This window comes from Streptomyces sp. NPDC057877 (assembly GCF_042796855.1).
Taxonomy (GTDB): domain Bacteria; phylum Actinomycetota; class Actinomycetes; order Streptomycetales; family Streptomycetaceae; genus Streptomyces.
Map to the genome: position 1 here is coordinate 567,946 of NZ_JBHVMS010000006.1, position 98,055 is coordinate 666,000.

Sequence of the window (98,055 nt, forward strand, 5' to 3'; positions counted from 1 at the left end):
TCTCGCCGGTGTCGCGTGCGATACCGGCAGCCTCGCTCAGCCATCCGTCGGCCTGCTCGGCGTCGCCTTGGCGGCTGGAGAGGATCGCGCCCTTGAGGTGCAGGGCACCACGTACGGCGCGTGTTGCGCGGTCGCCGTCGTCATCCAGGTCGCGCAGCGCCTGCCGTACGAGGAGTACCCCGCGGTCGTGCCGGGCGGCGTCCGCCATGAGTTGAGCGCGGTCCCATCGTTCGATGGCCACCTGCCTGGGGTCACCGGAGTGCGGCGCGGCGCTGGCCATGCGCGCGAGCGCCAAGCGCGCGAGGTCCAGGTAGCCGATCTGGCGGCCCACGACATACACGGTGCGGCAGATCTCGGCCTGGAGCCAGGCCGCCTGTTCACGGTGGCGGCCGGGCCGGTCGTTGAGCAGGAGGTGTGCGTTGACCTCGGCGATCAGCGCCGGGAGTTCGGCGGCGATCTCCATGAACTCGGCCCGCGCACGTCGCCCGGTAAGGCTCTGCACATCCTGCTGAAGATCGGGGAGGCTGCGGGGCGGCGGATCGTCGTGGCCAAGCGGGATGTCCCAGTCGTCCAGCGCGGTACCTATCGGCGTGATCAACTGGTCGAGCTGATCGGCTTGGAGCATGCGGATGTAGGGCTGGCCGTGCAGGACGCCGATGGTGACGCCGAGCGCCCGGGACACTGCCGAGACGATCGCTGGACTGGCGGGCCGGTCGCCGCTCTCGACGCGGGACAGCATGGACGGCGACACGTGCGCGCGCCGCGCCAGCTCCCGGAGCGAGTAGCCGCGCAGCGCCCGAACCTCGGCGATGCGCGCCCCGATTCCGCCGATGCTGGTAACGGTGGACCGTGGCATGGTGACTCCGTTCCGAACTCGACACTCAGAACGGTACCTTCGGCACTGCCGCGAGCGCCGCGCAGCAGAAGACCCCGCCGCCCCAACAGGCGGCGGGGCCCAGTGACCCGTACCCCGGCCCTACTCGGTCTTGACCTTGATGGAGCCGTCGATGATGGCCTCCTTCGCCGTGTTCACGGCGTCCTGGAGGCCCTCGATCTCGGCGAACTTCGGGTTGGAGTCGGACAGGCCCACGCCGTCCACCTTCAGGTCGAAGGTCTGGACGCCGGTCAGGGGCTTGTCGTCGTTGACGGACTTGGCGAGGGCGTAGACCGCGCCGCCGACGTCCTTGAGGGCGGAGGTGAGGATGTAGTCCTTGTACGCGGCGAGGGCTTCCTGCTCGTACTGGTCGGAGTCGACGCCGATGGCCCAGACCTTGGCCTTGGCGGCGGCCTCGATGACACCCTGGCCGGAGAGACCGGCGGCCTGGTAGACGACGTCGGCCTTCTTCTCGATCTGGCCCTCGGCGGCGGCCTTGCCCTTGTCGGGGCTGGAGAAGCCGCCCTCCTCGGCGGTCTGGGTCAGGTACTGGGAGACGACCTTGACCTTGCCGTCGCTGGTGTCCTGGACGCCCTGCTTGTAGCCCGCCTCGAACTTGTGGATCAGCGGGATGTCCACGCCGCCGACGAAGCCGACGGTGTTGGTCTTGGTGGCCTTGGCCGCGGCGACACCGGCGAGGTAGGAGGCCTGCTCCTCGGCGAAGACCAGGGAGGCGACGTTGTCGCCCTCGACCACGGAGTCGACGATGCCGAAGGTGGTGTCGGGGTACTTCGCGGCGACGGCCTCCATCGCGGGGCCGTAGGCGAAGCCGACGCCGATGACGGGGTTGTAGCCCTGCTTGGCGAGGGAGGACAGACGCTGCTCCTTGTCGGCGTCGGTCTCGCCCTCGGTGGGCTCGATGTCGGCGGTCTTGTAGCCGAACTCGTCGCGGGCCTTCTCCAGGCCCGCGTACGCGGCGTCGTTGAAGGACTGGTCGCCCTTGCCGCCGATGTCGTAGGCGATGGCGAGACCGAGGTCCTCCTTGCCGCCGTCGCCGCCGCTGCCACCGTCGTTGTTCTCACTGCTGGTACCACCGCAGGCCGTGGCGGCGAGCGCGAGCGACGCGACGCCCACCGCGACACGGGTCAGTTTGGATATCCGACGCATCGTGAAGTTCCCCATTCTCCAAAGCCCCGCAGTGGGCGCTCGGTTCGGCGCACATTAACGCGCGTAGACACTCCTGGGAACGGGGTGCCGCAGGGCCGTTATCCATTCGTGCCGATGGCCGGTTACGTCCCCGTGAACCACCGGATCGAATGGGGTGTATAGGACAAGGTGCGCGCGCTGGGGCGCCACGCGCACCACGTTGCCCCCGACTGTGCGGGCCCGCAACCGGAGGGCTACCAGGCGCCGTCCACGAGGGCCGCCGCCGTGAACAGCTCCACCCCTACGGTGATGGCGTACTCGTCGACGTCGAAGTCCCCTTGGTGCAGGTCGCGGACCGTGCGCTCGCCGGGGGTGCGCACGCCCAGGCGGGCCATGGCGCCGGGGACGTGCTCCAGGTACCAGGAGAAGTCCTCGCCGCCCAGGCTCTGCTCGGTGTCCTCGACGGAGTCGGCGCCGCGGCGGGCGGTCATGGCATCGCGCAGCAGGTCGGTGGCGTCCGGATGGTTGACGACGGGCGGGACGCCACGGACGTAGTTGATCTCCGACTTGGCGCGGTGCAGGTTGGCGACCTCGTCGACCGCCGCGTGCACGATGTCGGGCGCGCTCCGCCAGGTGTCCAGGTCCAGGCAGCGCACCGTGCCGGACAGCTCGGCGTGCTGCGGGATGACGTTCGGGGCGTGACCGGACTCGATGCGGCCCCAGGTCACGGCGAGTCCGCTGCGGGTGTCCACGCGCCGTCCGACGATCGCCGGGACGTCGGTGACCACCCGGGCGACGGCGGTGACCAGGTCGGTCGTCAGATGGGGGCGGGCGGTGTGGCCGCCGGGGCCGTCGAGGGCGATCTCCAGCCGGTCGCAGGCGGAGGTGATGGGACCCTGACGGAGGCCGATGCGGCCCGCGTCCACGCGGGGGTCGCAGTGCACGGCGACGATCCGGCCGACCCCGTCCAGCGCGCCGTCGGCGATGGCGTCGGCGGCGCCGCCCGGCAGCACCTCCTCGGCGGGCTGGAAGATCAGGCGCACCGGGCGCGGCAGCAGGCCCTGGCGGTGCAGCTCGGCGAGGACGAGACCGGCGCCGAGGACGACGGTCGTGTGCACGTCGTGGCCGCAGGCGTGGGCGCGGTCGGGGACGGTGGAGCGGTACGGGCACTCGGTCTTCGCGTCCGGGATGGGCAGCGCGTCGATGTCGGCCCGCAGGGCGAGTACGGCGGGGCCGTCGTCGCTCGCTTCGCCGATGTCGCAGACGAGTCCGGTTCCGACGGCGAGGACGCGCGGCCTGAGGCCCGCCTTCTCCAGCCGGGCCTTGATCGCGGCGGTCGTGCGGAACTCCTGGTTGCCGAGTTCGGGGTGCATGTGCAGATCGCGGCGGAACGCGATCAGCTCGGCGCGCAGTGCCTCCGGCAGGGTGCCGGGAAGCGCGGCTTCCCCGGGGACGTCGGCTTCGGACTCCAGTGACATCAATTGCTTCACCCTCTGAAGGGTAGGACGCCCGGACGGCCAACTGACCCGAGATCAACAAAACTTCAGCCCGTTAGGGGAAGAAAATCTGGCCGCCGGACGCATAGGCGTCGGAACGGATGGGTAAACTCGCCGGATTTTCGGCCCGGCGGGCCTCCGGCACCCACCCTCTCCCCCACGCATACCACGCCCCACCCCACCCACGCTTCCGCGTTCAACTGGCGGACGGGACTCTGGGAGAAGGGTGGGGCGGGCGGCCTCGGCGAGGGCGGTCACGGTCAGCGGGGCCGCCGCGCCGCCGAGGACGCCGCCGAGGTGGGAGGAGAAACCGGCGCCCGAGTAGCGCATCCGGGTGCTGAGGAGTTCCGGCAGGGAGGCGCCCGCGGGGCCGTGGCTGATCCCATGCGTCCCGTAGACGACCGTGATCAGGCCCGCGCCGAGCAGCATCTCCTCCGGGTGCCTGCACGACGCCTCGGACAGCGGGGCCTCGCTCTCCTCCTGGTCCGGGAGGACAGCGAGGGGGCCGCGCTGTCCGGCCGGACACGGCACGGCCCCGCTTGTCGGATGCTCTCAGGTACCCCGGACGGCGAGGAGGCGGTCCACTCCCCTCGCCGTTCCCGTGACGCCGTTCAGGAAGCCCTGCGCCCGGGGCGACGCCCCGTGGGTGAGCCAGTCGGGGTCGATGTCGCAGACCGCCACCCGGACGCCCGTACCGGCGAGGGCCAGGGGCAGGGTGTGGACGACCGTCGACGGGAAGCTGAGGATCGTACTGCCGATGGGGCCCCGGCGGGCGATCAGCTCCAGCGGGAGGTCGGGGCGGACCACCTCCAGGCCCGTCTCCAGGGAGAGGCGGTGGAGCTTGTCCGCGCTCTCGCGGCGGTGGGCGAAGTAGCGGGTGGCGCCGTGGGCCTTGGCTAGGGTGCGTACGGCCTCCAGGTAGCGTTCGCCGTCCACCACGCCGGTCTCCACCAGGGAGGTGCCGACCATGTCGGCGCCCTTGGTGATCCGGGGCGGGCCGAAGCGGGCGCGGGTCCAGGAGAAGTCGTTGGCGGCGATCTCCACACCGCCGGGACTCTCCTCGATCGGCATGGAGGAGAAGACGGTCACCTTGCGGTGCTCGCCCGGGGTCAGTCGGCGGCGGGCGGCGCCGGAGACCGGGCCGAAGACCAGGTCGCGGGGGCCGGGGCGGCTGCCCTTGCGGTGCCAGCGCACCAGGCGCTCCCCGCGGGCGAGCTGGGTGACGAACTCCATGGTCGCGGTGCCGTCGTCGACGACGACCAGTTCGGGGGCGCGCGTGATGGTCAGCAGCAGTTGCACATAGCGCGAGAACGGATCGCCCATGACGATCCGTTCCGCGCGCCGCAGCGGGCCCATCAGCCCGCCGATGGTCTGGAAGGGCGCGGTGGCACCGCCCCGCGCCTCCTCCCAGCGGACCTCGTACCCCTCCTCCCGGGCCAGCTCGGACATGCGCCGGAGCTGGCCTCGGGTCATCGGGTCGATCGGGGAGAGCACGACGAGCGTGAGGTCCGCGCCGGGGGCGTGGCTGTGCGCCCACTCCAGCACGTTCAGGAGCTGGACCGGACTCTCGACGAAGGCGAGAGTGGGGGCGCTGGCGTTCCCGGCGCGGGGTCTCATCGGCGTACGACCGTCCCGTTGTAAGGGGGTTGAGGGGGTGAGGGACTAACTTCGACCGGTGGTGCGTCAGACGGTGAGCGGCTCGCCCGCGGCGGCGGCGATCTCCGCCTCGGCGACGACGCCCTGGACGCGGCGCAGCTTCTTCATCGGGCCCCGCTCGGAGTCGTAGACCTTCTTGATGCCGTCGCCGAGGGAGGACTCGATGGTGCGGATGTCGCGGACCAGGCGCGTCAGGCCCTGCGGCTCCACCGAGGCGGCCTGGTCGGAGCCCCACATGGCGCGGTCGAGGGTGATGTGGCGCTCGACGAAGACGGCGCCGAGGGCGACCGCGGCCAGGGTGGTCTGCAGGCCGGTCTCGTGGCCGGAGTAGCCGATCGGGACGTTCGGGTACTCCCGCTCCAGGGTGTTGATCACGCGCAGGTTCAGCTCCTCCGCCTTCGCGGGGTAGGTGGAGGTGGCGTGGCAGAGCAGGATGTTGTCCGAGCCGAGGACCTCGACCGCGTGGCGGATCTGCTTCGGGGTGGACATGCCGGTGGAGAGGATGGTGGTGCGGCCGGTGGCACGCAGGGCGCGCAGCAGCTCGTCGTCCGTCAGGGAGGCGGAGGCCACCTTGTGGGCGGGGACGTCGAACTTCTCCAGGAAGGCGACGGCCTCGGTGTCCCACGGGGAGGCGAACCAGTCGATCCCCTTCTCCTTGCAGTACTCGTCGATCTGGCGGTACTCGTCCTCGCCGAACTCCACGCGGTGGCGGTAGTCGATGTACGTCATCCGGCCCCAGGGGGTGTCGCGCTCGATGTCCCACTGGTCGCGCGGGGTGCAGATCTCCGGGGTGCGCTTCTGGAACTTGACCGCGTCGCAGCCCGCCTCGGCGGCCACGTCGATCAGCTTGAAGGCGTTCTCCAGCTCGCCGTTGTGGTTGATCCCGATCTCGCCGGTGATGTAGACGGGCTGGCCGGGTCCGGCGGTCTTCGAACCGAGGGCGCGCAGACGGGAGTTGGTGCTCATGGCTGGGGATTCCTTACTTGGTGAGGGGGTCGAGAGAGTCGAGCGAGGGTCCGAGGATCCAGCTGGCGATCTCCCGGATCGCGCCGTCGCCACCGGGGACGGTGGTCACGGCGCGGGCGGCGCCACGCACGACGTCGTGGGCGCTGGCGACCGCCACGGGCCAGCCGACGAGGGCGAAGCACGGGAGGTCGTTGACGTCGTTGCCGACGTAGAGCACGCGCTCGGGCGCGATGCCCTGGTCCTCGCACCACTGCTTGAGGGCGAGGTCCTTGCGGTCGATGCCGTGCAGCACCGGAAGCTTCAGCTTGCGGGCGCGGGCGGCGACGACCGGGTTCTGTTCCGTGGACAGGATCAGCATCTTCAGGCCCGACCTGCGCAGGGCGGCGATGCCGAGTCCGTCGCCGCGGTGCACGGAGACGAACTCCCGTCCTTCGGAGTCGACCAGCACCCGGTCGTCGGTCTGGGTGCCGTCGAAGTCGAGTACGACCGCGTCGATGTCGTCGGCGGTCGGCAGCGCGCCGGGACGGTCCGCGTCGAAAAGCGGGGCGAGGGCGCGGGCCCGGGCCAGCTCGTGCGGGTCGTCGATCTCCAGGACGCGCGCGGGGTCGGTGCGCACCAGTTCGGTGTGGCCGAAGAAGCGGTGCAGGTGCTCGCGGAAGCCGGGGGCGGCCATGGCGTAGGCGGCGCCGGTCTCCAGCAGGTCCTGGGGGCGGTCCTGGCGGCGGGGGCGGAAGGCCTTGTCGTGGTTGACGCCGTAGCCGCCGGTGGGGCGCTCGCTCTCGGTGTCGGTGGCCTCGTCGTCGGCGTCGCGCCAGATGAAGCCGTGGAAGGGGGCGACGGTGACGGCGGTGTCGGCGCCGTTCTCGGCGACCGCGGCGGCCACGCCGTCGATGTCCTCGCGGACCAGGAAGGGGCTGGTGCACTGCACCAGCAGCACCACGTCGACGGGGGTGCCGTGCAGGGCCTCGTGGGCGTCCATGGCGTGCAGGACGGCGGCCTCGGAGGTGGCGGTGTCCCCGGCGATGGCGGCGGGGCGCAGCACGACCTCGGCGCCCGCCTGCCGGGCGGCGGCGGCGATGGCCTGGTCGTCGGTGGAGACGACGACGTCGGTGACCAGCCGGGCGGCACGGCACTCGCGCACGGCGCGGGCGACCAGCGGGACGCCGCCGACGGGGGCGAGGTTCTTCGCGGGCACGCCCTTGGAGCCGCCCCGCGCGGGGATCACCGCGAGCACCCGGCGCATCGTCGCGCCCGGTGTCGCTTCCGGGTTGGTCATGGGCGGTACTCCTGCTTCGAAGGACATGCGGTGGACGTGCGGTGGGTCACAGCTCCCCCATCCGCCGGATGACGGGCGCGACCCGCTGGACCCCGTGCCGGTAGGCGCCGCGGGCGGCGCGCCGGACTATCTGGCGGACCGGGCCGGGGTCACGGTCGTGGGCGGGGGCGCCGGGCAGCGGGGTGCCGTCGGGGGCGAGGTGGTGGCGGGCGAGGATGCCGGGGAGGTATCCGGGCGCGGTGGCGAGGGTGTAGTACGGCGTGATCGGCGGGAGCCCGCCGGGCCGGTCGAGGAGCTTGGCGATCCGTTCCCGGGCGGCGTCGAAGGCCGTCGGGTAGGAGCCGTCGGCGCACACGCCCTGCCGGGCGATCCACTCCTCGTCGGGGGCGGGCCGGTGCCCGGCGTCGAGCTGCTCCCAGGAGGCGAGGCAGCCGGAGCCGGTGAAGTGGTGGTTGCCGAGCGTCTCGCGCACCCCGAGGTCGGTGAGGACGACGGTGGGGATGCGGCGGTGCAGGGACTCCAGGGCGGCCGTGGAGCTGACCGTCACCAGCAGGTCGGTGCGGTCGAGGACCTCGCCCATGTTGCCGTACACCAGCTGGAAGTTGGGCGGCAGTTCGCCGAACCGCTGGGCGAGCTTCTGGTAGGGCAGTTCCTCGATGTGGGTGGTGTGCTCACCGGGCTTGGAGCGCAGCTTCAGCAGGACTTCGCGCTCGGGGTGCAGCCGGGCGTGCTGGATCAGCCGGCCCAGGAGGTAGGTGCGGTCCTTGCGGCTGTCCGGTACGGAGGGCTGCGCGGCGAAGACGACGGTGTACGGGTCGTGTTCGCCGGTGTAGGGGGTGCCGCCGAGGAACGGCAGTGCCACCTCGGTGACCGTGGTCGAGTCGGCGCCCACCCCGTCGTACACGGCGCGGAAACGGTCCGCGTCCTGGCGGGAGTTGGCGAGGACGAGGTCCGCGCCGTGCCGCAGGAGCAGGCCGTCGGCGAGCTTCTCGTAGACGACGCCGACATAGCCGGTGACGATCACCGGGCGGTCGGCGCGGCCCTCGAAGACGCGCGCCAGGCCGTGCAGCATGGCCTGTACGCCGCCGCCGACCAGGGAGAGGACCAGTACGTCGTACGACTCCTGCTCCATGGCGCGCAGGAACTCGACGGCGGTGACCTCGCGCAGCGAGTCGGCGTGTACGCCGACCTCCGCCAGTTGGCGGGGGGTGGGGGTGGCCCGGCCGCGCAGCAGGAATCCATCCAGCGCAGCGGTGACTTGCGTGTCGCCGAGCGCTCCGGCTTCCATGGGTGGGCCCGGAACGATGCGGCCCGCGGTCAGCGCACCCCATTTCCAGCGGGTGTCGGAGTCCGCGAGTACTGCGATCCGTGTGGGCTTCGTTGTACTTGGTGGCACATCCCAAAACCTAGGGAGGAATTCCTAGTTGTGGTCGAACCGCCACGCAACAAAAAGTAAACAGCAGACCACCGAAAGCCGAACTGGCTCGTCAACGCCCAGGAAGTACGCGGCATGCACCGTTCCGACACATTGAGTTCACCTTCCGTACCCCGAGTGGAAAGTTCCGCAGCCGGGCCTGCTCCTAGGCTTTCCCGGGTGCCCAAGCTCTCCGTGATCGTGCCGTTCTACAACGTCCAGCAATACGCCCCGGACACCCTCAGAAGCCTTCGCGCAAACGCGCGAGAGGACTTCGAATTCATCCTGGTCGACGACCATTCGAGGGACGAAACACCGGCCATTCTCGAACGCGCGGCCGAACAGCTCTCGGATGTCGCCGAGGTCCGCCATGTCCGCCACGAGGTCAACGGCGGTCTCGCGACCGCCCGCAACACGGGCCTCGACCTGGCGCGGGGCGAGTACCTCACCTTCCTCGACGGTGACGACTGGCTCGCGCCGGGCTACCTCGGGGAACTGGTGACCGCCATCGAGGAACTGGGGTGCGACTTCGTGCGCACCGACCATGTGCAGGCCACCGCGCGCGCCCGGTCCGTGCACCGGGCCCCGGTCGGCCGCCGGGGCGAGGTGCTGAGCCCGCGCGAGGCGATCCTGCCCGTGGACCGCACCACGTCCGTCGACTACGCCTACGCGTGGGCCGGGGCGTACCACCGCAGACTCCTGGAGAAGGGGGTCCTGCACTTCACCGACGGGCTGCGCACGGCCGAGGACCGGCCGTGGATCTGGAAGCTGCACCGCGAGGCGGAGTCGTTCGCCGTGCTGAACCTGTACGGCGTCTTCTACCGCCGGGGCGTGGCCACTTCGCTCACCCAGATCGGTGATGTCCGCCAACTCGACTTCATCCGCGCCTTCGACCAGGTGATCCAGGAGACCGCGGCCGACCGCGACGCGGAGAAGCTGCTGCCCAAGGCGGTGCGCACCTACTGCGCGATCATCGCCCACCACCTCTCGGAGATCGAGAAGTTCGAGCCGCCCGTGGCCAAGCAGCTGCGGGTGATGGCGGCGGCGGCCATAAAGCGGATGCCACAGGACGCGCTCGGCGACGTCCTCGACACCATGGACCTGCGGCGCGCCGCGAAGCTGCGGCGGCTGCGGCGCCGGATCACCACAGCGAAGGCGGCTGCCTGATGTCCCGTACCACCCAGATCTTCTGTGTCTCGACGCTGTACGGCGCCGCCACGCTGGCCGCCGCGATCGACGCCGACTGCTTCGCGGAGGCGGACCGCCGTCTGCTGCTGGTGTGCAACAACTCCGCGACGCCGGAGACCACTCCGTCCGTCCACGAGATGCCGGGCTTCGGTCCGCTGCGCGACCATTTCGACGACGTCGTCTTCTACAACGACGCGATCCGCCCCTTCCATCCGGGCGCGTGGTCGCCGCGGGCGGACGATCTGCCGCTGTTCGAACGCTACTTGCGCAAGCTGTGGGCCCTGGGCGACGACCGGGTGGAGCTTGCGGTGGAGTCCCTCCAGGTCAACCCGGCGCTCGCGCTGGCCCAGATGTTCACCGGCGCCCCGATCCATGTGTACGCCGACGGGCTGATGAGCTACGGCCCCACCCGCAACAAGCTGGACCCGCTGGTCGGCACGCGCGTACGGCGCCTGCTGCACCTGGACCTGGTCCCGGGTCTCGTCCCCATGCTGCTCACGGAGTTCGACGTCCCGGCGCAGGTGGTGCCGACGCAGACCTTCACCAAGGTGCTGAGCAGTCTGACCGGAGCCTCCGGGGAGCTGCCCGCGCTGCCGGAGAACGCGGCGCTGCTGCTCGGCCAGTACCTGTCGGCGCTGAACATCCTCACCCCCGCCGAGGAGGAGGAGCTGCACGTACGGATGATGCGGGGCGCGGCCGAACGCGGGCACCGCTCCATCGTGTTCAAGCCACACCCCACCGCTCCGGCCCGCTACAGCCTCGCCCTGGAGACCGAGGCGGAGAAGCTGGGCGTCGACCTGACCGTCCTGGACTCCCCCGTCCTGGCGGAGGCCCTCTTCGAGAAGACCCGCCCCGCACTGGTCGTCGGCTGCTTCTCCACGGCCCTCTTCACCGCGTCCGCGTTCTACGACCTCCCCGTGGCCCGCGTCGGCACCGAGCCCCTCCTGGACCGGCTCACGCCGTACCAGAACAGCAACCGCGTCCCCGTCACCCTGGCCGACGTGCTGCTGCCCGATCTGGAGAGCCCGCGGGACGACACCACGGCCGTCCCGTCCGACCTGCTGGGCCCGCTGATCACGACGATCGGCTTCACCATGCAGCCCCAGATCTACCCGTCCCTGCGCCCCGCGGCGGAACGCTTCCTCGCCGCCCACTTCGGCCCGCGCACCCAGCGGTACTTCAAGCGCCGCCGACTGACGTCGCTGGGGTTGCCGGGCGGCATTCCCGAGCGGTTGGCGTTCCTGCCGCGCAACTCCACCGCGCGGCGGGTGGTGCGGCGGGCCCGGGCGCTCAAGAAGGCGGTCAAGCGCTGACCGGAACCGTCCGGGCGGGCCGGGCCCAGGGCCCGCCCGGGCGGTTCCCCGGTCAGGTTTCCGAGGCTGAGTGTTCACCCGACATGCACCCGGAAGCCACCTGCGATCGCTCGCGTTGGGGCACATTCGTCCTCCGATCGGAGGACGGTGGAACGGATGACAAACCCCCTGGCGGGACTGTTCAGAGCACGGCAGAAGGAGGCCGCCAGGCTGGACCTGTACGGGCGGAGCATGCGTCGGTGCGGGGCGTATCTCGCGGCGCACGGTGGTGCGGGCGACGACGGACGGGCCCGGCTGGCGCAGGCGATCGGGGTGCTGGCGACGTCCCTGGACAGCCCGGCGGCCGATCCGTTCGACGCGCTGCTCCAGGTCGGTGAGCGGGCGCTGGAGGCCGGGGGGACGAGCGAGCTGGAGCTGGCGCTGGACATCGCCGAGGCGTCGGCCGCGATCCGGCAGCGGTCCAAGGGGGCGTGGCGGCTGCACGGGCTGGCGCTGGACGGGCTGGGGCGGGAGGCCGAGGCGCTGCGCAGCTATGAGCGGTACCTCTCCCTGCTCCAGGACCCGCGCGACGCGGCGCCGCGTGTCGCCCGCAGGATCGACACCCTGCGGCAGCGGCAGGCCTGCCTGGACAAGGCCTTTGCCCTCTTCCCCGGCGCCGCGGGGGCGAGCGGGCCCGAGTTCGCCGTCCATGTGCGGGAGCGGGCCGCTCAGCACGGGCTCGGGGATCCCAAGGTGCGGCGGCTGCTGGAGGTCTACGGCCGGTACCGGCGGCTCGTCGAGCGGGAGCCCGTGACCGCGGGGCTGGTCGGCGGCACCGCGCCCCTCGGGGTGAGCGGGCTGCGCGGGCTCGTCGCCGGGCGGTCGGTCTGCCTGGTGTCCAACGCCGCCGACATCGCCACCAGCGGGCTGGGCGCCGAGATCGACGGCTACGACCTGGTCGTGCGCTGCGACTCCTTCCGCCTCCGCGCCGAGGGCACCGGCGAGCGCACCGACCTGCACGCCGTCAGCCTGCGGGGGGAGAGCCCGTGGGACGGGCCCGGGTGGAGCCAGCGGGCCGGTGTCCGGCTGGTGTTCGGGGACCCCGCCGCGGGCTGGCGGCGCGCCGTGCGGGAGCGGCTCGTGCCCGGCGCGCAGGACCACATCGGCGACGCCTCCCTGCGCCGCCCCCTGAACGACCCCGCGCTGCTGGGTGAGGACGGCTGGGGGAAGGAGCCCAGCACGGCCTTCGCCGCCCTGCGGCTGCTGGACTTCCTGGACGTCAGCCCCCGCCTGGACCTCATCGGCTTCGGCCTGCCCGGCCGACTGCGGCCGAAGGAGGCCGAGTGGGTCATGGACCGCGCGACGCACGTCGACGACAGCAAGATGAGGATCGCCCTGCGATGACCCAGTCCTCTGCGGACGACCGCAGAAACATCACCGGCAAGCGCCGGATCGCCTTCGCCGTCCACACCGACGCCGACCGGCTCCCCGGCGTGGCCACGCTGCTGCGCAGTCTCGCGCTGACCAACCCCGGCGTGTGCGAGGACTTCGTGGTCCTGCACCCGGGGCTCGACGAGGCGTCGTTCGAGGCGCTGCGGCGGCTGCACCCCCGTGTCGTCACGCGCCGCGCCGACAGCCGCGACGAGGCCTTCCGGCTCGACGGGTACGACACCGTGATCGCCCTCGGCCCCGACATGGTCGTCCTCGGCGACATATCCGAGCTGCTGCGCATACGCCACGGGGTGGCCGCCGTACCGCAGTTGCTCAGTGACGAGCGGGGCGCCGAGCGGCGTGCCGTCCTGCCGGACGGGCTCCATGTCATCCAGCGCGCCGACGCCGACGCCGACGACCCGGTCCCGCTCGACGCCCGCTACGACTTCCTCACCCGCCGTCTGCACGACGACACCCCCGTGCCCGCGCACGTCGCCGTCCTGCGCTTCACCGGGCCGGTGGACGCGCCCGGTTACGGTCCGGCCGCCGAGGCGCGGCGCCGGTTCGAGCTGAGCGACGAGGACTTCTGGGCCGCGTACTGCGGGCTGCGCGGCGGCAAGCACCCCGACCTGCTGGCGCTGTGCGCGCCGCCGCTGCTGAAGGTGCGGTCCTCCCTCGACCTGGCCCGTACGGTCGCCGACGTCTACCGCCGCCAGGGCCGCTACGACGAGGCCGTGGACGTCCTGGCCCCGGTGGTGGGTGACCGGCTGGACGCGCCGCGCTGCCAGGAGACGCTGGGCCTGTGCCTGATGGCGCTGTCGCGTTACGACGAGGCCGAGGCGCGGCTGCTGCTGGCGGCGGCCTCCCCGGACGTGGCGCCGCGTGCCTTCGCGCAGCTCGCCCGGCTGGCGTGGCTGCTGGACCGGGAGGAGGACGCGCACGCGTACGCCCGGGACGGCCTCGCCGCCGACCCCACCGACGCCGGGTGCCACAGCTGGTACGTGCGGACCCGCGATTCCCAGGCGCACGAGGACACCGGCGCGCCCTCGGAACAGCTCGCGCACGTCGCCCTGTTCGCGGACGGTCAGGAGAACGCGGGCGACAAGGTGCTGCCCGAGGCCGTGCGGATGTGCTTCGGCACCGACACCGGCCCGCGCCGCTGGTACCAGCAGCCGGTGCACCGGCTGGTCGACGAGGCGGCGCTGGAGCGGCTCAACGCCCGGCGCGGGGTGATCGTGGGCGGCGGCGGGCTGTTCCTGCCGGACACCTCCCCGAACGGCAACAGCCACTGGCAGTGGAACGTCCCGGACGACGTCCTGGCCCGGATCACCGCGCCGCTGGCGATCTTCGCGGTCGGCTACAACGTCTTCGACGGGCAGCTCTACCGCCGCCAGCGGTTCGCCGAGAGCCTGCGGGTGCTCGTCGAGCGGTCGGCGTTCTTCGGACTGCGCAACCACGGCTCCATCGAACGCGTCCGCGAGCTGCTCCCCGCCGAACTCCGCGACCGGGTGCGCTACCAGCCCTGCCCCACCACGGTGGCCCGCCATCTCGACCCCCGCTGGACCGACCCGGCCGAGCGCTCCGGCACCGTCCTGGTGAACTGCGCCTACGACCGCGAGGGCCTGCGCTTCGGCCACGACTACGGGCACTTCCTCGCCCAGATGGCGGGTGCGCTGCGGCAGTTGAGGGAGCACGCGGACGTGCGGTACGCCGCGCACATGCCCGCCGACGAGAAGTTCGTGCACGACCTGCGCCGGGTGCACGGCATCACCCTGCCCGTGGAGCAGCTCTACGACCTGTCGAACGACGCCATCCGGGACCTGTACGGCCGTGCGCTGCTGGTCATCGGCATGCGCGGGCACGCGGGGATGATCCCCTTCGGCTGCGGCACCCCGATCCTCAGCCTGGTCTCGCACCCGAAACTGGCCTACTTCCTGTCCGACATCGGTCACCGGGAGTGGGGGCTGTCCGTGCACGACCGGGAGTTGGGCTCCCGTCTGCTGGAGCGGGCCACCGCGATCCTCGACGACCACGCGGCGGCGGTGGCGGATGTGCACGGCGCGCAGGATTTCCTGTGGAAGACCACGCAGTCGAACCTCGACGAGCTGCGGGAGATCTTCGATCGTCGATGAGTCGCCAAGAATTCACTTGCACCGCGAACGGAATTCACCTCTCCGCGCCCGTGTCGACACCGCCTCTCACAGGAGGCCGTTAGCCTGTTCTAATCTCCATCCCCCGAACGTGAGAGGCCCGCGTGCCCAGACTGTCCGTTGTCGTCCCCATGCACAATGTGGGGGCCTTCGCGGAGACCACTCTGAGAAGTCTCGCCAACAACGCGGACCCGGAATTCGAGTTCCTGATCGTCGACGACCGTTCCACGGACTCCACCCCCTGGTCCATCGACCGCTGGGCGGGAAAGCTCCCGAACGCCAAGGTGATCCGGCACGAGAAGAACATGGGCATAGCGCATGCGCGCAACAGCGGTATCGACGCGGCCAGCGGTGAGTTCATCACGTTCCTCGACGGCGACGACTGGTACGGGCCGGGCCATCTGACCCGGATGGTCAGGGCGGTCGAGGAACTGGGCTGCGACTTCGCCCGCACCGACCACGTACAGGCCACCGGCACCCAGCGGGTGATCCGGCGGCCCCCGGCCCCGGTGCGCAACGCCGTGATGGACCCCCGCGACGGGATCCTCCCGGCCGACACGGAGACGATGGTCGACTACCCCTTCGTCTGGGCGGGGATCTACCGCCGCCACCTCTTCGACGACGGCGGCATGCGGTTCCGGACCGAACTGCGCACGGCCGAGGACCGGTTGTGGATCTGGCGCCTGCACCTGAGGGCCAAGACGTACGCCTCGCTCGGGCTGCACGGCGTGTTCTACCGGCGCGGCGTCGCCACCTCGCTCACCCAGATCAAGGACGACCGTCAGCTGGACTTCATCCCGGCCTACGACGCGCTGATCCAGGACCTGCTGAGCGACCCCGAGTACGACCGCTTCCTGATCAAGGCGGTGCGCACCTACTGCGCCATGATCGCCTTCCATGTCGGCAAGGCGGACGAGTACGAGGCCTCGGCGGCCCAGCGGCTGCGGCGGGAGGCGCGCGCCGCGCTGCACCGGATGCCCCCGCGGCAACTGGAGGAGACCCTCCGGACCATCGACACCACCAGAGGCAGGTTGCTCAGCCGCCTGCGTGACGGGCGGAAGGCTGCCTGATTCCCATGCCCCACCGAACCCAGATATTCCAGGTCTCGACCCTGTACGGGGCCGCGACCCTGGCCGCCGCGCTGGACGCGGGCCAGTTCGGACCGCACGGCAGCGCCCGGCGCGTCCTGCTGGTCTCCAACAACGCGGCGATACCCGAGGTCGCGCTGCGCCTCGACGAGATGCACGGCTATGCGCGCATAGCCGCCCGCTTCGACGACGTGATCAGCTGGAACGAGGCGATACGCCCGTTCCACCCCAGCGCCTGGGGCCCGCGCGGCCATGACACGGAGATATGGCAGAAGGCCTTCCGGCTCGCCTGGGACATCGACGAACACGACCTGGTCGACCTCGCCGTGGAGTCGATCCAGGTCAACCCGGCCCGCGCGCTGGCGGCGATCTTCTCCGAGAGCGCCGTCCATGTGTACGCCGACGGCCTGATGAGCTACGGCCCCACCCGCGAGAAGCTGCCGCTGACCATCGCGAGCCGTATCCAGCGCCTGCTCCACCTCGATCTGATCCCCGGCCTGCGTCCGCTGCTGCTCTCCGAGTACGGCGTGGAGCCCGAGGTCGTCCCGGACGAGTCGTTCCGCGCGGTCCTCGACGAGATCTCCGCCGACGCGGCGGACGACGCGCGGCTGGCGCCGGTGCTGAAGGAGTCGCCGACGGCCGTACTGCTCGGCCAGTACCTGGCGGCCATCAACATCCTGAGCGCCGAGGAGGAGGAAGACCTCCACGTCCGGATGCTCACCTCGGCCGCGCGGGCCGGTCACCGCTCCGTGGTCTTCAAGCCCCACCCCACCGCCCCCGCCAGCTACTCGGCGGCACTGAGCAAGGCGGCGGCGGAGGCGGGCGTACGGCTCACCGTGCTGGACGCGCCGCTGCTGGCCGAGACGCTGTACCACCACTGCGCCCCCGAACTCGTCATCGGCTGCTTCTCGACCGCCATGGTCACCGCCTCCGCCTACTACGGCGTACCGATCGGCCGGGTCGGGACCGCGCTGGTGATGCGGCGGCTCAAGCCGTACCCGAACAGCAACCGCGTACCGCTGGCCATCGTCGACCACCTGGTGCCCGACCTGGAGCGCGGCCAGGACCCGGCCGAGGTCGGCACCGCCCCCGCGTCGCTGTCGCCGCTGGTGCGGGCGATGGGCTTCTGCATGCAGCCCACGGCCTACGCGAGCCTGCGGGAGCCGACCGTGGAGTGGCTGGAGCGCCACCTGGCCGACGCCCCCGGCTACTACTTCCCCGAACTGCGGCTGGCCGAGCTGGGGCTGCCCGGCAGCAGCCCGCAGGTCCGCGCCAAGCTCCGGGTGCGCAAGGCACGGAGGGCGGTGCGCTCGGCGGTGCGCCGTGGCGCGAAGAAGTGACCCAGCCCAGCTGACCGGCCCTACGGGCACCGGGCCCCGGCCCACCCCCTGAACACCCCGCACATCGAAGACCATGGGAGTTTCGCGGTGCCGAACGAGACCGCCGTACGCCTGCCGCAGCAGAAGGGCAGCGACCCTGCCGGGAAGAGCGCCGGAGCGCGGGAACACCGCTTCGACGTCGATCTGATGCGGCTGCTCTGCTCGGCCACCGTGATGCTGGGCCATGTGGGCGCGCAGTTCATCACGTCGACCGGGAACGACGCGGCCAACGGCTCCGGGTCGTACTGGGCCGGGCATGTGGCCGAGGCCGTCAACCCGTTCGCCGTGCCGATGTACTTCGCCATCGCGGGCTGGGCCGTGCTGGTCGGCGCGCCCCCGAAGGACGGCGCCCGGATGTGGAAGCGGTTCGTGCGCAACATGGTGCCGCTGTTCGCCTGGACGGCCATCTACCTGGTGTGGGCCTGGCTGCGGGACCGCAACGACGAGCCCATGACCGAGCTGGCGGTGGACTCCCTCTTCGGGTCGGTGCAGCCCGCGTACCACCTGTGGTTCATGTACAACTACATCCCGATCATCCTGTTCCTGGCCTTCGCCATGCTGATCAAGGCCGGACAGCGGCCCTGGCGGCTGGGCGTCGTCCTGCTCGGCATCGCGGTGCTGCCGAGCGTGCTGAACACCTACGCCGAGGTGTCGGGCCGTGAGATGCCCTCCGTCGCCTGGGGATTCGGCACCTACTCGCTGGTGTACGCGGTCGGCGGCGCGCTGCTGTTCTCCCTCCCGGCCGGGACCGTGCGGTGGCGCTGGCCGCTGCTCGCGCTGCTGCCGCTCACGATGGCCGGGTGCCTCTGGTACAACACGCAGGTCCACTACGTGATCCCCAACGCGCATCTGTTCGTGGCCGCCATGAGCATCTGCGTCCTGCTGCTGATCAGCAGGATCCGCGTCCCCGAGAAGCGGCGACCGCTGCTCCAGAAGCTGGCCGGTGCCGCGCTCGGCGCGTACATGGTCCATGTGCTGTTCGTCGAGGAGCTGGTCCGGCCCCTCGTGGAGCCGGACCTGGGCGGACCGGCGGCCGGGCTGCTGCTGGTCGGCCTGCTCCTCGTCGTCGTGACGCTGTCCTTCGCCACCAGTCTGCTGTGGGGGAGGCTGAACCTGCGTCGTCTGCTCGGCTGACCGGCCGGTCAGCGCCCCGATCCCCCGGCCTTTCCCGTATCCGTACCGCGAACCGCAGCACTCCGACTCGACTCCCGACGGATTGAGGTCTTCGCACCATGAAAAGCCGCTCCTTGCTCACCAGTTCGGTCTCCCGGCGCCTGTTGCGCCCGGTGGCCGACCTCATCGACCAGCGCATCGACCGACGGATCCGTTCGTCGGCCAACGAAGGCGCCGCCCAGCTGGAACAGCTGCGGGACGCCGTCAAGTCGGCGAAGAGTCATCAGCTCGCCGTGGACATGCTGTTCGGCCCCGGTGGCCGCGGTCTCTCGCGGACCGTCTACCACGGCCCCCTGGAGCGACTGCACGGCGAGGTGACGGAACTCGTCGGGGACCGCGAGGCCGCCGTCCGCAACGTCGCCACCGCCTACCGGCTGCTGATCGCCCTGGAGTCGCTCGGCGTGGGCCGCATCGCGGGCGGCACCATGAACATCTGCGGGAAGCTGGGGACCATACCGCTGCTCGACCCGCCGAACGACGAGATCCTGGAGATCGGCACCCTGTACGGCATGTTCTCCGCCGGTCTGGTGCGGATGATGGAGCGCGACGGCCGCAGCCCGAGCGTCACCATCGTCGACCCGTTCGCCGGGATCCAGCTCCAGCCCGGCACCGACCGGCGCCCCGACCCCACCGGCGCCCCCGTCGACGAGCACGCCGTGCGCACCAACCTCGCCCTGGCCGGACCGGCGGGTGCCGCCGCCCGCATCCAGCGCGGCTTCTCCGAGGACCCCGACACCCGCGCGGCCGTCTCCGACCGCAGCTACGGCGTGATCGTCATCGACGGCGACCACTCCCTGGAAGGCGTCCTCGCCGACCTCCAGTGGGCCGAGCAGATCGCGGCGCCCGGCGCGGTGCTCGTCCTGGACGACTTCGGCGACGCCAAGTGGCCCGGCGTCAAGGAGGCCGTGGACAAGCACCTGGCGGGCGAGACCCGGTTCACCTACCTGGGGAAGGCCGCGCACTCGGCGTTCCTGCGCGCGGCCTGAGCGCCGGTCAGCCGCCGACGACGCAGGCCAACGCGAGGGCGTGACGCCCGGGACCGATGGCTCGGCACCGTTGGCCCCGGGCGCGGGGCGCCCGGTCGCGGCCCGTACGACTTCCAGGTGAACTGTGTGGGGCCGTCCGGCACATCGCGGCCCCTTCGAACGGAAGTGCGTCAGGCGTCGTCCTAGGGTCGGTGTGTTCCAGCCGCCGACGGACTACGAGAGGTACCAGCGTGACCGAAACGGTCGTGAACACCGCACAGCCTTCCGTCAAGGCCACCGTGCCCGACGTCCGCGTCCCGGTGTCCACGCCACCCGGGAAGCGGGACTCCGGCGGCAGACTGCGCGCCCTGGACGGCCTGCGGCTGCTGGCCGCGCTGATGGTGGCGCTGTACCACTACGGTGGCCGGGGCGGCGACGTCAGCCGGGCCTGGGGAACCTCGCCCGAGGTGCAGTTCCCGACGCTGCACTCGCTGTTCGCGTACGGCCCGCTCGGGGTGCACATCTTCTTCGTCATCAGCGGCTTCGTCATCTGCATGAGCGGCTGGGGCCGCTCCCCGCGCTCCTTCTTCGCCTCCCGCACCGCCCGGCTGATGCCCGCCTACTGGGTGGCCGTCTTCCTGGTCACCGCCACGTTCGCGCTGCCCGCGGTGGCGTACGACGCGGTCACCCCGAACGAGGCGCTGCTCAACCTGACCCTGCTGCAGGAACCACTGGGCGCCGACCGGGTGCTCGGCGTGGACTGGACCCTGTGGGTGGAGATCCGCTTCTACGCGCTGTTCGCGCTCTGCGTCGTGCTGCCGGGCGCGAACCGCCGCCGGGTGGTGCTGTTCTGCGCGGTGTGGACACTGGCGGCGGCCCTCGCACAGGCATCCGCAGAACCGTTCCTGGACCTCCTGCTGATGCCGCAGTACGCGCCCTTCTTCATCGGCGGCATCGCGATCTACCTCATCCACCGCGACCGCCACGACATCACCGCCTGGGGTGTCCTGGCCGTGAGCTGGCTGACCGGGCAGCACATCGCGGTGTCCCACCTCTGGCACAGCGACCACCCCGGCCAGTTCTCCTACCGCGCGGGCTGGGTCATCACCCTCATCGTCACCTTCGGCTTCGCCGCCGTCCTGGCCATCGCCCTGGGCTGGCTGGACTGGGCCGACTGGCGCTGGCTGACGGTCGCGGGCGCCCTGACGTACCCCTTCTACCTGGTCCACGAGCACCTGGGCTGGGTCGTCATCAAGTACCTCCACCAGGACCTCGGCGTCCCGTCCGGGGCGACCTTCGCCGCCACGCTCACCGCGATGCTGGCGCTGGCCTGGCTGCTCAACCGGTACGTCGAGCGCTGGGCCACACCGGCGCTACGGAAGGCGCTGACCGAGCGAAATTAGCCCAGAGTTCACTTTCTTAAAGGTTTGCCCCGGTTTTAAAGGGCAGTGAGTGAGCAGTTCCTGATCGCACCCCGCACAAGGAAGTGCTCCCCCACATGAGCAATGCACACAGCGCCGTGCAGAACGGCGCCCCCAGCGGCGCCCCGGGTCAACCGGCGGGCGCGACCGCGCCGCCACGCCGTCTCGAGGACGTCCGCGGCTGGTTCCCCGTACTCGACCAGGTGCTCTTCGAATGGCTCCTGGACCGGCAGGAGACCGCCGGGGTCCGGGGCGACCTGCTGGAGGTCGGGGTCTTCATGGGCAAGAGCGCGATCTTCCTCGGCCGTCATCTGCGGCCCGGCGAGCGGTACACGGTGTGCGACCTGTTCGAGGGCGACGCCCCCGACGACGCCAACCAGGCGGAGTCCCGCAAGTCCTACGCCGCGCTCACCCGGCGGGCGTTCGAGACGAACTACCTCGCCTTCCACGACGAACTCCCCCGGGTCCTCCAGGGCCCCAGCTCCGTGGTGCCCGGCGAGGTGGCCCCCGGCTCCTGCCGCTTCGTGCACATCGACGCCTCGCACCTCTACGAGCACGTCCACGGCGACATCGGCGCCGCCCGTGACGCCCTGCTGCCGGACGGGGTGGTCGTCCTGGACGACTTCCGCTCCGAGCACACCCCCGGCGTGTCCGTCGCCGTCTGGGAGGCCGTGCTCAACCGGGGCCTGCGCCCCATCTGCCTGAGCACCCAGAAGCTGTACGGCACCTGGGGCGACCCCGAGCCCGTGCAGGAGGAACTGCTCGCGATGGTGCGCGGCCGGGACGACTGCCATCTGAGCGTCCAGCAGGCGGCGGGCCACCGCCTGATCCGCCTGAAGTCCAAGCGGGAGATGCAGGCACCGCCCTTCCCCCTGTCCCGCTACGGCCGCGCCGCGCAGGAGGACCCCACCCCGACGGCCCCGGTCCCCCACCAGCCCACTCCCAGCACCCCACCGGCACGCCGCCGCCCCCGCAGCCGCACGCGCCGTATCGTCGTGGACCTCCTGCCCCCAATCCTCACCCGCACCCTGGTCAACGCCCGCACCGCACTGCGCCCCACGGCCCGCCAGGGCCGATAGGGGCCGCACGGAACCGCCCGACCAGCCACCACGGCGCCGCGGCCGACGACCGCCCCCCAGCGGAGCTACACGCTGCTCGCCAGCGACAGCTTCACCGCGAACCCGAGGAACAACGCCCCCGCCGCCGAAGTGGCCCCCGCCGACAGCCGCCTGCGGCGGCGGAAGGCGGCGGCCAGCTTCGTGCCGCTGAATATCAGCGCGCTCAGATACAGCACGCTGGCGAGCTGCGCGAGGCCGCCGAGGACGACGAAGGAGAGCGCGGGGTAGGCGTACCCCGGATCGACGAACTGCACGAAGAAGGCGACGAAGAACAGGATCGCCTTCGGATTGAGCAGGCTGATGACGAACGCCCGGCGATAGGGCCGCTCGTCGGCGGCGAGCGCCGGGGCGTCCTCGACGGCCCCCGCCCGCCGGGTCCGCCACATCGCCCACGCCGCCCGCAGCATCCCGACCGCGAGCCACGTCAGATATCCGGCGCCCGCGTACTTCACGATCCCGAACAGCACGGCGTTGGCCTGGAGCAGCGACGCCACCCCGGCCGCCGACAGCGTCATCAGCACGGTGTCCCCGCACCAGACCCCGGCCGCGGCCGTGTACCCGGCCCGCACACCTCGCCGGGCGGCAACGGAGAGGACGTAGAGGGAGTTGGGGCCGGGGAGCAGGACGATCAGGATCAGGCCTGCGAGGTACGTGGGCAGATCGATGACACCGAACATGGAAAGGAGTGTCGCACGGGGGTACGACACTCCGGGGTCGGGATGCGCCTAGCCGTCGCTGTCGCCCGCGCCCTCGCCGTCGCCCTCGCCGTCGCCGTCGCCGTCGCCGTCGCCGTCGAGGAGGGTGTTCGACGGAGAGGCCGAGGGTGACGCCGAGGATCCACCCGGTGTCCGGGCAACTCCTCCCGGAGCCGGTCGGCAGCGTCGGAAAGCGACGGCTCGTGCGGCATCACAGCCCCGGCACCCTCCGTCCGGGAACACCCTCGACGAGATCGACCGGGGGCGGGCGGCTTCCGCCCCCGGTCACGCATGCGAGGGAGTCACCCAGCTCAGAACGCGTCCGACGGCACGTAGGTCCCCCAGACCTCCCGAAGGGCGTTGCACACCTCGCCCACCGTCGCCCGCGCCCGCAGCGCGTCCTTCATCGGGTACAGGACGTTGTCCTCGCCCTCCGCCGCCTTCTTCAGGGCCGCCAGCGCCGAGTCGACGGCGCCCTGGTCGCGCTCGGCGCGCAGCTTGGCGAGCCGTTCGGCCTGCTGGGCCTCGATGGCGGGGTCCACGCGGAGGGGCTCGTACGGCTCCTCCTCGTCGAGCTGGAAGCGGTTGACGCCGACCACGACCCGCTCGCCGGAGTCGGTCTCCTGGGCGATCCGGTAGGCGCTGCGCTCGATCTCGCCTTTCTGGAAGCCGTGCTCGATGGCGTTGACGGCGCCGCCGAGGTCCTCGACCTTCTGCATCAGCTCCAGCGTCGCCGCCTCGACGTCGTCGGTCATCCTCTCGATGACGTAGGAGCCCGCGAAGGGGTCGACGGTCGCCGTGACGTCGGTCTCGTAGGCCAGCACCTGCTGCGTCCGCAGCGCCAGCCGCGCGCTCTTGTCGGTCGGCAGGGCGATGGCCTCGTCGAAGGAGTTGGTGTGCAGCGACTGGGTGCCGCCGAGGACCGCCGCCAGACCCTGCACCGCCACGCGGACGAGGTTCACCTCGGGCTGCTGGGCGGTCAGCTGCACACCCGCGGTCTGGGTGTGGAAGCGCAGCATCAGCGACTTGGGGTTCTTCGCGCCGAACTCCTCGCGCATCACCCGCGCCCAGATCCGGCGGGCGGCGCGGAACTTGGCGACCTCTTCCAGGATCGTCGTACGGGCGACGAAGAAGAACGACAGGCGGGGCGCGAAGTCGTCGACGTCCATGCCGGCCGCGACCGCCGTGCGCACGTACTCGATGCCGTCGGCCAGCGTGAACGCGATCTCCTGCGCGGGAGAGGCGCCCGCCTCGGCCATGTGGTAGCCGGAGATCGAGATGGTGTTCCACTTCGGGATCTCGGCCTTGCAGTACTTGAAGATGTCCGCGATCAGCCGCAGCGACGGCTTGGGCGGGAAGATGTACGTCCCGCGCGCGATGTACTCCTTCAGCACGTCGTTCTGGATCGTGCCGGTCAGCTTGTCCGCGCTGACGCCCTGCTCCTCGGCGACCAGTTGGTACAGGAGCAGCAGTATGGCGGCGGGGGCGTTGATCGTCATCGACGTCGACACCTTGTCCAGCGGGATCCCGCCGAACAGCACCCGCATGTCGTCGACGGAGTCGATCGCCACGCCCACCTTGCCGACCTCGCCGTGCGCGATCGGGGCGTCCGAGTCGTGGCCCATCTGGGTGGGCAGGTCGAAGGCGACCGACAGGCCCATGGTGCCGTTGGCGATCAGCTGCTGGTAGCGCGCGTTGGACTCCGCCGCGGTGCCGAAACCGGCGTACTGGCGCATCGTCCAGGGGCGGCCCGTGTACATCGACGGGTAGACACCGCGCGTGTAGGGATACGCACCCGGCTCACCCAGCTTCTCCGCGGCGTCCCAGCCCTGGAGAGCATCCGGACCGTAGACCGGCTCGATGGGGAGTCCGGACTCCGATTCGCGTGCCATGGTGCGCCTCCGCGTTACTTGGTTACTCGCCAGTACAGCCGCTCTCTCGCCACGGACTGTAGCGGCGGCCGTGCGCCCGGTGGAGTGCTCCACGCTGGGACCTTCCTCACAACGATGCCCCGTGGTTGGCCCGGGGTCACGGACGGGGAAGGATCCGGGGCATGGGGAGTATGAGGTCGCACGCCGCCCTGTTCGGCACCGCCGCCGCGCTCGTCGTGACGACGACGGCGGGTTGCACGGTCCAGCCCACGGGGCCGGACGGCAAACCCGTGCCACCGGTGCGCGTCGAACTGCCGTCGTCGACCCCTTCGGCTCCTTCGGCCCCTTCGGCCCCTTCCACCCCTTCCGCCCCGGCCAGCGCCTCCGCGGGCGCGGAGAAGCCGGACGCACCCCCTCCGCCCCCGTCCTCCCGCCCCGCCGAGCCCGCGCCGCTGGTGTTGTACGCGCGCGGGGACAGCGGACCGGACATACGCGAACTCCAGGCCCGGCTGCGCCAGGTCGAGTGGCTGTTCGACGGGCCGACCGGCACCTACGACGACCTGACCGAGCAGGCCGTACGCGGCTTCCAGGGCAAGCGCGGGCTGCCCCGGACCGGGGTGACCGACACCGTGACCTGGCAGCGGCTGCTCGGCATGACGCGGGAACCCGGCAAGTGGGACCTGTACCTGATGGGCGGCCAGCCCGCCGACGCGCCCGATCCGCGCTGTCTGACCGGGCGGGTGCTGTGCGTCAGCAAGTCGAGCCGGACCCTGCGCTGGATGATCGACGGGCGCACCGTCTCGGTCATGCCGGTGCGGTTCGGCTCGGAGTACACACCCACCCGCGAAGGCGTGTTCGAGGTCTACTGGAAGTCCCGGGACCATGTGTCCACGCTCTACGACTCACCGATGCCGTACGCCATGTTCTTCAGCGGCGGGCAGGCCGTGCACTACTCCTCCGACTTCGCCGCGCAGGGGTACGCGGGCGCCTCGCACGGCTGTGTGAACGTACGGGACGAGGCCGCGATCGCGGATCTGTACGGGCAGGTGAGAAACGGTGACAAGGTCGTCGTCCACTGGTGAACGGCTTCCTCGGATGACCGGCTTCTTCTGAGGCGCGGGCGGGACCGGGGGAACGTGTCCCGCCCGCGCCGAGGTGCACGAGCCCTGGGTACGGGGGGAACCCGGGCTCAGTGCCATAGCCGATGACCAGTCGGCTCACTCATTACTGCGCGTGGGGGCCGAAAAGTGTCACACCCTGAGCGGGAAATGTTCAACGCGATATGAATCCGCAGGTCAGGGGCGTTGAGCAGGGCGTTCAGCCGTTGCCGCGACCGTCACCCTCGTCGCGCCCCTTGCCCTGATCGCGATTCCTGTGGCCTTCGCCCTCGCCGCGACCCTGGTCGCGACGGTCGCCGAACCCGCGGTCCGCGTCGGATTCCCTGTCCGAGTCCTTGTCCGAGTCCTTGTCCGAATCCTTGTCCGAATCCTTGTCCGAATCCTTGTCCGAGCCCTTGCCCCGATCGTTCCCGTCGCCCCTCTCCTGCTCCCCTCCGCCGTTGCCGCGGTCGGTGGCGGCGGGGGGAGTCCTGAGGGCGGTCTCGCAGTACTTCGGGACGCGGGACGGGCCGCCCGCCGCCCCCACCAGGGCACGGCGGCGGTCGGCGTCGAGGCTCTTGCCGTCCCGCAGATCGCGGCAGGCCGAGACGCGGTCGTCGGGGGTACGACCGTCGGGGGTGCCCTTCCCGGCGGACTCGCGGGACGGGCCGGTGGTGGTCGTGCCCGCGCCGCCGCCTCCGGTGCCGTCCGGGGACGGCGAGATCAGCGGCTGCTCGGGGGTCACGGCCGCCGAGACGGAGCTGGCCGGGGCGGGGGTGTGGCCGTCGAACGGCGTCGGCAGGACTCCGGTTCCGGCCGCGACGGCGACCCCGCCGACCATGCCGACGGCCAGCGCGGCGGCCAGCCCGAACCGCACGGGGCGCGCCCAGCGGGGGCGGCGTGCCGCACCGGGGCGGTCGGCGGCGGCACCACGGCCGTCGATCCGGACCAGCCCGGCGTCGGAGGAGGGGCGGGTGCGCGGGGCCGCGCCCAGGGGGGCGCGCCGCTGCTCGCGGACCTGGCGGAACGCGGCCAGCGCGGCGTCCTCACCGGGGAGTTGCTCGCTGGTCAGCGGGGTGGGAGCGGCCAGCGCGTCGAGGGCTTCGGCCAGCCTGCGGGCCGGTTCACCGGCGTCGGCGGCGGCAGGGTCGAGCGGCTCTCCGCGCAGCAGACGCTCCGCCGTATCGCGGTCCAGCCACTTGTACTGCTCGTCGGCCATCACACATCCTTCTGCGTCCGCGCGCGCGTATGCGTCACAGTCGCGGACGTCACCACCCTGCCATGCGGTTGCCTCGGGGTGGGGACGGCGTCGAGCACTCCGGCGGATTCCGGATCGTCGCCGAGTTGCTCGCCGAGGAGTTCCGCGAGCCGTTTCAGCCCGCGGTGCGCGGCGGTGCGTACGGCGCCGGGCCGCTTGCCGAGGGTGTCGGCGGCGGTCTTGGCGTCGAGGCCGACGACGACCCTGAGGACGACGGCCTCGGCCTGGTCCTGGGGCAGCCGGGCGATGAGGGAGAGGGTGCTGCCGGTGGCCAGGGCCTCGATGGCCTCGCCCGCGGTGTCGGACTCGGCGGCACGGCTGGTCAGTTCCGTCTCGTCGCCGCCGATGGCGGGGCGGCGGCCACGCATGCGTATGTGGTCCAGGGCGCGGTTGCGGGCTATCCGGGCGGCCCAGCCCCGGAAACGGTCCGCGTCCCCGCTGAAGCGCTCCAGGTCGCGGGCGATCTGCAGCCAGGCCTCGGACGCCACGTCCTCGGCGTCGGGATCGCCGACGAGTGTCCGTACGTATCCGAGCAGCCGCGGGTGCACCGCGCGGTACACAGTCCGGAACGCGGTCTCGTCCCCGTCCTGTGCCGCAAGCACCGCGGCCGTCAGCTCCGCGTCGTCCCCCAGCACCGCAGCCCCTCTTTTGCGCCTTCGGCTTCTCGTGGTTGATGTGTGCGGCTCTCCGTCAGCCGGTGGTGGCGGCAGTCACCCGCCACCCCTGTTGATCTTCCGCACCCGGCGCGAAACGCACGTTACGGCGTGAAACCGCTCCCCGTCCATGTCCGCAGGGGACGCATAGAGGATGCAACTAACTCGTGACGCGGAGGGTGTGACACAAACCGCACCCCCGGCGCTGTAGGAAGTACGGGCCGCCGCGCGGCCCGTGCCGCGCGACGGCCGGGGCCTCTCCTGTGGGGGGTGGCGGCCCCGGCCGTTGCCTTGGCGGCGACACGGCGGAGCCCATGGCACGCCCCTCTCCCGGTACGGCTCTCGCCTACTGCTTCCCGTTGCCCTTGTCGGCGTTGTCCGAGGCGTCCACGCCGTCCGGCCGGGCGGGCGGGGTCGTGGGGCGGGCCGATGGCGTCGGCTGGAGGTCCCGGGCGGCGCAGAACGCGTCGACCTTCTCCTCGCCGCCCGCCGCCGCGACGAGCCGCTGCCAGGCGGTGGCGTCGAGGGCCTGGCCGCGCCCCGCCACCTGCTCGTACGCACGGCACTGCGCCTCGGTGTCCTGGGCGGTGGAGGGGCCGTCCGGGGACGTGGTGGCGGCGCTGGGTCCGGTGGGGGCCGAGCCCTGGGTGGGGGTCTTTGGGGAGAGCGTCGAGGTCTCCGGCCGCGTACGTGCCTTACCGGCGTCGTCGGACGTGGATCCGGCCGAGCCAATCGCGGCGACCGCGACGCCGCCGAGGGTGAGGCTGCCGAGCACCACGGCGAGCGTGGCCTTCAGTGAGCGTCCGGCGCGGCGGTGGGCGCGGGGGCGCCAGTCGTCGCGGCGGCGGGTGCGGGCGCGGGCGCGGTGCGCTCCGGCGTCGCGCGCGGTACGGAACGCGGCCACGGCGCGCTGCTCGGCGTCGGCGTCGATCCGGCCCTCGCGCAGGGCGGTGGTGAGCAACGCTTCCAGGGCGCCGTCCCGCTCCGCCCACCAGGGGTCGGCCGCGGCGCCGCGACGGCCGGAGACTCCGCCGCCGCTCAGCCGTTCACCCATGTCCGCTTCCGTTCCTGTCCGCCCCACTGACCCGACTCGGTCCGACACCGCGCCCACTCGCCCGACGAGCCACGGGCGTCGCTCATTTCGACTCCCCCAGCGTCCGGGGGCCGTCATCCGTCACACCCTCGGCATTCGCGTCCTCGGCGCCGAGGCTGCGGGCGAGGCGTTTGAGGCCGCGGTAGGCGGCGGTGCGGACCGCGCCCGGACGCTTGCCCAGGACCCGGGCGGCGGCGGGACCGTCCAGGCCGACGACCACCCGCAGCAGTACCGCCTCCGCCTGGTCGCGCGGCAGTTCGCGGACGAGTCGCAGGGCGCGCTCGGTGGAGAGCGCCTCCAGCGCCTGGTCGTGGGTGGTGTGCGGACCGGGCAGTTCCAGTACGTCCTGTTCCAGGGCGCTGGCCCGGGGCCGCACCCGCTGGCGCCGCAGATGGTCCAGGGCCCGGTGCCGGGCGATGGTCGCGGTCCAGCCGCGGAACCCCGCGCCGTCGCCCTTGAACCGCCCGAGGTCCCGGGCTATCTCCAGCCAGGCGTCGGACGCCACGTCCTCCGCGTCGTCGCCGACGAGACCGCGCAGATAGCCGAGCAGCCCCGGCTGCACGATCCGGTACGCGACCGCGAAGGCGGCCTCGTCACCGTCCTGGGCCCGCGCGACGGCCGCGCCCAGTTCCCCGTCGTACGCCTGTGCGCGCCGGGGTTCCCCTCCCTGGCCCAAGACTGTCCTCGTTCGTACCGGGTGTCCGTTGCTAGTCCGCGCCATGCGACACGCATCGGCCGTGTCGACGCCCCCCAAGGTCATCAGCGCCGGTCCGCACGGAAGTGTCACAGGTCGTCAGACGCGGGGAGGAAGATCGACGGGCTGTCGGCCCAGGTGGGACGGGTTACGGGGGCGTCATGCCGCCGGTCTTCGGGATCTGCCGTGCAGGGTCAGGTAGAAGGTGTGCAGCGACTCGTCGGGGCCGCCCGCCTCGAAGCGGTTGAGGACCTTGCCGAGGGGGTTCCAGATCCGGCCGTCGGGCATGCGTACGCCCACCGGCTGACCGAGGACGGCCCGCTGGCCCGCGTCCAGGTCCACCCAGGTGGCGCCCGCGCGGCGCACCAGCACCTCGCCGACGTAGGCGCCGAGGCCGCACAGCGTGTCGTGGGCGGCCTCCGGGTCGGCGCCGCCCTTGCGCAGGCCGTCGAGGAGGAAGTCGACGATGCGCAGGCTGCGTACGGAGTAGTCCAGCGGCAGCCGGTTGCGGGCGGTGACACGTGCGACGAACGCCGTGGCGTACGGACGCATCTCCTGTGCGCAGGGCACGTACTCGTCCACTCGGCTCATGAGACCCCACCCCTTCGCTCGGTGTCGGGGAACACAGAGCGGCCCCCTTCAGTCCCAGCGGATCGCCGCCGTGAAACGACACGGGCCCCGGTCATGCCGAATGTCACAGGGGAAGTGCGGGGTGGTCGTACAACCTTTTCCCGCCTCAAGCATCTGTCGTGTTCATGAGGCACATTGTTTTGTGATCTACCCCACTAACGCCTGTGGTGCAGTGATGTTTCCCCACCACAATGCGCTGGGTATCGCAGGCCATCCCCGTGACGGATGCGCCTCATGTGACTTCAACTACTCGATCTTCTGTGGCCTTCTGTGGCCTATTTGGGGTGGGTTCGTCTTGAGTCGTCGTACGTCGCACGCGTACAGACCACTGAGTTTGAAGCGGAGAGCCTGGCTGACGCTCGGCGCTGTCGTCCTGGGCGGTGGGGGCGTGGTCACCTACGCCCTGGCCAGCCCGTCCGACGGCCCGGACGAGGCGGAGGCCCGCGCCAAGCGGCCGGTCAAGGTCTACGACCTCGCCCTCAAGGGCACCGGTGCCCGCGAGCGCGAGCTGCCGCGCACGAGCACCCAGCAGTTCTCCCTGCTCGGTGTCTCCTGGACCGGCCCCCGGGTGCAGATCGACGGCACCGCGCAGGTGCGCACCCGCAACAGCGAGACCGGTGACTGGACCGCCTGGCAGGAACTGGAGCTGGGCGAGGACCCGCCGGAGGGCGTCGAGCCCGGGATGCGGGGCGCCTCCGCGCCGCTGTGGGTCGGCCCGTCCGACGGTGTCGAGGTGCAGGTCGTCCGGGAGGACGGCACCTCCACCGCGGGCCTGCCCAAGGGACTCGAGGTCAACCTGGTCGACCCGGGCCTGGTGACCACCGCCGAGACCAGGTCCATCGGCACCGAGATGGAACCGGCCGCCTTCGCCGCCGAGACCGCCAGCCCGTCCGCCACGGAGACGACGACGGACCCGGGCGCCGACGCCAGCGCGACCGCGACCGCGACGGACAGCGCCGCGCCGACCGACTCGGCGACCGCGTCCCCCACGGACACCGCCTCGCCGACGGACTCCACGTCCGCGTCCCCCACGGACACGGCCACCACGTCGCCGTCGCCGACCGAGACCGTGCCGGTCGCCCCGCCGTCCACCGTCACCCAGCCGCCCATCACCGGCCGGGCCGCCTGGGGCGCCGACGAGTCGGTGGTGGAGGACCCGCCGACCTACAACGAAAAGGTGCAGGCCGTCTTCGTGCACCACACGGTCGGCTCCAACAGCTACAGCTGCGCCCAGTCCCCGTCGCTGGTGCGCGGCATCATGGCGTACCACGTCCAGGTCAACGGCTGGAACGACCTCGGCTACAACTTCCTGGTCGACAAGTGCGGCCAGGTCTTCGAGGGCCGCGCGGGCGGCATCGACCTGCCCGTGCAGGGCGCGCACACCTACGGCTTCAACACCTACTCCACCGGTATCGCCGTCCTCGGCGACTTCCAGGGCGACCCCTCCAAGGGCATCGCGCCGGGCCGCCCCACCCGGGCCGCGCTGGAGTCGGTGGCCCGCGTCGCGGCCTGGAAGCTGGGCCAGTACGGCGGCAACCCGACCGGCAAGGTCACCCTGACCGCGGGCGGCAACACCGGCGTGTGGGACAAGGGCGAGGAGGCCACCCTCAACCAGATCTCCGGCCACAAGGACGGCTACGCCACCGAGTGCCCCGGCACCACGATGTACGCCAAGCTCGGTGAGATCCGCCGGTTCGCGGCGAGCGCGGGCGCCGACTCGGCGATCCCCACCGCCGACTTCAATCGCGACGGCGTCAACGACATGGTCGCCGGTGTGCCCCGGGGCAACCAGGTCGTGGTGGTCCCGGGCGGCACGGACGGCCCCGTCGCCGAGCTGAAGCGCACGCTCACCCAGAACAGCTCCGGGGTGCCGGGCACCACCGAGTCCGGCGACAACTTCGGCGCCTCGACCGCGTGGGGCGACTACAACGGCGACGGCCGCGCCGACCTGGCGATCGGCGCCCCCGGCGAGGACGACAGCGGCGGCACCGACCGGGGCACGGTGACCGTGCTGTACGGCCCGGCCCTCACCAAGGGCTTCTCGTTCGCCACCGGCTCCGGCATCACCGCGGCGGGCGCGAAGCTCGGCTCCACCGTGACCATGGGCGACTTCAACGCCGACGGCCGGGCCGACGTCTTCACCGCGGGCTCCGGCAACGGCGGCAGCTACCAGGTCCGCCTCGCGGGCGGCACCACCCTCACCGGCAAGCTGACCTCCGCCACCGGCTCGGTCTCCTACCTGGACGCCGCGACCGGCGACTTCAACCGGGACGGCCGCGCGGACGTCGCCCTCAACTACCGCGACAGCGGCGGCATCGGCCGTGTGGTCCGGTTCGCGGGCTCCGCCAGCGGCCTGACCAAGGCCGGGGTCATCTCCGTCAAGGGCGGCCGGTCCCTCACCGCGGGTGACTTCAACGGCAACGGCTACGACGACATCGCCATCGGCCAGCCGTCCACCAGCGAGTCCGGCGCCTACAAGGGCGGCCAGATCACCATGGTCCTCGGCACCTCGACCGGCTTCACCACCACCGGGATGCGCACCGTCCACCAGGACACCACTGGTGTTCCGGGCGGCGCCGAGTCCAATGACGGGATGGGCATGTCCGTCTCGGCGGGCGACTACAACGACGACGGCTACGCCGACCTGCTCACCGGCGTGCCCTACGAGGACCTCACCCGCGCCGACACCAACCGCGGCAACGCGGGCATGGCCGTACTGCTCAAGGGCTCCTCGTCCGGTCTGACCGGCTCCGGTGCCAAGGCGTACCACCAGGACAGCAGCGGCATCGGCGGCTCGACCGAGACCAACGACCGGCTCGGCTCCTCGGTGGTCCTCCAGGACCTGTCCGGCTGGGGCCGCGCGGACCTCGCGATCGGCATCGAGGGCGAGGACAGCTACAACGGCCTCGTCCTCCAGCTGGACAGCGGCAGCTCCGGCATCGACGTCGGCGGGCACGTGTACTACACCCGCAGCGGCCTCGGCACGCCGTACGGCGCCCGCCTGGGCCAGACGCTGACGCCGTAACCCCCCTCGGGGGACACGAGAACCGGCCGGGGTCCGTTCAGGGCCCCGGCCGGTTCGTCGTCTGCGGCGGTGGATCAGACGGGCGTACCCGCCGTCGCGTCCCGGCACAGCAGCCGCAGCGAGCCGCCGTCCCCGGCGAAGCAGCGGCGGGCCTCCTCGACGGGGTCCCACAGCCGGCCGTCGGGGGTGCGCACCCAGTGGTCACCGCCCGACGCCCACCACTCGGCGCCGGTCTGCCGGACGATCACCTCACCGGCGTACGCGCCGAAGCCGCGCAGCACGTTCTCCACGGCGGCGGGCGGCGTGCCCTCCTGGCGCAGCTCATCGATCATCCGGTCGACCCGCCACAGGCTCTGCGCCGTGTAGTCGAGGCGCACCCGCGCCCCCTCCCGCATGGTCGCCACCGCGTCCGCCGCCCAGCGCATCGGCTTCGCGGCGGCCTGCGGTCTGCCCTCGGCCCGGTCCGCCGCTTCCGTCGTCACACTCGTCGTCACAGTCACATACGCAAGAGCGAGGGCCGGGGGCTTTTCGTCACCCGGTTCCGGGCGGCTTCCCGCGACGGGCGCAGAACCGCCCCACGCCGCTCACACGGTCCGCCCGCCGCGGCGCCCGCTCAGCCGCCGACCCGGGCCCGCCGCGACACCACCGCGCGCAGCACCCGGCGCCCCTCGGTCGACACCTCCAGCGCCGACCGCAGTCCGCCCGAACCGTGCCCGGCGAGCAGCTCCAGGACGGTGATCTGCCGCCGCAGCTCGGCCGCGACCAGCGGCGACATGGCCTCCGTACGGCCCTCACGGCGGGCGTCGACCGAGGCCGCGCCGTCCTCGGCGGGGTCGAGCAGCCGGTGGACCTGGAGGGAGGCGACGGAGCAGGCGTCGGCCCACACCCGCAGCCCGGCGGCGGACCGCTCGGCCGGGGCGGCGGCCAGCATCCGGTGCGCGAGCAGCGCCGCCTCGTCGTCGGGAGCGGGCGCGCCGATCCTGCCGCGCGCCTCCTCCACCAGCCCGCCCCAGTCGCCCGGGTCACCGCCCTCGGCGAGGTTGGCCCACAGGGGCCGCAGCACCTCGTCGTCACCGCCCAGCAGCGGCACACACCGATCCAAACAAGCCAGGGCGCTGGTAGCCAGTCCGCGTTCGTCGGCCTGCGCGATCAGTTCCACCAGGCTCATGCACGCCTCCCTCGCCGGGGCGCCATCCCTTACGGAGCCCGCACTTCCCCTTACTGCGCGCTATGGCCCCGTAATGTCACAGCGGCACCACCCCGAGCCGCCCCAGGAACCGGAACAGCATGTTTTCGGCCAGCTCGTCGGAGTCGGCGGTCAGTACGTCGAGCAGCGGCTCGGCGGCCACGGTCCGTCCGGCCTCCGCGGCCCAGGCGGCGGCCCGCTCGGCGGCGTCGCGCGGCTCGAGGAAGTAGTCGTCCAGGGTCAGCCCCTCCTGCCCGGCGCCGAGGTAGCGGGCCATCGCCGCCCGCCCCAGACAGGCCGTCCACGCCCCGCTCTCCGGCGCCGCCGCCTCGACGACGACACAGGCGCTGTCCATGACGTACCCGAACAGCGCGGGCGCGCCCGTCTCGCGAGCCAGGACGTTCATGCTGCCGACGTCACCGTCCCCGCTCGGGTACTCCCACAGCTGCCAGCCCTCCCCCGTCGGCCGCCGGGCCCGCGTCAGCTCCGGCGCCGCACCGGCCAGCGCCTCGTACTCCCCGAGCGGCCGCTCCCCGCGGCCCACGACGAAGTAGCCCCAGTACCCCATGTCCGGTTCCCCCGGTTCCTTGACCGCCGCTGCCGTACGAGACCATCACAGCCGTCCACCGGTGCGCACGGGGTTCACCCCAATCGGTCCGCGAGCTGCCGGAACTCCGCCCACGACAGCCCCGGCCGCCGCGGGTCCCACAGCTTCTGCACGGTCGCCCGCAGCGGCAGCCGGATCCCGGCGGCGACCTGGTCCTGCGTCTGCGAACCGGCCAGGTCGCACCAGACGGCGAAGGAACCGCCGAGGATCTGCCCGTCGTACCGCTCCGGGACCGCCTGGGTGCCGCGCAGCACCCGGGGCGTCCACTGCTCGTAGATCCGCTGCCCGGTCGGGTAGACGAAGGTCTGCGGCTCGCCGAGGACGTAGTAGAGGAACTCGTCGTTGTAGTTGAGGACCTTCCGGCCCGCGTCCAGGTACTCCAGGGGCTCCCGGGCGCCGATCTCCTTGCCCGTCCAGTACGCCACCCGGATGTCGTCGGCGGGCGCCACCGACGTACCGGCGTAGAAGCCGTCGTTCCACGCGCGCGGGACGCGGCCCTGGGCGCGGACGGTCCTGGCGCGGTCGTTGAGCCACCCCGTCGCCAGGTCCGCGACCGTGGCCCCGGCCCCGAACCTCTTGCGCGCCGCCGCCGCGAGCTGCGGGTACGACGCCTGCGGATCGGCCGCCGTGAGCGCCCGGTACTCGTCACCGCCCAGGTGCCACTGCCCGCCGTGGAACAGCTCCGCGTACTCGGCGAGCAGCTCGTCCACGATCTTCGCCGCGCCCGGCTGCGAGATGTCCACGGCCCCGCGCGCCGCCCGCCCCCGCGCGTCCCGCAGCTGCAACTGCGGATGCGCCGCGATCACGGCGCCCAGATGCCCGGGCGAATCGATCTCCGGTACGACGGTGATGTGCCGCTCGGCCGCGAGGTCGAGGATCCGCCGGACCTCCGCCTTGGTCAGCCGGTCCCTGGAGACGACCTCCGGATGCCGGTCGGACGCGATCCGGAAGCCCTGGTCGTCGGAGAAGTGCAGCCCCAGCTGGTTGAACTTCAGGTCCCCCAGCTCCCGCACCCGGTCCTCGATCCAGGAGGCGGTGAAATGCTTGCGCGCGATGTCCAGCATCAGCCCGCGCTGCGCCTTGGCGGGCTCGTCCCGCACGACCCCCTCCGGCGCCGTCCCCCCGCCCCGGACCTCCTGCTTCAGCGTCCGGGTGCCGTAGAACACCCCCGCGTCACTCGGCCCGCTGATCTCCACCCGCCCGCCGCGCACGGTCATGGTGTACGACTCCGGCCCGGCCCCCTCGGCCCCGCCGAGCGCCAGCCGCACGTCCCCCGCCCGCGTGTCGCTCCGTTCCCCCGCGTACGTCAGCCCCAGCTCACCGGCTATCAGCCGCCCCTCGTCCGCCAGCGCCCCGTCCCCCACGACCACCCGGTGCCCCTTCGCGGGCCGCCACCCGGGCCCACGCGCCGGGGTGTGCTCCCGCACGGCGGGTATGGTGCGCGGCGCCTCGGAGAGCGGGTACGAGCGGCTGGGGCTGGGCGAGGGGGACGGCGACGCGCTCGCGGAGACATCCCCGGACGGACTCATCGCGGACCCGCCGCCCTCGTCGCCCGCCGTCGACCACAATCCGAGGCCCACCCCGGCCGCGATCACGGCGGCACCCGCGCCCGCCGCTATCAGCCCCTGCCTCCGTGTCCTGTTCGCCGCCGCCCGGCGCCTGTGCTGACTCACTCCGCCAACCTACGGCGGGAGGTGACGGCAAGCGTCCACCACACGTTCCGAAACTCTTCCGTCCGGGTGAAATTCGGGCATCCATCGGACACGTCATGACCACTCTCGATAACGTGACGGCACATCTCCCACACCTGCCCCTGCCGAAACCCGTGACGCCCACACACCTCCCCAAACAGCTCGCCATACCCGCGCTGGACCGCTTCAACAGCAGCCCCGCCGCCGACCTCCAGCGCACCCTCCTCACCTGCCTGCACAGCCACCGCTGGGCCCACCGCCTCACCACCCACCGCCCCTACCCCGACCTCGACTCCCTCCTCGCCGCCTCCGACGAGGCCGCCTACGACCTGACCCCGGCCGATCTGGCGGAGGCGCTGGCGGGGGAAACGTTGCCCTCGCTGCCGGAGGACACATACGACGCGGCATACACCGCGCTGAACGCCGCGTACGCGGCATACGAGGCGAAATTCGGGCACCTCTTCGTCATCCATGTGGGTGACATCCCCGCCGCACGGACCCTGGACCGGGTCCTGGAGGCCATCCGGTCACGCCTGGCAAACGATCCGGAGGAGGAACGGGCGGTCACGGCGGACGAACTCCGGCACCTCGCGAAGACACGGCTGAGCGACACCCTCAGGGGCGCGGGGCTGTAGTCGACGAGCGGCTACCGCCGCGCGGGCGCGATCAGCCACAAACGATCCGCACCCGACAGATAACCGGCGAATCCCCCATCCGCGTGCCAGTTTGATCACACCGCGAGACCCGGGCTAAGCCCAGCGCCAGCGCATGGCTACCATGCTGGGGGCCGGTGGACCGTACCCGGCCGGGCCCGACCGACCAGAAAAGCCGGCGCGGCCCCAATCCCCGCTCCCGGAGGGTTTTTCCGTGCCGGCTGGAACGCTGTACCGCGGCCGGGAAGGAATGTGGTCCTGGGTGGCTCACCGAGTCACCGGCGTCCTCATCTTCTTCTTCCTGTTCGTACACGTCCTGGACACGTCTCTCGTCCGTGTCTCCCCCGAGGCGTACGACGAGGTCGTGGCCACGTACAAGACGCCGATCGTCGCTCTGCTCGAGTACGGCCTCGTCGCCGCCATCCTCTTCCACGCGCTCAACGGTCTCCGCGTCATCGCCGTCGACTTCTGGTCGAAGGGCGCGCGCTACCAGAAGCAGATGATGTGGTCCGTCGTCGGCCTGTGGGTCGTGCTCATGGCCGGGGCGATCTACCCCGTGCTCGGCCACGCCGCTCGTGAACTGTTCGGGAGCTGACGCCCATGTCCACCACTGAGACCACCGCCACCGCCGTGGGCCCCGTCGAGGGCGCGCCCGTCTACAGCGTCGACAACCCGGCGCCGCTGATCGAGGCCCCGCGCCAGCGCACCAAGAAGACCCCCAGGTCCAGCCGCGGCAACTTCGAGATGGCCGCCTGGCTGTTCATGCGGCTGTCCGGCGTCGTGCTGGTCGTCCTGGTCATCGGCCACCTGGTCATCCAGCTGGTGCTGGACGGCGGCGTGTCGAAGATCGGCTTCGCCTTCGTGGCGGGCCGCTGGGCGAGCCCGTTCTGGCAGGTCTGGGACCTGCTGATGCTGTGGCTCGCCATGCTGCACGGCACCAACGGCCTGCGCACGGTCATCAACGACTACGCGGAGCGCGCGAACACCCGGCTGTGGCTGAAGGGCCTGCTCTATACGGCCTCGGTGTTCACCATCCTGCTGGGCACGCTGGTGATCTTCACCTTCGACCCGAACATCCGCTAGGCACGGGGCTGCGAGAATCATGAAGATCCACAAGTACGACACCGTCATCGTCGGCGCCGGTGGCGCGGGCATGCGCGCGGCCATCGAGTCGACGAAGCGCAGCCGCACCGCGGTGCTCACCAAGCTCTACCCCACCCGCTCCCACACGGGCGCCGCGCAGGGCGGCATGGCCGCCGCGCTGGCCAACGTGGAGGAGGACAACTGGGAGTGGCACACCTTCGACACGGTCAAGGGCGGTGACTACCTGGTCGACCAGGACGCCGCCGAGATCCTGGCGAAGGAGGCCATCGACTCGGTCCTCGACCTGGAGAAGATGGGCCTGCCGTTCAACCGGACCCCGAACGGCACCATCGACCAGCGCCGCTTCGGCGGTCACAGCCGCAACCACGGCGAGGCGCCGGTGCGCCGCTCCTGCTACGCGGCCGACCGCACCGGTCACATGATCCTCCAGACGCTGTACCAGAACTGCGTCAAGGAGGGCGTGGAGTTCTTCAACGAGTTCTACGTCCTGGACCAGCTGATCACCGAGGTCGACGGCGTCCGGAAGTCGGCCGGTGTGGTGGCGTACGAGCTGGCCACCGGCGAGATCCACGTCTTCCAGGCGAAGGCCGTGATCTACGCGTCCGGCGGCTGCGGCAAGTTCTTCAAGGTGACGTCGAACGCGCACACGCTGACCGGTGACGGCCAGGCGGCCGTGTACCGGCGGGGTCTGCCGCTGGAGGACATGGAGTTCTTCCAGTTCCACCCGACCGGCATCTGGCGCATGGGCATCCTGCTGACGGAGGGCGCCCGCGGTGAGGGCGGCATCCTGCGCAACAAGGACGGCGAGCGCTTCATGGAGAAGTACGCGCCGGTGATGAAGGACCTGGCGTCCCGTGACGTCGTATCGCGGTCCATCTACACGGAGATCCGCGAGGGCCGCGGCTGCGGTCCCGAGGGCGACCACGTCTACCTGGACCTGACCCACCTGCCGCCGGAGCAGCTGGACGCCAAGCTCCCGGACATCACCGAGTTCGCCCGCACCTACCTGGGCATCGAGCCGTACACCGACCCGATCCCGATCCAGCCGACCGCGCACTACGCGATGGGCGGCATCCCGACCAACGTCGAGGGCGAGGTGCTCGCGGACAACACCACCGTCGTCCCGGGCCTGTACGCCGCCGGCGAGGTCGCGTGCGTGTCGGTGCACGGCGCCAACCGGCTGGGCACCAACTCGCTGCTGGACATCAACGTGTTCGGCAAGCGGGCGGGCATCGCCGCCGCCGAGTACTCGCAGCAGGCGGACTTCGTCGAGCTGCCGGAGAACCCGGCGGAGTTCGTGCGGACGCAGGTGGAGAACCTGCGCAACTCCACGGGCACCGAGCGGGTGGCGACGCTCCGCAAGGAGCTGCAGGAGACCATGGACGCCAACGTCATGGTGTTCCGCACCGAGCAGACGATCAAGACGGCGGTCGAGAAGATCGCCGAGCTGCGGGAGCGCTACAGGAACGTGGCGATCCAGGACAAGGGCAAGCGGTTCAACACGGACCTCCTCGAGGCCATCGAGCTGGGCAACCTGCTCAACCTGGCCGAGGTCATGGCGGTCTCCGCCCTGGCCCGCAAGGAGTCCCGCGGCGGTCACTACCGCGAGGACTACCCCAACCGCGACGACGTCAACTTCATGCGCCACACCATGGCGTACCGCGAGGTCGGCGCCGACGGGTCCGAAACCGTCCGTCTCGACTACAAGCCGGTCGTCCAGACCCGCTACCAGCCGATGGAGCGTAAGTACTGATGGCTACCCCTGTTCTGGACAAGGCCGAGGCCGCGTCCGCGGCGTCCCCCTACATCACGGTCACCTTCCGGGTCCGGCGCTTCAACCCGGAGGTCTCGGCGGAGGCCACCTGGGAGGACTTCGCGCTGGAGATCGACCCCAAGGAGCGGGTCCTCGACGGCCTCCACAAGATCAAGTGGGAGCTGGACGGCACGCTGACCTTCCGCCGGTCCTGCGCCCACGGCATCTGCGGTTCGGACGCCATGCGGATCAACGGCAAGAACCGGCTGGCCTGCAAGACGCTGATCAAGGACATCAACCCGGAGAAGCCGATCACGGTCGAGCCCATCAAGGGCCTGACGGTCCTGAAGGACCTCGTGGTCGACATGGAGCCGTTCTTCCAGGCGTACCGGGACGTGATGCCCTTCCTGATCACGAAGGACACCAACGAGCCGACGCGCGAGCGCCTGCAGACCGCCGAGGACCGCGAGCGCTTCGACGACACCACCAAGTGCATCCTGTGCGCCGCGTGCACGTCGTCGTGCCCGGTGTTCTGGAACGACGGCCAGTACTTCGGCCCGGCCGCGATCGTCAACGCGCACCGCTTCATCTTCGACTCGCGTGACGAGGCGGGCGAGCAGCGGCTGGAGATCCTCAACGACCGGGACGGCGTGTGGCGCTGCCGTACGACGTTCAACTGCACGGACGCCTGTCCGCGCGGTATCGAGGTCACCAAGGCGATCGCCGAGGTGAAGAAGGCGCTCATCACGCGCCGCTACTGACACCCGTTCGGTACGTCCGTGAAGGGCCCGCTTCCCCCGGGAGGCGGGCCCTTCGGCGTGCCCGGGCGAAGGGGCGTGCCCTCCCGCCTAACCTGATGCCATGTCAGATGACGAGTCGTACGAACTGCTCGGGTTCGACAACGTGCTGCTGCCGGTCGGGGACCTGGGTCAGGCCGTGGAGTTCTACGAGCGCGCCGGGTTCTCGGTGGCGTTCCGGTTCGACGAGGCGGGGATCGCGCTGCTGAAGGTCGGCGGCGAGACGCCCGGGATCCTGCTGCGGCACGAGGAGGCGCTGGGCCACCGTCCGCCGCCGTGGGCCTCGCCCCGGGTGTGGCTGGAGGTGCCGGACGCGCGTGCGACGGCGCGGGAGCTGGCCACCGCGGGCATCGCGCCGCTGGACGAGCCGTTCCCGGCGGTCACCGGGTGGACGGTGGAGGTCGCCGACCCGTGGGGGAACGTCGTCGGCTTCACGGACTACTCCAAGCGCCCGGCGCTCGGGCGGAGACGGACGCATCCCGTGGCGTAGTGACGCAGCCCTCACTCCGAGGACCGCCCATTGAGTTGAACACGTTCAAAACTCGCTCTACAGTCATCCCTGTCAGCGTTTTGAACGCGTTCAAGAAGGGGTGGGGGCATGGACCGCACGGTCATCGCCTACGTCATCTACCTGGTCGTCAGCATCTCCCTGACGGTCTGGGTGGCCCGCACGCTCAGCCGCAACGGGCGGATCTTCCTCTCCGACGTGCTGCACGGCAACGAACAGCTCGCCGACGCCGTCAACCACCTGCTGGTCGTCGGCTTCTACCTCGTCAACCTGGGCTTCGTCGCCCTGTACCTGAGCGGTGACGAGACGATCACCGACACCCGCGGCATCTTCGAGACCCTGTCGACCAAGCTGGGCGTGGTGCTGCTGGTGCTCGGCGTGATGCACCTCGGCAACGTCTACGTCCTCAACAGGATCCGGCGCCGCGGGGTGATGGAGCGCGAGCAGGTGCCGCCGGTCGCGCCACAGGGCTGGGCCCAGGCATGACGGCCACGACGGCCCCGGACCGGGACGCCCGCGGTGTCCCGGTCCACCGCCTCACCGTCCTCTACGACGCCCGGTGCTCCCTGTGCGCCCATGTGCGCGACTGGCTCGTACGGCAGCGGCAGTTGGTGCCGCTGGACCTGGTCCCGGCGGGTTCCGGGGAGGCCGCCCGGCGGTTCCCGGGCCTCGACCAGCGCTCGACCCTCGACGAGATCACCGTCGTGGGCGACTCCGGTCAGGTCTACCGGTCGGCGGCGGCCTGGATCGTCGTCCTGTGGGCGCTGCGCGAGCACCGCCCCCTCGCCCACCGGCTGTCCACACCGACCGGGGCGGTCTTCGCGAAGGGCGCGGTCCTGGCCGCCGCCAAGTGGCGCGAGGCGCGGTGGGGCGGTGGGGCGTACCGGCGCGGGGAGGGCTGGGGGTACGACGCGAGCCGGGGCTGGACGTTCGACGGGCCGCGGTGCGACGACGGGTCGTGCTCGTCCGTCTAGCGTCGGCGTTTGGCTTGGCATGCACTCTTCCAAAATTCCGCTCAGGTGGGACGCTGCTGGACGGTTCGAACGCTCGGCTCCCCCCACCGCAGAAGGAGTACGCGTGAGAGGCATACCCCGCGTGTCCCGCATACCCCGCTCCCTCCTCGGCGCCCTGGTGGGCGTCACCGCACTGGTCACCACCGGCGCGCTCGCCACCCCCGCGGGCGCCGCCCCCACGCCGGGCCCCGGCACCGAGGTCAGCGCCGCCGCGCAGGAACGGGCCCGGGACTTCTGGACCCCGGCCCGGATGCGGGCGGCGGCGCCGCTCGATCTGCTCACCGCGGACGGGCACTTCGAGGGCGGCGCGGCACCGCGTACCGGCGCCCGGACGACCGTGGCGCCCACCGACGTCGGCGCCCAGGCCTTCCCCAGCGGCGGGGCCGCCTGGTCCGGCGGCGGGGCGGTCGTCGCCACGGCCGGACGGGTGTTCTTCACCTACCAGGGGCGTACGGCGTCCTGCTCCGGAAACGCCGTCACCAGCGCCAACAGGAGCACCGTGATCACGGCGGGCCACTGCGTGAAGCTGGAGGGCGCCTGGCACACCAACTGGGTCTTCGTCCCCGGCTACCACGACGGCCAGGCCCCACACGGCCGCTGGACCGCCACCAGGACGCTCGCCACACCCCAGTGGACGGCCAGCGAGGACATCAACTACGACATCGGCGCCGCGGTCGTCGCCCCGCTGGACGGACGGCCGCTGACGGATGTCGTCGGCGGGCAGGGGCTGGCCTTCAACACCGGCTACAACCTGCCGATGTACGCCTTCGGCTTCCCGGCCGCCGCCCCTTACGACGGCGAGAAGTTCATCCACTGCTCCGGCAACACCAGCCGGGACTTCCTGCTCTCCAACGACCACGGCATGACGTGCAACATGACCGGCGGTTCGAGCGGCGGCCCCTGGTTCACCCGGTTCGACGAGTCCACGGGCACCGGGCTGCTCTCCTCGGTGAACAGCTTCAAGTACAACTTCCTGCCGAACCGGATGTACGGCCCGTACTTCGGCACCGACGCCCAGAACCTCTACCAGGCCGCACAGTCGTCCTGAACTAGGCTCGCCCCGTGCCCGCGAAGAACGCAGAAGGCCCCGCAGAGGGTGCCGCGCCCAGCAAGTCCGAGCAGACCCGCGCCCTGATCCTGGAGACGGCGATGCGGCTGTTCCAGGAGCGCGGCTACGACAAGACCACGATGCGGGCCATCGCCAAGGAGGCGGGCGTCTCCGTGGGGAACGCCTACTACTACTTCGAGGGCAAGGAACACCTGATCCAGGGCTTCTACGACCGGATCGCCGCCGAGCACCAGGTGGCGGTCCGGGACGTCCTGGCCCGCGAGAGCGACCTGGAGGCCCGGCTCGCGGGCGTCCTGAAGGCCTGGCTGGACGTCGCCGGGCCCTACCACCAGTTCGCCGTCCAGTTCTTCAAGAACGCCGCCGACCCCGACAGCCCCCTCAGCCCCTTCTCCCCGGAGTCGGAGCACGCGCGCGTGGAGGCCATCTCGGTCCACCACGAGGTCCTCAGGGGCGCGACGAAGACCAAGGTCCCGGAGGAACTGCGCGACATCCTCCCCGAGTTGATGTGGCTCTCCCAGATGGGCCTCGTCCTGTACTGGATCTTCGACCGGACGGAGGGCCGGAAGCGGAGCTACCGCTTGGCGGAGAGGGGCGCCCGGCTGACCGCGCGGGGGGTGGCGCTGGCCCGGTTCCGGGTACTGCGACCGCTCGTGCGCGAGGTGCACGAGCTGTTCACGGACTTCCTGCCGGGGATGACGAAGGGGGGACCGGAAGCCGACCGGTCCCCCCGCCCGGAACGCTAGTTGACCGCGTCCACCTCCCCCTCCGAGACCTCCGTCAGCTCCACGTCGAAGACCACCGGCTCACCGTCCACGACCACGTGCCGTGCGCGTGAGCCGTGCCCCGAGGACGTCGCCGCGAGGACGTAGGAGCCCGGCGCCGGGACGGAGAGGATGTAGGAGCCGTCGGCCAGGGAGGTCACCCGGTCGAGCTGGCGTCCGCCCTTGGACAGCAGGGTGACCGAGGCGTCGGCCACCGGGTCGCCGTCGGCGGTGCGGATGAAGCCGTGGATCACCGAGGTGCCGCCGTCCTCGGCCGCGGCGGGCTCCTCGACCGCGTCCTCCCGGGGCTCCACCGCGAGGTGCGGCAGCCGCTTCTCCAGCCAGACCGGCAGCCACCAGTTGGAGTTGCCGAGCATGTGCATCGCGGCCGGGACCAGCGCCGTACGCAGGATGAACGCGTCCAGTGCGACCGCCGCGGCGAGGCCGATGCCCGCCATCGCGCCCTCCATGTCGCCGCTGAGGACGAACGCGGAGAACACACAGATCATGATGAGCGCGGCGCAGTTGATGACCCGGCTGGTCTCGGCGAGGCCCACCCGGACGGCACGGGCGTTGTCCCGGGTGTGCACCCACTCCTCGTGCATCCGGCTCACCAGGAACACCTGGTAGTCCATGGAGAGGCCGAACAGCAGGGACAACATGATGACCGGCAGGAACGCCGTGATCGGGCCCTCCTTGCCGATGCCGAGGAGTTCCGTGCCCCAGCCCCACTGGAAGATCGCCACCAGGACGCCGAAGGACGCCGCCGCCGCGATCAGGTTCATCAGCGCCGCCGTCAGCGGCACCACCAGGGAACGGAAGGCCACCAGGAGCAGCAGGAAGCCCAGCGCGATGATCGTCGCGATGAAGTACGGCAGCCGGTCGCCGGTCACCGACGCGAAGTCCTTGAAGACGGCCGTGACACCGCCGACATGGGCCTCGACGCCCGCGGACGGGATCACCTCGTCGCGCAGCCGGTCGATCAGGGCGTCCGTCTCCTCGGACTGCGGGGACGTCGTCGGCACCACGTTGATCACCGAGATGCCGTTCGCGGGCGGTACGGCGGCCACCTGGGCGACGCCCTCGGTGGACTCGATGCCGGAGACCAGGGAGGCGGGCGCCTCGCCCTCGACGACGACCTGGAGCGGCCCGTTGACGCCGGGGCCGAAGCCCTCGGCCAGCAGGTCGTAGGCCTGGCGGGTGGTCGTGGAGTCCTGGTGGTTGCCCTGGTCGGTGGCGCCGAGGCGGATCGACAGCACGGGCAGCGCGAGCACCGCCATGATGACGACGGCCAGTGTGGCGATGGAGCGCGGACGCTTCTGGACGGTCACCGACCAGCGCGCCGCGAGCCCGCTCGCCTCCTCCGACTCCGGTCCCGCCGCGGCCAGCTTCCGGCGCTGACGGCGGCTGAGCACCCGCATGCCGAGCAGGCCGAGGAGCGCGGGCAGCAGGGTGACGGCGGCCAGGACGCTGAGCACCACCGTGAGGGAGGTGGCGATGACGACGCCGTCCAGGAACCGCAGGTTCATCACCAGCATGCCCGCGAGCGCGATACAGACCGTGCCGCCCGCGAACAGCACCGCCCGGCCGGAGGTGTTGAGGGCGGTGACCGCCGCGTCCTCCGGCTGCGCGCCGCGCAGGATGCCGCGCCGGTGCCGGGTGACGATGAACAGGGCGTAGTCGATGCCGACGCCGAGGCCGATCAGCGAGCCGAGCAGCGGGGCCACCTCGGGCACGTTGGTGACATGGCTGAGCGCCATCGTGGCGAGCATGCCGGTGCCGACGCCCGCGATCGCCACCACCAGCGGCAGCAGCATCGCGAACAGCGAACCGAACGCGAGGAACAGCACGACCGCCGCGGCGACGATGCCGACCAGTTCGGCGGTGCCGGCGGGCGGCTCCTGGGTGCGGGCGATCGCCTGGCCGCCCAGCTCCACCTGCAGTCCGTCGCGTTCCGCGGCCCGCGCGGTGTCCACGACGTCCTCGATCAGCTCCTTGGGAATGGCGTTGGCCTGTTCCCGGAAGGTGATCTGGGCGTAGGCGATCCGCCCGTCCTGGCTGATCTGCGCGGCGCCCCGCTCACCCGCGTACGGGCTCGCGACCTCGCCGACGCCGTCCATGCGCCCGATCTCCTCGAGCGCGGGCTCCAGGCGGGACCGTACGTCCTCGTCGCGCACCGAGCCGTCCTCGGTCTTCCACACCACCGTGTCGGTGTCGCCCGCGCGCTCCGGGAACGCCTTCTCCATCAGGTCGTAGGCCGTCTTGGAGTCCGTGTTCGGCAGGGAGAAGACGTTCGCGTAGTCCGTTCCCGCCGTCGAGGCCGTGAAGCCCAGCCCGAACAGCGTCCCCACCCACAGCAACAGGACCACCAGCCGGTGCCTGAAACACCACCGTGCCAATGCCGCCACGTTCATCGCTCCTTCGATCCGGTTGGTCCCCCAGGTCCTGGCCAACAGAATTGGGGGCGGCACGCGCGCGTGGACACCTGGTGGGCATGACTCTCAAGGAACTCCAAAGCGAAGGCGGGGGCGACTGTCAGTGGGGCCGCCGATACTGGGGGCATGACGACGGTTCCCGGCACCGTGCTGGTCGTGGAGGACGAGGAGTCCATCGCGGACGTGCTCGCCATCGCCCTGCGCTACCACCGGTTCGAGGTGATGACGGCGGGCTCGGTCCGCGAGGCGCTGGCGCTCGCCGAGCGCACCCGGCCCGACGCCGCCCTGCTCGACGTCATGCTCCCGGACGGCGACGGCCGTGCCCTGGGGCGTGAACTGCGCCAGCGCCGCCCGGACCTGGCGCTGGTCTTCCTCACCGCGCGGGACTCACCCGCCGAGATCGTCGGCGCGCTCGGCTTCGGCGACGACTACATCACCAAGCCGTTCAACATCGACGAGGTCGTCGCCCGGATCACCGCGGTGCTGCGCCGCACCCGCCCGGCCGACGTCCTCCCCCAGCGCCCGCCCCTGCGGTACGGCGATCTGGAGCTGGACGAGACGACGTACTCGGTGCACCGCGCGGACAAGACGGTCCAGCTCACCCCGACCGAGTACGCGCTGCTGCGGTTCCTGGTGCGCAACGGCGGCCGGACCGTGTCCAAGGAGCAACTGCTGCGGCACGTCTGGCAGTACGAGCACGCACCGGCCGAGTCGACCGTCGTGGAGACCTACATCAGCTATCTGCGCCGCAAACTCGACGCCCTGGGCGCGCCGGTGATCACCACCCGGCGCGGGGTGGGATACGGGCTCGCGTGACCGGCGTACGGCTGCCGCTGACGGGCTGGCGCAGGCGCTGCCGACGCCACGGGCTGCACTCGCTGCGCGCCAAGCTGACGCTGACGAACGTGGCGCTGCTCGCGCTGGGCATCGTGGTGGCGACGGCGGTGAGCCTGGTGGGCATGCGGCACTATCTGCTGTCGCAGATCGACAGCGAGCTGTCGGAGATGCGGCAGTCCCTGAGCGGGCTGGCGCTCACCGAGGAGCAGATCGACTCCTTCAGCGCGCTGTCGCTGGTGCGGGAGCGGATCCAGCCGCCGACGTCCGAGGACCGGCCGCGGCCCGACTCGGTGGTCACCGCCGTCGACGGGGGCGGACGGGTGCGGGAGTTCGCCGGGTTCGCCCCGAGCGACACCCAGCGCGCGCTGGCCGCCGCGGTGCACGACCCGCGCGCGCTGGCCGCGGACCGCGATCCGCGGGACATCACCGTGCACGGCACCCCCTACCGGGCCACCGCGACCCGGCTCGCCGACGGCACCCACATCCTGATCGCCAGCTCCACCGAGGCCCTGCACACCGGCGTGGCCAAGGCGCTGAAGCTGGATCTCGCCGTGGGCACGGCGCTGCTGGCGCTGCTGGCCTGGCTGACGATGGTCAGCGTGGGGCGGCGGATGCGGCCCCTGGAGGACATGGTGGAGACGTCGTCGGCGATCGCCGAGGGCGACCTGACCCGCCGGGTGCCCTCGAGCCGCGACCCCACCCTGGAGGTGGAGCAACTGCGGGTGGCGCTGAACTCCATGCTCCACCAGGTGGAGTCGGCGTACCGCACGCGCGAGCGCAGCGCGACCCAGCTGCGCCGGTTCGTCGCGGACGCCTCGCACGAGCTGCGCACCCCGCTGTCCGCGATACGCGGCTATCTCCAGCTGTACGACAAGGGCATGCTGAGCGACCCGGACGACCGCAAGCGGGCCTGGGCGCGGGTGATGGCGGAGGCGGACCGCATGGGGCGCCTGGTCGACGAGCTGCTCACCCTGGCCCGCCTGGACCAGCAGCCCGAACTGCGCTTCCGCAACGTCGACCTGAGCCGTCTGGTGCGCGAGGCCAGCGAGGACTTCCGCGTCCAGCAGCCGGGGCGCCCCGTCACCGTCGACGCCGAGGGCTCCCTCCTGGTGCACGCCGACGAGTCCGGCCTCCGCCAGATACTCGGCAACCTGCTGGGCAACGTCCGGGTGCACACCCCCGTCGACGTCCCGGTACGCCTCGGCGTCGAACGCGCCGCCGACGGCCGCGTCCACCTCTACGTCGCCGACGAGGGCCCCGGCCTCTGCCCCGAGGACGCCGCCCGCATCTTCGACCGCTTCTTCCGCGCGGGCGGCGCGGCGGGCAGCGGCCTGGGCATGGCCATCGTGCAGGGCGTCGTACGGGCCCACGGGGGCCGGGTGGAGGTACGGACGGCACCGGGGGCGGGGTTGAGGGTGACGGTCACCTTGCCGGTGGGGGCGGGGGCGGGGCGTTCGTAGCCGCACAGCTACATAGCCGCATAGCCGCATAGCCGCGGGCAGTCGTGCCGCAGGGCGGCACGGGTGGGCGCAGCGGCACCCGCCAGCGCGGCGAGCGACACCCACCCCCGGCCAGCCCTCACGCCGCCGCGCTTCAGGCCTGACGCGAGGCCAGTTCCACGACGGTGATGTCAGACGGCGCCCCCACCCGCGTAGGCGGCCCCCAGGCCCCGGCCCCCCGCGTCACATACAGCTGCGTGTCCCCGTACCGCTCCAGCCCCGCCACCGTCGGGTTCGCCGCCGCCGCGAGAAGACTGCCCGGCCACAGCTGCCCCCCGTGCGTGTGCCCGGAGAGCTGAAGGTCCACCCCGTGGTCGACGGCGTCATGGATCTGCACCGGCTGATGCGCGAGCAGCACACACGCACGGGCCCGATCCCGGTCCCCGAGCGCCTTGGCGAAGTCGGGGCCCTGCCCCTCCTCCTCGCCCGCCACGTCATTGACCCCGGCGAGATCGAAGTGCGGCAGCTCGGTGCGCGCGTTCTCCAGCGGGCGCAGGCCCAGACGGCGCACCTCGTCGACCCACTCCTCCGCGCCGGAGAAGTACTCGTGGTTACCGGTGACGAAGTACGCCCCGTGCCGCGCGGACAGCTGGGCCAGGGGCGCCGCCGCCGGTCCGAGGTCCTTGACGCTGCCGTCGACGAGGTCACCGACGACGGCGATGAGGTCGGGCTGCGTGGAGTTGATGGTGTCGACGACCTTCTGGGCGAAGCCCCGTCCCAGCACCGGCCCGAGGTGGATGTCGCTGACGACCGCGATCCGGAACCCGTGCGCCGCGCGCGGCAGCTTGGCCAGCGGCACGGTGACGCGCTTCACACTCGGCCCGTTCAGCACGCCGTAGGTCCCGGCCCCCACGGTCCCGGCGGCCACCACGGCGGCGGTGCCCGCGACGACCCGGGAGACGAACAGACGGCGGGAGGGGTCGGGAACGGTGGCCTCCGGCTCACCCTCGGCCGTCCGCTCGCGCTCACCCTCAGGCTCCCGCTCGGCCTCCGACGGCCCCCCGCCCGCCGGTACCGGCTCCGGCCGCGGTATCCCCGCCGCGACGGCGGGGACGGCGGGCGCCCGGTCCCGCGCCCGCCGCTCCAGGAACCGCCGCAGCAGCGGTCGTACCGCCTCCCCGGCGAGCACCGTGAGCAGCAGGTAGACCGACAGCGCGAGCCACAGGAAGCCCGGCCAGGCGAGCGTGCGCTGGAGCCAGAACGGCGCGCCCGTGCGCTCGGCGACGAGGGTGCCGATGGCCAGCACCCAGCCGCCCGCGATCAGCACCGCGCCCGCGCGGCGGACGGGGCCCGGGGCGCGGGTGGTGTCGCGGAACAGACGGCGCCACAGGTACCAGTTGCCCGTCACCAGGACGGCCAGCGCCACCAGCAGGAAGACGATCACCACGAGTTGAGTACTCCTCGGCTAGGACGCTCGGCTATGACGTACGGCGGGGTGTGTGCACACCGCCATGACGTACGGCGCGGTGTGCGCACACCGCTATGACGTACGGCGCAGTGTGCGCACACCGCGCAACCCGATGCCGCCAATAACAGTCCCCCATACGAAGGAGGCGACGGCCAGCACCAGATGGACCCAGAAATAGGCCGTCGGACTCCCGTCGTCGAACGCGAGCCCACTGCTGTCCTTGATCAGGTTGTTGACGAAAGTGACCCAGATGACCCAGCTCCACGCCCCGAAAGCGAGCAGGAACCAGGAGACGGGGCGGCTGAGTTTCATACGTTCAGTATCACCGCGCGGTGTCCGGATCCTTGGCCGGGGTGGGGACCGGGGTGGGACTTCCCGACGGGTGCCAGGTACGTTCTCGGTCGTGCCCGCACCCATGAAGGCCTCCAGGCGATCCCTGTTGGTCACTTCCGCCGCCTTGTTGTCCTTTTCGCTGTCCCTCTCGGTGACGGCACCCGCCGCGCTCGCCGCGCCCAAGCCGTCACCGAGCGCCTCGGTGACGCCCCCGGCGAACATGTCGACCGTGGGCGGTGAGCAGCTGGGTCGCGCGGGCACCCAGGTCAACCTCGCCTCCGGGGTGCCGGTGCTGCCCAAGGACCTCTCCGCGCGGTCCTGGGTCGTCGCCGACGCCGAGTCCGGCGAGGTGCTCGCGGCGCACAACGCGCACTGGCGGCTGGCCCCGGCGAGCACCCTGAAGATGCTGTTCGCCGACACGCTGCTGCCGAAGTTCCCGAGGACGACCGAGCACGAGGTGGCCCCGTCCGACCTGGCGGGCATCGGCTCCGGCTCCAGCATGGTGGGCATAAAGGAGGACGAGACCTACACCGTCCACGACCTGTGGCTGGGGGTCTTCCTGCGCTCGGGCAACGACGCCGTGCATGTGCTGTCCGCGATGAACGGCGGTGTCAAGAACACCGTCGACGAGATGAACGAGCACGCCGAGGAGTTGCAGGCCCTCGACACGCATGTGATCAGCCCGGACGGCTATGACGCGCCCGGACAGGTCTCGTCCGCCTACGACCTGACGCTGATCGCCCGTTCCGGGCTGCAGAAGAAGGACTTCCGCGAGTACTGCTCGACGCTTCGGGCCAAGTTCCCGGGCGAGACGAAGAAGAACAAGAAGGGGAAGAAGGTCCGGTCGACCTTCGAGATCCAGAACACCAACCGGCTGCTGACCGGCGACGTCGGCATCTCCCAGTACGAGGGCATCGCGGGCGTCAAGAACGGCAACACCACCAACGCGGGCGCGACCTTCACCGGGGTCGCCGAACGCGACGGCAAGGTGCTGCTCGTCACGGTGATGAACCCGCAGAAGGACGAGTACAACCAGGTCTACAAGGAGACCGCGCGCCTGTTCGACTGGGGTTTCAAGGCGGCCGGGAAGGTCGAGCCGGTGGGTGAGCTGGTGCCGCCGAAGGGCGCCGACACGGCCGGGGGCGACGGGCAGCCGAGCGCCCAGCCGGGTGCCAACGCCTCCGGGGAGGCCGGTGGCGCGGGCGCCGGGAACGCGTCGGGCAAGCCGGTGGCGAGCGCCCGGACGTCGGGCTCCAGCGGCATCGGGATAGCCCTGGCCATCACCGGGGGGCTGCTGGTGCTGCTCGCGGGGGGTGCGTTTCTGGTCAACCGCCGCTGGCCGCTGCCCGATCTGGTGCGTCGCCGGAATCGTCCCTGACGCGGTCCTCGTCGGGGTGCCCGGCGTCGTCGGTCTCCTTGCTCGGCGTCGCCGTCCAGGCCGCGCAGAACAGCACCAGCTTCGAGGTGAAGTTGATCCACAGCAGCAGCGCGACCGGCACCCCGAACGCGCCGTACATGCTCTTCGCGGCCACGCCCTGCATATAGCCGCTCAGCAGCAGCTTCAGCAGCTCGAACCCGATCGCCCCGACCAGCGCGCCGACGATCAGCCGACGCCGGGTCGGCTGGACGCCGGGCAGCAGGGTGAGGACGTAGAGCAGGAGCAGGAAGTCGGCGAGCACGGCGACGGCGAACGCGGCGATCTGCAGCAGGACGCTCCCGAAGCCCTGTTCCTCCAGGCCGAGTTGGCGGGCCGACCAGCCGACGGTGGCGGAGGCGACGGCGGACGCCACCAGGGTGACCAGCAGGGCGCCGCCCAGGCCGACCAGGATGCCCGCGTCCTTGGCCTTGCCCAGCAGCGGGTTGTCCTCCTCGTCCGGCAGTTCCCACACCGCGCGCAGGCACTCCCGGGTCGAGCCGACCCAGCCGATGCCGGTGACCAGCAGCAGGACGCCCGCGATGAGACCGATGGTCCCGGCGTTGTCGACCAGGCTGTCGATGTTCAACTGGTCGGAGATGCCCGGGACCTGCTCGGCGATCTTGTCCTCCAGCTCCTGCTGCCGGGCGGCGCTGAGCGTGCCCGCGGCGACGGCCGCGGCGACGGTGAGCAGCGGGAACAGCGCGACGAAGCTGGTGAACGTCATCGCGGCGGCCAGCCGCGTCCACTTCACCCGGTCCAGCCGTTCGTACGACCGCCACGCGTGCGTGTCCATCAGGCGCGTGGCCCAGGGTCCGACGACGGGGAGGTTCTTCAGCCAGTCCATGATCCGACTCTGCCCTCCTTCCGGGAGCCCGATGTTCCGGGTGGCCCGGATCCAGGTACCGGTGCGGGTGCCCCGGAACGGGGGAATGCTGCCGCCCTGACCAGGACCGTCAGCGTTTCACACCTGATCGTCCCGGTATGGGCGATACGGTCACCGGCATGTCTGCCGACACCGTTCGACTGATCCGGCCCCGGACGTACGAGGAGACCGTGACCGCCGTCCAGCGCTGCGGGGCCCGTGGGGGCATCGCGCGGGGCCTGGGACGGGCCCCCGGGGACGCCGCGCGGAACGCGGGCGGCGCGGTGCTCGACATGACCGGCCTGGACCGCATCCACGCCGTCGACGCCGACGACGGGACCGTGCTGTGCGACGCGGGCGTGCCCCTGCACCGGCTGGCGGAGGCGCTGTTGCCGCTCGGCTGGTTCCCGCCGGTACTGCCCGGCACCCGCTCCACGACGGTCGGCGGGGCCATCGGCGCCGACGTCCACGGCCGGAACCATCCCGTCGCAGGTTCCTTCGCCCGCCATGTGCTGGCGCTGGAACTGCTCACCGCGGACGGCCGGATCGTGAGCGCGCTCCCGGGCACCGACCTGTTCGACGCCACCACCGGCGGCCTGGGCCTGACCGGGGTGATCCTCACCGCGACCCTGCGGCTCCAGCCGGTCGAGACGGCCCTGATGTCCGTCGACACCGAACGCGCCACCGACCTCGACGATCTGCTGACCCGGATGACCGCCACCGGCCACCCGTACACGTCCGCCCGGATCGACCCGCTGGCGCGGGGCGCGGCGACGGGCCGCGCGGTGCTGACCCGCGCCGACCACGCACCGCCGACGGCCCTGCGCGGGGGCACGCGCGCGTGGCGGGACGCACTGGCCCCCGGGGCGGCCCTCCGCACCCGCCCCCGGCTTCCGGCGGGCCTGCTCGGCCGCCACGCCATGAGCCTGCGCAACGAGCTGTGGTACCGCGCGGCACCCCGCGCCCGCACCGGCCGCCTCCAGCGCGTCCCCGCCTTCTTCCACCCGGGGGACGGGGCCCGCGTCCCCGCCTTCTTCCACCCGGGGGACGGGGCCCGCGTCCCCGCCTTCTTCCGCCCGGGGGACGGGGCCCGCGGCGGCGCCGTCCGCTACCAGTTCGCCCTCCCCTACGGCGAGGAGGAGACCCTGCGCCGGATCGTGCGCTGGGTGTCCGGGCGCCGTTGCCCGTCCTTCCCGGCGGTCCTCACCCGCTTCGGCGAGGCCGACCCGGGCTGGCTGTCCTTCCCCGTGCCCGGCTGGGGGCTGGCCCTCGATCTGCCCCCGGGGCTGCCCGGACTCGCCGCGTTCCTCGACGCGCTGGACGAGGAGGTCGCCCGGGCGGGCGGACGGGTCTGCCTGGCCAAGGACGCGCGGCTGCGGCCCGACCTGCTCGCCGCGATGTATCCGCGCCTGGCCGACTTCCGCGCCCTGCGCGCGGAACTGGACCCGCGCGCCCTGTTCACCTCGGACCTGTCCCGCCGCCTCGGTCTCTGACCTCTTCCCTCCCCCCGCCAAGGAGTTGTCGTCGTGAAGGACGCCTTCGGTCTGCCCCAGTCCCTGCTCGTGCTCGGCGGTACCTCCGAGATCGCCCTGGCCACCGCCCGCCGTCTGATCACCCGCCGCACCCGCACGGTGTGGCTGGCCGGGCGCCCCTCCCCGGCCCTGGAAGCGGCGGCCGGACGACTGCGCGCGCGGGGTGCCGAGGTGCACACCGTCGCCTTCGACGCCCTCGACCCGGAATCCCATGAGACGGTGCTCGGCAAGGTCTTCGCCGAGGGCGACGTCGACCTGGTGCTGCTCGCCTTCGGTGTCCCCGGCGACCAGGCGCACGACGAGCGGGACCCGGCGAGCGCGGTCCGGGTCGCGCAGACCAACTACACCGGCGCGGTCTCCGCGAGCCTGGTGAGCGCCCGCGCACTCCAGGCGCAGGGGCATGGCTCCCTGGTGGTGCTGTCGTCCGTCGCCGGTGAGCGGGCCCGGCGCGCCGACTTCATCTACGGCTCCAGCAAGGCGGGCCTGGACACCTTCGCGCAGGGCCTGGGCGACGCGCTGCACGGCACCGGCGTGCACGTCATGGTCGTACGCCCCGGAGTGGTGCTGCGTCCCGGAGCCGCCCGCTCGAAGCTGATCGGCGGTCTGCCCGAGGCGCCGCTCGCCACCACCCCGGAGGCCGTCGCCACGGCCATCGAGCTGGGGCTGCGCTGCCGCTCGGAGACGGTGTGGGTGCCGGGCTCGCTACGGCTGCTGATGTCGGCGCTGCGGCACCTGCCCCGCGGGGTGTTCCGGCGGCTGCCGGTTCAGTAGCGGTCGGCGCGCTGGGTGCTGCCGCGTTCCGCGGGCGCCGAGGCCTGCGGGGGCACCACCGGGCCGCCGAAGGTGAACTCCCGCAGCTTGCGCCACACACCGTCGGCGCCCTGTTCGTAGAGGGCGAACCCGGTGCAGGGCCACTCGGCCTCGTAGTCGGCGAGTTCCTCGTAGGCCCGGTCCATGGCCTCCTCGGGGATGCCGTGGGCCACGGTGACATGCGGGTGGTAGGGGAACTGCAGCTCCCGGGCGACCGGCCCGGAGGCGTCCCGGACCTGCTTCTGGAGCCAGGCGCAGGCGTCGCCGCCCTCCACGACCTGCACGAACACCACCGGTGACAGCGGCCGGAAGGTGCCGGTGCCGGACAGCCGCATCGGGAAGGGGCGCCCGGCCGCCGCGACCTCGGTGAGATGCGTCTCGATCGCGGGCAGCAGCGCGTCGTCGACCTCCGTCGGCGGCAGCAGGGTGACATGCGTGGGGATGCCGTGAGCCGCGGCGTCGCCGAAGCCCGCGCGCCGCTGCTGGAGCAGGCTGCCGTGCGGCTCCGGGACCGCGATCGACACCCCGATCGTTACGGTCCCCACGTCGTCTCCTGTCGTCCTGGTGGTGAGCAGGGGCGGCCGCTGGTACGGCCGTCCGGCTTTCGACTGTACGGCCACGGCCATGCTCGGGGCAGGCGCAGCCGGAGTGATGTGCAGCGCTGTCCGGTGCACCGTGGCGCGCTGGTGCACGGGTGTGGGGGGGTGAGAGGCGGACCGCTCCGGCGCTCAGTGCTTGGCCGGGAGGAAGCCCACCTTGTCGTACGCCTGCGCCAGCGTCTCCGCGGCGACGGCGCGGGCCTTCTCCGCGCCCTTGGCCAGGATCGAGTCGAGCGTCTCCGGGTCGTCCAGATACTGCTGGGTGCGCTCCCGGAACGGCGTCACGAAGTCGACCATGACCTCGGCGAGGTCCGTCTTGAGCGCACCGTAGCCCTTCCCCGTGTACTTCTCCTCCAGTTCGCCGATTCCCGCCCCGGTGAGGGTGGAGTAGATGGAGAGGAGGTTGCTCACACCGGGTTTGTTCTCCGCGTCGTAGCGGATGACGGTGTCGGTGTCGGTGACCGCGCTCCTGACCTTCTTCGCGGTGGCCTTGGGGTCGTCGAGGAGGTTGATGAGGCCCTTCGGCGTGGACGCCGACTTGCTCATCTTGATCGACGGGTCCTGGAGGTCGTAGATCTTCGCCGTCTCCTTGAGGATGTACGGCTTGGGGATGGTGAAGGTCTCACCGAAGCGCCCGTTGAACCGCTCGGCGAGGTCGCGGGTCAGCTCGATGTGCTGGCGCTGGTCCTCACCGACCGGCACCTCGTTGGCCTGGTACAGCAGGATGTCGGCGACCTGGAGGACCGGGTAGGTGAACAGCCCGACCGACGCGCGCTCGGCGCCCTGCTTGGCGGACTTGTCCTTGAACTGGGTCATCCGGCTGGCCTCCCCGAAGCCGGTGAGGCAGTTCATGATCCAGCCGAGCTGGGCGTGCTCGGGGACATGGCTCTGGACGAACAGCGTGCACCGCTCGGGGTCCAGGCCCGCGGCCAGCAGCTGGGCCACGGCGAGCCGGGTGTTGGCCCGCAGCTCCTTCGGGTCCTGCGGGACCGTGATCGCGTGCAGGTCGACGACCATGTAGAACGCGTCGTGGGTCTCCTGGAGCGCCACCCACTGGCGGACGGCGCCGAGGTAGTTGCCGAGGTGGAACGAGCCTGCGGTGGGCTGGATTCCGGAGAGCACGCGAGGTCGGTCAGAGGCCATGCTCATCATTCTCTCATTGCCCGCGGCCCTTCTGGGGCATGGGGATTCCCCTCCCACGGGGCGCTCGGGTCTACCCCGCCAGCACCACCCGCAGCTGGTCCAGCCCCCAGTCCAGGTCCTCCTCGCTGATCACCAGCGGGGGCGCGATACGGATCGTCGAGCCATGGGTGTCCTTGACCAGGACGCCCCGGTCCATGAGGCGCTCGGAGACCTCGCGGCCCGTGCCGTACGCGCGGGCGATGTCCACGCCCGCCCAGAGGCCGCGGCCCCGCACCGCCGTGATCCGGCCGGTGTCGGCGAGGGCGTGCAGTTCCCGGTGCAGGTGTGCGCCCAGCTCGGTGGCGCGCGCCTGGTACTCGCCGGAGCGCAGCATCGCGATCACCTCCAGCGCCACCGCGCAGGCCAGCGGGTTCCCGCCGAAGGTCGAGCCGTGCTCGCCGGGCCGGAACACCCCGAGCACCTCCGCCGACGACACCACCGCCGACACCGGCAGGATGCCGCCGCCGAGCGCCTTGCCCAGCACATACACATCCGGCACCACGCCCTCGTGCTCGCAGGCGAAGGTCCGTCCCGTGCGGCCGAGGCCCGACTGGATCTCGTCCGCCATGAACAGCACGTTCCGCTCGCGGGTCAGCCGCCGCACCGCCGGGAGATAGCCCTCCGGCGGGACGATCACCCCCGACTCGCCCTGGATCGGCTCCAGCAGCACCGCCACCGTGTTCTCCGCGAGCGCCTGCCGCATCGCCGTGAGATCGCCGTACGGCACGATCTCGAAGCCGGGCGTGTACGGCCCGTAGTCGGCGCGGGCCTCCGGGTCGGTGGAGAAGCTGATCACCGTGGTCGTGCGGCCGTGGAAGTTGCCGCCCGCCACCACGATCTTCGCCATCTCCGCGGGCACGCCCTTGATCCGGTACCCCCATTTGCGGGCCGTCTTCACCGCCGTCTCCACGGCCTCCGCGCCGGTGTTCATCGGCAGCACCGTCTCCATGCCGCACAGCTCGGCCAGTTGGGCGCAGAACGCCGGGAACCGGTCGTGGTGGAAGGCCCGCGACGTCAGCGTCACCCGCTGCAGCTGGGCCCGCGCCGCGTCGAGCAGCCGACGGTTGCCGTGCCCGAAGTTGAGCGCCGAGTAACCGGCCAGCAGGTCCAGGTACCGGCGTCCCTCCACATCCGTCATCCACGCCCCGTCGGCCGTGGACACGACCACCGGCAGCGGATGGTAATTGTGCGCGCTGTGCGCCTCGGCGGCGGCGATGAGGTCTTCCGTAGCGGTCACGGCAGCTCCACGAGGTCAGCCGGAAGGTCGGCCAGAGGGTGATCCAGAACGCGAGTCGGCACACCAGGCCTACCCCTTTCCCGCCACGCTCGCATGCTGGACGAGGGAACCTGCCCGTACGGCGTGCCCGGTAGGCTGATCCATGGGCCGTGACTGGCGCGCTGGGATGGGACCGACCATCGGGGAGCGGCCTGCGAGAGCGAGTGCCGTGCGCCTGGGCCGAACCGTGAACCGTGACCACGCCGAAAAGCCACGCCGACCGGAGGCCGACATGCCAGACCAGCCCCTCTCCCCCGAGTCCACCGCCTACCGCGCCGCCCTCGATGTGATCCGCGCCGTGGAGCCGCGGGTCGCCGACGCCATCGGCCAGGAGGTGTCCGACCAGCGCGAGATGCTCAAGCTGATCGCCTCCGAGAACTACGCCTCCCCGGCCACCCTGCTGGCGATGGGCAACTGGTTCAGCGACAAGTACGCCGAGGGCACCATCGGCCGCCGCTTCTACGCGGGCTGCCGCAACGTGGACACCGTGGAGTCCCTCGCCGCCGAGCACGCCAGGGAACTCTTCGGCGCCCGCCACGCCTACGTCCAGCCGCACTCCGGCATCGACGCCAACCTGGTCGCCTTCTGGTCCGTCCTCGCCCAGCGCGTCGAGACCCCCGCGCTGGAGAAGGCGGGCGTCCGCCAGGTCAACGACCTCTCCGACGCCGACTGGGCCGAACTGCGCCAGGCCTTCGGCAACCAGCGCATGCTCGGCATGTCCCTGGACGCCGGTGGCCACCTCACCCACGGCTTCCGCCCGAACATCTCCGGCAAGATGTTCGACCAACGCTCCTACGGCACCGACCCCGCCACCGGCCTCATCGACTACGAGGCGCTGCGGACCTCCGCCCGGGAGTTCCGGCCGCTGATCATCGTCGCCGGTTACTCCGCCTACCCCCGGCTGGTGAACTTCCGCGTCATGCGGGAGATCGCCGACGAGGTCGGCGCCACCCTCATGGTCGACATGGCGCACTTCGCCGGTCTGGTCGCCGGAAAGGTCCTCACCGGCGACTTCGACCCGGTGCCGCACGCCCAGATCGTCACCACCACCACCCACAAGTCGCTGCGCGGCCCGCGCGGCGGCATGGTCCTGTGCGACGACTCCCTCAAGGACCAGGTGGACCGGGGCTGCCCGATGGTCCTCGGCGGCCCGCTCCCGCATGTGATGGCGGCCAAGGCGGTGGCCCTGGCGGAGGCGCGGCAGGACTCCTTCCGCGGCTACGCCCAGCGCATCGTCGACAACTCCCGCGCGCTGGCCGAGGGGCTGATGCGGCGCGGCGCCACGCTCGTCACCGGCGGCACCGACAACCACCTCAACCTGATCGACGTGGCCTCCTCCTACGGCCTCACCGGCCGCCAGGCCGAGGCCGCCCTCCTCGAGTCCGGCATCGTCACCAACCGCAACGCCATCCCGGCCGACCCCAACGGCGCCTGGTACACCTCCGGCATCCGCATCGGCACCCCCGCCCTGACCACCCGTGGTCTGGGCACCGCCGAGATGGACGAGGTCGCCGGTCTCATCGACCGCGTCCTGACCACCACCGAGCCCGGCACCACCAGCAAGGGCACGCCCTCCAAGGCCCAGCACGTCATCGACCCGAAGACCGCCGTCGAGATCTCCCGCCGGGCCACCGACCTGGTCGCCGGTTTCCCGCTGTACCCCGAGATCGACCTCGGCTGAGCCCTCACCGGGCCCGTCGGGCATCCGGTCACACATCCCGTAGCTCCTGCCTCGGTCCCGGCTCCGGCCGGGGCCGGTGCGAGCGGTTCACCGCGAGCGGGCGCAGCAGCAACGCCAGTACGGCACCGGCTGCCGCGCCCGGCAGGGCCCACCACCAGCCGTCGTCCCCACCGCCCCGGCCGTCCGTCGCGGAGGCGGCGGCCAGGGAGGGCGATGCGGTGACCGTCCCGCCCGGCTGACCCGCCGCGGCCGTCTCGGTGCTCTCGGGTGCGGGCGGGGCCGCCGCCGGGTCCTTGGCCGTCCCCATCACCCCGAGCCGCTCCAGCAGGGCCCGCAGCTCGGCGGGCTGCTTGGCGCGATGCCAGGCGCCGGTCCACTGCGGGGGGTTGGTCGAGGTGTGGATCCAGAGGGACGAACCCCCGGCGGGGACATGGACGCGGCTCATCCGCCAGGGGTCTATGTCGTGCACCATCCAGGTGACATTGATCTGCCTGGACCTCACCAGCTCGGAGTCGGAGGGCCGCTCCGCGCTGCCCCCGGCCCGCTCGCCCAGCAGGCGGTCCAACTCGGCGTACTCCTTGTCGGAGTAGTACAGAGCCGCCGTCTCACGGCTCTCCGGCGACACCACGAGCGCGCTCGTCGGCCCACCGGCCGCCGCGCCCGGCGCACACCACCACACCACCAGCCATGACAGCACCAACGCCGTCACCACCGACGCCAGCTGACGCGCCGACCAGCTCTCCCCACGTCGCACGAGCATGCCCATACCAGCCCCCTGCCGAGTGATCCCCTGAACCCTCGCGGCCCGTCCGCGGGCCGCGTGTCACTTCTGGTACACCGCCCGGCCCGCCGGGGTTCCCACCCCGCCCCGACTTCCTACGGCCGCGGAACGGACCTCGCGATCTCCACCGCCCGCTCCTCCGACGGCACGCCCTCCAGCCGCAGCGTCACCACGCCGCCCTCCGGGGCGGAACGGGTCCACAGCAGCGTCGGGCCCGCGGTGCGCTTGACGCGGGTGTACAGGTCGCCGTCCGGGTCCACCAGCCAGTAGGCCAGCCGGTGCGGGCGGGCGAACCACAGGGCCGGATTCGAAGGGTCGTCGCCGAGTTGGAGCCACTGCGGCTGCTCCCGCACCGTCTTGGCGAAGCCGACGTCGAGGCGGGCCGGGTGCTCGTCCAGCCGTATCGTGCGCCCCCGCTCCCGCCAGCACAGGGTCACCAGGAACCGCCCCTGCGGCTCCCGGCTCACCGACACCGCGTCCGGAGCGCCCAGCGCGTCCGGCACCACCGGCCGGAACCCCGCCTCACGCTCGGCCCGGGCCAGCGACACCGACCGGCCACAGCCGGGCACCTCGGCGGGGGTGGGCGGCGGCGCCGAGGGGTCGTAGCGCACCTCGATGCCGCCGAAGCCGAACCAGTCGACGACCGCGGCCCGCACCGGGGGCGTGAGCACGAGCACCGTCAGCAGCCCGCACAGCAGCGCCGTCAGCGAACGCCACCGCGCCCGCGTCCACCGCCGCACCTGCCGCAGCCGCGCACCGGCATCCGCGGCGCCGCCGACCGGCTCCGGCACCGGCACCTGCTCGGCCAGTATCCGCTCCAGCACCCGCTCGACCATCGACTCCGCCGCGCCGTCCCCGGGCCGGTCCAGCGACCGCCCCAGCGCCCGCAGCTCCTCCGGCAGCCGGGAGGCACCCTCGCGGTCCGGCTCGCGCCCCTCACTCACCCTCGTCACCCCCTTCCCGTCCTCCCCGTCCTCCCCGTCCTTCAGGTCCTCCCCGTCCTCCCCGAGGCTCGAAGTCCGGCAGCAGTCGGCCCAGCTTGCGCAGGGCGCGGTTCAGCCGGGACTTCACCGTGCCACGGGGCCAGCCGAGGGCCTCGGCCGTCTCGGACTCGTCCATCTCCAGCAGATAGCGGTAGGTGACGACCAGGCGGTGTTCCTCGCCCAGCTGCTCCAGGGCGGACAGCAGGGCCGCGCGGCGCTCGGTCTCCAGGGTGGCGACCGCCGGGTCCGCGGACTCGGGTATCAGCGGCTCGGCCTCAACGTACGCCGCCTCCCGGCCCGCGAGCGTGCGCTGCCGGGCCGCCGTGCGCATGCTGTTCCTCGCCTCGTTGGCGACGATCGACAGCAGCCACGGCTTGAACGCCGCGCCGTCCCTGAACCGGCCCAGCGCGCAGTACGCCTTGACGAAGGCCTGCTGCACCACGTCCTCCGCGTCCGCTCCCGCCCCGAGCGCGGTGGCCGCCCGCAGTGCGATGCCCGTATGGGCGCGCACCAGCTCCGCGTACGCCTCCGGCTCTCCGGCGCGTACGCGTGCGATCACCGCGGCCTCATCGACGATGCGGCCCCCCTCCCGCGTCCTCACACACTTGGTACACCGCCGAAGGCCCACCGGTTCCCACCCGGCGCCCACGACTTTCCACAGCACCCCCGCCACCACCCCACACGGCCCCGGCCACCGCGCGCCCCCCGCTCCCCGGTGTGAGACTGCAGTGCGGCGCACCACACCTGGCACGGGCGGCGCGAAGGAAGGAGACGAGGTGGGAATGCCGACGCCCGAGGGCGGCATGCTGGAGGAGTTCCTCGCCGATCCGGGCAACTTCGCGCTGGACCTGGGCACGGTCATCGCACGCTGCTCCGCGGCCCTGGGGCTGCAGCACTCCGTGGTCTACCTCGCCGACATCCAGCAGCGTCAGCTGCTGAAGATGACCGACACCGCCTCGGCCCTGTCCATCGACGACACCCTGGCGGGCTGGTGCTACCGCACCCAGGCGCTCCGGGTGGAGGAGTCCGACCCGGGCGGCATGACGGCCTGGTTCCCGCTGCTGGACGGCGCCGAGCGGCTGGGCGTGCTCGCCGTGCACGCGCCCGCGCTCACCCCGGTGGTCCTGCGCCGCGGCCGGGCCCTCGCCTCGCTGCTGGCCATAATGATCACCTCCAAGCGGGCGTACAAGGACTCCTTCGTACGACGGACCCGTACCGAACCGATGCACCTGCCCGCCGAGATGCTGCGCGCCTTCCTGCCGCCGCGCACGATCGGCACCGCGCACGTGGTGTCGACGGCCGTGCTCGAACCGGCCTACGACATCGGCGGTGACGCCTTCGACCACTCCCTCACCGAGACGACCCTGCACACGGCGGTGCTGGACGCCATGGGCCACAACCTCGCCTCGGGCCTGACGACCGCCGTCTCGCTGGCCGCCTGCCGCAACGCGCGCCGCACCGGGGCGAACCTGCCCGAGCTGGTGACCTGCGTCGACGACGCGCTGGCGGCGTGGCTGCCGGACCAGTTCTGCACCGGGGTGATCACCCAGCTGGACCTGGCCACCGGGGTGCTGCGCTGGATGAACTGCGGGCATCCGGCGCCGCTGCTGATCCGGGACGAGCTGCCGATGATCGACGAGATGGCGCGCCAGCCGGACCCGCCGATGGGGCTGCCGTTCCTGCTCGCCGGGCGGCCCCGGCAGACCCACGAGATCACCCTCGAACCGGGCGACCGGGTGCTGATGTACACGGACGGCGTCACCGAGGCGCGCACCCGGGAGGGCGAGGAGTTCGGCCTCCAGCGCTTCGCCGACTCCATCATCCGGGCGACCGCCGCGGGGGAACTCGCCCCGGAGGTGCTGCGCCGTCTGATCCACTCCATCCTGGACGCCCAGCACAACCGGCTCCGCGACGACGCGACGATCCTGATGTTCGAGTGGTGGCCGCCGTCGCAGTAACAGCCTCAGAGGATCACATGCGGCAGGAAACGCGCGTACTCGTCCGTGACCAGCCCGGACGACTCCCGGATGCCGAGCCCCGCCGCCTCGTCCTCGACGACCCACGCCCCGAGAACGACCCGGTTGCCGTCGAAGTCGGGCAGCGGGGCCAGTTCCTGGTAGCAGCAGGGCTCCCCGCGCACCACGGGATCCGCGCCCGGTGCGTGGACCGTCACGCCCGCGCCCTCCCTGCCGAGCAGCGGCTTGGCGACGTAACCGGTGGTCGTGGCCAGGTCGCGGGGGCCGTCGAGATAGGCGGGGAGGAGGTGCGGGTGCCCCGGGTACAGCTCCCAGAGGACGGCCAGGAGGGCCTTGTTGCTGAGCAGCATCTTCCAGGCGGGCTCGATCCAGAGGGTGGAGCCCGTGCCGCCGCCGTTGTCGAGGGTGGCGAGGACGTGGGGCGCGAAGCGGTCCGTGGTCAGCCACTCCCAGGGGTAGAGCTTGAAGCAACTGCGGATGAAGCGCAGCCGGTTGTCGACGAAGCGGCCGGACAGCCGGTCCCAGCCGATCTCCTCCATGGAGATCCAGTCGGTGTCCAGGCCCGCCTGCTCGGCGGTCTCCTTGAGGTAGGCGACGGTCATCAGGTCCTCGCCGAGTTCGTCGGCGGAGGAGTGCGCGAAGTACAGCGGGCTGCCCGGCTGGAGCAGTCCGGCCTGGTTCCCCCAGGCGGCGACGAGGCGTTCGTGCAGGGAGTTCCACTGATCGGCGCCGGGGAAGCGCTCCTCCATCCAGAACCACTGCGGGGAGGCGGCCTCGACCAGCGACGTGGGCGTGTCGGCGTTGTACTCCAGCAGCTTGGCCGGACCGGTGCCGTCGTGGCGCAGGTCGAAGCGGCCGTACACGGAGGGGAGTTCGGCGCGCCGGTGCCAGGCCTCGGCGACGGCGCGGGCCACGCGCGGGTCGGTGATCCCGAGGTCAGCGAAGCGGTTCGCCTCGACGATGTGCGCGGCGGCGGCGAGACACATGCGGTGCAGTTCCTCGACGACCTCCTCCAGCGCCTCGACCTCCGCCAGGGAGAAGACGTAGTAGGCGCTCTCGTCCCAGTAGGGGCGCAGGGAGTCGTCGGGGTAGCGCGTGAGCGGGTAGATGAGCCCCTGCTCCTCGACGGTCTGCTGCCAGCCGGGGCGGGGTTCGATCGTGCGGCGTTCCATGGGATACGACGGGATTCGACGGGGATGGATGCGGCGGGATGCGAGGGGATGCGACCGGTCAGCCGCCGCCGCTGCCCGAGCAGCCGAAGCCGCCCCGGTCGACGGCCTCGCTACGGCTGAAGGTGCCGTACTCGGCGTAGCCGCCGCTCACTTCGGCGTCGTAGTACCAGGCGGCGTCGCCACCGTTCCGCTTCTTGCCGCCCTTCCCGTACGAACCCGCGGAGCCGGACGACGACGAGCAGTTCTTGTCGGCGATGACCTTGTAGCCGTCCCAGGTGTAGCTGTCGCGGTCGACACAGCGGCGGTCGGGGTCGGAGCCGCAGGAGGTCAGGGCCGCCGCGACGACGCCCATTCCGCCGAGCACCACGGTGCTGGACCGTAGCCGACGCCGTGTTTCCGCCATGTCCCCGTCTCCCCGAATCCGTGTCTGCGCGCGGGTACTTGTGTACCTGTACCTGCCAACTGGGCGATCACCTTACGGCAGGACCCTGGCCAACGCTTCCAGCGCCCCCGCCCAGGCGTGGTCCGGGGGTGTGCCGTAGCCCACGACGAGGGCGTCGACGGGCTCGGTCCGCGCGGCCTCGTGGCGGAAGAAGGACAGGCCGTTCAGGGCCAGGCCCTGCCAGGTGGCGGCCTGCACGACGGACGGTTCGGTACCGGGCGGCAGGCGCAGTACGGCGTGCAGTCCGGCGGCGATGCCGGTGACCCGGACCTGCGGGGCCCGGGTGGCGAGGGCGGAGACCAGGGCGTCGCGGCGGCGCCGGTAGCGCAGCCGGGCGGCGCGGAGGTGGCGGTCGTAGGCGCCGGAGCCGATGAACTCGGCGAGGGTCAGCTGGTCGAACGACCCGCAGGTGTCCGCCCCGCCCTTGGCCCGCGTCACCTCCTCCACCAGGCCGGGCGGCAGGACCAGCCAGGCCAGCCGGAGGCCGGGGGCCAGGGCCTTGCTCGCGGTGCCCAGGTAGACGACGTGGTCGGGGTCGAGGCCCTGGAGCGCGCCGACGGACTGGCGGTCGTAGCGGAACTCGCCGTCGTAGTCGTCCTCCAGGATCACGCCGCCGGTGCGCCGCGCCCAGTCCAGGACGGCCGCGCGCCGGTCGCGGTGCAGGGCGTCGCCCATGGGGAACTGGTGGGCGGGGGTGAGGAGGACGGCCCCGGGGCCGGTCAGCCCCGCCGGGTCGGTGCCGAGTTCGTCGAAGGGCAGGGGGACGGTGCCCAGCCCGGCCGCCGCCAGCAGGTTCCAGTGCACCTCGAGGCCGTACGACTCCACGGTGACGGTCCGCAGGCCGCGCGCCCGCAGGACCGCGCCGAGGAGTCCGAGGCCGTGGGTGAAACCGGCGCACACGACGATGCGCTCGGGATCGGCGCGTACGCCCCGGGCGCGCGCGAGGTAGCCCGCGAGCGCGGTACGCAGTTCCGTGCGCCCGCGCGGGTCGCCGTAGCCCAGGGCGTCGTGGGGCGCGGCGGTGAGGGCGCGGCGGGCGGCCTTGAGCCACTCGGCGCGGGGGAAGGAGGCGAGGTCGGGGGTGCCGGGGACCAGGTCGTAGACGGGGCGTGGGCGCTCGCGGCGGCGCGGGGCGGTGCCCGTCGGCGGCATCGCCCGGCCCTCGGCGACCCGGGTGCCGGAGCCCTGCCGGGCGGTGAGCCAGCCCTCGGCCACGAGGTCGGCGTAGGCCTCGGCGACCGTGTTGCGGGCGATGCCGAGGTCTGCCGCGAGGGAGCGGGAGGACGGCAGCCGGGTGCCCGGCGCGAGCCTGCCGGTGCGGACGGCCTCGCGCAGGGAGTCCGTCAGGCCTCGGCGCAGGCCCGGGCCGGTGGCGGGGTCCAGGTGGAGGTCGATGCCGAGCGAGCCGGAAGTGGCCCACGTTTCTGTCATGGAAATGGACCATACCCCTGGGCCTTTGTCCTCGTAGGGTCGGGGACATGACGACGACGACGGATCGCCCCGCCCCCGCTGAATACGCCCCCGAACACACCCCCCGCCTCCCCTGGGCCGAACTCGCCCCCGAGGTCTACAGGGCGATGGTCCGGCTCGACGCGGCCTCCCGGCGCGGGCTGGACGCGAAGCTGCTGGAGCTGGTGAAGGTGCGGGCCTCGCAGCTGAACCGGTGTGCGCTCTGTCTCGACATGCACAGCAAGGACGCGCTGGCGGCCGGGGAGAGCGTCGAGCGGATCATTCAGCTCGGCGCGTGGGAGGAGTCGGCGCACTTCTACACCGAGAAGGAGCTGGCGGCGCTCGCGCTGACGGAGGCGGTGACCGTGCTGACCGACGGATTCGTGCCGGACGAGGTGTACGAGAGGGCCGCCGCGCACTTCGAGGAGACGGAGCTGGCGCAGCTGATCGCCGCGATCACGGTGATCAACGCCTGGAACCGGTTCGGCGTGACCTGCCGGATGGCGCCGGGCCACTACCAGCCGGGGCAGCACGGGTGACGGCGGCCCGGGAGCGGACCAAAACCGAGGCGTTCCGCGCGCTGCACCACGGGCGGGCGCCCGGCGATCCGCTGGTCCTGCCGGGCCCGTGGGACGTGGCGAGCGCGCGGGCGCTGGCGGCGGCCGGGTTCCCGGCGCTGTCCACCCCCAGCGCGGGCGTCGCCGCCTCCCTCGGCTACCGGGACGGCGAGACCCCGGCCGACGAGATGTTCGCGGCGGTGGCCAGGATCGCGCGGTCCGTGGACGTGCCGGTGGCGGCGGACGTCGAGGACGGGTACGGGCTCGCGCCGACGGAGCTGGTCGAGCGGCTGCTGGCGGCGGGCGCGGTCGGCTGCAACCTCGAGGACTCCGCCGACGGCGTCCTCAAGGACCCCCGGGAACACGCGGGTTGGCTGGCCGAGGTACGGGCCGCCGCCGGGGACCGCCTCTTCGTCAACGCGCGGATCGACACCTTCGTCCGCGGGGTCACCGACCCGGACGCGGCCATCGAGCGGGCCGCGTTGTACGTCGCAGCGGGCGCCGACTGCGTGTATCCGATCGGCGCCCCCGGCGACGTACTGCCGCTGCTGCGGGCCGGGATCCAAGGGCCGCTCAACGCCGTCGCGCGGCTGGACGGCGAGGGCCCCTCGCCCACCGCACTCGGGGAACTCGGGGCCACACGCGTCACGTTCGGGCCCGGGCTGCTGCACAGGACGACGGCCGCCCTCCGGGAGATCGCCGCCAACCTGCGGTAGCGCGGGCCTCCGCCTCAGTCCAGCCAGGCGCTCTCCCCGCACGGGTGGTACGGCGGGCAGAAGTGGTCGAGCGCCGTGCGCAGCAGTTCGCGCTCGTCGTCGCGGCCGTCGGCGTCGGGGCCGTAGGCGGCGAGGGCGTAGAGCTTGCCGTCCGCGGCCTCGAAGCGTTCGTCGACGACGTGCCAGGGGCCGATGTCGGGCTCGCCCTTGATGGCGTCGGCGAGGTACTCGAGCCGGGAGCCGGTGTAGTCGCCGTCGTCGAGGCGTTCCAGGGACAGCTCCTCGAAGCCGTCCGCCTTCGGGGTCTCGTCGGAGAGGAAGAGTTCGAAGGACTCCTCGGGGGACGTCTCCGCCACCTCGAACACCTGGAGCCGCCGTTCACCGTCGGCGCTGCGGTAGTTGACGACGTCCATGCCGTACTGGGAGTCGATCGCCTCGCGCGTCCAGCCCAGCGGGCGGGCGACGGTGAAGCCCTCGGCGTCGTCGTACAGCTCGTAGCCCGCGGGGACCTCGGCGGAGGGGGACGGGGACGACGCCTTTGGTGTCGGGGTGTCCGACGGCGGCGCGGTGCTCGGCGGCGGCCCGCTGCTCGGCGGCGCGGCGGTGGCCTTCCCGTCGTCCGTCGCCTCGCCGCTGCCGCTGTTCCCCTCCCCGTCTCCGTTCCCGACGACCAGGGTCAGCACCAGCGCCAGGGCCGCCCCGGCCACCGCCGCGCCGCCGAGCACCGTCCCCAGGGTCCGGCGGCTGAACCCACCGCGGCCCGGCCGGGGCAGCTCGGGGTTCGACCAGCCACCGTCCGGCCCCGCGACGGGTGCGAAGTCCGGAGGCGGCGGAGGCACGGGCGACGGCGGTACGGCGGGCGGGACCGGCGCCCCGCCACGGCTCTCCCACCGCTGGGCGTCCTCGTTCCAGTACGGCTGTCCCCCGCTCATCGTGAACGCCTCACATCCCCAGCAGCCCGGCCACCGCCCCGGCCGACGCGAACAGCGTCAGCACGGTCTGGGCCTCCTCCAGCAGTTCCCGCAGCCGCTGCCGACGGCTCTGTGCGGCCGTACCCGTGCGGTCGATCTCCTCCTCGGTCTCCGCGAGGGCCTCGTCCAGCCGCGCGGTCTGCTCGCTCTCCCGCAGCCGGGCGAGGTCCGCGCGGAGTTCCCGTACCGCCTTCAGCAGTTCCTCGGCGTCGGCGTCGCGGGCCGTACCCGGGGCGGTGTTGTGGGTCTCCGCGTGCCCGTGGCTGCCGAAGGCGAAGGCGGAGTTGTCCGCGCGTCCGATGTGGATGCCGGGAGGCGGCTCACTTGCTGCCATCGCTGGAGGATCCCTTCTGCGGCCCGGGGCCGCTGTTCGTGGTGGTGGAGCGGGCGTGCTCGCCGAAGGCGAAGGCGGAGTTGTCGGCGCGGCCGATGTGCACGGCGCCGTTGCTGACGTTGACGATCTTCTGGACGAACTCACCGGTCTCGTAGCCCGCCTCGGCCAGCGCCAGCCGCACCCCGCGCCCGATGCGGTCCTGGATGGAGCGCAGGTAACGGGCGACGTCCATCTCCTGGAAGGTGGACCCGTAGGGCACCGAGGCCAGCTCGCGCACGGAGACGGCGGGCCCGTCGGGCAGCGCGCCCGAGTGGCCGCCGGTCAGCAGCCGCCAGCCGTAGCGCACACCGCGGCCGAGGGTGACCAGCGAGCGGCCCGCGGAACCCGGCACCAGCGAAACGGCCGTCAGCGCCTTGCCGAGCCTGCTGTTGTGGCGGAACCGGTGGGAGGCGCGGTCGGCGTCCTTGAAGTCCGGGCGGATCGGGGTCAGCACATGCGGGGCGATCTCCAGCATGAGCATGCGGCCCTGGGTGTGGATGCGGACGAAGACGGTGACGACCAGCTCCTCCTCCCAGCCGCCGACCCGGATGCGCAGGAAGTGCCGCCGCTTCTCACCGCCCTCCTCCACGGCGCGCGCCCGGTGCTGCTCGAACTCCTGCGGGGAGTAGGGGGCCTGGTCGCGCCGGAGCAGCCCCTCGGCGGGCAGGAACACGCACTCGTCGATCTCCAGCCGCCGCAGCCGGTCCCGCACCCCGGGCCCCGCGAACTCGGCGGGCACCCGCAGCTGTTCGAGCAGCGGACGGATCCGCTCCAGGATCGCCCGGTTGCTCAGCGGCTGCTGGGTGGCGTCCTCGTCCGGCCGCAGTTCGACGGCGAGCACCCAGGTGTCGTACGCCGTGCCCGCCCCGCGGAACGGCGCCGCCTCGTGGTACATGACCAGCGGCGCGTGCTGCTCCAGGCGGATACGGTGCATCATCCGCCGGAACCGCTGCCCCTCGGCCCGCTCGGCGGGGTCGCCCGCCGCGTCCGGGAAGCGCTGCGGGGAGAGTTCGGCGGCGAGGGCGCGGGCGAACTGGCTGCGCTGGGCGGAGACGCAGAGCGCGACGAGCGCGAGCACGCCGAGCGCCATCCAGGCCTGCCACGGCTCGATCACCTCGGTGAGGTCGTCGACGGCGGGCACCACCAGGTCCTCGACGTTCAGCGACTCGGGGTCGCTGAGGCCGTAGGGGTCGTACGACTCGTAGGAACCGTACGACGAGCCGTACCCGGAGTCGTCGTCCGGGCCGCCGCCGAAGGCGATGGCGACGGTGAGGACGAGGTAGAGCGCGACCAGGACGCGGCCCCACCAGCGCGTGAGGAAGGCGGCGGCCCTCCGGTACAGGGGCGGCTGTTCGCCCCGGCCCCTGATCCAGGGCGCGACGGCGAGCAGCAGGCTGGGCCAGAGCAGTCCGGCCAGCAGCCAGCCGCTGAGCGGGAGGCCCACGATCCACAGGCCGAGCACGGCGGCGGCCCAGAGCTGTTCCTGCCTGCGGGCGCGCAGCGCGTGGGCGAGGACCCGCGCCGCGTCGAAGCCGAGCGACGGCGCCACGACCCGCTGCTCGTCGAGGTACAGCTCGTCGATCACGCGGTCCCGGTAGCCGGAGTCCAGGTAGGCCCCCGCGCACATCAGCCGGGTGGCCTCACTGGCGTGCGGCAAAGTCGGCGGGGGCTCCGGTGGCGCCTCCGGGTTGGACTGCTGTGGCACGTGCGCGGTACTCACGCCATTCCCCCGATACGACGACAGTTGACGGCGCATCAGCATAGGAGAGATGGGGGGACCTGTCGCCGACGTATTGCCAGACTCGGTTCTTTGACTAAAGTCAAAGACCGTGAAGTCCAAGAGCGTGCAGTCGAACAGCGTGCAGTCCAAGAGCGTGCAGTCCAAGAGCGTGCAGTCGAAGAACGCGCAGTCGAAGAACGCGCGGCCTCCCGCACCGGGCACACCGGCCCCTCCCCCCTCCCCCCACCCGGACCACGTCACCGCCTTCCGCCGCTTCAACCGCTACTTCACCCGCCGTATCGGCGCCCTCGACGACCACTACCTCGGCCAGGACCGCCCGCTCGGCGAGGCCCGGCTGCTGTTCGAGACCGCCGGGAGCGCGCGGGGCGTCTCCCTGCGTGAGCTGCGCGCCCGGCTCGGCCTGGACGCCGGGTACCTGAGCCGGATGACGAAGGCGCTCCAGGCCCAGGGCCTGGTCACCCTCGCCCCCGACCCGCGCGACAACCGGCTGCGCGTGATCACGCTCACCCCGGCCGGGCACGCCGAGGTCAGGGAGCAGAACCGGCGCTCCGACGCCCTGGTGGCGGGCCTGCTCGACGGCCTGACCGCGGCCCAGCGCGCCCAGCTGACCGACGCCATGGCCACCGCCCAGCGGCTGCTGCGCCTGGCCTCGATCACCGTCCGCCGGGTCGACGGCGGCGCCGCCGACGCCCGTGCCTGCCTCGACGCCTACGCGGCCGACATCGACGAGCGGTTCCCGGAGGGCTTCGACCCGTCCGACCTGGTACGGCCCGAGGAGGTCTCGGGCGACGCGGGCGTGTTCCTCGTGGCGTACGAGGAGGGCGCGCCGGTGGGGTGCGGGGCGCTGCGGCGGCTGGCGCCCGGCGTCGGCGAGATCCGGCACGTCTGGGTGGACCCGGCCGCCCGCCGCCTGGGCCTGGCCCGCCGCGTCCTGGGCGAGCTGGAGCGGGCGGCCGTCGCACGGGGCCTGGACGTCGTACGACTGGACACGCACGCCTCGCTCACCGAGGCGCAGGCGATGTACCGGGCGTGCGGGTACCGGGAGATCCCGGCGTACTCGGACCATGTCTACGGGGCGCACTGGTTCGAGAAGCGGCTGGGCGACGGCGTCTGACCGGACACAATTGCCCTTGACGGCAGGAAAGTTGGGCGTCACGGGCATCACCGTCACGGGTGTTCCGACACAATGTGATCGTGTCCACCGCCTTGAACGCAGAGTTAGACGACGGTACGCCGGTCAGGTTCCTGATCGCTCCGGCGACGGCCGCCGCCGCACGCGGCTCCGACGACGGTCTCCCCGAGGGCATGGGCCGGGCCGTGCCCGTGGCCACCGGCGGGACCGTCGTCGCCGGTCTGGCGGCCGGTGCCCTGCGCGCCGCCCTGCGGCCACTCGCCCCACTGCTGACGGAGGTGCACCACGCGGCCACCGCCGTACCGGAACCGCCCACCGAACTGAGCGTGACCTTCGGCGTCCAGATCGGGCAGGACCTCAAGCTGGGGATCGTCGGCGGCAACGGCCAGGCCCACCTCACCGTCACCGCCAGCTGGAACCCCACCGGCGGCGCCACGGCCGAGGGCTCACCGGGTGGCACGACGGCCGCCGGTCCGGTCCCGGCCGCGGGCTAGCCGTGGGCTGGTTCACCGAACCGAGGCGACTCGACCACGCTCCGGCGTTCCACACCGTGTCCGTCGTCGGACCGACGGGGAAGGCGTGGTCGGGCGCGGGTTTCCTGCTCGCCGACGACACCGTGCTGACCTGCGCGCATGTGGTCAACGACGCTCTCGGCAGACCCATGTTCGAGGCGCGGGCGCCGGGGCCCGAGGAGCTTCAGGTGGTGATCCGGCTGCCGCACGCGGCGAACGTGCGGCGCCCCGCGCGGGTGGCCCACTGGATCCCGCCACGCGCCGAGGACGGCGGGCCGGTGCCCGACGGCGCCCACGAATGGCTCGGCGACCTGGCCGTCCTGCGGGTGGACATACCCCCCGGCAAGCGCGCGGTGCCACCCCTGCGCGCCCCGCTGCGGCTCGGCCAGGAGGTGCGGGTGTGGCACGCCAGCGGGCAGGAGGCGACGTTCGCGGATCTGAAGGTCAAGACGGACGACGGCCCCATCGCCTATCTCGACGGCGAGGCCACCGGCATGTCCGTCGGCCCCGGCTACAGCGGCGGCCCCCTGTGGTGCCCCGCCGACATGGCGATCGTCGGCCTGGTCGCCGCGCACTTCATGCCGCCCGCCGACGGCGTCACCGGAGCGCCCCACCCGCACAGCCCGCAGCATCTGATCCGGCGCAGCTGGGGCATCCCCTGGCAGCGCGTCGAGGCGGAACTGCGCGCCGCCGGTGCCCTGGAGCCGGAGGACGCGGCACCGGTCGCCACCGACGATCCGGCGTACGTCCTGCTGGTGGCCGCGATCGCCGACGCGCTGCCCACCGCCTCCCACCGCGGCGACGTGGCCCGGCGGCTCGCCGAGGGATGCGGCGTCGGGCACGGCGGCGATGTGATCCCGCCCAGCGTGGAGGAGGTCGCGGCCTTCCTCCTCACCCATCCGCGGGCGCTGCCGGTGCTGACCGAACTGCTGCGGCGGGCGGAGCGCGAGGTGGTCCAGCGGCTGCTGGTCGCCGGGCGGCTCTCCCCTGTGCCGCGGCTGCTGTCCCCCGGCGAACACCATCTGCTGCACCAGTTGCTGCGCTCCTTGGACCGTTCGGTCCTGGACCGGTTCGGTGAGGTGGTGCGCGCGGCGTTGCCGCTGGTGGCGGCCTTCCCCGGCGGTGACACGCTGGACGCGCTGCTCGACCACCTGGAGACGCTGTCCGGCGACGGCCGCTCCGAGGACGGCGAGCCCCGGGTCCCGGCGCTGCTGCGGGTCATGGAGTACGTCGGCGTGCTGTGCACCCCGGCCCAGCGCGCGGGACTGCGGCTGTGGGCGGACGGGGTGGCCGCGCGGCTGGGCATCCCCCGCTCCGCGCTCGCCGAGCGGCGTTCGGACGCGCAGGAGTGGGTGCGGGTGATCCGGCACCGGTCCGCCCGCGCCCGGGTCCTGGTCCATGTGACCCGGGCCGAGCCGGGGCGGCACCGGCTGCGGATCTGGTGCGACGAGGGCGCGGGCCCGCGCCAGGTGTCGACGGACACCTCCGTGTCGTACTCGGCGCAGGAGGGCGCGCAGGAGCTGCTGCGGGTGCTGGAGTCGCTGCGGCCGTCCACGGGGGACGGGCGGCGCCCGCTGGTGGAGGTGCTGGTGGACCGCACCAGCCTCAACCTGCCGGTCGACGAGTGGGAGGGGCAGGCGCCGGGCGAGATCGTGCCCGGTGTGCTGGGGGTGGAGTTCCCGCTGGTCGTGCACTGCCCGGAACTGCTGCGCCGCCACGAGCGTTTCCTCCCCGACTGGCGGCGCCGCTGGAGCCTGCTCGACTCGGGGTCCACGCTGGTCGTCTCGGACGCCTCCTCCGACCCGAACCAGGTCTACTACGAACTGATGGACCGCCTCGACACGGTCCGCGTCTCCGTGGACGCCGCGCCCGGTCTGCGCGACCGCGTCGTGCAGATCTGCCTCGCGATGGGCATCCCCGTCGTCGTGTGGGACCGGGGCCGCGGCAGCGGTCATGTGGTGAAGCGGCTGGCGGAGGTGGCCACCAGGGAACTGCCCGACGGGGTCCGCTCCTACCGCGCCAACACGATGATCCGGCCACTGGAGTACACCGGGCGCCCGGTCCTCGCCTGGGCCGACGCCGACCGCACCGTGCCCCGCCTGCACCTGACCGAACCCCAGGAGGGCCCATGACCCCGGCCGCCGAAGACGACTGGCGTCTGTTCCGCGGCGACGGTACGCGCCGTGCCGTCACCCTGCCGCCCGCCCCGCCGTGGCGCCGGTTCGCGCCGTCCGCCGCCGGGCACGCCGAACAGCCGTACCTGATCGAGACGAAGCACGCCAACGTCGTCAACGCCGCCCTGCATCTGCGCCGTCCGCTGCTCGTCACCGGACCGGCCGGGACCGGCAAGTCGTCGCTGGCGCGGGCGCTCGCCCACGAGCTGGGGCTGGGCGAGCTGCTGCGCTGGCCGATCAACAGCCGCTCCACCGTGCGGGAGGCGCTCTACCAGTACGACGCGATCGCGCGGCTGCGGGAGACCACGCTCAGCCGGGACCGCGAGGAAGAGGAACCGGCCATCGGTACGTTCATCCGGCTGGGCCCGCTCGGCACCGCGCTGGTGGGGACCGCGCGGCCACGCGCCCTGCTCATCGACGAGATGGACAAGGGCGACGTGGATCTGCCGAACGACCTGCTGACCGTCTTCGAGGACGGCGTCTTCGACATCGCGGAGCTGACCCGGCTGCCCGAGGACGTCACGGACGTGGAGGTGCAGACCGCCGACCACGGCAGCACGGTCCGGGTCCACCGGGGGCGTGTCCAGTGCGAGGAGTTCCCCGTCGTCGTCATCACCAGCAACGGTGAACGCGACTTCCCGCCCGCCTTCCTGCGCCGCTGCATCCGCCTCCATCTGCCGGTGCCCGACGAGGAGCGGCTGCGTGCCATCGTCGCCGCCCACCTCGGCGAGGACGCCCTGCGCGAGGCGGACGACCTGCTGGAGGCCTTCCTGCGCCGCCGCGCCCCCGGCGAACTCGCCACCGACCAGCTCCTCAACGCCGTCTTCCTGCGCACCGGCGGCATCGACCTGACCGCGGACGGCCTCCTCGACGCCGTCCTCCACCAGCTCACCAGCGCCCTGTGACCGCCCCGCGCCGCACACCCGCGAGCCGCCCCGAGGCGCGCCGGTCACGGGCGGGACGGGCCGTCGCGCGCGGGCGGTGGGAGGTGTCGTGAGCGAGGGCGGCGGGGCGCGGCTCGGGGACGTGCTGCGGGTGTTGCGGGCCTGCGGGCGGGAGCTGGACGCCGATCAGGTGCTGGACGTGCTGTGGCTCGCACGCCGACTGCCGGGAGGGGACGCCGCGCCACTGCACGAGGGGCTGCGCCCCGCTCCCCCGGCGCCGCCCGAGCCGACGCCCGCCGCGCCCGAGCAGGAGACCGTACGGCCGCCCGCGCCGGAGCCGGACGACGAGGGCCTGCCCGACCTCACCCCGTCGTCGCTGTACGCGGCGGCCCGCGAACCGGCCCCCGAGTCGCGGCCCGCACCGGCGCGACCGGCGGAGACCCGCGCGGCGGAGACGCGGCAGGCGATGCCCGTGCGGGTGCCGGAGGGCAAGGCGCTGCCCGACGAACTGGCCCTCGGCCGTGCCCTGCGGCCGTTGCGGCGTCGGCACCGCAGCCGTCACCGGTTCGAGTTGGACGAGGAGCTGACGGCCGCGGAGCTGGCCGAGACCCGGGTGCCCGACGTGGTCCTGCGCCCGGTGCAGGAACGCTGGCTGCACCTGGTGCTCCTGGTCGACGACGGCCTGTCGATGCTGCTGTGGCACCGGCTCGCCGCCGAACTGCGCACCCTGCTGGAGCGCTTGGGCGCCTTCGCCTCCACCCGCGTCCACGGCCTGGACACCCGCGACGCCCGCGCCCCCCGGCTGCACACCCGCCCGTTCGACCCGGACACCCAGCCCGTCCCGACGACGACGGTCAACGACCCGAACGGCCGCACCCTGGCCCTGGTCGTCACCGACGGCATGGGAGCGGCCTGGCGCCACGAGCCGCTGTACGAGCTGCTGCGCGCCTGGTCGGAGCGGGGCCCGGTGGCGCTGCTGCACACCCTGCCCCCGGAGATGTGGGAGTCGTCCGGGGTGCACGCCGAGCGCTGGCAGGCGACGACGCGCCACATCGGCGGCGCCAACACCTCCTGGAAGATCACCGACCCGGTGCTGCCGCCGCAGCTGGCCCGTTTCGACGGCGTCCCGGTGCCGGTGCTCGAGCCCACCGCCGGGGCGCTGGGCGACTGGGCGTGGCTGCTGGCCTCGCCGGGCACCACGATGGAGCTGCCGCTGCTGGCGCGGCCGAGCCGCCATGCCGCCGTGACCGACGCCCGGGGCCTGCGCAGCGCCCAGCACTTCCGGGACGCGGCGACCCCGGAGGCGTACCGGCTGGCCGCGCATCTGGCGGCCGTGTCGCCGCTGTCGGTGCCGGTGATGCGGCTGGTGCAGTCGGCCGTGCCCTGGCCGGCGCGGACCGCGCATCTCGCGGAGGTGTTCCTCGGCGGGCTGCTGCGCCCGCACCCGGCGCCGGTGCCCGGCCCGCTGCCCGCCAAGCACCTGGTATTCGACTTCGTCGAGGACTCCAAGACGGTGCTGCTCGACGCCGTCCCCCAGGCCGAACTGCTCGGTACGAGCCGTACGATCGGCCGCCGCCTGGAGCAGCTGGCGGGCCATTCACCGGACTTCCCGGCCTGGCTCAGCCACCCGGACGGCGCCGCCGAACTACCGGGCACGCACCGCCCGTTCACCACGGTCGAGCGGCGCCTGCTGAGCCGGTTCGGGGTGTCGGACGGACGCCGCGACGGCGGCCCGGAGCCCGGCGGCACGGCCCCGGAACTGCCCGACGACGACTGGGCGCCGCTCACCGATGGCGACCCGGCCCGCCTGGGCCCGTACGAGCTGCGCGGGCGGCGGCGGGGGCGCCGCACGATGGTGTACCGGGGCGTGGACGAGCACGGCAACCGCGTCGTGGTGCGCACCCCGCGCCCCGATCTGCCCGCCGTCAACGCCCGGCTGATCGAGGTGGAGGCCCGGGTCCTGGAGCGGCTGCACGGCCGGTACGCCCCCGTGCTGGTGGGGTACGAGCCGGACGGCAGTCCCCCGTGGGTCGCGATGGCCTCGATCGCCGACGAGGAGGCTCCGGACCGGCAGCCGCCGCGGCTGGCGGATCTGGTGGCACGGGCCGCCGAGGACGGCAGCGCGCCCTTCGACACCCTCGCCGGTCTGCTGGTCGCCTGGCATCTGGCGAGCGCGCTGAGCGTGTGTCACCTCAACGGCGTGGTGCTGGCCGACTTCAGCGCCGACAGCGTGTTCGTGCTGCGCCGCTCGGTGGTGCTCGGCGATCTGTCGGACAGCGCGGTCGACGGCCACTTCGAGGGCGCCGGTCCGCTCCCCACGGCCGCGGACAACGTGCGCGCGCTGGGCGAGCTGCTCCAACTGGTCAGCAGCAAGTCCGGGGTGAACACCCCCGGCCTGCCCGAGGGCATGCACCTGTGGCAGAGCGACAGCTGGGAGCGGCTGCGGCGGCTCGTGCTGCGCTGCCTCGATCCGGAACCGGCCGAGCGGCCCGCGCCCGGTGAGATCGCGGACCTCCTCGCCCGGTACATCGATCTGGCCCGCGCCGCCCGCGAGACGGCCTCGCCCCGCGCCCCGCAGCGTCCGGTGGCGCGCGTGCCGCGGGTGGCGCTGACCCCGCCTCCCGGCAAGGGCGCGCCCACGCCCGGCGCACTGCGGCTGGGCCGCTTCGGTGCCGCCCGGCGCCGGGCCGAGGCGCAGCTGGAACGGTTGCGGACCCCGCTGCGGCACGGCGTACGGCTGACCCTGCTCAGCGCCCACCCCAACAGCGGGCGGTCCACCACGACCGTCCTGCTCGGCTCGGTGCTGGCGGCGGCGCGCGGGGAGCCGGTCCTCGCCGTCGACGGCGCCCCCGACCAGGGCGACCTGCTGAACTTCGTCACCGGCAACCGGCTGCGGACCCTGGCGGGGTTGCGTGAGGTGGCCCGGCTGCCCGCGGGGGCGCCGTACGAGGAGATCCGCGCCCGTGCCACCCGGCTGCCGTCGGGGCTCCAGTTGCTCACGCACCGCAACCGGCAGGTCGTGCCCAGCCCGACACACCAGCAGGAGTACCCGCGGTTGCTGGCGCTGACCGATCCGTACTACGCGTTCGTGCTGACCGACTGGTCACCGGCGCGGCTGGACGCGTCCTCCTGGCTGGCGCTGGGGCTGACGGACCGGCTGGTGCTCTGCTGCGCGACGCTCGACCAGAACCTCGACGCCGCGGCGCGCACGCTGCGCGACCTGCGGGCGGACGAGCACCGGGCGCTCGCCGACGAGGTGGTCGTCGCGCTCGTCGACGTCCAGGGGGCGGGCGGCCGACAGCACGCCGAAGCGGCGCGGCGGCTGGGTGTGAACGCCCGCCGGGTGGTGCGCATCCCGTTCGACCTGACGGCGCCGGAGGCCGCCATGCGGGGTCTGGACCGGCTCCGCCCGGCCACCACGCGCGCGTACCTCGATCTCGCGGCGGCCGTCCTCGACCCCGGAACCGAGTGATCCCCGGACCGCGCGGGCGGCCGGGGATCGGCGGTGGTGCGATGGATCAGATGAGGCCGAGGCCGCGGACCGCCTCGCGCTCCTCCTCCAGCTCCTTGACGGAGGCGTCGATGCGGGCGCGGGAGAAGTCGTTGATCTCCAGGCCCTGGACGATCTCGTACTTGCCGTCCTCGCAGGTGACGGGGAAGGAGGAGATCAGGCCCTCCGGGACGCCGTAGGAGCCGTCGGACGGGATGCCCATGGAGACCCAGTCGCCGTCGGCCGTGCCGTTGACCCAGGTGTGGATGTGGTCGACGGCGGCGTTGGCGGCGGAGGCGGCCGAGGAGGCGCCGCGGGCCTCGATGATGGCGGCGCCGCGCTTGGCGACGGTCGGGATGAAGTCGTCGGCGAGCCACTTCTCGTCGTTGACGACCTCGGCGGCGTTCTTCCCCGCGACCGTGGCGTGGAAGATGTCGGGGTACTGGGTGGCGGAGTGGTTGCCCCAGATCGTCAGCTTCTTGATCTCGGAGACCGGGACGCCCGTCTTCTTCGCCAGCTGGGTCAGCGCGCGGTTGTGGTCCAGGCGGGTCATCGCGGTGAACCGCTCGGCCGGTACGTCCGGGGCGGCGGCCTGGGCGATCAGCGCGTTGGTGTTGGCCGGGTTGCCGACCACCAGGACGCGGACGTCGTCGGCGGCGTGGGCGTTGATGGCCTGGCCCTGCGGCTTGAAGATGCCGCCGTTGGCCTCCAGCAGGTCACCGCGCTCCATGCCCTTGGTGCGCGGGCGGGCGCCGACGAGGAGGGCGACGTTGGCGCCGTCGAAGGCCACGTTCGGGTCGTCGCTGATGTCGATGGACTGGAGCAGCGGGAACGCGCAGTCGTCCAGCTCCATCGCGGTGCCCTCGGCGGCCTTCAGGGCGGGGGTGATCTCCAGGAGGCGCAGCTTGACCGGCACGTCCGCGCCGAGCAGCTGGCCGGAGGCGATGCGGAAGAGCAGGGCGTAACCGATCTGGCCGGCCGCGCCGGTGACGGTGACGTTCACGGGAGTGCGGGTCATGGCGTTCTCCGTATGACAGCTGGCGGTGGGGCGTCCCTGCCCCGGGGGTCCGGATGATCGATCTCTTGGCGTCAAGAGATCTATCGGGCGTCAGGTTATCGCGCATCCGGTATCCCGCACGGCCGCCCCCGTGTGGCCCGTCCCACAGAGGGCCTATACGGCTGGGGGCCTGTGCGGCAGAGGGCCTATACGGCTGGGGACCTGTGCGGCAGAGGGCCCACACGGCAGGGCGCCTGTGCGGCAGAGGGCCCACACGGCAGGGCGCCTGTGCGGCAGAGGGCCCACACGGCAGGGCGCCTGTGCGGCAGAGGGACTGCGAACGAGGGAGCCCGCAGAAAAAGTGGCGGCCGCTCGTCCGGGAGAGGAGAGACGAAAGCGGCCGCCTGGGGGGTACCGACCGAGCCGGACTCCCGTGGGGGTACGGTTCGCGTGCCCTGGAACGGCGGGGCCATGCGTGACGCGTGCCGACATTTTCCGGGGCTACTGTGTGCAGCCCTCCTCGCCCGACCCCAGCGTCACACACGCCACCGCGTCCCCCGCGTCCTTCACCGCGACCATCGGCGTGTACGCGATGGTGTCCCCGGCCTCCGTGACGGACCCGTCCTGACGGGCCTTGCCCGCGGTCACCCGCACCTCGTCCCCGGGCGCGGCCTGCGTGATACGGCCCCAGGCGGCACCGCAGGTCTCGCTGTACCGGACCTCCAGCAGGGTCGTGCCGACGGTGACGCTCTGGGCGGTGGTGACGAGGTCGCCGCTGCAGCCCATGCTCTCCGCGTCCTTGCCGGTGCAGCTCTCGCCCCGGCACTTCACGCCGGGCGGCAGATCGGACTCGGTGGTGACGGTGGGCGTGGGGGTGGGAGTGGGGGCGGCCTCCTCGCCGTCCCCGCCGCGGTGGGTGAGCAGGTACGCCACGACGACCACGACCACCACACCGACGACCCCGGCCAGGAACATGCCGGTCCGCCGCCCGCCCGAACCACGGCGGCCGGTCGGCGCCGGACGGGCACCCCGCGGCGGCTCGCCGAAGCCACCCGCCACCGGCGTCGCGGGGGCAGGGGTGACGCCCGCCCTGCGTCCGCCCGCCCGGGACGGCCCGCTGTACCCGGCGACTCCCCACGAGTTGCCGCCCGCCGACGATCCGTCGGACGCGCCCTCGCGGGCGTCGGCGTCGGGCGCCGTGGGCTGGGGCGGGACCGTCGGGGCCACTCCCGCGGGCCCCGCGATCCCGGGGGTGGCGGTCACACCGCCCCCGTTGCGCGCCGCCTTGCCGCCCTTCGCCTTGGCCGGGGGCGGCCCGAACTCGCTGAGCGCGGCGCGCGCCTGCGAGATCCGTATCGCCTCCATGGTCATGTCGTGGCGCATCTCCGAGCGGCTCCAGGCCCGCTCAGCCAGCTCCCACATGGTGGTGAGGTGGACCGGGTTGGTGCCGGTGACCTCGGCGAGCGCGACGATGGCGCCCTTGGGCGCGAGCAGCCGTCCGTTGAGATAACGCTCCCAGGACGTCTTGCTGTAGCCGGTGCGGTCGGCGACCGCGGCGACGCTCAGGCCGCCGCGGTCCACCAGCCGTCGCAACTGGCTGGTGAACTCCCTGATCTGTGGATCGAGTTCATCCGGCAAGGCCTTCCAACGAGGCATTGCTTCCCCCTCTTCCCCCCGGTCGTGCTGGTTGTCGCCGCGCGGTCCCCCGCCCCAAGGGATGCGCCGGGTCAGGATCTCAGTTCCCGGGCCACGGGCACACCCCGCCTCCGCGAACCTGCCAATACATCGACACAACGGACGCACACCGGTGACCTCGGACATCCCGGCGGTGTTCCGCTCCCTCTTCCCTCCCTCATACGCAAGCGCGCCGAGGTCGTTTCAGGGAGTTGTGTCAGGGCGCGGACACCGTAGCGGAACGGTCACTTCCGTGCCACAGCGCCCGGACAGCCGTTGAACAGCCCGCTCCGGGCACGGAAGGGTGGGTCCCGGCGGCGGCCCGTCCTTACCCCGGGGGAGGGGACGGGTCGCCGTCTCGGTCCGCGAACGCGCGCGGGCTAACTGCTGACGGTGAAGTGCAGGGTGTCCTTGAGGAAGGGGATCTCCAGCAGCGGGTTGGGCTGCGCCATCATCGCCAGCAGGACGATGGTCAGGCCCAGGACGCCGTACGTGGCGATGTCGGTGAAGCGGGAGCGCACCGCGAGCATGCCGACGCCGGGCAGCAGCCAGCGCAGGACGGCGCCGCCCAGCAGCGCGAGGCCGACCAGCATGGTGCCGTAGCGGAACTGGTCCAGGGCGGTGAGCAGCAGTCCCGTACCGACCATCCCCAGCACGATCAGCATCGGCCACTGCCGTGCGGGCGCCGGGGCGGCGCCGGACGCGGCCCGGCCGCCGCCCTCGGGCCGCGCGGTGTCCCTGGTGAACAGCGGGAAGCGCCGGGTCACCCGCCGGGGCCTGCCCTCGGCGTCGGGCACGCTGATCGGGTCGGAGACGGTCAGCTCATCCTCGGGGACGTCGGCGGCCCCGGCCTCCGGCTCCGCGTCCCCGGCCCGCAGGCCCTCCGTCTCAGCCGACACTGCGCTCCGCCGCCTCGACCACGTTGACCAGCAGCTGGGCCCGGGTCATCGGACCGACACCGCCGGGGTTGGGGGAGATCCAGCCCGCCACCTCGGCGACGCCGGGGTGGACATCGCCGACGATCTTGCCCTCGGCGCTGCGCGAGACACCGACGTCGAGGACGGCGGCGCCCGGCTTGACGTCCTCGGGCCGCACGAGGTGGGCGGAGCCCGCGGCGGCCACGATGATGTCGGCCCGGCGCAGGTGGGACGACAGGTCGCGGGTGCCGGTGTGGCACTGGGTGACCGTGGCGTTCTCGCTGCGCCGGGTCAGCAGCAGCGGCATCGGACGCCCGATGGTCACGCCGCGCCCGACGACCACGACCTCGGCGCCCTTGATCTCGACGCCGTAGCGGCGCAGCAGGGTCAGCACGCCGTTCGGGGTGCAGGGCAGCGGGGCCGGTTCGTTCAGGACCAGACGGCCGAGGTTCATCGGGTGTAGGCCGTCCGCGTCCTTGTCGGGGTCCATCAGCTCGAGGACGCGGTTCTCGTCGATGCCCCTGGGGAGCGGGAGCTGCACGATGTAGCCGGTGCAGGCCGGGTCCTCGTTCAGCTCGCGCACGACCGCCTCGATCTCCTCCTGCGTCGCCGTGCCCGGCAGCTCCCGCTGGATGGAGGCGATGCCGACCTCGGCGCAGTCGCGGTGCTTGCCCGCCACGTACTTCTGGCTGCCGGGGTCGTCCCCGACGAGGATCGTGCCGAGGCCGGGCGTGACGCCCTTCTCCTTCAGCGCCGCCACGCGGGCGGTCAGATCGGACTTGATCGCGGCTGCGGTGGCCTTGCCATCGAGAATCTGGGCGGTCATGACCCCATCCTCCCGGATGACCGGCCTTCCGTTCCAATCCGGTCCCGCGCCGAGGCCGTACCGGGGCCGTACCGGGGCCGTGCCGACGTTGCGCTTGCACAACGCGCCGCCGATACGGCTGGACAAATTCGCGCGGCCTGAAGAACGATGAACGGCGCAATACCGCGGTTCATGTTCGGGGGGCAAACCGCTCAGATCGCTCAGATCGTGATGTTCCTCGTGCGACCCGCACCGTCCCCGACCACGCACCGGAGGAATGTCGCCATGAGTTTCGGCTCACCCAACAACCCGTACGGACAGCCGCAGAACCCCCAGCAGCCGGGCTACGGCGGCTACCCCCAGCAGGGCCAGCAGCCCCCCGGCTACGGCTACCCGCAGGCCCCCGGCGTCCCCCCGCAGGGCGGCTACGGCTACCCCGGCGGCCAGCCCCCGTACCCGGGCGGCCCCGACATGATGGGAGCGGGCCCGCGCGTGGCGTCCATGGGCCGCCGCTTCGGCGCCCGCGCGATCGACGCCGTGGCCTTCCTCGTCATCTACGCCGTCCTCGGCGCGCTCGGCGCCGTGGGCTCGTTCGCGGCGTTCGAGGACTGCGACCCGAACTCCGCGAACTACGACAGCTGCATGAACGACGCCGCCTCCGACTTCATCGGCTCGATGGGCGCCGTGATCGGCGCCATGGCGGTCATCGGCCTGCTCTACGAGTGGCTGCTGACCAGCATGCTGGGCGGCACCCTCGGCAAGCTCGCCGTGGGCATCCGCGTGGTGAACGTCAACACCGGCCAGAAGATCGGCCTGGGTTCCTCCTTCATACGGTGGATCATCCCGATCGTCGGCAGCCTGGCCTGCGGTATCGGTCAGCTGCTCGTCTACCTGTCCCCCTTCTGGGACAAGTCCGGCCGCCAGCAGGGCTGGCACGACAAGGCGGCCAGCACGATGGTCGTCCAGAACTGACCCTTCCGATCCACGACTACGGCCGCCGCGCCGCCCGGAGCACGGCGGCCCCCACCGGGGTGAGGGTGTGCAGCACCCGCGCGCCGTCCCGGACGCTGGTGATCAGCCCGGCGTCGCGTAACGCGGTGGCGTGCCTGCTGGCCGCCGACGCCGACACCCCGGCGGCCCGGGCGAGTTCACCGGTGGTGGCCCCGGCGACGGCGGCGTGCAGGGCCGCCGCCCGGGCCCGCCCGAGCAGGGCGGTCAGCGGCCTGCCCGTCAGCTCCCCGCCCGGCTCGCGCTGTTCGTCGAGCAGCGGGTACCAGAGCACCGGCGGCAGCCCGGGATCGGCGAAGCTGACCGGCGCCCCCCAGGTGAAGTAGGACGGCACGAGGGTGAGCCCGCGTCCCCGCAGGTACAGGTCCCGGTCCTCGGCGGGGTAGTAGACCTCCAGCACCGGAGCGCGCCACCGCATCCGCGGCCCCAGCGAGGCCAGCATGCCCTCCACCCCGCCGTCTAGCAGCGCCCGGCAGCGCGCCGCGCGCTCCGCCTCGACGCGCGCCCGCGCGTGTTCGGCGTACGGCGCCACCACGGCGTCGTGGTACTCGCGCAGCAGCCGTACGAACGCCTTGCGGGTGTCCAGGTCGGCCAGGCGGCCCGCCCAGCCGGGGGCGCCCACGGTCCGGTCGAGCAGCATCAGTTCATGCCGCACCCGGTGCGCGGGCGTGGCGAGGAGGGACTCCAGTCCGGCTTCGAGGCCGCCCTCCGTGCCGACCGGCGTCAGGAAGTCCGGGAAGTAGGCGGCCCTTGGGTACAGCGGCAGCAGGACCGTGCGCAAGGCCCGTTCCAGTCCGTCGCGTTGGAGTTGCAGGCGCGCGGAGCGGTACCAGCCCGCGTACGCCCAGCGGCCCTTGCGTGTCTGGAAACGGTGCAGGGTCGCCGCGGTCTCCCAGAGCGGGTCCGGAGCACTGGCGAGTCTGGTTCTGGCCAGGTCAAGCTCACCGAAATGAATGCGCAGCACAGATGTTCCCCCGTCGAACTCGGCCTTTGCGCTCAGTCGCAACAGCATGGACCGATTCCGTATCGACCGGCAATCGTCCTGGGTCCATGTACAGCATCTTCGTCGTCCCGCCACCGAGCGCCACGGCGCACGACCACATCATGCTCGCCAGCGGCGAACGGCTCACTTTCGGCCGTGCGAAGACCGACGGCGGCCTGACGATCGCGCACCTCGGCGTCCCCCCGACCGCCGGGGAGATCACGGCGACGGGTTCGTACTGGCTGCTGAGCAACCTCAGCGACGACCAGACCTACGTGGTGGAGAACCCGGAGGGCGCGGGCGAGCACATCAAGGTCGCGCCGGGGCGGGTGGAGGCGCCCGTGCCGTTCGAGTTGGCGCGGGTCACCCTGTTCGCGTCCGGCGATCTGATCCGCTTCGACGTGTGGGCCCCGCGCCACACCTTCCGCGCCGCGCAGGCGGGCGGCTCCGTCACCGCCGCGTCCTTCAGCCTCGACCGTACGAAGCGCTACTTCGCCGTCCTGGTCGCCCTGTGCGAACCACGCCTGCGCGGCGAGCCGTACGCCCCGCTGCCCAGCGTGGAGGACCTGGTCAAGCGGCTGCGCCCGACCTGGCCGACGGTGACCAGGAACGCCATCTACTGGAACATCAGCTACCTGGCCCTCAAACTGCGGCTGCGGCTACGGCCGGACGCGGGGGTGGCCGAGCCCGGCCGCAGGTTCAACGGCGAGAAGGAGTCGCTGGTCTCCCTGGCCCTGCGCTTCGACCTGGCCCATGAGGACGACCTCGCGCTGCTCGACGGGTGGGGCACCGAGCGGCGCTGAGCAGGCCGCCGCCTCGGCGCGGAGGCGGCGGCGTCAGTGGCGTCGCGGCGTCAGTGGCGTCAGTGGCGTCAGTGGCGTCAGTGGAAGAAGTGCCGCGTCCCCGTGAGGTACATGGTGACGCCCGCCTTCTTCGCGGCCTCGACGACCTGCTCGTCCCGTACCGAGCCGCCCGGCTGGACGACCGCCCTGACCCCGGCCCCGGTGAGGATCTCCAGGCCGTCCGGGAACGGGAAGAACGCGTCGGAGGCGGCGTAGGAGCCCCGCGCGCGCTCGGCGCCCGCGCGCTCCACGGCGAGCTTGGCGGAGTCGACGCGGTTGACCTGGCCCATGCCCACGCCGACGGACGCGCCGTCCTTGGCGAGGAGGATGGCGTTGGACTTCACCGCGCGGCAGGCCTTCCAGGCGAAGGCGAGTTCGCGCAGCTCCTCCGGGCTCAGCGCCTCACCGGTGGCGAGGGTCCAGTGGGCGGGGTCGTCGCCGTCGGCCTGGAGCCGGTCGGTGACCTGGAGCAGCGCGCCCCCGTCGACGGGCTTGACCTCGACCGGGTTCGCCGGGCCCTCGGGGCAGCGCAGGACGCGGATGTTCTTCTTCTTGGTCAGGGCCTCCAGGGCCCCGTCCTCGTAGTCCGGGGCGACGATGACCTCGGTGAAGATCTCGGCGACCTGCTCGGCCATCTCCTTGCTGACCGGGCGGTTCACCGCGATCACGCCGCCGAAGGCCGACAGCGGGTCGCACGCGTGGGCCTTGCGGTGCGCCTCGGCGACGTCCGCGCCGACGGCGATGCCGCACGGGTTGGCGTGCTTGATGATCGCTACACAGGGCTCGGCGTGGTCGTACGCGGCACGGCGGGCGGCGTCCGTGTCCGTGTAGTTGTTGTACGACATCTCCTTGCCGTGCAGCTGCTCGGCCTCGGCGAGGCCGCCGGTGCCGTCGACGTAGAGGGCGGCGGGCTGGTGCGGGTTCTCGCCGTAGCGCAGGGTGTTCTTGCGGGCGTAGGTCTGGCCGAGGAAGCCGGGCAGGCCGCTGTCGTCGTCGGCAGCGTAGGAGTCGGCGAACCAGCTCGCCACGGCCACGTCGTAGGCGGCGGTGTGGCGGAACGCCAGCCCGGCGAAACGCTTGCGCAGCTCCAGCGTGAACCCGCCCTCCCTGACCGCCTGGAGGACCGCCGGGTAGGCGTCCGGGTCGGTGACGACGGCGACGGAGGGGTGGTTCTTGGCGGCGGCGCGGACCATGGAGGGGCCGCCGATGTCGATCTGCTCCACGCACTCGTCGGGCGAGGCGCCGGAGGCCACGGTCTCCCGGAACGGGTAGAGGTTGACCACGACCAGGTCGAACGGCTCGACGCCCAGCTCCTGGAGCTGCCGCTGGTGCTCGGGCAGCCGCAGGTCGGCGAGGATGCCCGCGTGCACCTTCGGGTGCAGGGTCTTGACCCGGCCGTCCAGGCACTCGGGGAAGCCGGTCAGCTCCTCGACCTTGGTCACGGGGACACCCGCGGCGGCGATACGGGCGGCGGTGGACCCGGTGGAGACGAGCTGGACGCCCGCGTCGTGCAGGCCGCGGGCGAGGTCCTCGAGGCCCGTCTTGTCGTAGACGCTGACAAGCGCGCGCCGGATCGGCCGCTGGGTGCTCGCGTTGCTCTCGGCGGTCACTGGATAACTACCTTTCGTCCCTCAATGCGATAGCCGTTGCGGGCGAGCCGCCCCACGACCTCGACGAGCAGCCTTCGCTCGACTTCCTTGATGCGCTCGTGCAGAGCGCTCTCGTCGTCCTCGTCCCGGATCTCCACCACGCCCTGGGCGATGATCGGTCCGGTGTCGACGCCGTCGTCGACGAAGTGGACGGTGCAGCCGGTGACCCGGGCGCCGTACGCGAGCGCGTCACGGACGCCGTGGGCGCCGGGAAAACTGGGCAGCAGGGCGGGGTGGGTGTTGACGAACCGCCCGCCGAACCGGGCCAGGAACTCCTTGCCGACGATCTTCATGAACCCCGCGGAGACCACGAGGTCGGGCTCGTGGGCCGCGACCGCCTCGGCGAGGGCGGCGTCCCACTCCTCGCGGGTCGCGTAGTCCCTGACCTTCCGCACGAAGGTCGGCAACCCGGCGCGCTCCGCCCGCGCGAGCCCTTCGATGCCCTCACGGTCGGCGCCCACGGCCACGATCTCGGCGCCGTAGGCCTCGGTGCCGGTGGCGGCGATGGCGTCGAGCAGCGCCTGGAGGTTGGTGCCGGATCCGGAGACCAGCACGACGAGGCGCTTGGCCTTCCTGGCCACGGGCTTGGCGGCCACGGTGGGGCCCTTTCTCGGGAGAGCGTCTTTGTATGGTCGTACGAATGCTTCGCGCCCCTCGATACGGGGAAGTGTACGAAGCGGCCGACCGTCAGCAACGATACCGGCACACCGGGCAGCCCCCACGGGACGGGGGCGTGGCCGGAAGGTAGCGTCTGGGAGGAGCCGGTTCGGGAACGTGGCCGTGGGATGGCGCGTTCTCGGAGTGACAGCTCGGAAAATCAGGACAGCACGACTGAGAGCTGGACTGACAGCAGGGCTGTCACGACCGCTCGGAACAGACAGCCGTATCGCCTAGGGGAAGACGCTCACTTGATGCCGGACCGCAGCCTGCGACTCCTCACGCTCCCCCCGCAGTCGGTGCTGGGAGGGGAGCGCAGCGGCGTGATGGCGCTGCGGGAGCGCCCCGCCTCGCCGCCCGACGCGCCCGAGGGTGACCAGCAGCGCGGGGCTGGTCAGGACGACAACCCGTTCGCGCCGCCGCCGGAGGGCACGCCCGACCGGCCCTGGCAGCCGCGCCGACCGTCCGGTTCCGGTTCCGGCGGGGGCTCCGACGACTCGGGTGACTCCGAGGGGGGCGGGCGCTCCCCGTGGGGCAGCCGGTGGAGTGACCGGCAGCCCGGCCGCTCCCAGGGCGGTTTCGGCGAACGGCCCGGCGGTTCCTCCGAGGGTCCCGGCGGCGGCAACACCCCCGGCCCCAGCGGGATGCGCTGGGACCCCACGGACCCGGCCCAGCGCCGCGCCAGGTACGCCCTGCTGAGCGGCATGTGGGCCTTCTTCTTCGCCCTCTTCAGCTGGCCGTACGCGGCCCTGCTGCTGGGCGCGCTCGCCCTGTACTGGGCCATCAGCGCCCTGCGCGCCAAGCCCCGCAACGCCGACCCGGACGCCCCGGCCAGCGACACCCCGGCCCGCCCCCAGACCGCCGCGGCGATCAGCGGACTGGTCACGGCGTCCCTCGCTCTGGCCCTGGTGGCGGCGTCCTTCACCGCGCAGTTCGTCTACCGGGACTACTACACGTGCCGTAGCGACGCGTTGACGACCGCGGCGGAGCAGGCGTGCAACAAGCTGCTGCCGGAGGAGTTGCGAGGAGTGCTGGGGACGGAGGGCTAACCCTCCTCCCCTGGGCCAGCTCAGGTGTCCGGAGGGTCCTGCTTGGGTTTGCGGGCGAAGCCGAACCAGGCGGCGAGGGCGGACCAGGGCTGGCGTGGGGGCGGTGGGCTCGGCGGTGGTGTGGTGAGCGCGGGCGGCTGCGGGTCTCCCGCGCGCGACGGTGCCGCGGGCACGCCGTCCGGCGACTGACGCCGCCAGTTCCAGCGCCGCCTCGGCGCTTCCGTGGACCGGCGCCGCCAGCTCCACCGGCGTTCTGCTGGCGGCGACTGCGGCTGAGGCGCCTCGGTCGACGCCGACTTCCCGTGCTGGCTCTGCGGCTGCCGGGTCGTCGCCGGGTCTGTCACCGGCCGTCGCCGCCCGTTCCAGCGCCGCCCTCCCGGCTCCGCGGTCTTCGGCCGCGCGCGCCGCTCCCGGCACCGCCACCCCCGTACCCCCGCCGCGACCGGTACCGCCAGCGTGCCGGTCCACAGCAGGGCCGCGGCGCCCACCTGCCACCACAGGGGGCCGAAGCTGGCCAGGGCGGCCACGCCCAGGGGTCCGCCCGAGAGGGCGGCCAGGGCCGCCATGCCCACCCCGCAGAGCAGCGCGGCCAGGGCGGCGACGGTCACGGTGCGGCCCGCCGACCAGGCCGCCGTACGGCCGCCGCCGGGTGGCGCGGCAGCGCCCGCCACGAACCACCCCACCGTCACCCCACCCACCACCGGAACCACCGCCACCGCCCAGTGCAAGGGCGTCCCCGGTCCCTCCCCCGGCACCGCCGCCAGCAGCGGGAAGGGCGGCAACAGCGGCGCCGGGTCGGCGGCCAGCGGCCCGGTGACCCGGCCGACGCCGAGCGAGAACCCGGGGCCGAGGGCGTACGCGGCGCCCCACACGGCCGCGTTCGGCACCAGCGCCAGACAGAGCAGCAGCACCGCGAACCGGCCTGAGAAGCCCTCCGTGAGCTGCGTGAACGCCGCCCGCGCCGCGCCGCCGTGCCACACCAGCGACACCGCCACCAGCAGCGCCCCGCCCCCGACGGTCGCCGCGACCCCGGCGCCCGCGGCCCGCGCCGCCGCGCCGATGCGCTCGCGCGCCTCGACGCCGAGGCGCAGCGCCCTGCCGACGGGCTCCCGGGGACGGCCGTACGCCGTCCACACCCCCGAGGCCGCCGCGCCCACCGCGACCAACGGCACCAGCAGGACGGTCCACCGCCACGAGGGCCGCAGGTCTCCGCCCGTCGCGTACAGCAGGGCCGCCCCGCCGACGGTGAGGTAGCCGAGGACGACGCCCGCCCACGCCGTACGCCCGGAGAGCAGGGCGACGGGGCGGTCCTCGTCGTCCTCCCCGTCCACCGCGTCCCGCGCCGCCCGGTGCACCAGCCACACCGGCAGCGCCAGCAGCAGCAACGGCGCGACGCCGACCGGGGCGGGGACGCCGGAGAAGGTGTCGACGCGGACCAGTTCGACGCCGTGGGCCAGCAGCCACAGCGCGGCGGCGACATGCAGCGCGGCACTCGGCCCGCTGTCCGGATACGGCGAGCTGATCCACAGCACCATCACCAGCACCACGAACACCGCCAGCCCCAGCCCGGCGGCGACCACCCCGCCCAGGAACCCGGCGGCCAGCCCGGGCGACCGGCGGCGGAGCCGGGTGAGCGGGGAGGGCGCGGGCGGTAGTGGCGCACGGCGGTCGATCATCGGAATCACGCCGCCATGCTGCCAACGACACGCGCTTTTCCGTCGTAACAAGCGAAGCCCCGACGTGTCACTCAATATGTGTTTATGTACTTTTTCGCACGAAGGGGCGCCCGGTGACGCAGAGCCCCGCCACCCCTCTCCCCCCGCCCCAGGAACGCCGACGCCTGCGCGACGCCGCGGGGTTGACGCAGGCTCAGCTCGCGGCGCGCGTCGGGGTCAGCCGTGCGACGGTACGGGCGTGGGAGACCGGCCGTACCACTCCGCACGGCCGCAAGCGGGAGGCGTACGCGAAACTGCTCGCGGAGTTCGACGCCACGGCGGCCCGCCGCCGCGCGGACCGTCCGGTGACGGTGAGCCTGGAGAAGAAGACGGCTCCCCGGGAGCGGAAGAAACCCCAGGAGCGGCCGTCCCCGGCCCCGGCCCCGCCCCCCTCCCCGTCCCTCACCCCGGTACCGCCGGACGGGCCCCTCCCCGCCCCCCTGACCCCCACTCAGGCCTTCGACGCCCTCTACGCCTTCTGCGCCCCCGCCCTCGTACGCCAGGCCTACCTCCTCACCGGCCGCCGCGAGCTGGCCCGGGAGGCGGTCGAACGCGCCTTCCAACAGGTCTGGGACCGCTGGCCCGAGGTCGCCGTGGACCGTGACCCGGCGGGCTGGGTGCGGGCGGCGACCTACGAGTACGCCCTCTCCCCCTGGCACCGCTTCCGGCCCCGCTACCGCCACCCCGAGCCGCCGCCCGCCGACCCGGCCCACCGCGCCCTGATGGACGTACTGCTGACCCTCCCCCCGCCCCACCGCCGCGCCCTCCTCCTCTACGACGGTGTGGGCCTGGACCTGCCGGAGACGGCGGCGGAGACGGAGGCGAGCACCGCCGCGACGGCCAGCCGCCTGCTGCACGCCCGGGAGACCGTCGCCGCCCGCCTCCCGGACCTCTCCGACCCGGCCACCCTCAACCGCCGCCTGGCGGAAGTGGCCTCCACGGAACGCCTCCGCGCCGCCAAACCCCCCACCGTCCGGGCCCTGAGCGAGCGCCGCGCCCGCTTCTGGACCCGCGCGGCCATCGCCTTCACCGTCACCCTGATCAGCGCGACGACCCTGTCCCTGCGGACGGCCCCGACCCGGTACGAGCCACCGGTGCCGCCCGGGGAGACGGTGCGGGGGGTACCGCCGCGAGTGGCGCCGGGTCCGCTGTCGGAGGACCAGCTGGAGCTGCGGAAGAAGCTGAGGGAGGCGGCGGGGAGCGGCCCGGAGAGGCTCGTACCGGAGGCCACTTAGGGTCTCGGGGAGCGACGGTGGGCCCGCCCCCACGCAGGGGAACGGGCCCACAGAGGTCGATCGGAGGGGCTCAGCCCGCCAGGATCTCCCGCGCCAGCTTCGCCGTCTCGGTCGGGGTCTTGCCGACCTTGACGCCCGCCGCCTCCAGCGCTTCCTTCTTCGCCTGGGCGGTGCCGGACGAACCGGAGACGATGGCACCGGCGTGGCCCATCGTCTTGCCCTCGGGCGCGGTGAAGCCCGCGACGTAGCCGACGACCGGCTTGGTCACGTTCTTCGCGATGAAGTCCGCGGCCCGCTCCTCGGCGTCGCCGCCGATCTCACCGATCATCACGATCAGGTCGGTGTCGGCGTCCGCCTCGAACGCGGCCAGCGCGTCGATGTGCGTCGTACCGATGATCGGGTCACCGCCGATGCCGACGGCGGTCGAGAAGCCGATGTCCCGCAGCTCGTACATCATCTGGTACGTCAGCGTGCCGGACTTGGAGACCAGACCGATGCGGCCCGGCTTGGTGATGTCACCCGGGATGATGCCGACGTTGGACTGGCCGGGCGTGATGATGCCGGGGCAGTTCGGACCGATGATCCGCGTCTTGTTGCCCTTCTTGCCCGCGTACGCCCAGAAGGCGGCCGAGTCGTGCACGGCGATGCCCTCGGTGATCACGACCGCGAGGGGGATCTCGGCGTCGATGGCCTCGACGACCGCGTCCTTGGTGAACTTCTCCGGCACGAAGATGACGGAGACGTTGGCGCCGGTCTTCTCGATGGCCTCGGCGACCGTCCCGAAGACGGGTACCTCGGTGCCGTCGAAGTCCACGGTCTGACCCGCCTTGCGCGGGTTCACGCCGCCCACGACGTTGGTGCCGTCACCGAGCATGAGCTTGGTGTGCTTCATGCCGGTGGCGCCGGTCATGCCCTGGACGATGACCTTGCTGTCCTTGTTGAGCCAGATAGCCATGGTGGTTTAAGTCCTCGTCCTCGTGCTTACTTGGCGGCCGCGGCCAGCTCGGCGGCCTTGTCGGCCGCACCGTCCATGGTGTCGACGCGCTGCACCAGCGGGTGGTTCGCGTCGGTGAGGATCTTCCGGCCCAGCTCGGCGTTGTTGCCGTCGAGACGGACGACCAGCGGCTTGGTGACCTCCTCGCCGCGCTCCTGCAGCAGCTGCAGCGCCTGGACGATGCCGTTGGCGACCTCGTCGCAGGCGGTGATACCACCGAAGACGTTGACGAAGACGGACTTGACGTCCGGGTCACCGAGGATGATCTCCAGGCCGTTCGCCATCACCTGGGCGGAGGCGCCGCCACCGATGTCCAGGAAGTTGGCGGGCTTGACGTTGCCGTGCTGCTCACCGGCGTACGCGACGACGTCCAGGGTCGACATGACCAGACCCGCGCCGTTGCCGATGATGCCGACCTCGCCGTCGAGCTTGACGTAGTTGAGGTTCTTCTCCTTGGCGGCGGCCTCGAGCGGGTTGGCCGCGGCCTTGTCGTGGAGTTCCTCGAAGTCGGGGTGGCGGAACTCGGCGTTGTCGTCGAGCGACACCTTGCCGTCCAGGGCGATGACGTCCCCGGAGGCGACCTTGGCCAGCGGGTTCACCTCGACCAGGAGGGCGTCCTCCTTGATGAAGGTGTCCCACAGCTTGACCAGGACGTTGACGACCTTGTCCGCGACCTCGGCCGGGAACTTCGCGGCCTCGACGATCTCGCGGGCCTTGGCCTCGTCCACACCGTCGATCGGGTCGATCGGCGTCTTGGCGACGGCCTCCGGACGGGTGGCCGCCACCTCCTCGATCTCCACGCCGCCCTCGACGGAGGCGATGGAGAGGAAGGTCCGGTTGGCACGGTCGAGGAGGAAGGAGACGTAGTACTCCTCGAGGATCTCCGGAGCCGTCTCGGCGATCATGACCTTGTGGACCGTGTGGCCCTTGATGTCCATGCCGAGAATGTCCGTCGCCCGGGCGACGGCCTCGTCCGCGGAGGCGGCCAGCTTCACGCCACCGGCCTTGCCGCGACCACCGACCTTCACCTGCGCCTTGACGACGGACTTGCCGCCCAGACGCTCGGTGATCTCGCGCGCCGCCTCAGGCGTGTCGATGACTTCACCGGCCAGCACCGGTACATCGTGCTTGGCGAAGAGGTCCCTCGCCTGGTACTCGAACAGGTCCACGCGCTTCCGTCCCTATCAGTGATCTCGCGGTTCGATGGATGCGTGGGCGTGCCGCGAAGGGCAACGTGACGACGTCCGCATGTGTCACAAGGGAAGCGCACACGGTGACCGAGCGCGCGGCATGTCCGCCTCGCAGGTTATCCCCGCTTGGCGGGGGTCTCTAAATCGCATGTCACACGTGAGCGGTGATACCTGTCACATGATGCCGGTCTCACTGGCACCCCGTGCCGGAAGAGAAGGGCCTCACCAGGCTGGGGTTGGCCCGGTGAGGCCCCTGACCTGCGTCTATGGCTTAGGCGCAGGGATACGGCGCCTGTGGATCAGGAGCCGTACGTACCGTGGTAGCCCGCCTGGTGGCTGGCGTGGGCGTCATGGACATAGCTCGGGGTGACGGACTCGGCGACGCCCTCCGCGCCGGTGACCGCGTGCCCGGCGAGCGTGCCGCCGGTGGCCTGGACGGTGCCGGTCAGGCCGTGGGCGAAGGGCGCGGTGCCGTACGCGGCGCCGTACGCGAACCCGGTGGCCTCACCGGCCACACCGTCCACGAACGGAGCGGCCTGGCCGCCGACGCCGTACGCCAGCGCCGTGGCGCTGTCGCCGACGCCCCGCGCCACCGGCCGCACGGTCTCGTACACGGTGTCGACCAGCGGCTCCACGGCCCCGGTCACCCCCTGCGCGAACGGGTCCACCTGCCCGGCGACCCCCTCCGCGAAGGCCCCGCCCTGCCCGGTGACGCCATACGCCAGCGGCGGCACACCGCCGACCACGCCATCCGCGAAGGGCCGCACGTCACCGGCCACGCCGTACCCGAGCGCCCCGGCGTCCGCCACGGCCTGCTCGGCGACGGGGACGGCGCCCTGTACGGCCGTCCGGGCGACGGGCGGCAGGACGGCGGCGGTCGTGTCGTCGGTGACCTGGCCGACGGCGGCGTGCGCGACGGGCTGGACGCCGTGCGCGGTACCGGTAGTGAGGTGGTGGGCGTCGGCGACCACGCCCTCGGCGGTCGCCCGCACGCCCTGCACGGCGCCGGTGGCGACGGGCTGGACTCCGTCCACGGCGGTGCCCACCACCGGCGGTGTCGCGGCGTCGGCCGTCTCCTCGACGGCCCGCTCCGCCTCCAGCTCCGGCGCGAAGGCGGAGAGGGGGCCGAAGAGGTAGTCGACGGTGTCCTCGGCCTGGGCTTGCGGCTGGATGCTCGGGGCGTCGGAGGTGTCGGGGACGTCGGGGAAGGCGGGGGCCGGGACGTCGATGTCGGTGTCCTGGGCGTCGACGGTGGTGGCGGTGGTGGCGGTGGCGGTGACCGTGTCGGTGACGGCGTCCGTGGCGGCGTGCGTGACCTTCGTGACGTCTGTGGCGTCGTGCGCGGCGTCGGTGGCGTCGGTCGCGGCGTCCGTCGCCGTGCTGGCGTCCGGCACGGAGAGCGTGGACGCGGGCAGTTCGTCGGCGCTGGCGATGCTGGTGCCGAGCGCCCAGGCGCCCGTCACACCGGCCGCGATCACTATGGAACGGCGGATGTTCTTGTTCATGGGTACGTCAGATCCTCAAGGATGCTGGGACATTCCGGTGCCCGGAGCCCTACGGGGTCGTCCGGACCGGCGGGCAGACCTGGCCCGCCCCCGCGCGGCAGGTCTATGGCGGGGGTGAGGCCTGCCCTAGCCGGGGAAGAGGGGAATGTCCCGGTACCGCTCGCGCGTCCCGTCCGCTACGACGTCCACTGCCGCGCCCGGCACCCATCGCACCGGCGCCCGGCGCTCCGCGGTGACGGCGCACGCGTCCCCGTGCCGCGAGGATCCGCTGTCCACGGCCGACCGGCTGCCCAGGGCACCGTCGTGGTCGCCGTCACCGTTTCCGTTTCCGGTGGGGGTGGGCGCGGGATGCCGGGGTGCGTGATCCGGGTCGTTCGTCTCGTGCCGCTGCTCGGCCGCCCGCGGAGCGCCGACGGAGGCGTCCGGCGCGACGGAAGCGACACGCGGCCCGTGGAAGCGCCCGGTCACCGTGGACACGGCCGCACGGCCACCGTCCTTCGGCCCGGGCGCCGCCTCAGGGGCGGACACCTGCTGTGCCGGGACCGGCTGCTTGGGCGCTTCGGGCAGCTCAGGCAACCCAGGAAGCTCGGCAGGCCGGGTCAGGTCGGGCAGGGGCAAGGGCAGGGGCAGGGGCAGGGGCAGGGACGGAGCATCCGGAGGGACCACCCTCGGAAGATCGGCCTCCACCGGAGGCGCGACCGCCTCCACTGTCTCCTCAACCGCGCCCACCACACGCCCGGTCACCGCCAGGCGCTCCGCACCGGACGTCACACCCTCGACGGCGCTGGTGATCTCGGTGACCTCAGGGGCCTGGGTGGCCTGAGTGTCCTGGGTGTCCTGGGTGGTCGGAGTCTCCTGGGTGGTCGGAGTGTCCTGGGTCGCCTGAGTGGCCTGAATGGCCTGGGTCGCCTGAGTGGCCTGGATGGCCTGGGTCGCCTGAGTGGCCTCGACGGCTTGGGTGACCTCCACCACCACCGGCGCACCCTCCGCCGCCTCCGCCCGGTCCCCGAAGACCACCCCCAGCAGGAACACCCCACTCACCAGCAGCGCGACCCGCAGCGCACGCACCGCGGCGCGGGACAGGGCTGCCGAGCAGATCAAGGGGGCTTCCTCCGTGCGGGGAACGTGGCACGCGCCGGTTCACAGAACAACGCGGCGTCGATCCTCGCACGGGACGCCCGAGGTAGCGCAACCCCCCTGTTACCGATGGGTAGTCATGTCCCCTTTCCCCAGCCCATGTCCGGCATCGGCGGCCACACCCCAGCCAGCCGCGTCACCAACCTGTCCGGACAGCACACCTAGGTCCTGTCCGGTATCGGCCTAGGCCCAATGCCGTTGCGTTTAGGGGTCGGCGGGTTGGGGTCGTTGGATGCGGACTGCTTGAGTGCCGGTGTGGGTGGGCTGGGGCCAGGTGTGGTGTT

87 protein-coding genes and 1 riboswitch (1 of these 88 only partly in view) are annotated in these 98,055 nt (G+C 72.4%); of the genes, 41 read left to right on the forward strand and 46 right to left on the reverse strand.

All coding sequences use genetic code 11. The features are described from left to right. From ACFVQG_RS21130 to ACFVQG_RS21160, 7 genes are all read right to left on the reverse strand, one after another. Positions 1-856 carry the 5' portion of a helix-turn-helix domain-containing protein gene (locus ACFVQG_RS21130; RefSeq protein ID WP_383385291.1) on the reverse strand. It extends 350 nt beyond the left edge of the window, so only the first 856 of its 1,206 coding nucleotides appear in the window; its start codon is at positions 854-856; its stop codon lies beyond the left edge, outside the window. A 120-nt stretch (positions 857-976) separates the two neighbouring features. Further along, complete coding sequence (locus ACFVQG_RS21135) at positions 977-2,041, reverse strand: BMP family protein (protein WP_383385293.1); 1,065 nt, start codon at positions 2,039-2,041, stop codon at positions 977-979. Positions 2,042-2,274: 233 nt separating this feature from the next. Continuing rightward, the gene (locus ACFVQG_RS21140) at positions 2,275-3,498 is read right to left on the reverse strand and encodes an amidohydrolase (protein ID WP_383385296.1); all 1,224 of its coding nucleotides are present in this window, start codon (positions 3,496-3,498) and stop codon (positions 2,275-2,277) included. Positions 3,499-4,068: 570 nt separating this feature from the next. Then, positions 4,069-5,133 (reverse strand): hypothetical protein, encoded by a 1,065-nt coding sequence (locus tag ACFVQG_RS21145; protein ID WP_383385299.1) that lies wholly within the window; start codon positions 5,131-5,133, stop codon positions 4,069-4,071. A 66-nt stretch (positions 5,134-5,199) separates the two neighbouring features. Next, entirely contained in the window at positions 5,200-6,138 is a 939-nt protein-coding gene (locus ACFVQG_RS21150; RefSeq protein ID WP_383385304.1) for an N-acetylneuraminate synthase family protein, read from the reverse strand. Positions 6,139-6,151: 13 nt separating this feature from the next. Next, positions 6,152-7,414, reverse strand: coding sequence for a cytidylyltransferase domain-containing protein (locus ACFVQG_RS21155; protein WP_383385307.1), 1,263 nt, complete (start codon positions 7,412-7,414; stop codon positions 6,152-6,154). 46 nt (positions 7,415-7,460) lie between these two features. Then, complete coding sequence (locus ACFVQG_RS21160; protein ID WP_383385310.1) at positions 7,461-8,810, reverse strand: DUF6716 putative glycosyltransferase; 1,350 nt, start codon at positions 8,808-8,810, stop codon at positions 7,461-7,463. Positions 8,811-9,008: 198 nt separating this feature from the next. Between ACFVQG_RS21160 and ACFVQG_RS21165 the strand changes: the two genes are divergently transcribed. The 10 genes from ACFVQG_RS21165 (at position 9,009) to ACFVQG_RS21210 (ending at position 21,994) form a co-directional block, all read left to right on the forward strand. Further along, positions 9,009-9,995, forward strand: a complete 987-nt coding sequence (locus ACFVQG_RS21165) for a glycosyltransferase family 2 protein (RefSeq protein WP_383385313.1) — start codon at positions 9,009-9,011, stop codon at positions 9,993-9,995. Then, on the forward strand, positions 9,995-11,329 hold the full coding sequence (locus ACFVQG_RS21170; protein ID WP_383385316.1) for an alpha-2,8-polysialyltransferase family protein: 1,335 nt from the start codon (positions 9,995-9,997) through the stop codon (positions 11,327-11,329). Before ACFVQG_RS21165 ends, ACFVQG_RS21170 begins: the two co-directional genes overlap by 1 nt. A gap of 156 nt (positions 11,330-11,485) precedes the next feature. Continuing rightward, positions 11,486-12,712: a hypothetical protein gene (locus tag ACFVQG_RS21175; protein WP_383385318.1), complete on the forward strand. Its 1,227-nt coding sequence runs from the start codon at positions 11,486-11,488 to the stop codon at positions 12,710-12,712. Then, a complete protein-coding gene (locus tag ACFVQG_RS21180) occupies positions 12,709-14,871 on the forward strand; it encodes a polysaccharide pyruvyl transferase family protein (protein WP_383385321.1) in 2,163 nt (720 codons plus the stop codon). Before ACFVQG_RS21175 ends, ACFVQG_RS21180 begins: the two co-directional genes overlap by 4 nt. A gap of 122 nt (positions 14,872-14,993) precedes the next feature. Next, a complete protein-coding gene (locus ACFVQG_RS21185; protein ID WP_383385324.1) occupies positions 14,994-15,959 on the forward strand; it encodes a glycosyltransferase family 2 protein in 966 nt (321 codons plus the stop codon). Between the two features lie 5 nt (positions 15,960-15,964). Then, positions 15,965-17,317: a polysialyltransferase family glycosyltransferase gene (locus ACFVQG_RS21190; protein WP_383385326.1), complete on the forward strand. Its 1,353-nt coding sequence runs from the start codon at positions 15,965-15,967 to the stop codon at positions 17,315-17,317. 87 nt (positions 17,318-17,404) lie between these two features. Beyond that, positions 17,405-18,490, forward strand: coding sequence for an acyltransferase (locus ACFVQG_RS21195; RefSeq protein WP_383385328.1), 1,086 nt, complete (start codon positions 17,405-17,407; stop codon positions 18,488-18,490). 98 nt (positions 18,491-18,588) lie between these two features. Beyond that, positions 18,589-19,515 carry a class I SAM-dependent methyltransferase gene (locus ACFVQG_RS21200; protein WP_383385331.1) on the forward strand — a complete coding sequence of 309 codons (927 nt, stop codon included), beginning with the start codon at positions 18,589-18,591 and terminating at the stop codon, positions 19,513-19,515. Between the two features lie 230 nt (positions 19,516-19,745). Then, a complete protein-coding gene (locus tag ACFVQG_RS21205) occupies positions 19,746-20,897 on the forward strand; it encodes an acyltransferase family protein (protein WP_383385334.1) in 1,152 nt (383 codons plus the stop codon). A gap of 95 nt (positions 20,898-20,992) precedes the next feature. Then, positions 20,993-21,994: a class I SAM-dependent methyltransferase gene (locus tag ACFVQG_RS21210; protein ID WP_383385337.1), complete on the forward strand. Its 1,002-nt coding sequence runs from the start codon at positions 20,993-20,995 to the stop codon at positions 21,992-21,994. A 65-nt stretch (positions 21,995-22,059) separates the two neighbouring features. Here the strand turns inward: ACFVQG_RS21210 and leuE are convergent, their stop codons facing one another. Together leuE and ACFVQG_RS21220 are read right to left on the reverse strand one after the other, a co-directional pair. Next, complete coding sequence (gene leuE, locus ACFVQG_RS21215) at positions 22,060-22,710, reverse strand: leucine efflux protein LeuE (protein WP_383385340.1); 651 nt, start codon at positions 22,708-22,710, stop codon at positions 22,060-22,062. Between the two features lie 329 nt (positions 22,711-23,039). Next, positions 23,040-24,620 carry a methylmalonyl-CoA mutase gene (locus ACFVQG_RS21220; RefSeq protein WP_383385343.1) on the reverse strand — a complete coding sequence of 527 codons (1,581 nt, stop codon included), beginning with the start codon at positions 24,618-24,620 and terminating at the stop codon, positions 23,040-23,042. A gap of 170 nt (positions 24,621-24,790) precedes the next feature. Between ACFVQG_RS21220 and ACFVQG_RS21225 the strand changes: the two genes are divergently transcribed. Then, positions 24,791-25,681, forward strand: coding sequence for a L,D-transpeptidase family protein (locus ACFVQG_RS21225; protein ID WP_383385593.1), 891 nt, complete (start codon positions 24,791-24,793; stop codon positions 25,679-25,681). A gap of 235 nt (positions 25,682-25,916) precedes the next feature. Here the strand turns inward: ACFVQG_RS21225 and ACFVQG_RS21230 are convergent, their stop codons facing one another. The 5 genes from ACFVQG_RS21230 to ACFVQG_RS21250 form a co-directional block, all read right to left on the reverse strand. Further along, a complete protein-coding gene (locus ACFVQG_RS21230; RefSeq protein WP_383385346.1) occupies positions 25,917-26,915 on the reverse strand; it encodes a hypothetical protein in 999 nt (332 codons plus the stop codon). Next, complete coding sequence (locus ACFVQG_RS21235; protein ID WP_383385349.1) at positions 26,915-27,589, reverse strand: RNA polymerase sigma factor; 675 nt, start codon at positions 27,587-27,589, stop codon at positions 26,915-26,917. The genes ACFVQG_RS21230 and ACFVQG_RS21235 overlap by 1 nt, the downstream gene beginning before the upstream one ends. Before the next feature lie 364 nt (positions 27,590-27,953). After that, a complete protein-coding gene (locus ACFVQG_RS21240) occupies positions 27,954-28,661 on the reverse strand; it encodes a hypothetical protein (RefSeq protein ID WP_383385352.1) in 708 nt (235 codons plus the stop codon). 82 nt (positions 28,662-28,743) lie between these two features. Beyond that, positions 28,744-29,376, reverse strand: coding sequence for an RNA polymerase sigma factor (locus tag ACFVQG_RS21245; RefSeq protein WP_383385354.1), 633 nt, complete (start codon positions 29,374-29,376; stop codon positions 28,744-28,746). Positions 29,377-29,553: 177 nt separating this feature from the next. Further along, positions 29,554-29,985, reverse strand: a complete 432-nt coding sequence (locus ACFVQG_RS21250; RefSeq protein WP_383385357.1) for a hypothetical protein — start codon at positions 29,983-29,985, stop codon at positions 29,554-29,556. Positions 29,986-30,358: 373 nt separating this feature from the next. Between ACFVQG_RS21250 and ACFVQG_RS21255 the strand changes: the two genes are divergently transcribed. Continuing rightward, complete coding sequence (locus ACFVQG_RS21255; RefSeq protein WP_383385360.1) at positions 30,359-33,049, forward strand: FG-GAP-like repeat-containing protein; 2,691 nt, start codon at positions 30,359-30,361, stop codon at positions 33,047-33,049. A gap of 74 nt (positions 33,050-33,123) precedes the next feature. On the opposite strand, the gene ACFVQG_RS21260 is transcribed toward ACFVQG_RS21255, so the two are convergent. The 4 genes from ACFVQG_RS21260 to ACFVQG_RS21275 all read right to left on the reverse strand — a co-directional run bounded on the left by ACFVQG_RS21260 (position 33,124) and on the right by ACFVQG_RS21275 (position 36,371). Beyond that, a complete protein-coding gene (locus ACFVQG_RS21260; RefSeq protein WP_383385596.1) occupies positions 33,124-33,474 on the reverse strand; it encodes a hypothetical protein in 351 nt (116 codons plus the stop codon). A 188-nt stretch (positions 33,475-33,662) separates the two neighbouring features. Next, positions 33,663-34,217, reverse strand: coding sequence for a hypothetical protein (locus ACFVQG_RS21265; RefSeq protein WP_383385363.1), 555 nt, complete (start codon positions 34,215-34,217; stop codon positions 33,663-33,665). Positions 34,218-34,293: 76 nt separating this feature from the next. Next, a complete protein-coding gene (locus tag ACFVQG_RS21270) occupies positions 34,294-34,803 on the reverse strand; it encodes a hypothetical protein (RefSeq protein WP_383385365.1) in 510 nt (169 codons plus the stop codon). Between the two features lie 74 nt (positions 34,804-34,877). Further along, the gene (locus ACFVQG_RS21275; protein WP_383385599.1) at positions 34,878-36,371 is read right to left on the reverse strand and encodes a glycoside hydrolase family 20 protein; all 1,494 of its coding nucleotides are present in this window, start codon (positions 36,369-36,371) and stop codon (positions 34,878-34,880) included. On the opposite strand from ACFVQG_RS21275, the gene ACFVQG_RS21280 reads away from it, so the two are divergent. The 11 genes from ACFVQG_RS21280 (at position 36,277) to ACFVQG_RS21330 (ending at position 44,173) form a co-directional block, all read left to right on the forward strand. Further along, positions 36,277-36,510 (forward strand): hypothetical protein, encoded by a 234-nt coding sequence (locus ACFVQG_RS21280; RefSeq protein WP_383385613.1) that lies wholly within the window; start codon positions 36,277-36,279, stop codon positions 36,508-36,510. The genes ACFVQG_RS21275 and ACFVQG_RS21280 overlap by 95 nt on opposite strands. A 100-nt stretch (positions 36,511-36,610) precedes the next feature. Next, complete coding sequence (locus ACFVQG_RS21285) at positions 36,611-37,168, forward strand: 2-oxo-4-hydroxy-4-carboxy-5-ureidoimidazoline decarboxylase (RefSeq protein WP_383385368.1); 558 nt, start codon at positions 36,611-36,613, stop codon at positions 37,166-37,168. Between the two features lie 232 nt (positions 37,169-37,400). Next, positions 37,401-37,781: a succinate dehydrogenase, cytochrome b556 subunit gene (sdhC, locus tag ACFVQG_RS21290; RefSeq protein ID WP_383385370.1), complete on the forward strand. Its 381-nt coding sequence runs from the start codon at positions 37,401-37,403 to the stop codon at positions 37,779-37,781. Positions 37,782-37,786: 5 nt separating this feature from the next. Then, positions 37,787-38,269, forward strand: a complete 483-nt coding sequence (locus ACFVQG_RS21295) for a succinate dehydrogenase hydrophobic membrane anchor subunit (RefSeq protein ID WP_383385373.1) — start codon at positions 37,787-37,789, stop codon at positions 38,267-38,269. A 19-nt stretch (positions 38,270-38,288) separates the two neighbouring features. After that, positions 38,289-40,043: a succinate dehydrogenase flavoprotein subunit gene (gene sdhA, locus ACFVQG_RS21300; RefSeq protein ID WP_383385376.1), complete on the forward strand. Its 1,755-nt coding sequence runs from the start codon at positions 38,289-38,291 to the stop codon at positions 40,041-40,043. Next, positions 40,043-40,804: a succinate dehydrogenase iron-sulfur subunit gene (locus tag ACFVQG_RS21305; protein ID WP_383385380.1), complete on the forward strand. Its 762-nt coding sequence runs from the start codon at positions 40,043-40,045 to the stop codon at positions 40,802-40,804. Before sdhA ends, ACFVQG_RS21305 begins: the two co-directional genes overlap by 1 nt. A 100-nt stretch (positions 40,805-40,904) precedes the next feature. Next, on the forward strand, positions 40,905-41,330 hold the full coding sequence (locus ACFVQG_RS21310) for a VOC family protein (protein WP_383385383.1): 426 nt from the start codon (positions 40,905-40,907) through the stop codon (positions 41,328-41,330). Positions 41,331-41,438: 108 nt separating this feature from the next. Further along, a complete protein-coding gene (locus ACFVQG_RS21315) occupies positions 41,439-41,834 on the forward strand; it encodes a hypothetical protein (RefSeq protein ID WP_383385386.1) in 396 nt (131 codons plus the stop codon). Then, entirely contained in the window at positions 41,831-42,322 is a 492-nt protein-coding gene (locus ACFVQG_RS21320; protein WP_383385389.1) for a thiol-disulfide oxidoreductase DCC family protein, read from the forward strand. Before ACFVQG_RS21315 ends, ACFVQG_RS21320 begins: the two co-directional genes overlap by 4 nt. Before the next feature lie 103 nt (positions 42,323-42,425). Beyond that, on the forward strand, positions 42,426-43,409 hold the full coding sequence (locus ACFVQG_RS21325; RefSeq protein WP_383385392.1) for a trypsin-like serine peptidase: 984 nt from the start codon (positions 42,426-42,428) through the stop codon (positions 43,407-43,409). Positions 43,410-43,423: 14 nt separating this feature from the next. Further along, positions 43,424-44,173, forward strand: a complete 750-nt coding sequence (locus ACFVQG_RS21330; RefSeq protein ID WP_383385394.1) for a TetR/AcrR family transcriptional regulator — start codon at positions 43,424-43,426, stop codon at positions 44,171-44,173. On the opposite strand, the gene ACFVQG_RS21335 is transcribed toward ACFVQG_RS21330, so the two are convergent. Then, a complete protein-coding gene (locus tag ACFVQG_RS21335) occupies positions 44,170-46,605 on the reverse strand; it encodes an MMPL family transporter (RefSeq protein ID WP_383385397.1) in 2,436 nt (811 codons plus the stop codon). The two genes, ACFVQG_RS21330 and ACFVQG_RS21335, sit on opposite strands and share 4 nt — an antisense overlap. Positions 46,606-46,752: 147 nt before the next feature. Between ACFVQG_RS21335 and ACFVQG_RS21340 the strand changes: the two genes are divergently transcribed. Together ACFVQG_RS21340 and ACFVQG_RS21345 are read left to right on the forward strand one after the other, a co-directional pair. Beyond that, positions 46,753-47,442: a response regulator transcription factor gene (locus ACFVQG_RS21340; protein ID WP_383385400.1), complete on the forward strand. Its 690-nt coding sequence runs from the start codon at positions 46,753-46,755 to the stop codon at positions 47,440-47,442. Beyond that, positions 47,439-48,923 (forward strand): ATP-binding protein, encoded by a 1,485-nt coding sequence (locus ACFVQG_RS21345; RefSeq protein ID WP_383385403.1) that lies wholly within the window; start codon positions 47,439-47,441, stop codon positions 48,921-48,923. Before ACFVQG_RS21340 ends, ACFVQG_RS21345 begins: the two co-directional genes overlap by 4 nt. A 133-nt stretch (positions 48,924-49,056) precedes the next feature. Here ACFVQG_RS21345 and ACFVQG_RS21350 read toward each other — a convergent pair whose 3' ends face one another. Next, on the reverse strand, positions 49,057-50,349 hold the full coding sequence (locus ACFVQG_RS21350; protein ID WP_383385406.1) for a metallophosphoesterase: 1,293 nt from the start codon (positions 50,347-50,349) through the stop codon (positions 49,057-49,059). A 93-nt stretch (positions 50,350-50,442) separates the two neighbouring features. After that, positions 50,443-50,682, reverse strand: coding sequence for an SCO4848 family membrane protein (locus tag ACFVQG_RS21355; RefSeq protein ID WP_383385408.1), 240 nt, complete (start codon positions 50,680-50,682; stop codon positions 50,443-50,445). A gap of 91 nt (positions 50,683-50,773) precedes the next feature. On the opposite strand from ACFVQG_RS21355, the gene ACFVQG_RS21360 reads away from it, so the two are divergent. Continuing rightward, complete coding sequence (locus tag ACFVQG_RS21360) at positions 50,774-52,081, forward strand: D-alanyl-D-alanine carboxypeptidase family protein (protein ID WP_383385411.1); 1,308 nt, start codon at positions 50,774-50,776, stop codon at positions 52,079-52,081. Here the strand turns inward: ACFVQG_RS21360 and ACFVQG_RS21365 are convergent. Then, the gene (locus ACFVQG_RS21365) at positions 52,029-52,964 is read right to left on the reverse strand and encodes a YihY/virulence factor BrkB family protein (RefSeq protein ID WP_383385414.1); all 936 of its coding nucleotides are present in this window, start codon (positions 52,962-52,964) and stop codon (positions 52,029-52,031) included. The genes ACFVQG_RS21360 and ACFVQG_RS21365 overlap by 53 nt on opposite strands. A gap of 158 nt (positions 52,965-53,122) precedes the next feature. Here ACFVQG_RS21365 and ACFVQG_RS21370 point away from each other — a divergent pair, with 158 nt between their 5' ends. Both ACFVQG_RS21370 and ACFVQG_RS21375 read left to right on the forward strand, forming a co-directional pair. Further along, complete coding sequence (locus tag ACFVQG_RS21370) at positions 53,123-54,475, forward strand: FAD-binding protein (RefSeq protein WP_383385417.1); 1,353 nt, start codon at positions 53,123-53,125, stop codon at positions 54,473-54,475. 33 nt (positions 54,476-54,508) lie between these two features. Next, the gene (locus ACFVQG_RS21375) at positions 54,509-55,285 is read left to right on the forward strand and encodes a decaprenylphospho-beta-D-erythro-pentofuranosid-2-ulose 2-reductase (protein ID WP_383385420.1); all 777 of its coding nucleotides are present in this window, start codon (positions 54,509-54,511) and stop codon (positions 55,283-55,285) included. Here the strand turns inward: ACFVQG_RS21375 and ACFVQG_RS21380 are convergent. The 3 genes from ACFVQG_RS21380 to rocD form a co-directional block, all read right to left on the reverse strand. Further along, entirely contained in the window at positions 55,279-55,869 is a 591-nt protein-coding gene (locus ACFVQG_RS21380) for a 2'-5' RNA ligase family protein (RefSeq protein WP_383385423.1), read from the reverse strand. The two genes, ACFVQG_RS21375 and ACFVQG_RS21380, sit on opposite strands and share 7 nt — an antisense overlap. A gap of 183 nt (positions 55,870-56,052) precedes the next feature. Further along, positions 56,053-57,066 carry a tryptophan--tRNA ligase gene (trpS, locus tag ACFVQG_RS21385; RefSeq protein WP_383385426.1) on the reverse strand — a complete coding sequence of 338 codons (1,014 nt, stop codon included), beginning with the start codon at positions 57,064-57,066 and terminating at the stop codon, positions 56,053-56,055. Between the two features lie 70 nt (positions 57,067-57,136). Further along, positions 57,137-58,342, reverse strand: a complete 1,206-nt coding sequence (gene rocD, locus ACFVQG_RS21390; RefSeq protein ID WP_383385429.1) for an ornithine--oxo-acid transaminase — start codon at positions 58,340-58,342, stop codon at positions 57,137-57,139. A 139-nt stretch (positions 58,343-58,481) separates the two neighbouring features. Further along, positions 58,482-58,569: riboswitch (ZMP/ZTP riboswitch) on the forward strand. Between the two features lie 44 nt (positions 58,570-58,613). Between rocD and ACFVQG_RS21395 the strand changes: the two genes are divergently transcribed. Then, a complete protein-coding gene (locus tag ACFVQG_RS21395; protein ID WP_383385432.1) occupies positions 58,614-60,062 on the forward strand; it encodes a glycine hydroxymethyltransferase in 1,449 nt (482 codons plus the stop codon). Positions 60,063-60,090: 28 nt separating this feature from the next. On the opposite strand, the gene ACFVQG_RS21400 is transcribed toward ACFVQG_RS21395, so the two are convergent. From ACFVQG_RS21400 to ACFVQG_RS21410, 3 genes are all read right to left on the reverse strand, one after another. Further along, a complete protein-coding gene (locus ACFVQG_RS21400) occupies positions 60,091-60,822 on the reverse strand; it encodes a hypothetical protein (RefSeq protein WP_383385435.1) in 732 nt (243 codons plus the stop codon). A gap of 116 nt (positions 60,823-60,938) precedes the next feature. Next, entirely contained in the window at positions 60,939-61,787 is an 849-nt protein-coding gene (locus ACFVQG_RS21405; protein WP_383385438.1) for a hypothetical protein, read from the reverse strand. Continuing rightward, complete coding sequence (locus tag ACFVQG_RS21410) at positions 61,780-62,385, reverse strand: RNA polymerase sigma factor (RefSeq protein WP_383385441.1); 606 nt, start codon at positions 62,383-62,385, stop codon at positions 61,780-61,782. Before ACFVQG_RS21410 ends, ACFVQG_RS21405 begins: the two co-directional genes overlap by 8 nt. A gap of 223 nt (positions 62,386-62,608) precedes the next feature. Here ACFVQG_RS21410 and ACFVQG_RS21415 point away from each other — a divergent pair, with 223 nt between their 5' ends. Further along, entirely contained in the window at positions 62,609-63,784 is a 1,176-nt protein-coding gene (locus ACFVQG_RS21415; protein ID WP_383385444.1) for a PP2C family protein-serine/threonine phosphatase, read from the forward strand. Positions 63,785-63,789: 5 nt separating this feature from the next. Here ACFVQG_RS21415 and ACFVQG_RS21420 read toward each other — a convergent pair whose 3' ends face one another. From ACFVQG_RS21420 to ACFVQG_RS21430, 3 genes are all read right to left on the reverse strand, one after another. After that, complete coding sequence (locus ACFVQG_RS21420) at positions 63,790-64,974, reverse strand: glutathionylspermidine synthase family protein (protein ID WP_383385447.1); 1,185 nt, start codon at positions 64,972-64,974, stop codon at positions 63,790-63,792. Between the two features lie 58 nt (positions 64,975-65,032). Further along, positions 65,033-65,377 (reverse strand): hypothetical protein, encoded by a 345-nt coding sequence (locus tag ACFVQG_RS21425; protein WP_383385449.1) that lies wholly within the window; start codon positions 65,375-65,377, stop codon positions 65,033-65,035. A gap of 72 nt (positions 65,378-65,449) precedes the next feature. Continuing rightward, positions 65,450-66,847: a PLP-dependent aminotransferase family protein gene (locus tag ACFVQG_RS21430; protein ID WP_383385452.1), complete on the reverse strand. Its 1,398-nt coding sequence runs from the start codon at positions 66,845-66,847 to the stop codon at positions 65,450-65,452. A 47-nt stretch (positions 66,848-66,894) separates the two neighbouring features. Here ACFVQG_RS21430 and ACFVQG_RS21435 point away from each other — a divergent pair, with 47 nt between their 5' ends. Beyond that, a complete protein-coding gene (locus tag ACFVQG_RS21435; RefSeq protein ID WP_383385455.1) occupies positions 66,895-67,404 on the forward strand; it encodes a carboxymuconolactone decarboxylase family protein in 510 nt (169 codons plus the stop codon). Further along, positions 67,401-68,138 carry an isocitrate lyase/phosphoenolpyruvate mutase family protein gene (locus ACFVQG_RS21440; protein WP_383385457.1) on the forward strand — a complete coding sequence of 246 codons (738 nt, stop codon included), beginning with the start codon at positions 67,401-67,403 and terminating at the stop codon, positions 68,136-68,138. The genes ACFVQG_RS21435 and ACFVQG_RS21440 overlap by 4 nt, the downstream gene beginning before the upstream one ends. Positions 68,139-68,152: 14 nt before the next feature. On the opposite strand, the gene ACFVQG_RS21445 is transcribed toward ACFVQG_RS21440, so the two are convergent. Genes ACFVQG_RS21445 through ACFVQG_RS21455 form a run of 3 tightly spaced genes read right to left on the reverse strand, consistent with a single transcriptional unit; the run spans position 68,153 to position 71,202 of the window. Further along, a complete protein-coding gene (locus ACFVQG_RS21445; RefSeq protein ID WP_383385460.1) occupies positions 68,153-69,070 on the reverse strand; it encodes a hypothetical protein in 918 nt (305 codons plus the stop codon). A 10-nt stretch (positions 69,071-69,080) separates the two neighbouring features. Next, positions 69,081-69,443 (reverse strand): hypothetical protein, encoded by a 363-nt coding sequence (locus ACFVQG_RS21450; protein WP_383385463.1) that lies wholly within the window; start codon positions 69,441-69,443, stop codon positions 69,081-69,083. Further along, complete coding sequence (locus ACFVQG_RS21455; RefSeq protein WP_383385466.1) at positions 69,430-71,202, reverse strand: hypothetical protein; 1,773 nt, start codon at positions 71,200-71,202, stop codon at positions 69,430-69,432. Before ACFVQG_RS21455 ends, ACFVQG_RS21450 begins: the two co-directional genes overlap by 14 nt. Positions 71,203-71,500: 298 nt before the next feature. Between ACFVQG_RS21455 and ACFVQG_RS21460 the strand changes: the two genes are divergently transcribed. The 5 genes from ACFVQG_RS21460 to ACFVQG_RS21480 all read left to right on the forward strand — a co-directional run bounded on the left by ACFVQG_RS21460 (position 71,501) and on the right by ACFVQG_RS21480 (position 79,397). Beyond that, entirely contained in the window at positions 71,501-72,337 is an 837-nt protein-coding gene (locus tag ACFVQG_RS21460) for a GNAT family N-acetyltransferase (RefSeq protein ID WP_383385602.1), read from the forward strand. 80 nt (positions 72,338-72,417) lie between these two features. Then, positions 72,418-72,849, forward strand: coding sequence for a CU044_2847 family protein (locus tag ACFVQG_RS21465; protein ID WP_383385469.1), 432 nt, complete (start codon positions 72,418-72,420; stop codon positions 72,847-72,849). Positions 72,850-72,905: 56 nt separating this feature from the next. Then, complete coding sequence (locus ACFVQG_RS21470) at positions 72,906-74,999, forward strand: trypsin-like peptidase domain-containing protein (protein ID WP_383385472.1); 2,094 nt, start codon at positions 72,906-72,908, stop codon at positions 74,997-74,999. After that, positions 74,996-75,946 carry an AAA family ATPase gene (locus ACFVQG_RS21475; protein WP_383385475.1) on the forward strand — a complete coding sequence of 317 codons (951 nt, stop codon included), beginning with the start codon at positions 74,996-74,998 and terminating at the stop codon, positions 75,944-75,946. Before ACFVQG_RS21470 ends, ACFVQG_RS21475 begins: the two co-directional genes overlap by 4 nt. Before the next feature lie 88 nt (positions 75,947-76,034). Further along, the gene (locus tag ACFVQG_RS21480; protein ID WP_383385478.1) at positions 76,035-79,397 is read left to right on the forward strand and encodes an SAV_2336 N-terminal domain-related protein; all 3,363 of its coding nucleotides are present in this window, start codon (positions 76,035-76,037) and stop codon (positions 79,395-79,397) included. Between the two features lie 46 nt (positions 79,398-79,443). On the opposite strand, the gene ACFVQG_RS21485 is transcribed toward ACFVQG_RS21480, so the two are convergent. The 4 genes from ACFVQG_RS21485 to ACFVQG_RS21500 all read right to left on the reverse strand — a co-directional run bounded on the left by ACFVQG_RS21485 (position 79,444) and on the right by ACFVQG_RS21500 (position 83,829). Continuing rightward, positions 79,444-80,433, reverse strand: coding sequence for a malate dehydrogenase (locus ACFVQG_RS21485; protein WP_383385481.1), 990 nt, complete (start codon positions 80,431-80,433; stop codon positions 79,444-79,446). Between the two features lie 480 nt (positions 80,434-80,913). Beyond that, a complete protein-coding gene (locus ACFVQG_RS21490; protein ID WP_383385484.1) occupies positions 80,914-82,068 on the reverse strand; it encodes a DUF2690 domain-containing protein in 1,155 nt (384 codons plus the stop codon). A gap of 398 nt (positions 82,069-82,466) precedes the next feature. Further along, positions 82,467-82,964 carry a DUF3017 domain-containing protein gene (locus ACFVQG_RS21495; RefSeq protein WP_383385605.1) on the reverse strand — a complete coding sequence of 166 codons (498 nt, stop codon included), beginning with the start codon at positions 82,962-82,964 and terminating at the stop codon, positions 82,467-82,469. Positions 82,965-82,974: 10 nt separating this feature from the next. Then, entirely contained in the window at positions 82,975-83,829 is an 855-nt protein-coding gene (locus ACFVQG_RS21500) for a bifunctional methylenetetrahydrofolate dehydrogenase/methenyltetrahydrofolate cyclohydrolase (RefSeq protein WP_383385487.1), read from the reverse strand. A 264-nt stretch (positions 83,830-84,093) separates the two neighbouring features. Here ACFVQG_RS21500 and ACFVQG_RS21505 point away from each other — a divergent pair, with 264 nt between their 5' ends. Beyond that, entirely contained in the window at positions 84,094-84,780 is a 687-nt protein-coding gene (locus ACFVQG_RS21505; protein WP_383385492.1) for an RDD family protein, read from the forward strand. Positions 84,781-84,796: 16 nt separating this feature from the next. Here the strand turns inward: ACFVQG_RS21505 and ACFVQG_RS21510 are convergent, their stop codons facing one another. After that, the gene (locus tag ACFVQG_RS21510) at positions 84,797-85,780 is read right to left on the reverse strand and encodes an ArsR family transcriptional regulator (protein ID WP_383385608.1); all 984 of its coding nucleotides are present in this window, start codon (positions 85,778-85,780) and stop codon (positions 84,797-84,799) included. A gap of 86 nt (positions 85,781-85,866) precedes the next feature. Here ACFVQG_RS21510 and ACFVQG_RS21515 point away from each other — a divergent pair, with 86 nt between their 5' ends. Then, positions 85,867-86,601, forward strand: coding sequence for an FHA domain-containing protein (locus tag ACFVQG_RS21515; RefSeq protein ID WP_383385494.1), 735 nt, complete (start codon positions 85,867-85,869; stop codon positions 86,599-86,601). 77 nt (positions 86,602-86,678) lie between these two features. On the opposite strand, the gene purH is transcribed toward ACFVQG_RS21515, so the two are convergent. Beyond that, on the reverse strand, positions 86,679-88,250 hold the full coding sequence (gene purH / locus ACFVQG_RS21520) for a bifunctional phosphoribosylaminoimidazolecarboxamide formyltransferase/IMP cyclohydrolase (RefSeq protein ID WP_383385497.1): 1,572 nt from the start codon (positions 88,248-88,250) through the stop codon (positions 86,679-86,681). Beyond that, positions 88,247-88,885, reverse strand: coding sequence for a phosphoribosylglycinamide formyltransferase (purN, locus tag ACFVQG_RS21525; RefSeq protein ID WP_383385500.1), 639 nt, complete (start codon positions 88,883-88,885; stop codon positions 88,247-88,249). The genes purH and purN overlap by 4 nt, the downstream gene beginning before the upstream one ends. A gap of 315 nt (positions 88,886-89,200) precedes the next feature. Between purN and ACFVQG_RS21530 the strand changes: the two genes are divergently transcribed. Then, the gene (locus tag ACFVQG_RS21530) at positions 89,201-89,995 is read left to right on the forward strand and encodes a hypothetical protein (RefSeq protein WP_383385503.1); all 795 of its coding nucleotides are present in this window, start codon (positions 89,201-89,203) and stop codon (positions 89,993-89,995) included. 20 nt (positions 89,996-90,015) lie between these two features. Here ACFVQG_RS21530 and ACFVQG_RS21535 read toward each other — a convergent pair whose 3' ends face one another. Beyond that, a complete protein-coding gene (locus ACFVQG_RS21535) occupies positions 90,016-91,671 on the reverse strand; it encodes a DUF6350 family protein (RefSeq protein ID WP_383385610.1) in 1,656 nt (551 codons plus the stop codon). A gap of 113 nt (positions 91,672-91,784) precedes the next feature. On the opposite strand from ACFVQG_RS21535, the gene ACFVQG_RS21540 reads away from it, so the two are divergent. Continuing rightward, positions 91,785-92,945, forward strand: a complete 1,161-nt coding sequence (locus tag ACFVQG_RS21540; RefSeq protein WP_383385506.1) for a helix-turn-helix domain-containing protein — start codon at positions 91,785-91,787, stop codon at positions 92,943-92,945. A gap of 70 nt (positions 92,946-93,015) precedes the next feature. Here the strand turns inward: ACFVQG_RS21540 and sucD are convergent, their stop codons facing one another. From sucD to ACFVQG_RS21560, 4 genes are all read right to left on the reverse strand, one after another. Next, positions 93,016-93,900, reverse strand: coding sequence for a succinate--CoA ligase subunit alpha (gene sucD / locus ACFVQG_RS21545; protein ID WP_383385508.1), 885 nt, complete (start codon positions 93,898-93,900; stop codon positions 93,016-93,018). A gap of 26 nt (positions 93,901-93,926) precedes the next feature. Continuing rightward, complete coding sequence (sucC, locus tag ACFVQG_RS21550) at positions 93,927-95,108, reverse strand: ADP-forming succinate--CoA ligase subunit beta (protein WP_383385511.1); 1,182 nt, start codon at positions 95,106-95,108, stop codon at positions 93,927-93,929. A 320-nt stretch (positions 95,109-95,428) separates the two neighbouring features. Next, positions 95,429-96,634 carry a hypothetical protein gene (locus ACFVQG_RS21555; RefSeq protein WP_383385514.1) on the reverse strand — a complete coding sequence of 402 codons (1,206 nt, stop codon included), beginning with the start codon at positions 96,632-96,634 and terminating at the stop codon, positions 95,429-95,431. Positions 96,635-96,760: 126 nt separating this feature from the next. Then, entirely contained in the window at positions 96,761-97,735 is a 975-nt protein-coding gene (locus ACFVQG_RS21560) for a hypothetical protein (RefSeq protein ID WP_383385517.1), read from the reverse strand. Positions 97,736-98,055 lie beyond the last annotated feature (320 nt).

Coding starts and splice junctions, on each gene's coding strand:
- ACFVQG_RS21555 (WP_383385514.1), bottom strand. CDS start 96,634: ATGAACAAGAACATCCGCCGTTCCATAGTGATCGCGGCCGGTGTGACG.
- ACFVQG_RS21180 (WP_383385321.1), top strand. CDS start 12,709: ATGACCCAGTCCTCTGCGGACGACCGCAGAAACATCACCGGCAAGCGC.
- ACFVQG_RS21535 (WP_383385610.1), bottom strand. CDS start 91,671: ATGATCGACCGCCGTGCGCCACTACCGCCCGCGCCCTCCCCGCTCACC.
- ACFVQG_RS21275 (WP_383385599.1), bottom strand. CDS start 36,371: ATGAGTCCGTCCGGGGATGTCTCCGCGAGCGCGTCGCCGTCCCCCTCG.
- ACFVQG_RS21250 (WP_383385357.1), bottom strand. CDS start 29,985: ATGAGCCGAGTGGACGAGTACGTGCCCTGCGCACAGGAGATGCGTCCG.
- ACFVQG_RS21230 (WP_383385346.1), bottom strand. CDS start 26,915: ATGGCCGACGAGCAGTACAAGTGGCTGGACCGCGATACGGCGGAGCGT.
- ACFVQG_RS21190 (WP_383385326.1), top strand. CDS start 15,965: ATGCCCCACCGAACCCAGATATTCCAGGTCTCGACCCTGTACGGGGCC.
- ACFVQG_RS21340 (WP_383385400.1), top strand. CDS start 46,753: ATGACGACGGTTCCCGGCACCGTGCTGGTCGTGGAGGACGAGGAGTCC.
- ACFVQG_RS21155 (WP_383385307.1), bottom strand. CDS start 7,414: ATGACCAACCCGGAAGCGACACCGGGCGCGACGATGCGCCGGGTGCTC.
- ACFVQG_RS21200 (WP_383385331.1), top strand. CDS start 18,589: ATGAAAAGCCGCTCCTTGCTCACCAGTTCGGTCTCCCGGCGCCTGTTG.
- ACFVQG_RS21225 (WP_383385593.1), top strand. CDS start 24,791: ATGAGGTCGCACGCCGCCCTGTTCGGCACCGCCGCCGCGCTCGTCGTG.
- ACFVQG_RS21140 (WP_383385296.1), bottom strand. CDS start 3,498: ATGTCACTGGAGTCCGAAGCCGACGTCCCCGGGGAAGCCGCGCTTCCC.
- ACFVQG_RS21370 (WP_383385417.1), top strand. CDS start 53,123: ATGTCTGCCGACACCGTTCGACTGATCCGGCCCCGGACGTACGAGGAG.
- ACFVQG_RS21285 (WP_383385368.1), top strand. CDS start 36,611: ATGACCACTCTCGATAACGTGACGGCACATCTCCCACACCTGCCCCTG.
- ACFVQG_RS21240 (WP_383385352.1), bottom strand. CDS start 28,661: ATGGGTGAACGGCTGAGCGGCGGCGGAGTCTCCGGCCGTCGCGGCGCC.
- ACFVQG_RS21305 (WP_383385380.1), top strand. CDS start 40,043: ATGGCTACCCCTGTTCTGGACAAGGCCGAGGCCGCGTCCGCGGCGTCC.
- ACFVQG_RS21450 (WP_383385463.1), bottom strand. CDS start 69,443: ATGGCAGCAAGTGAGCCGCCTCCCGGCATCCACATCGGACGCGCGGAC.
- ACFVQG_RS21135 (WP_383385293.1), bottom strand. CDS start 2,041: ATGCGTCGGATATCCAAACTGACCCGTGTCGCGGTGGGCGTCGCGTCG.
- ACFVQG_RS21395 (WP_383385432.1), top strand. CDS start 58,614: ATGCCAGACCAGCCCCTCTCCCCCGAGTCCACCGCCTACCGCGCCGCC.
- ACFVQG_RS21145 (WP_383385299.1), bottom strand. CDS start 5,133: ATGAGACCCCGCGCCGGGAACGCCAGCGCCCCCACTCTCGCCTTCGTC.
- ACFVQG_RS21170 (WP_383385316.1), top strand. CDS start 9,995: ATGTCCCGTACCACCCAGATCTTCTGTGTCTCGACGCTGTACGGCGCC.
- ACFVQG_RS21425 (WP_383385449.1), bottom strand. CDS start 65,377: ATGGCGGAAACACGGCGTCGGCTACGGTCCAGCACCGTGGTGCTCGGC.
- ACFVQG_RS21515 (WP_383385494.1), top strand. CDS start 85,867: ATGTACAGCATCTTCGTCGTCCCGCCACCGAGCGCCACGGCGCACGAC.
- ACFVQG_RS21475 (WP_383385475.1), top strand. CDS start 74,996: ATGACCCCGGCCGCCGAAGACGACTGGCGTCTGTTCCGCGGCGACGGT.
- ACFVQG_RS21295 (WP_383385373.1), top strand. CDS start 37,787: ATGTCCACCACTGAGACCACCGCCACCGCCGTGGGCCCCGTCGAGGGC.
- ACFVQG_RS21280 (WP_383385613.1), top strand. CDS start 36,277: ATGGTGCGCGGCGCCTCGGAGAGCGGGTACGAGCGGCTGGGGCTGGGC.
- ACFVQG_RS21400 (WP_383385435.1), bottom strand. CDS start 60,822: ATGCTCGTGCGACGTGGGGAGAGCTGGTCGGCGCGTCAGCTGGCGTCG.
- ACFVQG_RS21530 (WP_383385503.1), top strand. CDS start 89,201: ATGCCGGACCGCAGCCTGCGACTCCTCACGCTCCCCCCGCAGTCGGTG.
- ACFVQG_RS21260 (WP_383385596.1), bottom strand. CDS start 33,474: ATGCGCTGGGCGGCGGACGCGGTGGCGACCATGCGGGAGGGGGCGCGG.
- ACFVQG_RS21265 (WP_383385363.1), bottom strand. CDS start 34,217: ATGAGCCTGGTGGAACTGATCGCGCAGGCCGACGAACGCGGACTGGCT.
- ACFVQG_RS21430 (WP_383385452.1), bottom strand. CDS start 66,847: ATGACAGAAACGTGGGCCACTTCCGGCTCGCTCGGCATCGACCTCCAC.
- ACFVQG_RS21490 (WP_383385484.1), bottom strand. CDS start 82,068: ATGCCTCGTTGGAAGGCCTTGCCGGATGAACTCGATCCACAGATCAGG.
- leuE (WP_383385340.1), bottom strand. CDS start 22,710: ATGTTCGGTGTCATCGATCTGCCCACGTACCTCGCAGGCCTGATCCTG.
- trpS (WP_383385426.1), bottom strand. CDS start 57,066: ATGGCCTCTGACCGACCTCGCGTGCTCTCCGGAATCCAGCCCACCGCA.
- ACFVQG_RS21435 (WP_383385455.1), top strand. CDS start 66,895: ATGACGACGACGACGGATCGCCCCGCCCCCGCTGAATACGCCCCCGAA.
- ACFVQG_RS21365 (WP_383385414.1), bottom strand. CDS start 52,964: ATGGACTGGCTGAAGAACCTCCCCGTCGTCGGACCCTGGGCCACGCGC.
- ACFVQG_RS21310 (WP_383385383.1), top strand. CDS start 40,905: ATGTCAGATGACGAGTCGTACGAACTGCTCGGGTTCGACAACGTGCTG.
- ACFVQG_RS21335 (WP_383385397.1), bottom strand. CDS start 46,605: ATGAACGTGGCGGCATTGGCACGGTGGTGTTTCAGGCACCGGCTGGTG.
- ACFVQG_RS21355 (WP_383385408.1), bottom strand. CDS start 50,682: ATGAAACTCAGCCGCCCCGTCTCCTGGTTCCTGCTCGCTTTCGGGGCG.
- ACFVQG_RS21420 (WP_383385447.1), bottom strand. CDS start 64,974: ATGGAACGCCGCACGATCGAACCCCGCCCCGGCTGGCAGCAGACCGTC.
- ACFVQG_RS21210 (WP_383385337.1), top strand. CDS start 20,993: ATGAGCAATGCACACAGCGCCGTGCAGAACGGCGCCCCCAGCGGCGCC.
- ACFVQG_RS21505 (WP_383385492.1), top strand. CDS start 84,094: ATGAGTTTCGGCTCACCCAACAACCCGTACGGACAGCCGCAGAACCCC.
- ACFVQG_RS21320 (WP_383385389.1), top strand. CDS start 41,831: ATGACGGCCACGACGGCCCCGGACCGGGACGCCCGCGGTGTCCCGGTC.
- ACFVQG_RS21445 (WP_383385460.1), bottom strand. CDS start 69,070: ATGAGCGGGGGACAGCCGTACTGGAACGAGGACGCCCAGCGGTGGGAG.
- ACFVQG_RS21220 (WP_383385343.1), bottom strand. CDS start 24,620: ATGGCACGCGAATCGGAGTCCGGACTCCCCATCGAGCCGGTCTACGGT.
- ACFVQG_RS21485 (WP_383385481.1), bottom strand. CDS start 80,433: ATGACCCGCACTCCCGTGAACGTCACCGTCACCGGCGCGGCCGGCCAG.
- ACFVQG_RS21270 (WP_383385365.1), bottom strand. CDS start 34,803: ATGGGGTACTGGGGCTACTTCGTCGTGGGCCGCGGGGAGCGGCCGCTC.
- ACFVQG_RS21175 (WP_383385318.1), top strand. CDS start 11,486: ATGACAAACCCCCTGGCGGGACTGTTCAGAGCACGGCAGAAGGAGGCC.
- sdhA (WP_383385376.1), top strand. CDS start 38,289: ATGAAGATCCACAAGTACGACACCGTCATCGTCGGCGCCGGTGGCGCG.
- ACFVQG_RS21150 (WP_383385304.1), bottom strand. CDS start 6,138: ATGAGCACCAACTCCCGTCTGCGCGCCCTCGGTTCGAAGACCGCCGGA.
- ACFVQG_RS21415 (WP_383385444.1), top strand. CDS start 62,609: ATGCCGACGCCCGAGGGCGGCATGCTGGAGGAGTTCCTCGCCGATCCG.
- ACFVQG_RS21315 (WP_383385386.1), top strand. CDS start 41,439: ATGGACCGCACGGTCATCGCCTACGTCATCTACCTGGTCGTCAGCATC.
- ACFVQG_RS21500 (WP_383385487.1), bottom strand. CDS start 83,829: ATGACCGCCCAGATTCTCGATGGCAAGGCCACCGCAGCCGCGATCAAG.
- sucD (WP_383385508.1), bottom strand. CDS start 93,900: ATGGCTATCTGGCTCAACAAGGACAGCAAGGTCATCGTCCAGGGCATG.